We start from the raw sequence: 112,583 nt of genomic DNA on the forward strand, positions 1-112,583 counted from the left end.
TGGGGTTTCCCCATGTGAGAGTAGGTCATCGTCAAGATTAAATTCCGAAACCCCAATTGCGAAAGCAGTTGGGGTTTTGTTTTGCCTGCGAGAAATGTGTCCGCTTGATTTCTATGCAACGGCCCGGGGCATGGCTATTATGCGGGCCTCATTGTGAGGCGATACCTGCATGCTGACGTTGTTGAATCTACTGAAGGATGGACGATTCCATTCCGGACAGGACTTGGGCGTTGCCCTGGGAATTAGCCGAAGTGCTGTATGGAAGCAGCTACAACAGCTTGAAGCTGAACTAGGCCTGTCGATCCATAAAGTTCGCGGTCGCGGATATCAATTGTCGGCGCCTTTGATGCTCCTTGATCCTCTTGAAATAACCAGGAAGATGCCGCAATGGCCGGTGCGTGTGTTCGACTCCGTCGACTCGACAAATGCCGAAGCTCTGCGCTCCATCAGCGAGGGCGCCCCCGCGCCGTTTTTGGTGCTCGCGGAGCGACAATTGGCAGGCCGTGGTCGTCGAGGCCGCAAGTGGGTGAGCCCATTTGCGGAAAATCTTTATTACAGCCTGGTTCTTCGAATAGATGGCGGCATGCGTCAGCTTGAGGGGTTGAGCCTTGTTGTTGGCTTGGCCGTGATGCAGACCTTGCGAAGCGCCGGCGTGCCCAATGCCGGTTTGAAGTGGCCCAACGATGTTTTGGTGGGTAACAAGAAAATAGCCGGCATCCTGCTCGAACTCGTCGGCGATCCGGCGGATGTATGTCATGTTGTATTGGGTATAGGAATCAACGTGAATATGCAGGTTGCCGATGAGGTCGACCAGCAATGGACTTCTATAAAACTGGAGTCAGGCAAAGCCTGCGATCGCAATGCTCTGGTGGTTGAGTTGAGTAATCAACTCAAAGCTTATACCCATAAACACCAGCTCAACGGGTTCGCAAGTCTGCAGGCAGAATGGGCGGAAAATCATCTGTGGCAGGGTCGATCCGTGTCGTTGATCGCGGGTAACAGCCATATCGATGGGATAGTGCTCGGGATTGATAGCCAAGGCGGGTTGCGCTTGATTGTAGATGGTGTTGAAAAAGTCTTTAGTGGTGGAGAGCTCAGCCTGAGGTTGCGTGATGATTCTTGAGCTTGACTGCGGCAATAGTTTTATCAAATGGCGCGTGCTGGATGCGTCGGCGAGTGGGCTGGTCTCGGAAGGAGTTGTAGATTCCAATCAGGCTTTGCTTGAGAGTCTACGGATCATAAAGTCGCTCTCGCTGCGCAAGTGTCGTTTGGTAAGCGTCAGGACTAACGAGGAAACCAGCGCTTTAACCGAAATGCTTGAGCGCGCGTTCGGTATTCCTATCGTGTGTGCGAAACCCGCCCGCGAGATGTCCGGTGTTCGAAACGGCTATGAAGACTATGAGCGTCTGGGGCTTGATCGCTGGCTGGCGATGCTCGGCGGCTTCCACCTGGCTGCCGGAAGTGCTTGCCTGGTTCTCGATTTCGGTACCGCGGTCACTGCCGATTTTGTCGCGGCTGACGGTGAGCATCTCGGGGGGTTCATTTGTCCTGGTATGCCTTTGATGCGAAACCAGTTGCGCACCCATACCCGTAAAATTCGTTATGGTGATGAAGCAGCAGAGCGCGCCCTTTCCAGTCACGTCCCGGGACGGACCACCGTTGAAGCGGTGGAGCGCGGTTGTTCTTTGATGCTGAGGGGCTTCGTTCTCACTCAATTAGAGCTGGCTCGAGCGTACTGGGGAGAGCAATTCGCCGTCTTTATTACGGGAGGGGATGCCGAGTTGGTTAAAGGCGTCGCGCCTGACGCCAGGGTTGTGCCCGACCTGGTTTTTGTCGGCTTGGCGATGGCTTGTCCCTTGTCTTGAGGTTTATATGCGTTGGTTGTTCCTGCTGCTGGTTGTACTCAATGTTTTTTACTATGTCTGGCATCAGCAGGAAGCGCCCTTGCGAGCCAAAGATGTAACGCCTCTTAATCTGTATCGTGGTTCGCAGCAGGATATCCGTCTGCTGAGCGAAACCGCAGGTGAAGGTCGAAGAGGCGAGGTGGCGCCGCGTCAGCAGTGCTTGTTCCTTGGCGGATTTTCTGACGAAGATTCAATTGCCAGGTTGCAACAGCGTCTGGTGGCGATGAAAGTCAATGTGCAATCCCTGCCGAAAGATGCTGCCGGAAGCGGGTACTGGCTGGCAGCTGCGCCGGACAGCCAGCGTTTGTTGGGCGATCTGCAGTTGCAAAACCTTTCCAAGGAATTCAATGAGTTAAAACATAAAATAATGCTGTGCGAAGGGGTTGCACCTGCTCAATAGTTTGCATAGAATGGCGCCCGCTCCACAGCGAACACCTTAAGCGGGATTCGAAGTGAAGCGTGTCAACGCAGCTAACCTCAGGTTTTTAAATGAGAAAATGCTTGACAGGGGTTTGGCATGATATAGAATGCCGGCCTGATTAGGAGGGGTTCCCGAGCGGCCAAAGGGATCAGACTGTAAATCTGACGTCTACGACTTCGAAGGTTCGAATCCTTCTCCCTCCACCAGATTTAAGCGTGAGCTGCAGGCTCCGCGGGTATAGTTTAGTGGTAGAACCTCAGCCTTCCAAGCTGATGATGCGGGTTCGATTCCCGCTACCCGCTCCAAGTTTGCAGGTTGTGCAAAAGGGTTTTGCTCTTGTAGCTCAGTTGGTAGAGCACACCCTTGGTAAGGGTGAGGTCAGCGGTTCAAATCCGCTCAAGAGCTCCATATAACAAGGCAGATATGAAAATATCTGCCTTTGTTTTAATGGTTGATATTGTTTGTCTAATTTCTTCTGTAGAGGGTGATATCGATGGCTAAGGAAAAATTTGATCGTTCCCTGCCCCACGTCAACGTTGGGACCATTGGTCACGTTGACCACGGTAAAACCACTCTGACTGCTGCTCTGACTCGCGTTTGCTCCGAGGTTTTCGGTTCTGCAATCGTTGACTTCGACAAGATCGACAGCGCACCAGAAGAAAAAGCTCGCGGTATCACCATCAACACCGCGCACGTTGAGTACAACTCGAAGATCCGTCACTACGCTCACGTTGACTGCCCAGGTCACGCTGACTACGTGAAGAACATGATCACCGGTGCTGCTCAGATGGACGGCGCTATCCTGGTTTGCTCGGCCGCTGATGGTCCGATGCCGCAAACCCGTGAGCACATCCTGCTGTCCCGTCAGGTTGGCGTTCCGTACATCGTGGTCTTCCTGAACAAGGCTGACCTGGTAGACGACGCTGAGCTGCTGGAACTGGTTGAGATGGAAGTTCGTGACCTGCTGTCGACTTACGACTTCCCGGGCGACGACACTCCGATCATCATCGGTTCGGCTCGTATGGCGCTGGAAGGCAAAGACGACAACGAGATGGGCACCACTGCCGTCAAGAAACTGGTTGAAACTCTGGATGCCTACATCCCAGAGCCAGTTCGTATGATCGACAAGCCATTCCTGATGCCAATCGAAGACGTATTCTCGATCTCGGGTCGCGGTACTGTTGTGACTGGTCGTATCGAGCGCGGTATCGTTCGCGTTCAGGACCCGCTGGAAATCGTTGGTCTGCGTGACACCACCGTTACTACTTGCACCGGTGTTGAAATGTTCCGCAAGCTGCTCGACGAAGGTCGTGCCGGCGAGAACTGCGGCGTTCTGCTGCGTGGTACCAAGCGTGATGACGTTGAGCGTGGCCAGGTTCTGGTCAAGCCAGGTTCGGTCAAGCCGCACACCAAGTTCACCGCAGAAGTTTACGTTCTGAGCAAGGAAGAAGGCGGTCGTCACACTCCGTTCTTCAAAGGCTACCGTCCACAGTTCTACTTCCGTACTACTGACGTGACTGGTAACTGCGAGCTGCCAGAAGGCGTTGAAATGGTAATGCCAGGTGACAACATTCAGATGACTGTTACCCTGATCAAAACCATCGCGATGGAAGACGGTCTGCGTTTCGCTATCCGTGAAGGCGGTCGTACCGTCGGCGCTGGCGTCGTAGCAAAAATCATCGAATAAGCGGTTGTAATGTATTTTTCGGGCCGGCATAATGGTCGGCCTGATTTTGTTTTAGGTCAGTAGCTCAATTGGCAGAGCGACGGTCTCCAAAACCGTAGGTTGGGGGTTCGATTCCCTCCTGACCTGCCAGATTCACTCGGTGTATCTGGCTTTCTTTTCACAGGATCTTCATAGATGACTCCTAAAGCTGAAGCTCAAGGCTCTCGCTTCGATCTGCTCAAGTGGCTTGTAGTAGTCGCTTTAGTGGTTGTTGGCGTTGTTGGCAATCAGTATTACGCTGCTTCGCCGATCCTGTACCGTGTACTCGCTTTGCTTGCCATTGCTGCCGTAGCTGCCTTTGTAGGCCTGCAAACCGCGAAGGGCAAGTCTTTCTTTGTACTGGTTAAGGAAGCTCGCACCGAGATTCGTAAAGTCGTGTGGCCAACTCGCCAAGAAACCACGCAGACCACGCTGATTGTCGTGGCTGTTGTTCTGGTTATGGCGTTGCTGTTGTGGGGTCTTGATTCCCTGCTCGGCTGGCTTGTTTCCTTGATTGTCGGCTAAGGGTGTCCCGTGGCTAAGCGTTGGTATGTTGTGCATGCTTACTCGGGTTACGAGAAGCATGTGATGCGCTCGCTGATCGAGCGCGTAAAGCTGGCTGGCATGGAAGATGGCTTCGGCGAGATTCTGGTTCCCACTGAAGAAGTGGTTGAGATGCGTAACGGCCAGAAGCGCAAAAGCGAACGGAAGTTCTTTCCAGGCTATGTGCTGGTCCAGATGGATATGAACGAGGGTACTTGGCACTTGGTCAAGGATACTCCTCGGGTGATGGGTTTTATCGGCGGTACCGCTGACAAGCCTGCGCCAATTACAGATAAAGAGGCAGAAGCGATTCTGCGTCGCGTTGCTGATGGTAGCGACAAGCCTAAGCCGAAGACATTGTTCGAGCCAGGTGAGACGGTGCGTGTCAACGACGGTCCATTCGCTGATTTCAATGGCGTTGTGGAAGAAGTTAACTACGAAAAGAGCCGGATCCAAGTGGCTGTGCTCATTTTCGGTCGCTCTACTCCGGTGGAGCTCGAGTTCAGTCAGGTCGAGAAGGTCTAACTGGACAAGCAATCCCAACCCCGCAGCCTTAGGCTGTGGGGTTTTGTCGTCACTGGGATAAACGCGCAAGTAACCGGGGAGCCTTTCGAGGCGTTCGAACCCGTAATTGGAGTGCCTCATGGCCAAGAAGATTACCGCTTACATCAAGCTGCAAGTGAAGGCCGCTCAGGCTAACCCAAGTCCACCGGTTGGTCCTGCTCTGGGTCAGCACGGCGTGAACATCATGGAATTCTGCAAGGCTTTCAACGCCCGTACCCAGGGTCTTGAGCCAGGTCTGCCGACTCCAGTGATCATCACTGTCTACAGCGACCGTAGCTTCACTTTCGAAACCAAATCCACCCCTGCTTCGGTTCTGCTGAAGAAGGCGGCCGGTCTGACCAGCGGTTCCGCTCGTCCGAACACCGTTAAGGTTGGCACTGTTACCCGTGCTCAGCTGGAAGAAATCGCGAAAACCAAAAACGCGGATCTGACTGCAGCTGATATGGATGCAGCCGTGCGTACTATCGCCGGTTCTGCTCGTAGCATGGGCCTTAACGTGGAGGGTGTGTAATGGCTAAGCTGACCAAGCGTCAAAAGGCTATCGCCGGCAAAATCGAAGCAGGCAAGGCCTACAACATTGTAGACGCCGCTGCTCTGCTGGCCGAGCTGTCGACTGTCAAGTTCAGCGAGTCGTTCGACGTTGCTGTAAACCTGGGTGTAGACCCGCGTAAATCCGACCAGGTTGTTCGTAGCGCTACTGTGCTGCCACACGGCACTGGCAAGACCGTTCGCGTTGCTGTGTTCACCCAGGGTCCAGCTGCTGAGGCCGCTCTGGCTGCCGGCGCTGACCGTGTAGGTATGGACGACCTGGCTGCCGAAATGAAAGGCGGCGACCTGAACTATGACGTAGTGATCGCATCCCCGGATGCCATGCGCGTTGTAGGTCAGTTGGGTCAGATCCTCGGTCCACGTGGCCTGATGCCTAACCCTAAAGTCGGCACCGTAACTCCAGACGTAGCCAACGCGGTCAAGAACGCCAAGGCTGGTCAGGTTCGTTATCGCACCGACAAAAACGGCATCATCCACACTTCCGTTGGCAAGATCGGCTTCGACGCCGTCAAGCTGAAGGAAAACGTTGAAGCCCTGATCGCTGATCTGAAGCGTATCAAGCCAGCTTCCTCGAAAGGTATTTACGTCAAGCGCGTTACCCTGAGCACCACTATGGGCCCAGGTCTGGTTATCGACCAGAGCTCGCTCGACGCGTAAGACAAAGGTTGGCGCGGATTGCCGCGCCAATTGAAAGATTGGGGTCCCTGCCTGGCGGGGGCTATCCAAGACCGTAGGCGGCGCAAGCCTTAAACCTCAAGCCTACGCAGATGGTGCTCCCGGTTCCTTACCGAATCAGACACCAAAACGACATTCGGTTCCGATCGAATGAAACGGTAACAAGCAGGAGTTAAACCCGTGGCAATTAATCTCGAAGACAAGAAGGCCATCGTCGCTGAAGTCAACGAGGCTGCCAAAGTCGCTCTGTCCGCTGTCGTGGTTGATGCACGTGGCGTAACAGTAGGCGCAATGACCGGACTCCGTAAAGAGGCTCGTGAAGCTGGCGTTTACGTACGTGTTGTACGTAACACCCTGCTCAAGCGCGCTGTTGCTGACACTCAATACAGTGTCCTCAACGACGTGTTCACCGGCCCGACCCTGATTGCATTCTCGAACGAACATCCGGGCGCTGCTGCCCGTATCTTCAAAGAGTTTGCCAAGGGTCAGGACAAGTTCGAGATCAAGGCAGCTGCGTTCGAGGGCAAGTTCCTCGCAGCTAATCAGATCGACGTACTGGCAACTCTGCCGACCCGTGACGAAGCAATTTCTCAGCTGATGAGCGTGATTCAAGGCGCAACCAGCAAATTGGCTCGTACTCTGGCGGCAATTCGCGACCAGAAAGAAGCTGCCGCAGCCTAAGGCTCGTCACTTCTCGCGTTTTTTGTTTATTTCGATGGTCGCGTAGGCCGTCCCCCAATTCAGGAATTGAGTCATGTCTCTGACTAACGAACAAATCATCGAAGCAATCGGCCAGAAATCCGTAGTGGAAATCGTTGAGCTGATCAAAGCGATGGAAGAAACCTTCGGTGTTACCGCTGCTGCCGCTTCGGCTGGCCCAGCTGTAGCTGCTGCTGCTGTTGAAGAGCAAACCGAGTTCAACGTTGTTCTGCTGGAAGCTGGCGAGAAGAAGGTTAACGTGATCAAGGCAGTTCGTGAACTGACTGGTCTGGGCCTGAAAGAAGCCAAAGAGAAAGTAGACGGCGCTCCTCAGGTTGTAGCTGAAGGCGTTTCGAAAGAAGCGGCTGAAGACGCCAAGAAGAAGCTGGAAGAAGCAGGCGCTAAAGTCGAGCTGAAGTAAGCATCGACTTTGCTCCTCCAGCCCGAGCGTCAAGCGACAGGCTGATGGCTGGTGGCTCTTGCCACCGGCCTTTTTCCGTTATTGGCAGCCGACTGGGTCGGTGCTGATAAAGGCGCTGTAACCACCCGATGCGGTGGCGCAAACCATGGGGTTTGCACGATTTTCTGGCTGCTCCCGTCGGGAGGGGCCAAACAAGCAGGTGACCAAGCTGGGGAACGCTGATGGCTTACTCATATACTGAGAAAAAACGTATCCGCAAGGACTTTAGCAAGTTGCCGGACGTCATGGATGTGCCTTACCTCCTGGCCATCCAGCTGGATTCGTATCGTGAATTCTTGCAAGCGGGAGCGACTAAAGATCAGTTCCGCGACGTGGGCCTGCATGCGGCCTTCAAATCCGTTTTCCCGATCATCAGCTACTCCGGCAATGCTGCGCTGGAGTACGTCGGTTATCGCCTGGGCGAACCGGCATTTGATGTCAAAGAATGCGTATTGCGCGGTGTAACTTTCGCCGTACCTTTGCGGGTAAAAGTGCGCCTGATCATCTTCGACAAAGAATCGTCGAACAAAGCGATCAAGGACATCAAAGAGCAAGAAGTCTACATGGGTGAAATCCCCCTGATGACTGAGAACGGTACCTTCGTAATCAACGGTACCGAGCGTGTTATCGTTTCCCAGCTGCACCGTTCCCCGGGCGTGTTCTTCGACCACGACCGCGGCAAGACGCACAGCTCCGGCAAACTGCTGTACTCGGCTCGCATCATTCCTTACCGCGGTTCGTGGCTGGACTTCGAATTCGACCCGAAAGACTGTGTCTTCGTGCGTATCGACCGTCGTCGCAAACTGCCGGCTTCGGTACTGCTGCGCGCACTCGGTTACACCACCGAAGAGGTGCTGGACGCGTTCTATACCACCAACGTATTCCACCTGAGCGGCGAAACCCTCAGCCTGGAACTGGTGCCATCGCGCCTGCGTGGTGAAGTTGCGGTTCTGGACATCCAGGACGAGAAGGGCAAGGTCATCGTTGAGCAAGGCCGCCGTATTACCGCGCGCCACATCAACCAGATCGAGAAAGCCGGTATCAAGACGCTGGACGTGCCACTGGACTACGTCCTCGGCCGCACCACCGCCAAGGCTATCGTGCACCCGGCTACCGGCGAAATCCTGGCCGAATGCAACACCGAGCTGAACACTGAAGTCCTGGCAAAGATCGCCAAGGCCCAGGTGGTTCGCATCGAGACCCTGTACACCAACGACATCGACTGCGGTCCGTTCGTCTCCGACACGCTGAAGATCGACTCCACCAGCAACCAATTGGAAGCGCTGGTCGAGATCTATCGCATGATGCGTCCAGGCGAGCCGCCAACCAAAGACGCTGCCGAGACCCTGTTCAACAACCTGTTCTTCAGCCCTGAGCGTTATGACCTGTCTGCGGTCGGCCGGATGAAGTTCAACCGTCGTATCGGTCGTACCGAGATCGAAGGTTCGGGCGTGCTGTGCAAGGAAGACATCGTCGCGGTCCTGAAGACTCTGGTCGACATCCGCAACGGTAAAGGCATCGTCGATGACATCGACCACCTGGGTAACCGTCGTGTTCGCTGCGTAGGCGAAATGGCCGAGAACCAGTTCCGCGTTGGCCTGGTACGTGTTGAGCGTGCGGTCAAAGAGCGTCTGTCGATGGCTGAAAGCGAAGGCCTGATGCCGCAAGACCTGATCAACGCCAAGCCAGTGGCTGCGGCGGTGAAAGAGTTCTTCGGTTCCAGCCAGCTGTCGCAGTTCATGGACCAGAACAACCCGCTGTCCGAGATCACCCACAAGCGTCGTGTCTCTGCACTCGGCCCTGGCGGTCTGACTCGTGAGCGCGCAGGCTTCGAAGTCCGTGACGTACACCCGACTCACTACGGTCGTGTCTGCCCGATTGAAACGCCGGAAGGTCCGAACATCGGCCTGATCAACTCCCTGGCTGCGTACGCTCGCACCAACCAGTACGGCTTCCTGGAAAGCCCGTACCGCGTGGTGAAAGAGGGTGTGGTCACCGACGAGATCGTGTTCCTGTCCGCTATTGAAGAAGCCGATCACGTGATCGCGCAGGCTTCGGCGACCATGAACGAGCAGAAAGTCCTGATCGACGAACTGGTTGCCGTACGTCACCTGAACGAATTCACCGTCAAGGCGCCGGAAGACGTCACCCTGATGGACGTTTCGCCGAAGCAGGTTGTGTCGGTTGCAGCGTCGCTGATTCCGTTCCTCGAGCACGACGACGCCAACCGTGCGTTGATGGGTTCGAACATGCAGCGTCAGGCTGTACCGACTCTGCGCGCTGACAAGCCGCTGGTAGGTACCGGCATGGAGCGTAACGTAGCCCGTGACTCCGGCGTTTGCGTCGTGGCTCGTCGTGGTGGCGTGATCGATTCCGTCGATGCCAGCCGTATCGTGGTTCGTGTTGCCGATGACGAAGTTGAAACCGGTGAAGCCGGTGTCGACATCTACAACCTGACCAAATACACCCGCTCGAACCAGAACACCTGCATCAACCAGCGTCCGCTGGTGCGTAAAGGTGATCGCGTTCAGCGTAGCGACATCATGGCCGACGGCCCGTCCACCGACATGGGTGAGCTGGCACTGGGTCAGAACATGCGCATCGCGTTCATGGCATGGAACGGCTTCAACTTCGAAGACTCCATCTGCCTGTCCGAGCGTGTTGTTCAGGAAGACCGTTTCACCACGATCCACATTCAGGAACTGACCTGTGTGGCCCGTGACACCAAGCTTGGCCCAGAGGAAATCACTGCGGACATCCCGAACGTGGGTGAAGCTGCACTGAACAAGCTGGACGAAGCCGGTATCGTTTACGTAGGTGCTGAAGTAGGCGCAGGCGACATCCTGGTGGGTAAGGTCACTCCGAAAGGCGAGACCCAACTGACTCCGGAAGAAAAACTGCTGCGTGCAATCTTCGGTGAAAAAGCCAGCGACGTTAAAGACACCTCCCTGCGCGTGCCAACCGGCACCAAAGGTACTGTCATCGACGTACAGGTCTTCACCCGCGACGGCGTTGAGCGTGATGCTCGTGCACTGTCGATCGAGAAGTCCCAGCTGGACGAGATCCGCAAAGATCTGAACGAAGAGTTCCGCATCGTTGAAGGCGCGACTTTCGAACGTCTGCGTTCCGCACTGGTAGGCCACAAGGCCGAAGGCGGCGCCGGCCTGAAGAAAGGTCAGGACATCACCGACGAAGTACTCGACGGTCTTGAGCACGGCCAGTGGTTCAAACTGCGCATGGCTGAAGATGCGCTGAACGAGCAGCTCGAGAAGGCTCAGGCCTACATCGTTGATCGTCGCCGTCTGCTGGACGACAAGTTCGAAGACAAGAAGCGCAAACTGCAGCAGGGCGATGACCTGGCTCCAGGCGTGCTGAAAATCGTCAAGGTTTACCTGGCAATCCGTCGCCGCATCCAGCCGGGCGACAAGATGGCCGGTCGTCACGGTAACAAGGGTGTGGTCTCCGTGATCATGCCGGTTGAAGACATGCCGCACGATGCCAATGGCACCCCGGTCGACGTGGTCCTTAACCCGCTGGGCGTACCTTCGCGTATGAACGTTGGTCAGATTCTCGAAACCCACCTGGGCCTCGCGGCCAAGGGTCTGGGCGAGAAGATCAACCGGATGGTCGAAGAGCAGCGTAAAGTCGCTGAACTGCGCACTTTCCTGGACGAGATCTACAACCAGATCGGCGGTCGTAACGAAGATCTGGACAGCTTCTCCGATCAGGAAATCCTCGATCTGGCGAACAACCTGCGTGGCGGCGTTCCAATGGCCACTCCAGTGTTCGACGGCGCCAAGGAAAGCGAAATCAAGGCCATGCTGAAACTGGCAGACCTGCCGGAAAGCGGCCAGATGCAGCTGACCGACGGCCGTACCGGCAACAAGTTCGAGCGTCCAGTTACCGTTGGCTACATGTACATGCTGAAGCTGAACCACTTGGTAGACGACAAGATGCACGCGCGTTCTACCGGTTCTTACAGCCTGGTTACCCAGCAGCCGCTGGGTGGTAAGGCGCAGTTCGGTGGTCAGCGTTTCGGGGAGATGGAGGTCTGGGCACTGGAAGCATACGGTGCTGCTTACACTCTGCAAGAAATGCTCACAGTGAAGTCGGACGATGTGAACGGCCGTACCAAGATGTACAAGAACATCGTGGATGGCGATCACCGTATGGAGCCGGGCATGCCCGAGTCCTTCAACGTGTTGATCAAGGAAATTCGTTCCCTCGGCATCGATATCGATCTGGAAACCGAATAACACGTGACGCGAATCGAGAGCGGGGCAGGATTGCCCGCTCTCTGCTCCGCCAGGAGGAAAGGCCTTGAAAGACCTACTGAATTTGCTGAAAAACCAGGGTCAAGTCGAAGAGTTCGACGCCATCCGTATCGGATTGGCCTCGCCGGAGATGATCCGTTCGTGGTCGTTCGGTGAAGTTAAAAAGCCGGAAACCATCAACTACCGTACGTTCAAACCTGAGCGTGACGGCCTGTTCTGCGCCAAGATCTTTGGCCCGGTAAAGGATTACGAGTGCCTGTGCGGTAAGTACAAGCGCTTGAAGCACCGTGGCGTGATCTGCGAAAAGTGCGGCGTTGAAGTCGCACTGGCCAAGGTTCGTCGTGAGCGCATGGCGCACATCGAACTGGCTTCGCCGGTTGCCCACATCTGGTTCCTGAAATCGCTGCCGTCGCGTATCGGCCTGCTGATGGACATGACCCTGCGTGATATCGAGCGCGTTCTCTACTTCGAGAGCTATGTCGTTATCGATCCAGGCATGACCACCCTTGAAAAAGGTCAGCTGCTGAACGACGAACAGTACTTCGAAGCGCTTGAAGAGTTCGGAGACGATTTCGACGCCCGCATGGGTGCCGAAGCTGTCCGTGAACTGCTGCACGCTATCGACCTGGAGCACGAGATTGGCCGTCTGCGCGAAGAGATTCCGCAAACCAACTCGGAAACCAAGATCAAGAAGCTGTCCAAGCGTCTGAAGTTGATGGAAGCCTTCCAGGGTTCCGGCAACCTGCCAGAGTGGATGGTGCTGACCGTTCTGCCGGTTCTGCCGCCAGATCTGCGTCCACTGGTCCCACTGGATGGCGGTCGTTTCGCGACCTCCGACCTCAACGATCTGTATCGTCGAGTGATCAACCGTAACAACCGTTTGAAGCGCCTGCTGGATCTGTCGGCTCCGGACATCATCGTGCGCAACGAAAAGCGCATGTTGCAGGAAGCTGTCGATGCACTGCTCGACAACGGTCGTCGTGGCCGCGCTATCACCGGTTCCAACAAGCGTCCTCTGAAATCCCTGGCTGACATGATCAAGGGTAAGCAGGGTCGTTTCCGTCAGAACTTGCTCGGTAAGCGTGTTGACTACTCCGGTCGTTCGGTAATTACCGTAGGCCCGACCCTGCGTCTGCACCAGTGCGGTCTGCCGAAGAAGATGGCTCTCGAGCTGTTCAAGCCGTTCATTTTTGGCAAGCTGGAAATGCGTGGTCTGGCGACCACCATCAAAGCGGCCAAGAAAATGGTCGAGCGCGAACTGCCAGAGGTTTGGGACGTTCTCGCTGAAGTGATTCGAGAACACCCGGTTCTTCTCAACCGTGCACCGACCCTTCACCGTCTGGGTATCCAGGCGTTTGAACCGGTACTGATCGAAGGTAAGGCTATCCAGCTGCACCCGCTGGTCTGCGCCGCGTACAACGCTGACTTTGACGGCGACCAAATGGCCGTGCACGTACCGCTGACACTGGAAGCCCAGCTCGAAGCGCGTGCGTTGATGATGTCGACCAACAACATTCTGTCGCCAGCCAACGGTGAGCCAATCATCGTTCCGTCGCAGGACGTTGTATTGGGTCTGTACTACATGACTCGTGAAGCGATCAACGCCAAGGGCGAAGGTCGTGTGTTCGCGGATCTGCAGGAAGTCGACCGTGTGTTCCGTGCCGGCGAAGCCGCACTGCACGCCAAGGTCAAGGTTCGTATCAACGAAACCGTCAACGACCGTGACGGCAACAGCGTGAGCGGTACCCGTATCGTCGACACCACTGTCGGCCGTGCGCTGCTGTTCCAGGTTGTGCCGAAAGGTCTGTCGTTCGACGTCGTCAACCTGCCGATGAAGAAAAAGGCGATCTCCAAGCTGATCAACCAGTGCTACCGCGTGGTTGGTCTGAAAGAGACCGTGATCTTCGCTGACCAGTTGATGTACACCGGTTTCGCTTACTCGACCATCTCCGGCGTTTCGATCGGTGTTAACGACTTCGTTATCCCGGATGAAAAAGCCCGCATCATCGGTGCAGCCACCGACGAAGTGAAAGAAATCGAGAGTCAGTACGCCTCCGGCCTGGTAACCCAGGGCGAGAAGTACAACAAAGTGATCGACCTCTGGTCGAAAGCGAACGACGAAGTTTCCAAGGCGATGATGGCCAACCTCTCGAAAGAGAAAGTCATCGACCGTCACGGCGACGAAGTCGACCAAGAGTCTTTCAACTCGATGTACATGATGGCCGACTCGGGTGCGCGGGGTTCCGCAGCACAGATTCGTCAGCTGGCCGGTATGCGTGGTCTGATGGCCAAGCCGGACGGTTCCATCATTGAAACGCCGATTACTGCGAACTTCCGTGAAGGTTTGAGCGTACTTCAGTACTTCATCTCGACTCACGGTGCTCGTAAAGGTCTGGCGGATACCGCGTTGAAAACTGCGAACTCCGGTTACCTGACTCGTCGTCTGGTAGACGTGGCGCAGGATCTGGTTGTAACCGAGATCGATTGCGGCACCGAACACGGTCTGCTGATGACTCCGCACATTGAAGGCGGTGACGTTGTAGAGCCGTTGGGTGAGCGCGTATTGGGTCGTGTCATTGCCCGTGACGTATTCAAGCCAGGCACCGAGGACGTCATCGTTCCTGCCGGTACTCTGGTAGACGAGAAGTGGGTCGAATTCATCGAGCTGAACAGCATCGACGAAGTGATCGTGCGTTCGCCGATCAGCTGCGAAACCCGCTATGGCATTTGCGCCAAGTGCTACGGCCGTGATCTGGCTCGTGGTCACCAGGTGAACATCGGTGAAGCGGTCGGCGTTATCGCTGCCCAGTCCATCGGTGAGCCGGGTACTCAGCTGACCATGCGTACGTTCCACATCGGTGGTGCGGCAAGCCGTACTTCCGCAGCCGACAGCGTTCAGGTGAAGAATGGCGGTACCGTCCGTCTGCACAACCTGAAGCACGTTGAGCGAGTGGATGGTCACCTGGTTGCTGTGTCCCGTTCCGGTGAGCTGGCAATCGCTGACGATTTCGGTCGTGAGCGCGAGCGTTACAAGCTGCCGTACGGTGCTGTGATTTCGGTTAAAGAAGGTGACAAGGTCGACGCTGGCGCAATCGTGGCCAAGTGGGATCCGCACACTCACCCGATCGTTACCGAAATGAAAGGTACCGTGACCTACGTGGGCATGGAAGAAGGCATCACGATCAAGCGTCAGACTGACGAATTGACCGGTATGACCAACATTGAAGTACTCGACGCGAAAGATCGTCCTGCAGCGGGCAAAGAAATTCGTCCTGCAGTGAAGATGGTCGACGACAACGGCAAGGATCTGTTGCTGCCAGGCACTGACGTAATCGCTCAGTACTTCCTGCCAGCCAACGCCCTGGTCGGTGTGGCTGACGGTGCGAAGATTGCGATCGGTGATGTTATCGCTCGTATCCCGCAGGAAACTTCGAAGACCCGCGACATCACCGGTGGTCTGCCGCGTGTTGCCGACCTGTTTGAAGCGCGTCGTCCGAAAGAAGCGTCGATTCTGGCTGAAGTCAGCGGCACCATCGCGTTCGGTAAAGAGACCAAGGGCAAGCGCCGTCTGGTCATTACCCCGAACGACGGTAGCGATCCGTACGAAGAGCTGATTCCGAAGTGGCGTCACCTGAACGTCTTCGAAGGCGAACAGGTAAACCGCGGCGAAGTTATCTCCGACGGTCCAAGCGATCCGCACGACATCCTGCGTCTGCTGGGTGTAAGCGCGCTGGCCAAGTACATCGTCAACGAGATCCAGGACGTTTATCGTCTGCAAGGCGTGAAGATCAACGACAAGCACATCGAGACCATCCTGCGTCAGATGCTGCGTAAAGTTGAGATCTCCGAGTCCGGCGATTCCAGCTTCATCAAGGGCGATCAGATGGAACTGACTCACGTTCTGGTCGAGAACGAGCGTCTGAGCGCGGAAGACAAGTTCGTCTCCAAGTTCACTCGCGTTCTGCTGGGTATCACCAAGGCGTCGTTGTCCACCGAATCGTTCATCTCGGCGGCTTCCTTCCAGGAAACCACCCGCGTACTGACCGAAGCGGCAGTCACCGGCAAGCGCGATTACCTGCGCGGCCTGAAAGAAAACGTAGTCGTGGGTCGTCTGATCCCGGCCGGTACCGGTCTTGCCTATCACAGCGAGCGCAAGCGTCGCCGTGATGCCGACAAGCCGTTGCGCGTAAGCGCCAGTGAAGTGGAAGCTGCACTGACCGAAGCGCTGAACTCGAGCGGTAACTGAGTTCTGCGATAAACGAGAGTGAGGCCCTGATCGCTCCGTTCGTCGAATCGAGACATCAAGTCAAGGTTCGATGGGCGGGGAGGTCGGGGCCTTGCCTTGACTGGAATCAAGATCCTCTTTAGACTCTTGATCCCCTAAATTTGGCGGGAATTCGTTCCTGCCATTTTGCTTTTCTTGCAAGACAATAGCGTCGCAAGACAACAGTGGAGCTAGTAGATGGCAACTATCAACCAGCTGGTACGTCAGCCGCGTAAGCGTATCGTCGAGAAATCCGACGTACCTGCGCTGCAGAACTGCCCGCAACGTCGTGGCGTGTGCACCCGTGTGTACACCACCACGCCGAAAAAACCTAACTCGGCACTGCGTAAAGTATGCCGTGTGCGTCTGACCAACGGTTTCGAGGTTTCCTCGTACATTGGTGGTGAAGGCCACAACCTGCAAGAGCACAGCGTGGTACTGATCCGCGGCGGTCGTGTAAAAGACTTGCCAGGTGTTCGTTACCACACCGTTCGCGGCTCCTTGGATACTTCCGGCGTTAAAGGCCGTAACCAGGGTCGTTCGAAGTACGGTACCAAGCGTCCGAAGTAATCGGCCGTTTTGCAGATTTTTATTTTATTGAGTCGATAAGAGTAAGGTCGGGCACGCATCCTCTGGATCTGTCCCGAGCTAACCTGAAGACCGCTTGAGGGCTTATCATGCCAAGACGTCGCGTAGCAGCAAAGCGTGAGATTCTGGACGATCCGAAATACGGAAGCCAGATCCTCGCCAAATTCATGAACCACGTTATGGAAAGCGGCAAGAAAGCCGTTGCCGAACGTATCGTTTATGGTGCCCTGGAAACCGTTGCGGCCCGTAAGGCTGGCACCGATCCCCTGGAACTCTTCGAAAAAGCACTCGACGCCATCGCTCCGCTGGTCGAAGTGAAGTCGCGCCGCGTTGGTGGTGCTACTTACCAGGTTCCGGTCGAGGTTCGTCCTTCCCGTCGTAACGCTCTGGCAATGCGCTGGTTGGTAGACTTCGCCCGTAAGCGCGGCGAGAAGTCTATGGCTCTGCGTTTGGCTGGCGAACTGCTGGATGCTGCTGAAGGTAAAGGTGCTGCTGTTAAGAAGCGTGAAGACGTGCACCGTATGGCCGAAGCTAACAAAGCTTTCTCGCACTACCGCTTCTAATTTTAGCTTCACTAATTTTGCGAGGGCTTTATGGCTCGTACTACTCCGATTAGCCGCTACCGTAACATCGGTATCGTCGCTCACGTGGATGCTGGTAAAACCACCACCACCGAGCGCGTACTGTTTTACACCGGCAAAAGTCACAAAATGGGCGAGGTGCATGATGGCGCCGCGACCACAGACTGGATGGTTCAGGAGCAGGAGCGTGGTATTACCATTACTTCTGCTGCCATTACCGCCTTCTGGAAAGGTTCCGAGAAGCAGTACTCTCACGAGCACCGTTTCAACGTAATCGATACCCCGGGCCACGTTGACTTCACCATTGAAGTTGAGCGTTCCCTGCGCGTACTCGACGGCGCTGTCGTTGTGTTCTGCGGTACTTCGGGTGTTGAGCCGCAGTCGGAAACCGTATGGCGTCAAGCCAACAAATACGGCGTTCCACGTCTTGTTTACGTAAACAAGATGGACCGTGCCGGCGCCAACTTCCTGCGCGTGATCGGTCAGATCAAGCAGCGTCTGGGTCACACTCCCGTGCCGATCCAGTTGGCCATCGGTTCCGAAGACAACTTCCAGGGTCAGATCGATCTGATCAACATGCAAGCTGTCTACTGGAACGACTCCGACAAAGGTATGGTCCCTGTTCGCAAGGACATTCCTGCCGAGCTGCAAGAGCTGGCGGAAGAGTGGCGCAACAACATGGTTGAAGCTGCCGCCGAAGCCAACGAAGAGCTGATGAACAAGTACCTGGAAGGCGAAGAGCTGTCGATCGAAGAGATCAAGGCTGCTTTGCGTCAGCGTACTATCGCCGGCGAAATCGTTCTGGCCGTTTGCGGTTCTTCGTTCAAGAACAAGGGCGTTCCCCTGGTTCTCGACGCCGTTATCGACTACCTGCCTGCTCCGACCGACATTCCTGCTATCAAGGGTTCCAACCCTGATAACGAGGAAGAAGAGATGGAGCGTCATGCAGACGACAACGAGCCTTTCGCGGCTCTGGCGTTCAAGATCGCTACCGACCCATTCGTGGGTACTCTGACCTTCGTCCGCGTTTACTCGGGCGTGTTGAACTCCGGCGACGGCGTGATCAACTCGGTCAAAGGCAAGAAAGAGCGCGTGGGTCGTATGGTGCAAATGCACGCAAACGCCCGTGAAGAGATCAAGGAAGTACGCGCTGGTGACATCGCGGCCCTGATCGGCATGAAGGACGTCACCACTGGTGAAACCCTCTGCAACGCTGACAAGCCAATCATCCTGGTTCGCATGGACTTCCCGGAGCCGGTTATTTCGGTTGCTGTAGAGCCTAAGACCAAGGATGACCAGGAAAAAATGGGTATCGCTCTGGGCAAACTTGCTCAGGAAGACCCGTCTTTCCGCGTTAAAACTGATGAAGAGACTGGTCAGACGATCATCTCCGGCATGGGCGAGCTGCACCTGGACATCCTGGTTGACCGGATGCGCCGTGAGTTCAACGTCGAAGCCAACATCGGCAAGCCTCAGGTTTCGTATCGTGAGCGCATCACGAAGAACTGTGAAATCGAAGGCAAGTTCGTTCGTCAGTCCGGTGGTCGCGGCCAGTTCGGTCACTGCTGGATCCGTTTTGCTCCTGCTGACGAAGGTCAGGAAGGTCTGCAATTCGTGAACGAAGTTGTAGGTGGTGTGGTTCCTAAGGAATACATCCCGGCTATCCAGAAGGGTATCGAAGAGCAGATGAAGAACGGCGTTGTTGCCGGCTATCCGCTGATCGGCCTGAAGGCTACCGTGTTCGATGGTTCTTACCACGACGTCGACTCCAACGAGATGGCGTTTAAAGTGGCTGCTTCCATGGCGACCAAGCAACTGGCCCAGAAGGGTGGTGGTGAGTTGCTCGAGCCGATCATGGCGGTAGAGGTTGTTACGCCTGAAGACTATATGGGTGATGTGATGGGCGACCTTAACCGTCGTCGCGGCATGATCCAGGGTATGGAAGACACAGTGTCCGGCAAGGTTATCCGTGCCGAGGTTCCACTGGGTGAGATGTTCGGTTATGCGACCGACGTTCGTTCCATGTCCCAGGGTCGCGCAAGCTACTCTATGGAATTCAAAAAATATGATACGGCTCCGTCGCACATCGTCGAATCCGTAACCAAAAAACAAGGCTGATTCAGCCCCTTTAGGCTAGGAGTTAATTGTCGTGGCTAAAGAAAAATTTGATCGTTCCCTACCGCACGTCAACGTTGGCACCATCGGTCACGTTGACCACGGTAAAACCACTCTGACTGCTGCTCTGACTCGCGTTTGCTCTGAAGTTTTCGGTTCTGCAATCGTTGACTTCGACAAGATCGACAGCGCACCAGAAGAAAAAGCTCGCGGTATCACCATCAACACCGCGCACGTTGAGTACAACTCGAAGATCCGTCACTACGCTCACGTTGACTGCCCAGGTCACGCTGACTACGTGAAGAACATGATCACCGGTGCTGCTCAGATGGACGGCGCTATCCTGGTTTGCTCGGCCGCTGATGGTCCGATGCCGCAAACCCGTGAGCACATCCTGCTGTCTCGTCAGGTTGGCGTTCCGTACATCGTGGTCTTCCTGAACAAGGCTGACCTGGTAGACGACGCTGAGCTGCTGGAACTGGTTGAGATGGAAGTTCGTGACCTGCTGTCGACTTACGACTTCCCGGGCGACGACACTCCGATCATCATCGGTTCGGCTCGTATGGCGCTGGAAGGCAAAGACGACAACGAGATGGGCACCACTGCCGTCAAGAAGCTGGTTGAAACTCTGGATGCCTACATCCCAGAACCAGTTCGTATGATCGACAAGCCATTCCTGATGCCAATCGAAGACGTATTCTCGATCTCGGGTCGCGGTACTGTTGTGACTGGTCGTATCGAGCGCGGTATCGTTCGCGTTCAGGATCCGCTGGAAATCGTTGGTCTGCGTGACACCACCGTTACTACTTGCACCGGTGTTGAAATGTTCCGCAAGCTGCTCGACGAAGGTCGTGCTGGCGAGAACTGCGGCGTTCTGCTGCGTGGTACCAAGCGTGACGACGTTGAGCGTGGCCAGGTTCTGGTCAAGCCAGGTTCGGTCAAGCCGCACACCAAGTTCACCGCAGAAGTTTACGTTCTGAGCAAGGAAGAAGGCGGTCGTCACACTCCGTTCTTCAAAGGCTACCGTCCGCAGTTCTACTTCCGTACTACTGACGTGACTGGTAACTGCGAGCTGCCAGAAGGCGTTGAAATGGTAATGCCAGGTGACAACATTCAGATGACTGTTACCCTGATCAAAACCATCGCGATGGAAGATGGTCTGCGTTTCGCTATCCGTGAAGGCGGTCGTACCGTCGGCGCTGGCGTCGTAGCCAAAATCATCGAGTAAGACTTTTAAAGTCAGCTTGATGAGTTGAAAAAGCCCCCGCTCAGCGGGGGCTTTTTTATTGGGTTGACACCTATCGGGGGCGTCTATAGAATTGCGCCTCCTTTTAACGGGCGTATTGCGCCCGGTGGGAATAGCAGCCGGAGTCTGAAATCCAATGCAAAATCAGCAAATCCGTATCAGGTTGAAGGCTTTTGACCATCGCCTGATCGACCAATCAACCCAGGAAATCGTGGAAACCGCGAAACGTACTGGTGCTCAAGTGCGTGGTCCAATTCCACTGCCTACCCGTAAAGAGCGGTTCACCGTTCTGGTTTCCCCGCACGTCAACAAAGACGCGCGTGACCAGTACGAGATCCGCACTCATAAGCGTGTTCTGGACATCGTCCAGCCAACGGATAAAACCGTTGACGCGCTGATGAAGCTTGATCTTGCGGCCGGTGTGGAAGTGCAGATCAGCCTCGGCTAAGACTCGGTCTTGGTCGTGTAACGCTCTGAAATGGGCGGCCATAGCGGGTGAAAGCCCCGTACACTCATGAGGTTTACAACATGACTATTGGTGTAGTCGGTCGTAAATGCGGTATGACCCGTATTTTCACCGAAGAAGGTGTCTCCATTCCGGTCACGGTCATTGAGATCGAGCCGAATCGCGTCACCCAGTTCAAAACTGAAGAGACCGATGGCTATCGTGCAGTGCAAGTCACTGTCGGCGAGCGTCGCGCTTCGCGTGTAACAGCAGCTCAGGCTGGCCACTTCGCTAAAGCGAACGTTGCCGCTGGTCGCACCACCATGGAATTCCGCCTTGAAGAAGGCGAGTACCAGGCTGGCGATCTGATCAACGCTGAAATCTTCGCCGCTGGTCAACTGGTTGATGTAACCGGTCAGTCCAAGGGTAAAGGCTTCCAGGGTACGATCAAGCGTTGGAATTTCCGCGGGCAAGATAACACCCACGGTAACTCCGTATCCCACCGCGTCCCAGGCTCTATCGGCCAGTGCCAGACTCCTGGTCGTGTATTCAAGGGCAAAAAAATGTCCGGTCATATGGGCGCTGAGCGCGTGACCGTGCAGTCCCTGGAAGTAGTGCGCGTGGACGCTGAACGCAATCTGTTGTTGGTCAAGGGTGCTGTTCCTGGCGCTACTGGCGGCAACCTGGTTGTACGTCCAGCAGCCAAGGCTCGCGGTTAAGGGGAAGCTGACATGCAATTAAATGTAAATGACGCTCAAGCGATCGAAGTTTCCGAACTGACATTTGGCGGCGAATTCAACGAGACGCTGGTTCACCAAGCAGTCGTGGCCTACATGGCCGGCGGCCGTCAAGGTAGCAAGCAGCAGAAGACCCGTTCCGACGTTCGTGGTGGCGGCAAGCGCCCATGGCGTCAGAAAGGTACTGGCCGTGCTCGTGCCGGTACTATCCGTAGCCCAATCTGGCGTGGCGGCGGTACCACTTTCGCAGCTCGTCCACAGGATCACTCCCAGAAGCTGAACAAGAAGATGTATCGCGCAGCAATGCGCTCCATCCTTGCTGAGCTGGTGCGTACTGATCGTCTGGTCGTGGTTCAGGATTTCGCTGTTGAAACTCCGAAAACCAAAGATCTGCTGGGCAAACTGAACAACATGAGCCTGACCGACGTTCTGATCGTGTCGGACGCTGTTGATCAGAACCTGTACCTGGCTGCTCGCAACCTGCCGCACGTAGATGTACGTGACGTGCAAGGTTCCGATCCAGTTAGTCTGATCGCATACGACAAGGTGTTGATCACCGTGTCGGCCGTGAAGAAATTCGAGGAGCTGCTGGGATGAACCAGGAACGCGTATTTAAAGTTCTGCTTGGCCCGCACGTTTCCGAGAAGGCTACGGTTCTGGCAGACAAGAAAGGCCAGTTCGTTTTCAAGGTTGCTACTGATGCAACCAAGCTGGAAATCAAGAAGGCCGTCGAAAGCCTGTTCAGCGTGAAAGTAGAGCGCGTCACTACCCTGAACGTTCTGGGTAAGAGCAAGCGCACTGCTCGCGGTCTGGGCAAGCGTAATGACTGGAAGAAGGCAGTTATCTCCCTTCAGCCAGGCCAAGATCTCGATTTCAGCAGCAGTGCTGAGTAAGGAAGGGGTGCATCATGGCAATCGTTAAATGCAAACCGACTTCCCCTGGCCGCCGTTTTGTGGTCAAGGTGGTCAACCAGGAGCTGCATAAAGGCGCTCCTCACGCACCGCTGCTCGAGAAAAAATCGAAGTCTGGTGGTCGTAACAACAATGGCCGTATTACCACTCGTCACATCGGTGGTGGTCATAAGCAGCATTACCGTATGGTCGATTTCCGTCGCAACGACAAAGATGGCATCGTCGCCACTGTCGAGCGTATCGAATACGATCCAAACCGTACTGCTCACATCGCACTGCTGTGCTACGCAGACGGCGAGCGTCGCTACATCATCGCCCCTAAAGGCGTGAGTGCTGGCGACCAGCTGATCGCAGGCGCTCTGGCTCCAATCAAGCCAGGCAACGCTCTGCAACTGCGCAACATTCCAGTCGGTTCTACCGTACACGGCATCGAATTGAAGCCAGGTAAAGGTGCACAGATCGCTCGTTCCGCTGGTGCTTCGGCTCAGCTGATCGCTCGTGAAGGTGTCTACGTGACCCTGCGTCTGCGTTCCGGTGAAATGCGTAAAGTCCTGGCTGAATGCCGTGCGACCCTGGGTGAAGTCTCGAACTCCGAGCACAGCCTGCGTTCGCTGGGTAAAGCTGGTGCCAAACGCTGGCGTGGCGTTCGCCCAACCGTTCGTGGTGTTGCCATGAACCCGGTTGACCACCCACATGGTGGTGGTGAAGGTCGTACCTCTGGTGGTCGTCATCCGGTATCGCCATGGGGCTTCCCGACTAAGGGCGCGAAGACTCGTGGTAATAAGCGTACCGACAAAATGATCGTCCGTCGTCGCAAGTAAATAGAGGGATACGACAGTGCCACGTTCTCTGAAAAAAGGTCCTTTTATTGATCTTCACCTACTGAAGAAGATCGAAGTGGCGGCGGAAAAGAACGATCGCAAACCAATTAAAACCTGGTCGCGTCGTTCGATGATCCTGCCACAAATGGTCGGTCTGACCATCGCAGTACACAACGGTCGTCAGCACGTCCCAGTTCTCGTTAACGAAGACATGGTCGGCCACAAACTGGGCGAGTTCGCCGGTACCCGCAACTATCGCGGGCACGTGGCTGACAAGAAAGCCAAGCGTTAAGGGGTAAGGAAATGGAAGTAGCCGCTAAGTTGTCGGGCGCTCGAATCTCCGCCCAGAAAGCCCGCTTGGTCGCCGACCAGATCCGCGGGAAGAAGGTGGGCGAAGCGCTCAACCTGTTGGCTTTCAGCAGTAAGAAAGCCGCCGAGATCATGAAGAAAGTGCTGGAGTCGGCCGTAGCCAACGCCGAGCATAACGAAGGCGCAGACGTTGATGACCTGAAGGTCAGCACCGTTTTCGTCAACGAAGGGCGTTCGCTGAAGCGCATCATGCCACGTGCCAAAGGCCGTGCTGATCGCATCGTCAAGCGGTCTTGCCATATCACTGTCAAGGTTGCTGACAAGTAACGGAGTCGAAGAGATGGGTCAGAAAGTACATCCCATTGGCATTCGCCTGGGAATCGTCAAGGAGCACACCTCCGTCTGGTACGCAGACGGTCGGACTTATGCGGACTACTTGTTCGCAGATCTGAAAGTGCGTGAGTATCTCCAAGACAAACTAAAAAGCGCGTCCGTAAGCCGTATCGATATCCATCGTCCGGCCCAAACTGCACGCATCACCATCCACACCGCTCGTCCAGGTATCGTTATCGGGAAGAAAGGTGAAGATGTTGAGAAACTGCGTCAGGACCTGACCAAGCAAATGGGTGTGCCTGTGCACATCAATATCGAAGAGATCCGCAAGCCGGAGCTCGACGGTATGCTGGTTGCGCAGAGCGTAGCTCAGCAGCTGGAGCGTCGTGTAATGTTCCGTCGCGCTATGAAGCGCGCTGTACAGAACGCCATGCGCATTGGTGCCAAAGGCATCAAAATCCAAGTGAGCGGTCGTCTCGGCGGTGCTGAAATCGCACGTACTGAATGGTATCGCGAAGGTCGTGTGCCACTGCACACCCTGCGTGCCGACATCGACTATGCCAACTACGAAGCTCACACCACTTACGGTGTGATCGGTGTAAAGGTTTGGATCTTCAAAGGCGAAGTTATTGGTGGTCGCCAAGAAGAACTGAAACCACAAGCACCAGCGCCTCGTAAAAAAGCTGCTAAGTAAGGGGTACGCCAAATGTTGCAACCAAAGCGTACGAAGTTCCGCAAGCAGATGACCGGCCACAACCGTGGTCTGGCACTGCGCGGTAGCAAAGTCAGCTTCGGCGAGTTCGCGCTGAAGTCTGTTGCTCGTGGTCGTCTCACCGCTCGTCAGATCGAGTCAGCGCGTCGTGCTCTGACCCGTCACGTAAAACGTGGCGGCAAGATCTGGATCCGTGTATTCCCGGACAAGCCGATTTCCAAGAAGCCTCTCGAGGTTCGTATGGGTAAAGGTAAGGGTAACGTGGAGTACTGGGTTGCCCAGATTCAGCCAGGCAAAGTCCTGTATGAAATCGAGGGTGTTTCTGAAGAGCTGGCGCGTGAGGCTTTCGCCCTGGCTGCTGCAAAGCTGCCGCTCGCCACCTCCTTTGTTAAACGGACGGTGATGTGATGAAAGCGAATGAACTTCGTGAAAAATCCGCACAGCAGCTGAACGAGCAACTGCTCGGCTTGCTGCGCGACCAGTTCAATCTGCGCATGCAGAAAGCAACTGGCCAGTTGGGGCAGTCTCATCTGCTCTCGCAAGTTAAGCGTGACATCGCTCGCGTGAAGACTGTGCTCAACCAGCAGGCAGGTAAGTGATCATGGCTGAAGCCGAAAAAACTGTCCGTACGCTGACTGGCCGTGTTGTCAGCGACAAGATGGACAAAACCATCACCGTTCTGATCGAGCGTCGCGTAAAGCACCCGATCTACGGTAAATACGTTAAGCGTTCGACTAAGCTGCACGCGCACGACGAAACCAATCAGTGCCACATCGGCGACAAAGTCACTATTCGTGAAACTCGTCCGATGGCCAAGACCAAGTCTTGGGCGCTGGTTGATGTTCTCGAACGCGCTGTGGAAGTCTAAGGGCTAGGGGTCGGAGAAATTATATGATTCAGACTCAATCCATGCTCGATGTGGCCGATAACAGCGGCGCTCGCCGTGTTATGTGCATCAAGGTGCTGGGTGGCTCCCATCGTCGTTACGCTGGTATCGGTGACATCATCAAAGTTACCGTGAAGGAAGCAATTCCTCGCGGTAAAGTGAAAAAAGGCCAAGTGATGACTGCTGTTGTAGTCCGCACTCGTCACGGCGTACGTCGTGCTGATGGCTCCATTATCCGCTTTGATGGCAACGCTGCTGTTCTTCTGAACAACAAGCAAGAGCCGATCGGCACCCGTATCTTTGGGCCAGTGACCCGTGAACTTCGTACTGAGAAGTTCATGAAGATCGTCTCGCTCGCCCCAGAAGTGCTGTAAGGAGATCCGACATGCAAAAGATTCGTCGTGACGACGAGATCATCGTGATCGCCGGCAAAGACAAAGGTAAGCGCGGTAAGGTGCTGAAGGTTCTTGCTGACAACCGTCTGGTTGTTGGTGGTCTGAACCTGGTCAAGCGTCATACCAAGCCTAACCCGATGTCGGGCGTACAGGGCGGTATCGTCGAGAAAGAAGCGCCACTGCACGCTTCCAACGTCGCCATCTTCAACGGCGAAACCAACAAGGCTGACCGCGTTGGTTTCAAAGTAGAAGACGGTAAGAAAATTCGTGTCTTCAAGTCGACCCAAAAAGCGGTTGATGCTTGAACACTGCTAGGTAGAAGACCATGGCACGACTAAAAGAGATTTACCGGAAGGAAATCGCTCCGAAACTTAAGGAAGAACTTAAGCTTTCGAACGTGATGGAAGTTCCGCGCGTTACCAAAATCACCCTGAACATGGGTCTGGGCGAAGCGATCGGCGACAAAAAAGTCATCGAGCACGCTGTTGCTGACCTGGAAAAGATCACCGGCCAGAAAGTCGTTGTGACCTACGCTCGTAAATCCATCGCTGGCTTTAAAGTCCGCGAAGGATGGCCGATCGGCGTCAAAGTGACCCTGCGCCGTGAGCGTATGTACGAGTTCCTGGATCGTCTGCTGTCGATCTCCCTGCCTCGGGTTCGCGACTTCCGCGGCCTGAATGCCAAGTCCTTCGATGGTCGCGGCAACTACAGCATGGGCGTGAAAGAGCAGATCATCTTCCCGGAAATCGACTACGACAAGATCGATGCTCTCCGCGGTCTGGACATTACCCTGACCACCACTGCCAAGAACGATGATGAAGGCCGCGCTCTGCTGCGTGCTTTCAAATTCCCGTTCCGCAACTGATTGGAGTAGGAAAATGGCCAAGAAGAGCATGAAGAACCGTGAGCTGAAGCGTCAGCTCACCGTTGCCAAGTACGCCACCAAGCGTGCAGCGCTGAAAGCTATCATCGTCGATCTGAACGCAAGTCCAGAAGCGCGTTGGGAAGCTACCGTAGCTCTGCAGAAGCAACCACGTGACGCAAGCGCTTCGCGCATGCGTAACCGTTGCCGCCTGACTGGTCGTCCGCACGGCGTGTACCGCAAGTTCGGCCTCGGCCGTAACATGCTGCGTCAAGCTGCAATGCGTGGTGACGTACCAGGTCTGGTTAAAGCCAGCTGGTAACAGTTGTCAAAGTCTCGATGTTCGGGTTCGCAAGAACCTGACCATCGGTGGCCTTGAATCTGAATCAAGCCCCTTTTGGGGCTTGATTCATTTCTGGGGTGTGTCTAGAATGACCGGCTCGCCTGAGCCCGTGTTTTTCTGCCCGGAAGTTCTCGGCGACAAGTAGTAGCCGCAAGGCTAATTTTTTTGTATTAGGAGCGTCTAGCCCATGAGTATGCAGGACCCGTTAGCGGACATGCTAACTCGAATCCGTAATGCCCAGATGGCTGAAAAGTCTGTCGTAAGCATGCCGTCTTCCACGTTGAAGGCTGCTGTAGCAAAAGTCCTGAAGGACGAAGGTTACATCGCGGATTTTCAGATCACCACCGACGCCAAGCCGTCGCTGTCCATCTCGCTGAAGTACTTCGAAGGCCGTCCGGTTATCGAAGAAGTGAAGCGCGTTAGTCGTCCAGGCCTGCGTCAGTACAAGTCCGTTGAAGATCTGCCGAAAGTTCGTGGCGGTCTTGGCGTGTCTATCGTCTCCACCAACAAAGGTGTGATGACTGATCGTGCTGCGCGCGCTGCCGGTGTCGGCGGCGAAGTTCTTTGCACTGTGTTCTAAGGGGGGATAAGCATGTCTCGCGTCGCTAAGAACCCCGTTAAGCTGCCAGCCGGTGTCGAAGTCAAATTCGCAGGCCAACAGCTTTCGGTGAAGGGTGCCAAGGGCACTCTTGAACTGAACATCCATTCGTCCGTTGAGATCGTTGAAGAAGCTGGTGAGCTGCGTTTCGCTGCTCGCAATGGCGATCAACAAACTCGCGCAATGGCCGGTACCACGCGTGCGTTGGTAAACAACATGGTCCAGGGCGTAAGCCAAGGCTTTGAGCGCAAGCTCCAGCTGGTCGGTGTTGGTTACAAAGCGCAAGCAAAAGGTCAGGTTCTGAACCTGGCTCTTGGCTTCTCGCACCCAGTGGATTACGAACTGCCGGAAGGCATCACCGCTGAGACTCCTAGCCAGACCGATATCCTGATCAAGGGCATCGACAAGCAGCTGGTAGGTCAAGTGGCCGCCGAGATCCGCGACTTCCGTCCACCAGAGCCGTACAAAGGCAAAGGTGTGCGCTACGCGGACGAAGTCGTCCGTCGTAAAGAAGCCAAGAAGAAGTAGGGCATAGCAAATGACCGACAAAAAAGTTACTCGACTGCGTCGCGCTCGCAAAGCACGCCTGAAAATGCACGAACTCGAAGTCGTGCGTCTCTGCGTGTTCCGCTCGTCGCAGCACATCTACGCCCAGGTCATCTCGGCCGACGGCAACAAAGTCCTGGCAAGTGCCTCGACTTTGGATAAAGAACTGCGTGATGGTGCCACTGGCAACATCGACGCGGCCACAAAGGTTGGCCAGCTGGTCGCTACGCGTGCTAAGGCCGCTGGCGTATCGCAAGTGGCTTTCGACCGCTCTGGCTTCAAGTACCATGGCCGCGTTAAAGCGCTGGCTGATGCTGCTCGTGAAGCTGGGCTGGAGTTCTAAGTTATGTCAAATAACGACCAAAAGCGCGACGAAGGCTACATCGAGAAGCTGGTTCAAGTTAACCGCGTAGCCAAAACCGTTAAAGGCGGCCGTATCTTCACTTTCACCGCGTTGACCGTGGTTGGTGATGGTAAAGGGCGTGTTGGCTTCGGCCGTGGCAAGTCGCGTGAAGTGCCTGCTGCGATCCAGAAGGCAATGGAAGCTGCTCGCCGTAACATGATTCAAGTTGACCTGAACGGCACCACTCTGCAGTACGCGATGAAGTCCGCTCACGGCGCTTCAAAGGTGTACATGCAGCCTGCTTCTGAAGGTACCGGTATCATCGCTGGCGGCGCTATGCGTGCTGTCCTCGAAGTTGCTGGCGTTCAGAACGTTCTGGCCAAGTGCTACGGCTCGACTAACCCGGTAAACGTGGTTCACGCCACTTTCAAGGGTCTGAAGGCTATGCAGTCTCCTGAGTCCATCGCTGCCAAGCGTGGCCTGCGTGTTGAGGAGATCAAGTAATCATGGCTACCGTTAAAGTTACGCTGATCAAAAGCATGACCGGCCGCATCCCTAACCACAAACTGTGCGTTAAGGGTCTGGGTCTGCGTCGCATCGGTCACACTGTAGAAGTCCAGGATACTCCCGAGAATCGCGGGATGATCAACAAGGCTTACTACATGCTGCGTGTCGAGGGTTAATCGATGAAACTCAATGATCTGAGTCCAGCGCCGGGTTCCCGTCGCGAAAAGCATCGTCCGGGCCGTGGTATCGGTAGTGGTTTGGGCAAGACTGGTGGCCGTGGTCACAAAGGTCAGACCTCCCGCTCCGGTGGCACCATCGCTCCAGGCTTTGAAGGCGGTCAACAGCCGCTGCATCGTCGTCTGCCTAAGTTCGGTTTCGTTTCCCTGAAAGCCATGGATCGCGCAGAAGTGCGTTTGTCCGAGCTGGCTAAAGTGGAAGGCGACATCGTTACTGTGCAGTCCCTGAAAGATGCCAACGTGATCAACGTCAACGTACAGCGTGTGAAAATCATGCTGTCCGGTGAAGTGACTCGCGCTGTCACTATCGGCAAGGGAATCGGCGCCACCAAAGGTGCGCGTGCGGCTATCGAAGCAGCTGGCGGCAAGTTCGAGGAATAAATGGCTAAGCAAGGTGCTCTCTCTGCGCTCGGCAAAGGCGGTATGTCTGAACTCTGGGCTCGTCTGCGTTTTCTGTTCCTGGCGATTATCGTCTACCGAATAGGCGCACACATCCCGGTTCCAGGTATCAACCCGGACCGACTCGCAGACCTGTTTCGACAGAATGAGGGGACCATTCTTAGCTTGTTCAACATGTTCTCCGGCGGCGCGCTGGAACGGATGAGCATCTTTGCACTGGGGATCATGCCGTACATTTCGGCATCGATCATCATGCAACTGATGACCGCCGTCAGCCCGCAGCTGGAGCAGTTGAAGAAGGAAGGTGAAGCTGGCCGTCGCAAGATTAGCCAGTACACCCGCTACCTCACCGTCGCTCTCGCTCTGGTCCAGGCTATTGGCATGTCCATTGGTCTGGCGGGGCAGGGCGTCGCGTTCACTGGTGACTTTGGCTTCCATTTCGTCGCGGTAACCACATTTGTGGCTGGTGCGATGTTCATGATGTGGCTGGGTGAGCAGATTACTGAGCGTGGTGTTGGCAACGGTATCTCGATGTTGATTTTTTCGGGTATCGTCGCCGGTCTTCCGAGAGCAATCGGGCAGTCTTTCGAGTCTGCGCGTCAGGGCGATATCAACATCTTCGCCCTGGTTGCCATCGGTTTGCTGGCAGTAGCGATTATCGGTTTCGTGGTGTTCATTGAGCGTGGTCAGCGTCGTATCGCTGTTCATTACGCCAAGCGTCAGCAGGGCCGCAAGGTTTTTGCTGCGCAGACAAGCCACTTGCCGCTGAAGGTGAACATGGCCGGTGTTATTCCGGCTATTTTCGCGAGCAGCATTTTGCTGTTCCCGGCTTCGTTGGGTGCCTGGTTCGGTCAGTCTGAAGGTATGGGCTGGTTGCAGGACATCTCGCAGTCGATCGCTCCTGGTCAGCCGTTGAATATTCTGCTGTTTAGTGCAGGGATTATTTTCTTCTGCTTCTTCTATACGGCGTTGATGTTCAATCCGAAAGACGTAGCGGAAAACCTGAAGAAGTCCGGTGCCTTTATTCCGGGCATTCGTCCAGGTGAGCAGTCTGCGCGCTATATTGATGGCGTTCTGACCCGCTTGACCCTGTTCGGTGCTCTTTACATGACGGCCGTGTGCCTGTTGCCCCAATTCCTGGTGGTTGCAGCAAACGTTCCGTTCTACCTTGGCGGGACCTCGTTGCTGATCGTGGTCGTGGTTGTGATGGACTTCATGTCCCAAGTACAATCGCACCTCGTTTCGCACCAGTACGAATCCCTGATGAAGAAAGCCAACCTGAAGGGTTACGGCAGCGGCATGTTGCGCTGAGTACCCATAAGGTTCGAGGAGTTGGTGATGAAAGTTCGTGCATCGGTGAAAAAGCTGTGCCGTAACTGCAAGATTATTCGCCGCGAAGGTGTTGTTCGAGTAATTTGCAGCGCGGAACCGCGTCACAAACAGCGCCAAGGCTGAGTGTGATTGTGCTTCAAGCCCGGTAGCTAGTGCGCTACCGGGTTGATTATTTGTTATTACAGCGATATTATCTCGCGCCCTATTTCTTGGCTTCCGGGGCGTAGGTAGCTGTCAATTGGAGTCCCACTGAATGGCCCGTATTGCAGGCGTTAACATTCCAGATAACAAGCATACTGTTATCTCGCTGACCTACATCTATGGTGTTGGTCGCACTACTGCGCAGAAGATCTGTGCAGTGACTGGGGTAAACCCAGCAGCAAAGATCAAAGATCTGAGCGACGAGCAAATTGAACAGCTGCGTGGCGAAGTGGCGAAGTTCACCACTGAAGGTGACCTGCGTCGCGAAATCAACATGAAAATCAAGCGCTTGATGGACCTCGGTTGCTATCGCGGTCTGCGTCATCGTCGTGGTCTGCCAGTACGCGGTCAGCGTACCAAGACCAACGCGCGTACCCGTAAAGGTCCGCGTAAGCCGATCCGCAAGTAATCGCCCCAGCGAATCGACAGGAATTTAATCATGGCAAAACCTGCTGCTCGTCCTCGTAAAAAAGTTAAAAAGACAGTGGTTGATGGCATCGCCCACATCCATGCATCTTTTAACAACACCATCGTGACCATTACCGACCGTCAAGGTAACGCTCTTTCCTGGGCTACCTCCGGTGGTTCGGGTTTCCGCGGTTCCCGCAAGTCCACCCCGTTCGCTGCTCAAGTAGCTGCTGAGCGTGCTGGTCAAGCTGCGCTGGAATACGGCCTGAAAAACCTCGACGTCAACGTCAAGGGTCCAGGTCCAGGTCGTGAATCCGCAGTCCGCGCTTTGAACGGCTGTGGCTACAAGATCGCCAGCATCACCGACGTGACGCCAATCCCGCACAACGGGTGCCGTCCGCCGAAGAAGCGCCGCGTGTAATCCAGGAGATTGTAAAGAATGGCTCGTTACATTGGTCCAAAATGCAAACTCGCTCGTCGCGAAGGCACCGATCTCTTCCTGAAGAGCGGCGTGCGCGCGATCGAATCGAAGTGCAACATTGAAGCAGCACCTGGTATCCACGGCCAGCGCCGCGGTCGCCAGTCCGACTACGGCACCCAACTGCGTGAAAAGCAGAAGGTCCGTCGTATCTACGGCGTTCTCGAGCGTCAGTTCAGCGGCTACTACAAAGAAGCTGCTGGCAAGAAAGGTGCAACCGGTGAAAACCTGTTGCAACTGCTCGAATGCCGTCTGGACAACGTTGTATACCGTATGGGCTTTGGTTCGACTCGTGCCGAATCCCGTCAACTGGTATCGCACAAGTCGATCAGCGTTAACGGTCAAACCGTAAACGTTCCGTCGTATCAGGTTCGTGCTGGTGACGTGGTTGCAGTTCGCGAGAAAGCAAAAAACCAGCTTCGCATTGTCCAAGCTCTCGATCTGTGTGCCCAACGTGGCCGCGTAGAATGGGTAGAAGTAGACACTGAGAAGAAGTCGGGCGTTTTCAAGAACGTTCCTGCTCGCAGTGATCTGTCCGCCGACATCAACGAAAGCCTGATTGTCGAGCTCTACTCCAAGTAAGGGCTAGAAAATAGGTGCATCCATGCAGATTTCGGTAAATGAGTTCCTGACACCCCGCCACATTGATGTGCAGGTTGTCAGTCCAACCCGCGCCAAGATCACTCTCGAGCCTCTCGAGCGTGGTTTTGGCCACACCCTGGGCAACGCGCTGCGCCGCATCCTGTTGTCCTCAATGCCCGGCTGCGCAGTAGTCGAGGCCGAGATTGACGGTGTGCTCCACGAGTACAGCGCCATCGAAGGTGTACAGGAAGACGTAATTGAAATCCTGTTGAACCTTAAAGGTCTGGCCATCAAGCTGCACGGTCGTGACGAAGTTACGCTGACCTTGTCGAAGAAGGGTTCGGGGGTGGTTACCGCTGCCGATATTCAGCTGGATCATGATGTCGAGATCGTTAATCCCGATCACGTAATCGCTAACCTGGCGTCTAACGGCGCCCTGAACATGAAGCTCACCGTAGCTCGTGGTCGTGGTTATGAACCAGCCGACTCGCGTCAGAGCGATGAAGACGAAAGCCGCAGCATCGGTCGCTTGCAGCTCGACTCTTCGTTCAGCCCGGTTCGCCGTATCGCTTACGTGGTGGAAAACGCCCGTGTCGAGCAGCGTACCAACCTGGACAAGCTGGTTATTGATCTGGAAACCAACGGTACCCTGGATCCTGAAGAGGCTATCCGTCGCGCTGCAACCATCCTGCAACAGCAGCTGGCTGCGTTCGTCGACCTCAAAGGTGAAAGTGAGCCGCTGGTTGTCGAGCAGGAAGACGAGATCGATCCGATCCTGCTTCGCCCGGTTGACGATCTGGAACTGACTGTACGTTCGGCTAACTGCCTTAAGGCGGAAAACATCTACTACATCGGCGACCTGATTCAGCGTACCGAAGTAGAGCTGTTGAAGACTCCGAACCTGGGCAAGAAATCCTTGACTGAAATCAAGGACGTTCTGGCCTCCCGCGGTCTGTCCCTCGGCATGCGCCTCGACAACTGGCCGCCTGCAAGTCTTAAGAAGGACGACAAGGCGACTGCCTGATCGTCGTAATCACCGAACGTAGTGTTTGGTAAGGAATGAACCATGCGTCATCGTAAAAGTGGTCGTCACCTGAGCCGCACCAGCTCGCACCGCAAGGCCATGTTCCAAAACATGGCGGTGTCGCTGTTCGAGCACGAGCTGATCAAAACTACTCTGCCAAAAGCCAAAGAACTGCGCCGCGTTGCCGAGCCGCTGATCACTCTGGCCAAGACAGACAGCCTGGCTAACCGCCGTCTGGCTTTCGACCGTACTCGTTCGAAAGCTATCGTTGGTAAGCTCTTCAACGACCTGGGCAAGCGTTACGCTACCCGTGAGGGTGGCTACCTGCGCATCCTCAAGTGCGGTTTCCGCGCTGGCGACAACGCGCCTATGGCGTACGTCGAGTTGGTTGATCGTGCTACTGCTGGCGAAGCTGTATCCGCCGAGTAAGACGTCAGTCTGAAACAAAGAACCGGGCCTAGTGCCCGGTTTTTTGTGTCTGTAAGAAATGCGCCGTCCATACAAGTTTCTGACATGGTTGAACTGCCACTATGTGCCGGGAAAACATAATTAGTAATTATCTATCGATGCTTGCAGGTTAATGAATTTGTAGCTGTAACGTCGATGATCAATACTTCCCTCCAAGCCCATTAGCCGGCAGTTCAAGACTGACAGAGGAAGAAGACCGCATGAGCCAGACCAAGACGCTTACAACCGCCAGTGGCGCGCCAGTCGCTGATAACCAGAATTCCCGTTCCGCCGGCCCACGCGGTCCGCTGCTTCTCGACGATTTCCATCTCATCGAAAAACTCGCGCACTTCAACCGTGAAAACATTCCCGAGCGCCGTGTCCACGCTAAAGGTTCGGGCGCTTACGGTACGTTCACCGTCACCCGTGACATCACGGAATACACCAGTGCCAAGCTGTTTGAATCGGTAGGCAAGCAAACGCCAACCTTTCTGCGCTTTTCTACCGTAGGTGGCGAGCGTGGTTCGGCCGACACTGAGCGCGATCCGCGCGGCTTCGCCTTGAAGTTCTACACCGAGGAAGGCAACTGGGACATCGTTGGCAACAACACGCCAGTGTTCTTCATCCGTGATCCGCTGAAGTTTCCGGACTTTATCCACACGCAAAAGCGTCTGCCGCAAAGCAACCTGAAAAGCGCGCAGATGATGTGGGATTTCTGGTCGCATTCGCCTGAGGCGCTGCACCAGGTCACTATCCTGTTTTCTGATCGTGGCATCCCTGACGGCTATCGCCATATGCATGGCTTCGGCAGTCACACTTACAGCCTGATCAACGCCAAAGGCGAGCGTCACTGGGTGAAGTGGCACTACAAGACTCAGCAAGGCATCAAGAACCTGGCACCAGCCGAGGCCGCCCGTTTGGCCGGTACCGACCCGGACTATGCGCAGCGTGACCTGTTCGAGGCCATCGAGCGTGGTGAATTCCCGAAATGGCGCGTGTGCATTCAGATTATGACCGAAGCCCAGGCGGCGGCTCATTATGAGAATCCGTTTGATGTGACCAAGACCTGGTCGCAGAAAGAGTTTCCGTTGATCGAAGTTGGTGAGCTGGAATTGAACCGCAACCCGCTTAACTACTTCGCTGAAGTCGAGCAGGCTGCGTTTGGCCCGAGCAACATGGTGCCAGGCGTGGGTCTGTCGCCAGACCGCATGCTGCAAGGTCGCGTATTCGCCTACGCTGACGCGCACCGCTACCGTGTGGGCACCAACCACCAGCAATTGCCGGTGAACGCTCCGCGCAGCCCGGTGAATACTTATCAGCGTGACGGCTCTATGGCGTTCGGCAGCAATGGCGGCGCGGCGCCGAACTATGAACCGAACAGCTACGTTGAGTCGCCGAAACAAGCGCCACATTACGCTGAGCCAGCGCTGGCCTTGAGCGGTGCCGCTGATCGCTATGATCACCGCGAAGACACCGACTACTACAGCCATGCCGGTGCCTTGTTCCGCTTGATGAGCGAAGAGCAAAAAGCGCTGCTGGTCAGCAACATTGCCGGTGCGATGGCGGGTGTTTCCAGCGACGTCGTCGATCGCCAGTTGCAGCATTTCTACAAAGCCGATCCAGCGTATGGAGAAGCAATCGCAAAGCTGCTCAGCCTACAGCTTAACGAAGTCTAAACGAGAAGCAGAACCGCCCTCATTTGGGCGGTTTTTGCGTTATTTGGCCTGCTTTTCTCAGAATATCTTCGCTTTTATTGCGTGCGGTGAGTGACCTTCCAGTCAGGTTGGTTCAAACTACAGACTTTCAGGAAGGGAGATGTAGGGCGATGCAAGGCCACCCAGATGTAATCGATTACCTCAATACGTTGCTGACCGGCGAGCTGGCCGCGCGTGACCAATATTTCGTTCATTCGCGGATGTATGAGGACTGGGGGTTCACCAAGCTCTACGAGCGCATCAACCACGAGATGGAAGAAGAAGCCGGCCACGCCGATGCATTGATGCGGCGGATTCTGATGCTCGAAGGCACGCCGCGCATGCGTCCGGATGATCTGGATGTCGGCACCACCGTGCCTACGATGCTCGAAGCTGATCTGCGCCTCGAGTACAAAGTCCGCGCTGCGCTGTGCAAAGGCATCGAACTTTGCGAGCAACACAAGGACTACGTCAGTCGCGAAATTCTGCGGGTTCAGCTCAACGACACCGAAGAAGATCACACCTACTGGCTGGAAAAGCAGTTGGGCCTGATCAAGCTGATCGGTCTCGAGAACTACCTGCAATCCCACGCGTCCTGATTGCACCAGCTACAAAAAAGCCCCTGGCACCTCAACGGTGACAGGGGCTTTTTCATGCCTGGCAGTTACGCCCGATCACGGATCAGCAGCGGCTTGAGGTAATGGCCGGTGTGAGATTGCTTCATCTCGGCGACTTCCTCCGGCGTACCGGTGGCAATGATCTGCCCGCCCTTGGAACCGCCTTCAGGACCGAGGTCCACCAGCCAGTCAGCGGTCTTGATCACATCGAGGTTGTGCTCGATCACCACCACAGTGTTGCCGTGATCGCGCAGACGATGCAGAACATCGAGTAACTGCTGGATATCGGCGAAGTGCAGGCCGGTGGTTGGCTCATCGAGGATATACAGGGTTTTGCCCGTATCGCGTTTGGACAGCTCGCGCGACAACTTGACCCGCTGTGCTTCACCGCCGGACAGGGTCGTCGCCGACTGCCCGAGCTTGATGTAGGACAGGCCGACATCCATCAGCGTTTGCAGCTTGCGCGCCAGTGCCGGCACCGCATCGAAGAATTCCCGTGCTTCCTCGATGGTCATTTCGAGGGTTTCGTGGATGCTCTTGCCCTTGTATTTGATCTCAAGGGTTTCGCGGTTGTAGCGCTTGCTCTTGCACACATCGCAGGGCACGTAGATGTCCGGCAGGAAGTGCATTTCCACCTTGATCAGGCCATCACCCTGGCACGCTTCGCAGCGACCGCCCTTGACGTTGAACGAGAAACGCCCCGGGCCGTAACCCCGGGAGCGCGACTCGGGCACGCCGGCAAACAGTTCGCGGATCGGCGTGAACAGCCCGGTATAGGTCGCGGGGTTGGAACGCGGCGTACGACCGATCGGGCTCTGGTCGATGTCGACGACTTTGTCGAGATGTTCCAGACCTTTGATGCTGTCATGTGCGGCCGCTTCCAGCGTGGTCGCGCCATTCAGTGCCGTGGCGCTCAGCGGGAACAGCGTGTTGTTGATCAGCGTCGATTTGCCCGAACCGGATACGCCAGTCACGCACGTCAGCAGGCCGATCGGGATGTCCAGATCGACATTGCGCAGATTGTTGCCGCGCGCACCTTTGAGCGACAGGTTGAGCTTCTTGTTGCGCGGCGTGCGCTTGGCCGGCACTTCGATCTTCACCCGGCCGGACAGGTATTTGCCGGTCAGCGAATCAGGGTGTGCCATGACTTCGTCCGGCGTGCCCTCGGCAACGATCTGCCCGCCGTGCACACCGGCGCCCGGGCCGATATCGACGACATAGTCAGCCAGACGAATCGCGTCTTCATCATGCTCGACCACGATTACCGTGTTGCCGATATCGCGCAAATGCTTGAGCGTACCGAGCAGCCGGTCGTTGTCGCGCTGATGCAAGCCAATGGACGGTTCGTCGAGGATATACAGAACGCCGACCAGACCGGCGCCAATCTGGCTTGCCAGACGAATCCGTTGCGCCTCGCCACCGGAGAGCGTGTCCGCGCTGCGATCCAGCGACAGATAGTCGAGTCCGACGTTGACCAGGAACTGCAGACGCTCGCGAATTTCCTTGAGAATCTTGTCAGCGATCTCGCCACGCCGACCGGTCATCTTCAGCGCACCGAAATATTCGCAGGCATCGCCGATCGGCAGATTGGTCACTGCCGGCAGGGTTTTCTCGCCGACCCAGACGTGCCGCGCTTCGCGGCGCAGACGCGTGCCACGGCAATCCGGGCAGGCCTGATGGCTGAGGAACTTGGCCAGCTCTTCGCGCACGCTCGCCGATTCGGTTTCGCGATAGCGACGCTCAAGATTCGGCACGATGCCTTCGAACGGGTGCGAGCGTTTGACGATGTCGCCACGGTCGTTCAGGTATTTGAAGTCGACGTTCTGCGAGCCGCTGCCATGCAGGATGAACTTCTGCTGCTCGGCGCTCAGCTCGTTGAAGGGCTTGTCCAGACTGAATTTGTAGTGCGAGGCGAGTGAGCCAAGCATCTGGAAGTAATAGACGTTGCGCCGGTCCCAGCCACGGATCGCGCCCTCGGCCAGGGTCAGCTCGCCATTGACCAGACGCTTGATGTCGAAGAACTGCTTCACGCCCAGGCCATCGCAGGTCGGGCAGGCGCCGGCCGGGTTGTTGAAGGAAAACAGCTTGGGTTCCAGCTCGCTGATCGCATGGCCGCAGATCGGGCAGGCGAAGCGTGCGGAGAAGATCATTTCTTCGCCCGGCTCGTCGTCCATCGGCGCGACCAAGGCAATGCCGTCGGCGAGTTTCAGCGCAGTCTCGAAAGACTCGGCCAGACGTTGCTGCAGATCGGCGCGGACCTTGAAGCGGTCAACGATCACATCGATCGAATGCTTCTTCTGTTTATCCAGCTTCGGCAGCTCGTCGAGCTCGCAAATGCGTCCGTTGACCCGGGCGCGGACGAAACCCTGCGCACGCAATTCTTCGAAGACCGACAGGTGTTCGCCTTTGCGTTCGCGGATCACCGGTGCCAGCAACATCAGTTTGCTGCCTTCCGGCTGCGCCAGCACCAGATCGACCATCTGGCTGACGGTCTGCGCCTCCAGCGGAATGTCGTGATCCGGGCAGCGCGGCGTGCCCACGCGGGCATAGAGCAAGCGCAGGTAGTCGTAGATTTCGGTGATGGTGCCGACCGTCGAACGCGGGTTGTGCGAGGTCGACTTCTGTTCGATGGAGATCGCCGGCGACAGGCCTTCGATGGTGTCGACGTCGGGTTTTTCCATCATCGACAGGAACTGCCGAGCGTAAGCCGACAGCGATTCGACATAGCGGCGCTGACCTTCGGCATACAGCGTGTCGAACGCCAGGGACGACTTGCCGGATCCGGACAGGCCGGTGATCACGATCAGCTTGTCCCGTGGCAGGGTCAGGTCGATGTTCTTCAGGTTGTGGGTACGGGCCCCACGTATCAGGATCTTGTCCAAAGTGGCCTCGCTTGGCGGGCGTCGAAAACGTAGGAGTATACGGGCAAATACTGGATGGATGCACACTATCAAACGAAGGGCGTTTTGCCGTTAATGAAGAGAGTTTCATCTATACGCGTCATAGCGTCGCGATATACCCCGTCTTCCGATGGGACTGGTAGAATCGCCGCCGGTTCACACGAGGTTTTTCCATGCACGATCCCCACAGCGAACGCATGAGTGGCAGCGAGACCCGCGCGGCGAGCGGTCTGGCCCTGGTGTTCGCCTTCCGTATGCTTGGCATGTTCATGGTGTTGCCGGTGCTGGCGACCTATGGCATGGATCTGGCGGGAGCGACCCCGGCCCTGATCGGGCTGGCGATTGGCGCTTACGGTCTGACCCAGGCAATTTTCCAGATTCCGTTCGGGATCATTTCCGACCGCATCGGTCGCCGGCCGGTGATCTACCTCGGCCTGATCGTGTTCGCTCTCGGCAGTGTTCTGGCTTCCCAGGCCGATTCGATCTGGGGTGTGATCGCCGGGCGGATCCTGCAGGGCGCCGGGGCGATTTCCGCAGCGGTGATGGCGCTGCTTTCCGACCTGACCCGCGAGCAGCATCGCACCAAAGCCATGGCGATGATCGGCATGACCATCGGCCTGTCGTTTGCCGTGGCCATGGTGGTCGGGCCGTTACTGACCAGTGCGTTCGGGCTGTCCGGGCTGTTCCTCGCCACTGGCGCCATGGCGCTGGTCGGCATCCTGATCATCATGTTCATGGTGCCGCAATCCACCGGGCCGTTGCAGCACCGTGAGTCCGGCGTCGCCCGGCAGGCACTGATGCCGACGCTCAAACACCCGGACCTGCTGCGCCTGGATCTGGGCATCTTTGTGTTACATGCCATGTTGATGTCGAGCTTCGTGGCCTTGCCGCTGGCACTGGTGGAAAAAGCCGGTCTGCCCAAGGAACAGCACTGGTGGGTCTACCTCACCGCGCTGCTGATTTCGTTCTTCGCCATGATCCCGTTCATTATCTACGGCGAGAAGAAACGCAAAATGAAACGAGTTTTGCTCGGCGCCGTCATGACATTGATGCTGACTGAACTATTCTTCTGGCAGTTCGGCGACAGCCTGCGTGCTCTGGTGATAGGTACGGTGGTGTTTTTCACAGCGTTCAATCTGCTCGAGGCATCGTTGCCGTCGCTGATCAGCAAGGTTTCACCGGCGGGCGGCAAGGGCACGGCCATGGGCGTGTACTCCACCAGCCAGTTCCTCGGTTCGGCACTCGGCGGGATACTCGGCGGCTGGTTGTTCCAGCATGGCGGTCTGTCGGTTGTGTTCCTCGGATGCGCCGCGCTGGCTGCACTTTGGCTGGCCTTTGCTGTTACCATGCGCGAACCTCCCTACGTGACGAGCCTGCGCTTGCCGTTGTCGCCCGAAGCGATCCGCGAAGCGGGTCTGGTCGAGCGCCTCAAGGCCCTGGTAGGGGTAACAGATGCAGTGATAGTCGCCGAAGAGGCGGCTGTTTACATCAAACTGGACAAAGAATTAGTGGATCGCACCACCCTCGAACGCCTGGTCAACAACCCGGCCGGGGCTGCGTGCGACGCTTAGGAGAACGTTATGGCCCGTGGGGTTAACAAAGTCATATTGGTCGGCACTTGCGGCCAGGATCCCGAAGTTCGCTACCTGCCTAACGGTAACGCCGTGACCAACCTGAGTCTGGCCACCAGCGAACAATGGACCGACAAGCAGACCGGTCAGAAGGTCGAAAAGACCGAGTGGCACCGTGTGTCGATGTTCGGCAAGGTTGCCGAGATCGCTGGCGAATACCTGCGCAAGGGTTCGCAGGTCTACATCGAAGGTAAACTGCAGACCCGCGAGTGGGAAAAGGACGGCATCAAGCGTTACACCACTGAAATCGTGGTCGACATGCAAGGCACCATGCAACTGCTCGGCGGCCGTCCACAACAGGGCGATCAGCAAGGCGGCGGCAACAACTACCAGCAGCAGGCGCCACGTCAGCAGGCACCGCGCCCGCAGCAGTCGGCTCCACAGCAGCGTTCGGCTCCGCAAGCACCGCAGCAGGCCGCACCGCAACCGGCTCCGGATTTCGATAGCTTCGATGACGATATTCCGTTCTGATTTGCCGCTGTAACCGTCTTGAATGAAAAAGGCCCGTCGCTTAAACGACGGGCCTTTTTTGTGAGGCTATTTCAGCGCGACCCCTATCACCTGTAGGAGCAACGAGTGCAACGAGGCTGCGATCTTTTGACGTTGCTTCTGAAGATCAAAAGATCGCAGCCTCGTTGCACTCGTCAGCTCCTACATGAGGAATTGTTTCAGTCGAGGATCAGGTGCGGCAAAAATCGACTTGAATCCTTGGTGATCAGACTATTGTCTTCACGCACACCAATCCCCGCTGCCTCATCGCCAATCACCCACGAGCCAATCAGCGTGTAGCTGTCGCCAAACTTCGGCAGCGGTGCGAACTCCTGCAGGATGAATGGCGCATCGGTGTAAGGCCCGTCCTCTTTGACGATCAGACCTTCCACTGTTTGCAGTTCGATGTTGGCACCTTCGCGGGAAAAGTACGGCTTGCGCACCCAGCCCTTCGGCACCGCACTCTGCGGATTCGGATCAAGGTGCGCAGCGAGCAGATTCGGATGTCCCTTGTGCAATTCCCACAGCAGCGGCAGGGCACCTTTGTTCGACAGAATCGCCTTCCACGCCGGTTCGAAAAACTGCGTATCGCATTCGGCGATCGCTGCGCCGAACGGCTCGTGGAAGATGAATTCCCAGGCGTGCAGCTTGAACAGGTGCGGGATCCAGCGATCCTGCAGATCGACGAAACGACCTTCAGCCGTCAGGCCAATGTCTTCGATATCGATGTGGCGTGATTCGATGCCGACCTTTTCCGCGATCAGCCGCAGGTAATCGGTGGTGCCTTTGTCCTCGACCGAATCCTTCATCGACGCAAAGTAGAACGGCCGCTTCAACTGCAACTCGGCGAAGGCCTGATGCAGCTTGGTGTCGATGCTGTTGAACTGGTCAGCATGTGGCGGCAGCGTGCCACGCTCGATGCACTGTTCCAGCCAGCCCCATTGAAACGCCGCCGCCTCATAGAGGCTGGTCGGCGTGTCGTAGTTGAGCTCCAGCAGTTTCGCCGGCCCGTTGCCGCTGTAGGAAAAGTCCATGCGACCGTACAGATGCGGATGACCCTCGCGCCAGGAGATGCGGATCATGTCGTAGTACGCCGCCGGGATACTCAGGCGATCGAGCAACTCCTCGCTGTTGACGACGCGATCCACCAGATCCATGCACATCTCGTGCAGTTCGGTAGTCGGGTCTTCCAGATCGTTTTCGATCTGCGCGAGGCTGAACTGGTAGTAGGCGCTTTCGTCCCAGTACGGTTCGTCGTCGATGGTGTGGAACAGGAAACCGAGGCTTTCAGCGGTGTGTTTCCAGTCGGGGCGCTCGGCGCAGTGGATCTTTTTCATGTCAGCTGCTCGAGCGTCCGGAACTGCTGCCCCAGCCACCCCAACCGCTGCGGGCGCTGGACTGGCTGCCGAAGCCGCCGCGCGAAGTCGACGAGGCAACGTTCACCGGTTTGCTCTTGCTGCTCTCGTAATCCGACTGGCTGCGCGAGGTTGTGTCAGCTCGGCGGTACTGCGTTGAGGTGTTGTACGGCTGGCGCGTTTCGCGATCACGGTAAACGGTGCGTTCGGCGTTGTTGCTCATTGCGTTGCCGATCAGCCAGCCGGTCAGCCAGCCATTGCCGCCGCCACCTGAGCCACCGGAATAGTGCGAGCCGCCGTGGCTGGCACTGCTGCTGGTGGTGTCTCCCGCCGGCATTTGCGAATTGGCGATGGCATCGAGATCCTGCGGCGTCTCGGCATTGCCCGGCACTTTGAAGCCGCCGAGTTTCGGCACGAAACGGCCATCGGAATTTTTCTGACACCAGCCAGCGGCAAAGTCTGCGTCGCACTTGGCCTTGTCGTTGTAGGCCGGGGCGATGCGCCGGTGTTCGTTCAGGGCGGCGACGTAGGCGCTGGAGCAGAGATCGGCGGCCAATTCGGCGTCGACACACTGTTCAACGCTCTGGAAGTTGCGCGGCTGATCCAGCGCCGCTGCTTCACCGGAAATCGCCATCGCCACCGATGCGGCGAGGGACAATTGCACGTATTTGCTGCGTTTCATCGAGAGGCTTCCTGCCGGTCAGTGGGACGGGGTCATGCACGCGGCATTGAGCATGCCGACGCTGATCGCCACGGCGGCGACATAAATGCCGGCGGCGACTTCACCGTTGGCGATGCGCTGGGACGTGCCCTTGAGCACCAGCCCGGTCATAACGAACGCCAACAGCTGCACGACGGCGGCGATGACCGCCCAGAGGACAAAGTCGAGCACGTTGACCGAGTAGGCGATCACGTTGCTCGCCGGAATCGCGAAACCGATGATCGCCCCGGACAGGGCAATGGCGGCGGCAGTGTTGCCGGCGCGGATCAGCTCGAATTCCTTGTGCGCGGTGATGCGCGTGTAGACGAATTGAAACAGCATGAACAGCAACACGGCGCCGATCAGGTAGACGACAAAACCGACCAGCGCGGTTTTGTTCAGAGAAACGGCCAAGACTTCCAGCATGAAAAACTTCCTTTTTTAGATGGCGCTCAAATCAGTCGTGTACAGCGAGATGCCCAGCGAGGTGCTCAGGCTGACGGTGCCTTCTTCGTCCTGTTCGACGGAGAACAGCAGCAGTTCGCGGCGATCGGTCAGGCCGGTGTCGCGGGCGTACAGCATGGCGTGGTGCTTGATGGTGTAGGACTCGTCCGGGTTGACCACGTGTTCGGTCATTGGCACCAGTTCAGTCTGCTGCAGTTCGGTGCCCCATTCACGGGTGTATTCGACACCGTCGTGGTTGTAGGTCGGCAGACCGATCAGGCTGTTCGGGCCGGCCAGACGCTGCAGTTCGGCGTCACTGTTGACCGTCACGTAGCTGAGGTAATTGAACAGGGTGACCGACTCGACCTGATCATCGCCGGTGACGTGGATCTGCACCCAGAAATCCTCGTCGTTCATGTAATAGCGGTGCAATTTGTTGGACTGGCCGAGGTCGACCCAGCCGGCGCTCCACACCGCTTGATCGAATGGCACCCGCACCGAAGTCGAGCCTTCCAGCAGCAACGCCAGGGTCGTGTCGAAGCGCACGCCTTTGCCTTGTGCCATGCCCAGTGGACCGCTGGCGCCGGTGCTCGTTGGCGCAGCGGTCTGCCAATTGCTGGTGCCGAGCAAGTCTTTAAACCATCCCATGGGTACGTTCCTTGAAGCGGGTGGAGGTGTTCGGGTGAAAAAGTGGCGGTAGTGTAACGGGCGAAGCGGTGAACGAGCAGGGGCAATTACGCCGCAAAACCATGTGGGAGCGAGCCTGCTCGCGAATGGGTTGTGTCAGTCACTCGATTATTTGACTGTCACGACGCTTTCGCGAGCAGGCTCGCTCCCACAAGTTACCGTTCAGTCATTACTGCGCGGACTTCTGCTTCAGGCGCTCAAGGATCGCATTGGCGCTGCCTTCGTTCGGCGTGATGCCGGCGTCGCGCAGTTTGCGTTCCAGGTCGTTGCCGGTGGAGGCGTCGGCCAGTTCGTCCGCTGCGCTCAGTTCGGCAGCGCGTTGCTGCTGCTTGGCTTGCAGGCGGTTCAGGGTGCCGACTGCAGTTTCCAGTTTGCCGTTGGCGCCGCCGCTGGCAATCGAGGCGCTGACCTGGGCTTTCTGCACGCTGTCGCGAGCCTTGGCCATGTCCACTTGCTGGCGCAGGCTCTTGATCCGCGATTCGGCTTTGCTGATGTCTTTGCGCATGTTGTCGGCGTAGGCGCCGAATTCATCGCTGAGTTTCTTCTCGGCAGCGAGGTCGTTGGTCAGGGTCGAAATCGCTTCAGCCACTTCCAGCGCCAGGTCTTCGCGGCCGGCATTCAACGCGGCCAAAGCCTTGGCTTCGAGGTCCTTGATCTTGGCGTCGTATTCGCTGACGCGGTCGGCGGCCAGTTTGTGCTTGGCCATGATCGTCACCAGTTCGCGGCGGGCATTGGACAGCGCGGTGTCCGCGTCGCGGATTTCCTGATCGAGGATGCGCAGGGCCTGCTGGTCGGCGATGGCTTCGCCAACTTCATTGGCGCCGCCGCGCAGTGCGGTGAACAACTTGCTCCAGATGGACTGAGTCATTGGATATTCCCTGTTGATTACTTGAAGAAGTGTTCGAAGGCTTCGCTGGCGCGCTGCACGTTGTCGACCAGGGTTTTCACCTCGGTGACTACGTTGGTCAGGCTCGAATCAGCACTGAGCGCGCCGAACATGTTGTAGACGGTCTGCCCGTTCGGCATCGATTCGATCCCGATCGAAGACAGCGGGAACATCTCGCGGCTGCGCAGCACGGCATCGTTGAACGCCTGGACATTGCTGATCGAATCGATGTCCACCAGCACGGTGTCGACGATGATCTGCTGGCCGGCCAGGGCGATATGAATCGGCAGGCCGCCGAATTCGTTCATTTCCAGCTTGATGCTCGGTTCGGAGCTCTGGATCAGGGACAGCGAAATCTCTTGGGAAGCCACCTCGTCCAGCGCCTTGAGGGCATTGAAGAGGCTGTCGATGGTCCAGTTGTTGCCTGCGCTCATGTATTTCTCCGACATGAAAGAGCCAGCCAGAATCGGTTGGCGTAGCTGTTGCTCCATTTGCTTGAGCAAGCTTCGGTTTTCCGGAAGCACCCAAGTTTCGTGTTTCACATAACCGGCGGCGGCCAGGCCTGCGCGCATCTGCTTCATGTAGAAGCTCGACGGTTTTTTCGCTGACGTCTTGCCACGTTCGCCCTTGGGGCTGGCTGCGGCAGGCGTCGGAGTGCGGCTTGTCATGGCTGGAATCCGGTTATGAGCGTCTCACGCGTGGGCCACACTACAACCAATGCAAAGTGCCATCAATGACTCACGCGTGAGATTTTCATGACAGACGCAAAAAGGCCCGCAGCGCGGCGGGCCAGGGGATTGCGCAGTTGTTGCTAGGCGTTGCTGCTCAGGAACTCGTCAGTGGATACCACGCTGGCATAGGCGAAACCCAGCGCGGCCATGAATGCTGCGTGCACATGGGCGGCCGGCACCATCAGGCCGTTGAATTCAAGGTCACGGCTGGCGCAGGCATCGTGAATCACGGTCACGCTGTAACCCATGTCCGCCGCCGCGCGGGTGATGCCATCGACGCACATATGGCTCATGCTGCCGACCACCACAAGGTCGGTGATGCCGTGTTCGTCGAGCACCGATTTCAGCTCAGTCTCACGGAACGAGTTGACGAAGCGCTTGAGCACCACCGGCTCGTCGGCGCGGTTGAGCACTTTCGGATGCAGTTTCGCGCCCTCGGAGCCGGGAGTGAAAAACGGCGCGTCTTCGGAGGTGAATTCATGCCGAATGTGCACCACCGGATCGCCCGTTTCGCGAAAGGCTGCGATCAGCCGTGCGGCGTTATCGGCAGCGGCGTCGGCGCCGACCAGCGGCCACTTGCCTTGGGGGAAGTAGTCGTTCTGGATATCGACTACGATGAGCGCTTGCTTGGCCATGGGATTGTCCTCGAGACGGTGATTGGGTGTGGCCTCAGTATTGACGCTGGCCGAGGATTCGAGGATTGGCCGCACCGACAATAGACGGGGGAAAACTGACAATGGCTGCACAAAGAGCCGCCACCGCTGAACTGGGCGTGCTGATTTACCCCGGCGCGCAACTGGCGGCGGTGCACGGTCTGACCGACCTGTTCGCCGTGGCCAACCGCATCGCCGCCGAGTATCAGGCTGTGCAATTGCCCGTGCTGCGGGTCAGTCACTGGCAGGTTGAGGGCGAGCAGCTGCCGACGCGGGTCTATGACAGTCATCCGGGCGACGAGGACGGTTTGCTCGCCGTGCTGATTCCGCCGTCCCTCGGCGGGTTCGATGCGGCGCAGATGACCGTGAGTCTTGCGCAATGGCTGCGCGATCAGCATGCGCGCGGCGCAACCCTTGGTGGTGTTTGTGTGGGCTCGTTGATGCTCGCTGAAAGCGGCTTGCTCGACGGTCGCAGCGCCACCACCCACTGGACCTCGGCCCAGGCGTTTGCCGAGCGTTACCCGAAGATCAAACTGAAGGCCGACACGCCGATTGTCGACGACGGCGACCTGATCACCACGGCCGGGCTGATGGCCTGGTCGGAACTGGGACTGCGTCTGGTCGATCGCTTGCTCGGCCCGAGCATCGCCACCGCGACCGCGCGTTTTCTGGTGATGGAACACAGCGACAGCGCCAGTGAATGCGGAAGCAATTTCGCACCGATCCTCAGCCATGGCGACGCGGCGATTCTCAAGGTCCAGCACTGGCTGCAAAGCACCGGGGCGACGGATGTTTCGCTGACGGCGATGGCTGAGCGTGCGGGACTTGAAGAGCGTACTTTCCTGCGCCGATTCCGCGCCGCGACAGGCTTGAAACCGACCGAGTATTGCCAGCACCTGCGGGTCGGCAAGGCGCGGGAAATGCTCGAGTTCACCAATGGCACGATCGACCACATTGCCTGGACGGTGGGCTATCAGGATCCGGGCGCGTTTCGTGCGATCTTCAAGAAGATTACCGGGCTTGGGCCGAGTGAGTACCGGGGGCGGTTTGGTGTGAATCCCGCTCCCAGAACGACGATGAACTAATGTGGGAGCGAGCCTGCTCGCGAAGGCGCTGGATCTACAGAATTGTAGTCGGCTGACACTACGCTTTCGCGAGCAGGCTCGCTCCCACAATGATCGCGGCGAGGGTGAGAGATCGTGCAATTTGCCGGAGTTTTGCGCGCTGTCGTGCAGTTTGAAACAGGCGTGATGCCAGCACAGTCACGGCAAGCTCCCGATTATCGGGCGGTTCGTGGGGATCGCTGATTGGCCTGATCTCTGCAATTTCCTTTGAGAACCCATCGACTGATAAAAGGGGAACGCATGACCCCGACACCCAGCAACAAAATCGTCGTGGCCCATTCGGTGCGTGCCGAGGCGCCGCAACATGAAGTCGAGACCAACAAGGCCCTGGCGCGTTGGCTGGCGCAGATTCTCGGCTGCAAATTCGGCGGCAGTTTCGATCCGGCCAAACATCAGGGCCGCGAGCTGTATCTGCTGCCAACGCAAACCATCGTTGGCGCCGCCCACGCTCAAGCGCTGGGCATCAAAGGCCCCGATGACTTGTGGGGCGGTTACGTCGAATACGATTTCATCTGCACCAAAGCCATCAGCCACGGCTTGCGCAGCCATCTGGCGCACGCGCCGCAAGGCTGGTCGCCGCTGTTTTCGGAGCGGGTGCGCAACGTTGTGCTCGACGGTCTCAGCGTATTCGCCCTGGAAGATGCGCGGCCCGCCGCCGAGCATCTGTTGTACGCCGGGCCGATTCGCTTGAAGCCGATTCACGCTTGCGCCGGTCGCGGTCAGGAAGTGATCAAAAGCCTCGATGCGTTCGATGAAATCCTCGCTCGTCCCGAAGCGCAAAGCCTGTTCAGCGACGGCGTAGTGCTGGAGCAGGACTTGCGCAACGTCGTCACCCACAGCGTCGGCCAGTCGTTCATCGGCGGCAAAGTGTTGAGCTACTGCGGTGATCAATACTTGACTGAGGACGGTCAGGGCGAAGAGGTCTACGGCGGCTCGAATCTGCTGGTGGTGCAGGGCGGCTATGATCAATTGCTCGCGCTGGATCTGCCTGACGATGTGCGTCTGGCCATCGAGCAGGCGCAGGTCTTCGACAGTGCCGCCAACGAAGCCTACCCACGCTTCTTCGCCTCGCGGCGCAATTACGATATCGCCCAAGGCCTCGACGCCAGCGGCAACCCGCGCAGCGGCGTGCTCGAACAATCCTGGCGCATGGGCGGTGCCAGCAGCGCTGAAGTGGCCGCGTTGCAAAGCTTCGTCAACGATCCACAGATGCGCGCGATTCGCGTGTCGTCGGTGGAAACCTATACCGATCAGGCGCTGCCGGCGGACGCCATCGAGGTCTATCGCGGCCCGGCGGAAAACAGCGCGTTTCTTCTCAAATATGTGACGGTCCAATCCTATGACGGCTAGAAGCGAAAGCATTCAAATCGACATTGATGACGAACAGATGAGCGGCACCTTTCTCAGTCCCAAATCGAAAGTCCCAGGGGTGTTGTTCGTGCACGGTTGGGGCGGCAGTCAGGAGCGTGATCTCGAGCGGGCCAAAGGCATCGCGGGCCTAGGTTGCGTGTGCCTGACCTTCGACCTGCGCGGGCATACCGGCGGCACCGGAATCCCGCTGACCCGGGTGACCCGTGAAGACAATCTGCGTGACTTGCTGGCGGCCTACGATCGCCTGCTGGCGCACCCGGCCCTCGACACTTCGGCGATCGCCGTGGTCGGCACCAGTTATGGCGGTTATCTGGCCTCGATCCTGACGTCACTGCGCCCGGTGCGCTGGCTGGCGCTGCGCGTGCCGGCGCTGTACCGCGACGAGCAGTGGCACACGCCCAAGCGCGATCTGGACAAGGCCGACCTGCGCGATTATCGCAATACGCTGGTGCGCGCCGACAGCAATCGCGCCCTGCATGCCTGTTCGCAATTCACGGGCGACGTGCTGTTGGTGGAATCGGAAACCGACGACTTCGTGCCCCACGCGACGATCATGAGTTACCGCGCCGCATGTCAGCAGACTCACTCGTTGACCCATCGGATTATTGATGGCGCCGATCACGCGTTGAGTGATCCGGTTTCGCAGCAGGCCTACACCTCGATCCTGGTGGACTGGATTACCGAGATGGTGGTGGGGGAGCGGTTGAGCATTATCCAATCCAGATGATGTTTCGCATGTACCGGCCCCTTCGCGAGCAGGCTCGCTCCCACAGGTTGAACGCATTTCAAATGTAGGAGCTGCCGAAGGCTGCGATCTTTTGATCTTGATTCTAATGTGTGGGTTTCTTCTCGATCCGCAGTGCCTTTGCCTTGGCCTCCACCACCAGATACATCACCACCGTGATCAACAGCGGCAGCAGAAAATAAATCGCCCGATATGCCAGCAATCCCGCGACCAGACTGCCGCGCGATGCCTCATGCTGCAGCAACGCCACGAACACCGCCTCTAGCACACCCAGCCCCGCCGGAATGTGCGTAATGACCCCGGCAATCGCGCTGATCAACAGCACGCCAAGCACCAGCGGATAATCCAGTTTGCTTGGCAGCAGAGTGAAGATCACCGCCGCCATCAACGACCAGTTCAACGCCCCCAGCAATAATTGCAGCACCGCCATGCGCAGCGACGGCAGGTTGATTTCCACGCCGCGTATCGACCACTCGCGGCGCTTGGAAAACTGACACGCCGCCAGATAGCCGGCACTGACCAGCAGCAATAACACCCCGACCAGTTGCAAGGCCGAACTGCTGAGTTTCCAGCCCGGCGGCATCGTCACCAGACCGCTGCTGAACACTACGCCAGCGATGGTCATGTAGCCGAACCAGTTGGTCGCCAGGCTCAGGCCGAGAATCTTGGCGATGTTGCCTTTGCTCACCCCCAGCCGCGAATACAGGCGATAACGCATGGCGATGCCGCCGACCCAGGCGCTGAGATTGAGGTTGAAGGCGTAGCTGATGATGCCCACCGGCAGGATCTGCTTCCAGGTCAGGTCCTGACGAATGTAGGTGCGGCCAATCAGGTCGAAACTGGCGTACACCAGAAAGCTCAGCAACGTCAGGCTGGCGGCGATGATCAGCGTGCGCACCTTGAAATCGGCGAGGGTCTCCAGCACCTCGGCCCATTCGATGCGCGTAGCGAACATCGTCAACAGGACGATGAGCGCGAGAAAAAACAGGATGGTCAGCGGACGTTTCCAGCGGCTCCATTTCGACGGCGCCGCTTGTGCCGAATGGCTATCGGAATGGACTTCGGAATGACTCATGGACGCGCACCTCGGAAAGGCTTCAGACGCGGTTTATGCGCCGGCAGCCAACCGGCCATGGCCGGGAAGTGCCGCAGGAAGTGGAACACCAGAAAACCCACGGTCATGTGCCAGATACGCCCGCGCGGCAACAGCTTGGCGTCCATGGCTTTGCAGTGGTTCTGGCTGAGATCTTCGAGGCGTTCGTACAGGTGCTGATTGAACGCGCGGTCGCGGATCAGCACGTTGGCTTCCAGATTCAGCGACAGGCTCAGCGGGTCGAGATTGCTCGAGCCCACGGTGCTCCAGTCATCGTCGACCAGCGCGACCTTGCCGTGCAGCGGGCGCTGGCAGTATTCGTGAATCTGCACGCCGGCACGCAGCAGATAATCGTAGGTCATGCGCGCCGCCAGTTTGGCTACGAGCATGTCGGGCTGGCCTTGCAGGATCAGCCGCACCTCGACGCCACGGCGGGCGGCGTTGCGGATTTCGCGCAGCAAACGGTAGCCGGGAAAGAAGTAGGCGTTGGCGATGATCACCCGGCGCTTGGCCTTGCGCAGCACCTGCAGATAGACGTCTTCGATATCGGTGTTGTGTTGATCGTTATCGCGGAACACCAGGCGTACCTGGCCGTCGTGATCGGTGAAGGCCATTTCCTCCAGACGCTGGCGCCGGCGCTGCCACCAGAACCGCGCGCGTCCGGGACGACCGCTTTGCAGCAGGGCGAAGTGATGGATATCGGCGACCACCGGGCCTTGGATCTCAACCGAGTAATCCTGCTTGGCTTCAGGGCCGAAATCGGCCAGGTGATCGCCGGAAAAATTGATCCCGCCAATGAACGCGATCAAGCCGTCGACCACCACGATCTTGCGGTGCAAGCGGCGGAACCAGTTGGTGCGGATGCCCAAGTGCTTTGGCGCCGGATCGAAGATCTGCAAATGCACGCCGGCATCGCTCAAGGCCGACAGATAGCCGGTGCTCAGCTCGCCACAGCCGAAGCCGTCGAGGCTGACCGTGGTGCGCACGCCGCGCTGGGCGGCTTCGATGAGGATTTGCTGCAACTCGGCGCCGACCTTGTCTTCGAAGACGATGAAGGTCTCCAGCAGGATCTCGCTCTTGGCTGCGCGCATCGCTTCGAATACCCGGGGGAAATATTCCTCGCCGTTCTCCAGCAGCTCTACGCGGTTATTGCTATGCCATTGATACTCGACGTCAACGTGGCCGGGTTCGCGCACCGGCGGGTTTAGCGGGACCGGGTCGACGGCGGATTTTTCCAGTGGCGCACTGTTCATAGTTCAATCTCCACCGATAACGGTGCGTGGTCGGAAAGGTGGGACCAGGGCCGGTTGGTCAGTACTTTTGGGCGGCTGGCCTTGAGGTTGCGTACGTAGATGCGGTCGAGTCGTAGCGCTGGCAGCCGCGCGGGAAAACTGCGCGCCGGCTTGCCGTACTGCTCGGCGAACACTTCGCGCAGGCCACAGGGCTTGAGCTGCGCATCGGCACGCTGGCGCCAGTCGTTGAAATCGCCAGCGACGATCACTGGGGCATCGGCGGGCAATTCGGCGAGACGTTGCATCAGCAGATCCAGTTGCGCGTTGCGGTGGCTCTCGCGCAGGCCCAGATGCACGCAGATCGCATGCACTTCGGTGCCGTCGCCAGGCAGGCGCAGCACGCAATGCAACAGGCCGCGGTTCTCATGGCCGCTGATCGACACGTCGAGGTTGTCGTGGCGGATGATCTGGAATTTCGACAGCAGCGCATTGCCGTGATCGCCCGCCGGGTACACGGCATTGCGCCCGTAGGCGAATTGCGGCCAGAGGCTGTCGGCGAGAAATTCGTATTGCGGCATCGTCGGCCAGTTGTCGTAGCGTTTCGGATGCTGCTCGTGCGTGCCGTGCACTTCCTGCAGAAACACCACGTCGGCGGCGACGCTGCGCACCGCTTCACGCAGCTCCGGCAGGATGAAACGCCGGTTCAGCGCGGTGAAGCCCTTGTGGGTGTTGACCGTCAGTATGGTGAAGGTGCGCACCGAGGGCGCAACCACGGAGCCTTCGTCGGTGAAACCGACCGGTTCGGGAATGCTCATGACAGAACTCCTTCTGCGGCGACTTGCCCGGGAGTTGTGGCGAGGTCTTTGTCGAGGTCCAAGCGCTGCAACAAGTTGCGTGCGTCGTAGGGCGCGCGGACTTTGATGTCGTTGTCGAAGTAGCAGAACACTTCGCGGGATTTGCGCGCGCGGGGTTTCAGGCGTGGGGCTATCAGGTGGGCGTCCTCTGGCTGTTTACCGTGATGCCAGGCGTCGATGCGCTCGGCCCAGCGCTTGAGCGCTTGCTCGGAATAACCGCTGGCGTAGAGCTCTTCGGCGCCGTGCAGGCGCAGATAGACGAAGTCGCTGGTGAGGTCTTCGCGGTACGGCCATTTGCCGGCGGTGTCGGCAATGACCAGCGCGGTGTTGTGGCGTTTGAGCAGGCGCACGAATTCCGGATCGATGAAACTTTCATGACGGATTTCCACCGCATGGCGCAGCGGTTTCTTGCGCCAGGCTTTGACGCTGGCGTGGCCGGGCAGATGCGAGTCGTGCTGGCGGGCGAGGGCGGCTGCGGCTTGGGTATCGTGGGGCAGTTGCGCGAGAAAGTGATCGAAGCGCTCGGCGTCGAATTTGAAATTCGGCGGAAACTGCCAAAGGATCGGCCCGAGTTTTTCCTTCAGTTCCAGAACGCCCGAGGCGAAGAAATTCGCCAGTGGTTTTTCGATTTCGCGCAAGCGGCGCACGTGGGTGATAAAGCGCGGCGCCTTGACGCTGAACACGAAGTCATCGGGGGTTTCGGCGTACCACTGGGCGTAACGTTCGGGGCGTTGCAGGGCGTAGAACGATCCATTGATTTCAATGCTGTTGACCGCGCGGGAGGCGAACTGCAGTTCGCGCTTCTGCGCCAGTCCCTTTGGGTAGAAATCCCCGCGCCACGGGGCGTAGCGCCAGCCTGAAATACCGATGTGAATCGTCGCCATCCCATCCTCCCGTAGAAAGTCCTCGTGTTGCCGATGTTCTGTGATGACTGCGGCGGGGGTGGGAAAGTTTCGGTGGCGTTACGGACGGTCGCGGGTGAAGCGAAGATCAAGAGCTTACCCCCTCACCCCAACCCTCTCCCCCAAGGGGGCGAGGGGGAAGGGAGCAGATCTTCATGCCTCCTGAAATCGCGTACGACTGTGAAGGGAGCAGATTTTCATGGTCTTCAGGACTTGAGTTCGACTCAAGACGTGCAGTTGGTGATTTTGGTCATGCAACTCGGTCGGCTCCCTCTCCTGGGGGAGAGGGCTGGGGTGAGGGGGCTCTTGAACTTGCCGCGCAATTACCGATCAGTTCCTTACCAGGGTCAGCCACGGGAGATCGGAGCTTTGCGCAATTTCAGGATCGCCATTCTGCTGGGAGCGCTGCTGTGCTTGGGCGTCAACACATCGCAAGCCGTCGCGCTACCGGGCGTTCCGGCTGCCGCCGATACGGCGGAAAAACCTGCCGAACCGGAACCGCTGGTGCAGGGCGGTCTGCTCGGGGCGATCAGTACGAGCATCGACGATGTGCAGGAAAAACTCGATCTCAACGAACACCTGGTCGATGCCTGGCGGCTGCGTGCTGACCGCGCGGCGGATGAGGTCGATCGGCTGGTCAAGCAACCGTCGAATCGCTCGGGCTGGAGCGTCGCCGGGGATTTCCTCACGTTGTCGGGAGTGTGGCTGGGCAGTTTCGCCCTGCTCACCGTGCTCGGCAGTCTGCTGGCAAAGCGTCTGCGTGAGGGCCGCTGGTTGCGCACCCGCCAGCGCAGTCAGGATCTGCTCGGCTACGTGCTGCCTTTCACCGTGCCGGCGCTGATCTGCCTGCCGCTGACACTGTATGTCAGCCACTTTCTGCAAGCTTCGGTGGGCCGTGCGCTGGCGCTGTGTCTGGCCTATGCCACCAGCAGCGGTATCTTCTCCACATCGATGTTGTTGTGCGTGGTGGTGATGTTCAACGTCGGGCACAAGCGCGCCGCCGCGCGAATCATCCGTGAATACTGCCCGCGCCCGCTGTTCCTCATCGGCTTTCTCGCCGCCCTCAGCGATGCCCTGACCAGCCCGCAGATCGCCCGGCAACTGGGCGGCAATATCACCAGCAGCATCGCCGTGTTCACCGGGCTGATCGCCTCGGTGATTTTCGGTTTGCTGGTGATTCGCCTGCGCCGGCCGGTGGCACATCTGATCCGCAATCGCCCGCTCGCTCAGCGCTTGAAACAACCGTCGCTGCAGGAATCGCTGCGGATATTTTCCGGGCTGTGGTATTGGCCGATCGTGCTGATGGTGCTGGTCTCGGCAGTCAGCCTGATTGGCATCGGCGAGGACAATCAGAAAGCCCTGCGCTGTGCCTTGTTCACTACCGTGCTGCTGATCGCCACAGTGTTTCTCAGCACCGTGTTGCAGCATTTGTTCAAATCACGCAAGGCTGAGGCGATCCAGCGCAGCAGTGCCTACAAGGAACGTTTTCTCAGCCTGTTGCATGCGTTGCTGCGCATCGTCATGGCGATTGTGTTCATCGATATTCTCGGGCGGATCTGGGGCGTGTCGTTGCTCGATTTCGCCCAGAGCAGCACCGTCGGTCGAGCGATCAGCAACGCCTTGAGCAGCATCGGCCTGATCTTCCTGGTGACGTGGCTGCTGTGGGTGGTGCTCGACACGGCGATTCAGGAAGCGCTGAAACCGCCGCTGAGCAAACGCGCGGCACGCCAGCCGAGCACGCGGGTGAAAACCATCCTGCCGCTGCTGCGCAACGCGATCAAAATCATCCTCGTGGTGATCTGCGCGATTACCACCATGGCCAACCTCGGCATCAACGTCGCGCCGCTACTAGCCGGTGCGGGCGTGGTCGGTCTGGCGATCGGTTTCGGTTCGCAGCAACTGGTGCAGGACGTCATCACCGGGTTGTTCATCATCATCGAAGACACCCTGTCGATCGGCGACTGGGTGGTGCTCGATTCCGGCCACGCCGGCACCGTGGAAGGTTTGACCATCCGCACCTTGCGCCTGCGGGACGGCAAGGGTTTTGTGCACTCGGTGCCGTTCGGCCAGATCAAGGCTGTGACCAACCAATCACGCCAGTTCGCCTTCGCATTTTTCTCGGTGCAGTTCACCTACGACACCGATGTCGACAAAGCCATTGAGCTGATTCGCGAGGCCGGTGATTCGATCCGCGAAGACCCGTTCCTCAAGTACAACCTGCAAGGGCCGCTGGATGTGTTTGGCGTGGACAAAATGGACTTGAACGGCGTGGTGTTGACGGCGCAATTTCGCACGGTGTCAGGTGGGCAATATGCGGTGAGCCGCGCGTTCAACCAGCGCTTGAAGAAGCTTGTGGATAACACACCCAATGTGCATTTTGCGCAGACTTATCCACAACAGGTGCTGTTGCCGAAGCGGCAGGAGGAGGGGGCGGTGGTTGCGGATGAGGTACCGCAGGAGTCACGGACCTGACGCCTGTTTGTGTAGAGACAGGGCCGGCGCTTTCGCGAGCAGGCTCGCTCCCACAGGGGCAATGGGATTGGACTGTGGGAGCGAGCCTGCTCGCGAAGACGCCGGTGCGAACACTCTCAATGCCGGATCAGCTTGGCATGCAGTTGTCCCATGGCTATCGGATCCAGCTCTACCCAAACCTGCTGCTTGCCGGCAATCACCGCGGCCACGGACACTCCATCGCGATAAACCAGCCGATTGCTCACCAGCGCCGGCACCTTCGCCCCCGGCAACAAGGTTCCGGCCAGATTCAATGGATCAACTCCGCACACCGCCACCAGGCTGCCGTCCTGCGGGCGGCGGCGTACTTCGCGCAGCAAGGGAATGGCTTCGGGCAAGGCAAACTGCTCGCCAGCCAGACCACTGACAAACCGCCCGCCACGAATCTCGCCCCGCGCCTCCAGACGATGAAAGGTGCGCAGCAATTCCCGCCAGCTCGGCAGCCAGTCCGCTTCGCGTTCGAGCAAGCGCCAGAACACCACGCCGTAGCGGCGCAGCAGGGTCATGGCGACGTGTTCGAGTGTCTCGGCGGCATCGGCTGACGAACCCCGGCGCAGCAATGCCCAGCGCCCGGCATCGTCCATGCCGCCGATAAACGCGCCGCGCCCGCGTCGGCTACTGCGCTGCTGGCGCTTGCTTGCCGGCGTGATCAGCGCGCGCAGGCCGGCGAAGCTGTCGGCGTTCACCAAACCTGCGGCGACCAGTTCCTGCAAAGCAATTTCCAGTTCGCTGCGCAGCAGGCGCGCTTCATGAATCAACTCATCGAAAAACAGCGCGCCATGCTGACTCAGCGCCTCAAAGACTTTCTGTGTTTTCGGCGATAACTCACTCACCGGCGTCTGTTCAGCCAACGCACTCCACAAACCCACCTGACTGCGCGGCAGCAGCACAATCGGTGTACTGCGCAATGCCGAGCCGCTGACTTTCTGCCGCGCGCTGATGCGCGTCCACACCAGTTTGCCGTTGCGGCACAGTTCATCCAGCCAGCTCGGCGAATAGTCCTTGAGGCGCGCCGGCAGGATGTCGCTGTCCCATGCCGAGGCTGCCGCCGGATAACCTTCGAACTGGCCGACAATCGCCGGCAGCACCGCGCTGCCCTGACCTTGGGTGGCCGGCGTCAGATGCTGCCAGTCGAACAGAAAGCGCATGAAGTCCTGCAATGCCACCGGTTCGATTTCCCGGCGCAGGCGCTTGACCGTGTAGCGATGGATGCGCGCGAGCAGATGGCGTTCGCACCATTCTTCAATCGCGCTGTTCGGCGTGAACTGGCCGCGCAAGACGTACCCTTCACGCTCCAGTCGGGCGAGGGCCTGACTCACTTGCGCGGCGGGCAGGGCGAGCGGCTCGGCAATGGCTGGCAAAGGGGTCGGCCCAAAGGCGCCGAGGCGGGCGCGGATCACTTCGACCAGCGCCTCATCGAATGTCCACGCTTCGTCGAACCCGGGCAGCACGACTGCTGCGCTCGCCAACGTGGCCTGTGGATAAAGTGCCTGCAGGCAACTCAGGCGTTCGCGAGCCAGCCACAACTGATGCTCGGCGTCGATCTGCAACCGGCAGGCGCGGCCGCTGGCCATCAGCGTTTGCAGCCAGTCCGGCCAACCGGCGTTGGCGCGCGCTTCGGCGTCACTGATGCAGGCGAGGCTCATCAGCGCTTCGTGCATTTCATCCATGGAATTGGGCGACGGCCAGGCTTCTTCGCGCACTGCGGTGATCGCATCGGCATCGAGTGCGCCGAGATCATCGGTCGACTGCGGATCGCTCCAGCGTCGATTAATCACCGCTTGCGTGCGGCGTTCCTCCAGCGGCGCGTCGTCGAGAAACGTGTAGGGTCGGGCGCTGAGAATTTCTGCCGCCAGCGGCGACGGCGCAGGTAAATCCCGGGCGATCAGGCGCACCTCGCCACGCTCCATGCGCCGCAGCAGGGTCAGCCAGCCTTCGCTGTCCATCGCTTCGTGCAGGCAATCGTCGAGGGTCTGTTCCACCAGCGGATGTTCGGGGACTTCACGCTCGCCGGCGAGGTTTTCCAGGCAGGCGATCTGGTCGGGAAACACACTGGCGATCAGGTCTTCGCTTTTCATCCGTTGCAGTTGCGGAGCGACTTTGCGCCCGCCGGTGAAGCGCGGCAACGCCAGCGCCACCCCGGCATTCCAGCGCCAGCGCACGCCAAACAAGGGCGCATCGAGCACGGCTTGAATAAGGGTGTGTTCGGCGCTGTTGCTGTGCAGGTAACGCCAAACCTCGTCGAGCTCGAAGCTGTGACTGGTGGACAGCGACAGCACGATCGCGTCTTCGCTGGCGGCGGCCTGCAACTCGAAGTTGAAGGTGCGGCAGAAACGCTTGCGCAAGGCCAGGCCCCAGGCGCGGTTGATGCGGCTGCCGAACGGCGTGTGAATGATCAGTTGGGTGCCGCCGGACTCGTCGAAAAACCGCTCCATCAACAGCGTGTCCTGCGAGGGCAGGGCGCCGAGGGTTTGCCGCGCGCGCGCCAGATATTCGACCAGTTGCTCGGCGCTGGCGAGGTTGAGGCCGAGTGTGGTGGTCAGCCAGTCGAGCGCCGGTTGCAGATTCCCGGGCCTGGCGCTGAGCAATTCGTCCAACTGCGCTTGCAGGCGCGCGACGGCCGCCGACAGTTCATCACTGCGCCCCGGCGCTTCGCCGAGCCAGAACGGAATGGTCGGCGGCATGCCCTGCGCATCCTCGACCCGCACCTTGCCGCTTTCTACCCGCAGGATGCGGTACGAGGTATTGCCGAGCTGGAACACATCGCCGGCGATACTTTCCACGGCGAAATCTTCGTTGACGCTGCCGATGTTCAAGCCCTGGGGTTCGAGCAGCACGCTGTAGTCGGCGTTGTCCGGAATCGTGCCGCCACTGGTCACGGCGGTCAGTTGCGCGCCCCGCCGGCCACGCAAGGTGCGACTGACGGCATCGCGGTGCAGGTAGGCGCTGCGGATGCCCTGGCGGCCGTTGTAACCCTCGGCGAGCATGCTCAGCAGGGCCTGATAGTGTTTTTCGTCGAGATCGCGATACGGCCACGCTCGGCGGAACATCGCCAGCAACGCGTCCTCCGACCATTCCTGGCAACTGACCTCGGCAATGATCTGCTGCGCCAGCACGTCCAGCGGTTTTTCCGGAATGTGCAGCGTATCGAGCTCGCCCCGGCGCACGCAGTCGAGCAGGGCGGCGCACTCGATCAGGTCGTCGCGGGTGGTGGCGAACAAACGACCCTTGGGCGTGCCGCCGACCTGATGTCCGGAGCGACCGACTCGTTGCAGAAACGCAGCAATCGAACGCGGTGAACTGATCTGGCAGACCAGGTCGACTTCACCGATATCGATGCCCAGCTCCAGTGATGCAGTGGCGATCAGCACTTGCAGCTCGCCGCGTTTGAGGCGCTGTTCCGCATCGAGGCGAAACTCTTTGGCCAGGCTGCCGTGGTGCGCCGCCACGGCCTGCTTGCCGAGGCGCTCGCTCAGATGCCGGCTGAGGCGTTCGGCAAGGCGTCGGGTGTTGACGAAAATCAGCGTGGTGCGATGCTCGCGGGCGAGTTCGGCGAGGCGCTCGTACACCAGTTCCCAGACATCGTTGGCCATCACTGCCGACAACGGCACCGGCGGCACTTCGATACCCAGGTCTCGTGGGCGGGCGTGGCCAATGTCGACGATTTCGCAGGGGCAATCGTGACCGACCAGAAACCGCGCCACGGCTTCTACCGGCTTCTGCGTGGCGGACAGGCCGATGCGGGTCAGCGGTTCGGCGCACAACGCTTGCAGCCGTTCAAGGCTCAAGGACAGATGACTGCCGCGCTTGCCGGCGGCCATGGCGTGGATTTCGTCAATGATCACCGTGCGCGTGGTGCCGAGCATCTTGCGCCCGGATTCCGAGCCGAGCAGCACGTACAGCGATTCCGGGGTGGTCACCAGAATATGCGGCGCGCTCTTGCGCATCGCGGCGCGGTCTTTTTGCGGCGTGTCGCCAGTGCGTACGGCGGTAGTGATGGTCAGCTCCGGCAGGCCCATCTCGCGCAATTGCGCGGTAATGCCGGCGAGCGGATTCTGCAGGTTGATCTGGATGTCGTTGGACAGTGCCTTCAACGGCGAGACATAGACCACCAGGGTTTCGGCGGGCAGACCGTCGGGGTGTTCCAGACCACGATGGACAAGCTCATCGAGCACGGCGAGGAACGCGGTCAGGGTTTTCCCCGAGCCAGTGGGCGCGGCGATCAGCGTCGACCGGCGCTGGCGAATCAACGGCCACGCACGGGCCTGAGCGGCGGTGACCGCCGGGAAAGTTTTGTTGAACCAGGCGCTGACGGCGGGGTGAAAACCGGCCAGCGCGCTGTTGGCGGGGAGGGGCAGATTCATGACTGGAGTTATGCGGGCGGGGGCGGGAAGATGCAAGTACCGTTCGGAGCCCTTCGCGAGCAGGCTCGCTCCCACCTTGGAATGCGGTCTCCTGTGGGAGCGAGCCTGCTCGCGATAGCGCCAGTGAGGCCGATACAAATCCGCGCATCTACACTTTACGGATGACGGTTGCGCACTAAACCCGCAAAATGCAACGATTCCGGCAATTATCGACGACGGTTCCACGAGAACCGTCGCTAAAGCCATCGTTCCAATCAGACTGGGCCTGCTGACTCTATGCGAATGCGCCTTATGTTACTGGGCGGCGGAAATGCCCTTGGGCAGGCGCTGATTCGCCTCGGTGCGGAAGAAGACATCGGTTTCCTCGCCCCCCGCCCGCCCGAAAACGGCTGGGATGCCGCGAGCCTCACCCAACTGCTCGACGACACCCGTCCCGATGCGTTGATCAACCTCGCCTACTATTTCGACTGGTTCCAGGCCGAGAGCGTCAGCGAAAGCCGCATGATCGGCCAGGAACGCGCCATCGAGCGTCTGGCCGAACTGTGCCAGCACCACAACATTGTCCTCGTGCAGCCGTCGAGCTATCGCGTGTTCGACGGCTCGCGGGCCACGGCCTACAGCGAAAAAGACGAACCGGTGCCGCTGGGCCTGCGCGGTCAGGCCTTGTGGCGCATCGAGCAAAGCGTGCGCGCGACCTGCCCGCAACATGTACTGCTGCGTTTCGGCTGGCTGCTCGACGACAGCCCGGACGGCACCCTCGGACGCTTCCTCGCTCGCGCGGAAAAACCCGAAGAGTTGCTGCTGGCCGATGATCGGCGCGGCAATCCGACTCCGGTCGATGACGCCGCTCGAGTGATCATCTCCGTGCTCAAGCAACTCGACTGCGCCGCGCCGCTGTGGGGCACTTACCATTACGCCGGCCACGAAGCGACCACCCCGCTGGCGCTGGGCCAGGCGATTCTCACCGAAGCACGCAGCCTGCATCCGCTGGCGATCGAAGCACCGACCGCGCAGGCCCACGCCGCGCGCCCGGACGCCGCCGAAGAGCCGCAACACGCAGTGCTGGCCTGCAAGAAAATTCTCCACACTTTCGGGATCAAACCGCGCGCCTGGCGTGCCGCACTCCCGGGTCTACTGGACAGGTTCTACCGACATGGCTGAAGCAACGGTTTTAATCACTGGCGGAGCCGGCTTCATCGGCTCGCACCTGACCGATGCCTTGCTCGCCAAGGGCTATGCGGTACGCGTGCTCGACGACCTGTCGACCGGCAAGCGCAGCAACCTGCCGCTGGACAATCCCAAGGTTGAACTGGTGGTCGGCGATGTCGCCGATGCCGCCCTGGTCGCCCGCGCCATACAAGGTTGCAACGCTGTCGCGCATCTGGCGGCGGTGGCCTCGGTGCAGGCCTCGGTGGACGATCCGGTGAAAACCCATCAGAGCAATTTCATCGGCACCCTGAATGTCTGCGAAGCCATGCGCCTGGCCGGGGTCAAGCGTGTGGTGTACGCCTCCAGCGCGGCGGTGTACGGCAACAATGGCGAGGGCGAGTCGATTGATGAAGACACGCCGAAGGCGCCGCTGACACCCTATGCCTCGGACAAACTGGCCGGTGAGCAGTACTTCGATTTCTACCGTCGCCAGCATGGTCTGGAGCCGGCGATTTTCCGCTTCTTCAACATCTTCGGCCCCCGCCAGGATCCGTCCTCGCCGTATTCCGGGGTGATCAGCATCTTCAGCGAACGTGCGTCGAAAGGTTTGCCGATCACCGTATTTGGCGATGGCGAGCAGACCCGCGATTTTCTTTATGTCGGTGATCTGGTCGATTTGCTGGTGCAGGCGCTGGAAAAGCCTGAAGTGCAGGAGGGCGCGGTCAATGTTGGCTGGAATCAGGCGATGAGCCTGAAGCAGATGCTCGAAGCGTTGAAATCAGTGGTCGGTGAACTGCCGCCCGTGAGCTACGGGCCGGCGCGTTCGGGTGATATCCGCCATTCGCGGGCTGACAACCGACGCTTGCTGCAGCGCTTTGAAATGCCGCCGCAGACGCCGATGAGTGTGGGCCTGGCGCGCTTGCTCGGGCGCTCCTGAGAAGCCCCTCACCCTAGCCCTCTCCCAGGGGGAGAGGGAACTGACTGAGGTGTTTGTGAGAAGTACGCCGACTTGCGATACCCAGTCGAACTCAGGTTTTGAACAACACACAAATCGGCTCCCTCTCCCCCGGGAGAGGGCTGGGGTGAGGGGCCCGGGCCTCCAACGCCCCACATGACTCAGCACCAAATGAAAAAGGCGCCCTGCAACAGGCGCCTTTTTCACGGCCGGAATATCGCTATTCCTGTGGCGAGGGAATGTTATTCCCCGATCGACTGCGTACGGTCGTCGTCAGGTCTGTGCCTGCCCGCCACCAAGCCTCATTCACCACCACGTGAACGTTCAGTAAAAAATCGACTTAGAACTTATAGCCCAAACCGACCATGTAGATGAACGGATCGACATCCACATTCACCCGTGCGCGGGTGCCGGGTGCGACGGCGTTGTTCTCGACGGTCGCGCGTGTATCGATATCGATGTAGCGCACTTGGGCGTTGAGCATGATGTTGTCGGTGATCATGTAGTCGGCGCCGACCTGCCAGGCCAGACCCCAGGAGTTTTTCGCCTTGAAGTTGCTGAAACCGTTGGCGCTGGCTTCGCTGCCGACGTGTTCGTCGTAAATCCAGGTGTAGTTGATGCCACCGCCGACATACGGCTGGAAAGGCGATTTCGAATCCAGCGGGTAGTAGACGACGCTGAGGGTCGGCGGCAGGTGTTTCAGGGTGCCGAGCTTGCCGTTGGCGGCGGGCAGGGCGGTGCCCTTGAGCTTGACGTCATGCTCGAACGGCGTGGCTGCCAGCAGCTCGATACCGATGTTGTTGGTGAGCATGTAAGCGAAGTTCAGACCCAGTTGGGTGTCGCTGCTCATGGTCGCCTTGCCGCCCAGATCAGTGCCGCTCAGCGGACCCTGATCGACCTTGACGCTGGAGCTGTCGGCCTTCGGGTTGACGGTGATCGCGCCGGCGCGCACGAGAATGTCACCGGCTTCGTGGGCGTGGACGAGCGGGGCTGCGAGCGCGAGGGCAAACAGCGAGGCGCTGAGCAAGGACTTGTTCATGGGGGCTCCGAAAGGACATAAAAATTCGATGTCCTAGGGTACGAAGCCGTCTGATACGGTGTTTTGACTCAGCTCAATGAAACAGTGAAGGGGCGGGGTTTTGTGGAACCTTTGAGGGCCTATTCGCGAGCAGGCTCGCTCCCACCTTGGAATGTGATCACCTGTGGGAGCGAGCCTGCTCGCGAAGACGATAGACCAGCCAATACAAAATTACCGGGAATTACTCCGGCAGTTCATACGCATAAATCTTCTCCGCCTCCATCTGATACCCGGCATCGGCCAGCTCACTGCTTGAGGCTTTCACCTGCAACGGTCCTTCGACCCAGTACGGCTGATACAGCTCATCAAGCTTCACGCCCAGTTCGCTTTTCACGTGGACGATCTGGTTCGACGGCGGTGGCGGGACGTGGATGCAGGCGCCGAAATATGGCACCAGCAAGAAGTCCGTGGTGCGCCCCTCTTCGCTGACTTCCAGCGGCACGATGTAACCCGGCAGGCGAATGTTCTGCCCGTCGAGGCTCTTCACTACCGGTGCGTTGGGCATGTCCTGCTTGGCCGCCGGCGCGGACTCGGCAGAGAGTGCGTCGCCCATCTTCGACAGGTCGTGCAGCGGGGTCATGTTCGGCACTTCCGGCGCGGCGTCCGGCGGGATCATTTCCGACCAGGTCAGGTCTTTCGGCGCCGCCGCCCACACGGGCAGGGCGACCAGCATCAGCAGCGCAAGCAGGGCGCGGGGCATGGTGAACATCCTCATAAACGGATCGACAGGCCATCGGCCAATGATTGGCGATACGCGCGCCAGGCCGGCACGCTGCCCATCAGCAGCGCGGCCGCCAGAATGCCACCGAGCAGCGTCCATTCATACTCGCTCGGCCATGCCAGCGGCAGGTATAAACCGTAATTGGCCTGCACGTAACCTTGCGCAGCGGCGATGCCGATGTATAGCAATGCCAGTCCGGCGATGACTCCAGTCAGCGCCAACGCAAAGGCTTCCAGCACCAGCAGGCTTGCGATGTGCCACGGCCGCGCGCCCACCGAACGCAGAATCGCCATCTCGCGGCGACGTTCGTTGAGGCTGGTGAGAATCGCCGTGAGCATGCCGATCAACCCGGTCAGCACAACGAACAGCGAGACCACGAACAAGGCTTTCTCGGCCGTACTCATCAGGCTCCACAATTCCTGCAAGGCCACGCCCGGCAGGATCGCCAGCATCGGTTCGCCACGGTATTCGTTGATCTCGCGCTGCAAGGCAAAGGTGGAAATCTTGCTGTTGAGGCCGAGCATGAACGCGGTGATCGCTTGTGGCGTCAGGTCCATATTGCGCGCCTGATCAGCGCTGATCCTGCCGTTGCCGCGCGCCGGCACGCCGTTGTGCCAGTCGATGTGGATCGCCTCCATGCCGCCGAGGCTGATGTGCAGCGTGCGGTCCACCGGGGTGCCGGTGCGCTGGAGGATGCCGACCACGGTGAAGGGTTTGTCGTCGTGTTTGACCAGGCTGATCGCCGCCACGCCGTGGGCCAGTACCAGTTTGTCGCCGAGCTTGTAGTGCAGCGCTTCGGCGACTTCGGCACCGAGCACCACTTCGAAAGGATCGGTGGCAAACGCGCGACCGTCGGCCAGCGCCAGGTGTTGCTGGCGCCCGTACTGGTAGTGCTCGAAATAGGCTTCGGTGGTGCCCATCACGCGATAGCCGCGATGGGAATCGCCCAGGGACATGGGGATTGCCCACTTCACTTTCGGGTTGTTGGCGAAGTGTTCAAAGCTGTCCCAACGGATGTTGTTAGTAGCGTTGCCGATGCGGAACACCGAATACAGCAGCAGGTTTACCGACCCCGAACGAGCGCCGACGATCAGGTCAGTACCGCTGATGGTGCTGGCGAAACTGGCCTTGGCTTCGGTGCGCACGCGCTCGACGGCGAGCAGCAGGCACACCGAAAGAGCAATGGCAAAGGCGGTGAGCAATGCGGTGAAACGGCGGTTGGCCAGGCTGGCCATGGCCAGACGAAACAGATACATCTCAGACCTCGGCGGACGTGGCGGCGCGATTGAGTTCGGCCAGGGACAGATGACGGTCGAACAGCGGCGCCAGGCTCTGGTCATGGCTGACGAACAACAGACTCGATCCGGCCTCGCGGCACTCGGCAAACAGCAGGCGAATGAAGTTTTCGCGGGCGTCGTAATCCAGCGCCGAGGTCGGTTCGTCGGCGATCACCAGCTCCGGTTGGCCGATCAACGCGCGTGCGGCGGCGACCCGTTGTTGCTGGCCGATCGACAGCGAGTCGGCGCGGCGGCTGAGGATGCTTTCGTCTTTCAGACCCAAGTGCGCGAGCAACGTGGCGGCGGCTTGATCGACGCTGCCGTGGCGCTGTTTCGCCCGTTGCGCACGCAGTTTTGAAAAATGACACGGCAACTCAACGTTCTCGCGCACCGAGAGAAACGGCAGCAGGTTGAATTGCTGGAAAATGTAGCCAGTGTGATCGACACGAAACGTATCGCGCTTGCCGGCAGAAAGCTCGGTCAGCTCCTGGCCGAGCAGGCGAATGCTGCCGCGATTGGGCTTCTGCACCCCGCCAAGCAGGCCGAGCAGGGTGGTCTTGCCGCTGCCGCTGGGGCCTTTGAGAAACAGGGTTTCGCCGGCTTCCAGACGAAACGCCGGGATGTCCAGCAGCGGCGGGTGACCGGGCCAGTTGAAGCCAAGGTCGGAAAGTTCGATGAGTGCTTGGGTCATGGCACCGATTTTCATGAAGTGAACACATAACCCTGTGGGAGCGAGCCTGCTCGCGAAAGCGCTGGGTCAGACACCCACCTGTCAACTGACACGCCGCCTTCGCGAGCAGGCTCGCTCCCACAGGGGATTTCGGTGGATCCTAGAATTTCAGCGCAGCTGACTTGGCCGTCACTTCGGTACCTTGCTGGCCGGTCGCGCTGATCAGTTGTACCTGAATCTTCTGCGTTGCCGGGAAGGTCTTGAAGACGTTCGTCAGGTTCAGCGTGCTCAGCGCGCCCGGTGTGGCGCAGCTGAATTGGTAATGCGCGTGGATTTCGCTGTGGTCGTGGTGATGCTCGTGACCGTCCTTGTCCGCTTCATCTTCGTCGTGATCGTCGGCGTCCGGCTTGTCGCCGAACAGCGGGCTTTCCAGTTCCTGGCTGACCACCTTGCAGCCGGCCGCAGCGGGCAGGCTGAACAGGGCCAATGGTTTTTCCAGCTGCGCACGAGCGGCAGCGACTTTGGCCTTGTCGGCATCCGACGTCGCGGCGTGTTCAAAACCCACCAGATTCATCGCCGGGCTTTCCAGCTCCAGCTCCAGGGTCTGACCATCGAGCGCGGCATTCAGGCGACCCACACCATGCTCATGGGCGCCGAGGCTGCCGTGCTCATGATCGTGATCGTGCTCATCCACCGCATGAGCAGCGGCCAGCGGCAACAGGGCAAACGGCAAAGCGAGCAACAGACGACGCATGACGGACTCCGAGAAAAATGAAAAGTTTGTTATGTAATCTTATAACGAAAGTGCGCAGAGTGTGCCCGTGCGCTTGAGATTGCGCAAGACATGGCTAAGCACCGCCCGGGATGAGGTCGCGGGCGGTGCTGGGATTGAATGTCATGCTTGCAGAATCAGAAGCCTGCGCCGGGATAGTCGAACCAATAGTGTCCCGAAAGGACATCGTTGATCAGATTTGCGTCGAGCACGCTCGGGGCATCGCGACTGAAACGCTGTCGCCAAGCCGGAAGCCACCAGTAGTTGATGGCTGTTCCGCGCGGAAATACCACCAGAGTCAGCACCTCCTTATCCATTTTGCCCTGCGTGTAGAGTTGATGACTGCGATCCATCAGGGCCATGTACTGGTCGATTGGCAGTCTGAACATAAGTGCCATGGTGAAGATTTTTTCACTCTGACTGAACGCCGGACTCTGCAGTACCCGCAATGCTTCGCAAGTGTGTGAATTCGGTTGACTCGCTATGCTCTGGCCTTCGGGGGTTGAAAGTATGTCGAAACGATCATCCATGTCTCGCCAGTCGGTCCGGCTATTGCGCTCAAAGTAATCACGAATAACAAGGGTCAGTGGACCTGCAGTTTCCCCGTCAGCGGGACAAGCCGAAAGATCGGCAGGCAACCAGATGCGCCATGCCACGATGAGCAAAAACGGAATTATGAGGAGGAGCGAATAAGGGCGTTTCATTGTGGCGTGCTGTGTTTGTAGCGTCGGAAAATAGTGAAGTCATGGTCGCTGGGATTTGCATTGCCGGTCGCATGGCGAAAACCTGCGTCGTTAACTTCAACTTTTTCCCACCCTGCAGAAATGCATACGCCCTTCGTTAGAACGAAGCCGACATGGCCACTGGCGTCGGAATAATTCATTGCGTAAGCGCCGACGTCCCCGGGCAACGGCGTGCGCTCGACTTTCCAGCTGTTGAGCAATCGTTGTCCATTCGCCCATTCACCCGCGAGCGGAGGGCTAACCTTGGAGAAATATGGCAGGTATTTCGATTTGCCATGTTCAATCAACGCCACGTTGACCCCAATTGCGGTCAGCACGTCGTAGACGAACAGATTGCATTTATTTGTGTTTGGTGGAAATTCCACGCTCTGCCTGAGAGTAGGGTGTGGTAGCGACTTTTTGCTTTTATTCCCTGCCCATTGTGTTGATCCCCGGTGTGACAGCGCCTCCATCAGTATCCTGCGCGGCATGTCCTGAATGACGACTTTCACCGTTCGGGTTTCATTGGTACGTTTCACACCATATTCGACTTCGTAGAACGCGTCGTTCGAGACAGCGCCGCTGGTCGTTAGCGGGACTTTTACCCACGGTGATATCGCTACGATCGAAAGAGACTTCCCTGGATTCAACGTAGCAGTGTGCATACCTTTTTTTGTACCGGAGTTCCCCACAATCTGAACCGTCACTTCGTGGGTGTCTCGGGTTTTGATCGACGGTAGTTCCTTGCCCGCGAGCGTTATAGCGATCTGGCCGTTTTTGGATATCAATGAATAAATGCGAGGCCTGTCATCGTTTTGAACGATGTTGTCATCTACGACCTGACCGTCGATAAGCAGCTGAAATTTTACGCCTGGCGGTGGCTGCATCAGAAAGTCTTTAAAGATGAGTTTGATTTCCGATTTCATGACAAATCCTGTGTCAGGGGCTCTTCATAGGCATAGAAAGTCCATTCGGAATCTTCCCCTACCAACAGGGTGTCATAATCCGAAGCGTTTTTTACCGGGTGTTCGCAGCCTTCGCCTGTGAGGTTGCAAGTGCTGTCTTGTAAAACGGCAACCTTCGCCTTGTCCTTGAGTTTGTAAGCCAAACCTGGCTTTTCCGTGTCATTAAGGCGTTCGATGATGACCTGCAAGTAGCGATAAGAGGTCAGGGCAGCAATCGGTGGCCCCATGTCAATTGGAGCGGGCCGGCCAATTCCTGCGAAACCACTGTGTTGCTGAGTGAGCAGCTTATTGGTCATGGGCGGACAACCGCAGGCGACGTAGTCACCCTCTAGCGCAGCTGGTCCGGCAGGTAAAATCAGCGTTTTTTCACCCACTGCTACGATGGGGCCTTTGCCAGGCCCACAGACCGGACAACTGGCGAGTTGTCCAATGGAAGCGATTATTCTTCCTTCGATATTGAGGTTCTCATTTCCTTCAAGTATCACGCCACCTGTAGAGGTCGGGCCTCCTTTAGAGGCCAGTTTTCGTCCTGAAGACATTGGGAATCCTTCCCGCAAAAAGAGATTAATTTAGCCGATCAACCGGGAATTACCAGATGTGTTTGGCGCCCTTTACTTGGCGTTGCACAAGTCCCGTGGGAGCATGCAGGTCAGAAAAGTGCAGGAGCGAACTTGATGTTGCGGATACGCGGAACGGTCGGCGAGGTGCCGGTGGATTTGACGGTGGAGCTGGATGACAGCGATTGGGCCAGGCTGGGTTCGGCGCTGAGCGGGCAGGCGCCGGTCGCGCAGTCCGAGGCAGTGGCGTCGGCCCCGGCGGCGAAGCCGGTGAATCAGGACGATGCGCTGTGGCAGGTGGCCAAAGACTTGCTGCGTAAGGCCGGGCAACTCAGTGGACCGGATCTGCTCGATCAACTGGAAGCGCTGACCGGCAGTGCGGTGGCGGGCAAGCGTTTGCTCGTGCGCTTGCGCCACAGTTCCGATGTGAAAGTGGCGAGCGGCGGGGATACGCCGCTCTATAGCTGGATCGGGTAAGGCCTTAATACAGCGCCGCAAACACTTTGCGACGGTAAGCCGTCACCAACGGATGATCATTGCCCAGCAGTTCGAACACCTGCAGCAAGGTCTTGTGCGGCAAGCCTTCGCCGTAGCTGCGGTTGCGGATGAACAGTTTGAGCAAGGCGTCCAGCGCCGCTTCGTATTGCTGGCGCGCCAGTTGCTGGATCGCCAGTTGGTACACCGCTTCATCATCCTGCGGATTTTGCGCCAGGCGGCTTTTCAGGTCGGCGGCGTCCGGCAGGTCGCGGGCGAGGCCGAGGAACTGGACCTGCGCCTTGGCCCCAGCGAGTGCGGCTTTGTGCTCATCGCTCTTGACCGCGTCGAGCACGGTTTGCGCTTCGCCCAGCTCACCGCGTTCGGTCAGGCAGCGTGCGTAAAGGATCAGCGCCCTGGCGTTGGTATTGTCTTCATTGAGCAGGGTCACCAGCGCCGCTTCCGCCTCGGCGAAGTGACCTTCGTCGAACATCGCCTGAGCCTGTTCGAACGGGTCGGCAGCGGCCGGTGGCGGCATCTGCACATGCGGTTCGAGCAGGGCGCGCACGGCGGATTCCGGTTGTGCCCCGGCAAAGCCATCGACCGGCTGACCGTCCTTGAACAGCACCACGGTCGGCAGGCTGCGGATGCCGAAGCGGGCGACGATGTCCTGCTCGATGTCGCAGTTGACCTTGGCCAGCAGCAACTCGCCCTGATAGCTCTCGGCAATGCCTTGCAGCATCGGCATCAACGCCTTGCACGGCGCACACCATTCGGCCCAGAAATCCACCAGCACCGGTTTGTTGAAGGAGGCTTCGATCACCGACTGGTCGAAATCGGCAGTCGTGGCGTCGAAGATGTACGGCGTTTGCTCACTCATGGGGGATCTCGTCAAAGCGTGGATGGGGCAACTATAAGGCTTGGTGGGGGGTGGCCGGAAGCGGGGCGGGTCGAGAGGTGTGTTGCATGGGCGGACGCCTTCGCGAGCAGGCTCGCTCCCACAGGGGATTTATGAACGGCACAGATCCAGTGTGGGAGCGAGCCTGCTCGCGAAGCTTTTAGCTAGCGCCGTGCATGGTAGAGGCTGACATGTCTGAATTCTTCGGGCTCGGCCAGATCGGGGAGGGTCATCGCCTCCAGCATCTCGATCCGTTCATACAACGGATGCCGAAAATCCCGCACCCGTGAATCCGCCACCAGCGCCTCGCGTCCGCGACTGAGAAACGCGTCGAGCAGCGGCAAGTTCGCCCGGTCATACAACACGTCGGCAACCAGAATCAGATCGAAGCGATCGGCCTCGGCAAAGAAATCCGTCGAGTAGCTCATCTGCACAGCATTGAGCTCGGCATTTGCCCGGCAAGCGGCGATCGCCAACGGATCGAGATCGCAGGCCACCACTTCCAGCGCCCCGGCCTTCACCGCCGCGATACCGGCAATCCCGGAGCCGGCGCCGAAATCCAGCACGCGCTTGCCGCGCACCCACTCTGGAAACTGTGCCAGATAACGCGCCACGGCCAAGCCGCTGGCCCAGCAAAAGCTCCAATAGGGCGGTTCATGCAGGATGCGCTGGGTTTCTTCCTGGCTGAATTCGCGGGCCATGTTGTCGCCGTCGATCAACCACAGCTGCAAATCGGTGCCCGGCAACGCGCAGGCTTTCAGTCTGGCGTCGCCGAGCAATTCCCCCAAGGCCTGTTGCAGGTCGAGCGGTGCTGTCATGGCGCTTTGACGAATTGCAGCTGGCCCAACGCCTGAGTGGTCGGTTGAGTGATGGTCTGCGATGGCAGGTGCAGAATCAGTTGTCCGGACTGGCTCGCGCGACCGCGCAGCTCAACCCGTGCGCCGGCCGGAAACGCCTCGGGGTTGAAGCGCAGGTGAAACGGCAGGATCTGGTTGTTGCCGATCAGGCTGGAACTGGCGAGCAATTGTTGCGGGCGGTCCTTTTCATCGATTACCAGCAGCGCCAGTTCGACTTCGGCGCCGGCCGGCACCCCTTGCAGGCTGCCGCTCAATTCGCGCTGATGCGCCGGCAGCGGCCCAAGGTCGGCGGCCTCTTTGGCTTTTTTCTGCGCCTGCTGCGGCGCGGGGCCTGGCGTCGGCGGTTGCGGCTTGGGTGCGTCGCTGCCACAGGCCACCAGCAGGCTGAAAAGACTGAGCAGAACGAGCGGACGTAACGGCATTGGAGGCTCCGGCAGAATGAATTCCATGGATCAGACGATCATGCCGTTCTGTATACCGCAAAGCCTATGGCTTGTCTTGCCACGGGGATGCGCTACCATGGCCCTCCCATTTTTTGTTGCCAGCCACCATGCACTGTCCCTTCTGCGGTGCCAACGACACCAAGGTCATCGACTCGCGTCTGGTCGCCGAGGGCGAACAGGTGCGCCGCCGGCGTGAATGCCTGGCCTGCGGCGAACGTTTCACGACGTTCGAGACGGCCGAACTGGTGTTGCCGCGCCTGATCAAAACCGACGGCAGCCGCCAACCGTTCGACGAAGAAAAACTCCGCGCCGGCATGCAGCGCGCGCTGGAGAAACGTCCGGTCAGTGTCGAGCGCCTCGAATCCTCTCTGGTCCACATCAAGCACAAGCTGCGCGCCACCGGCGAGCGCGAGGTCAAGTCCCTCGTGGTCGGCGAGCTGGTGATGGCCGAGCTGCAAAAGCTTGATGAAGTCGCCTACATCCGCTTCGCTTCGGTGTACAAGCGCTTCCAGGACCTCAATGAATTCCGCGAAGAGATCGACCGCCTCGCCCGCGAACCGGTGAAAGAATGACCACCGCCGCCGAGCAGGCGATCCTCGACGCCCATTTCATGGCCCGCGCGCTGGAACTGGCGCGCAAGGGCCACTACACCACCCACCCCAATCCGCGGGTCGGTTGCGTGGTGGTGCGTGACGGGCAGATTGTCGGCGAAGGCTGGCATGAGCGCGCCGGCGAACCCCATGCCGAAGTCCATGCCCTGCGCGCCGCCGGCGAGCAGGCCCGGGGCGCGACGGCGTATGTGACCCTCGAACCTTGCAGCCATCACGGACGCACGCCGCCGTGCGCCGACGCCTTGGTGACCGCTGGCGTTGCCCGGGTCGTGGCGGCGATGCGTGATCCCAATCCACAAGTTGCCGGGCGCGGTTTGCAGCGCCTGGCCGAGGCCGGTATCGCCACGGAAAGTGGGGTGCTGGAAGCGGAAGCACGCAAGCTCAATCAAGGTTTTCTGAAACGCATGGAGTTCGGCTTGCCATTCGTGCGGGTCAAGTTGGCCATGAGCCTCGACGGGCGCACGGCGATGGAAAGCGGCGAGAGCCAATGGATCACCGGCCCGGCGGCGCGTTCGGCGGTGCAGCGTTTGCGCGCTGAGGCGGCGGTGGTGCTGACCGGCGCCGATACGGTGCTGGCCGACGGCGCTCGGTTGACCGTGCGCGCGGACGAACTCGGTCTCGACAGCGAGCAAACCGCGCTGGCCATGAGTCGCCCACCATTGCGCGTATTGATCGATGGCCGCCTGCGAGTGCCGCTGGATGCGCCGTTCTTCAAGGCCGGGCCGGCGCTGGTGGCCACCTGTGTCGCGGTCGAGGAGCAATACGCCAATGGCCCGGAATGCCTGATCGTGCCGGGTGCCGACGGCCAGGTCGATCTGCATCAATTGCTCATCGAACTGGCCAATCGAGGCACCAACGAGGTGCTGGTCGAGGCCGGGCCGCGTCTGGCCGGTGCCTTTGCGCAATTGGGGTTGGTCGACGAATTCGTGATCTTCATTGCCGGCAAATTCCTCGGCTCCACGGCGCGTCCGCTGCTCGACTGGCCGCTGGCGCAGATGAAAGACGCGCCGGAGCTGAAAATCACTGAAATCCGCGCGGTGGGCGATGACTGGCGAGTCACTGCGATCCCTGTCCCTTCAGCCCGCGTATAATTCCCGGCCATTGCGTTAGCGCTGGCCTCGTTCTCAAGGAGAACCCCATGTTCACCGGCATCATCGAATCCATCGGCAGTATCCGCGCACTGACCCCAAAGGGCGGTGATGTGCGGGTGCACGTCGCAACCGGCAAGCTCGATCTGAGCGACGTCAAACTCGGCGACAGCATCGCGGTCAACGGCGTTTGCCTGACCGCCGTCGAGTTGCCGGGCGACGGCTTTGCCGCCGACGTCAGCCGCGAAACCCTTGATTGCACCGCCATGAATGACCTGAAAAGCGGCAGCCCGGTCAATCTGGAAAAAGCCCTGACCCCGACCACTCGCCTTGGCGGGCATCTGGTCAGCGGTCACGTCGATGGTGTCGGCGAAGTGGTCTCGCGCAGCGACAACGCCCGCGCCGTGGAATTTCGCATCCGCGCGCCGAAAGAACTGGCCAAGTACATCGCCCATAAAGGCTCGATCACCGTCGACGGCACCAGCCTGACCGTGAACGAAGTCGATGGCGCCGAATTCATGCTGACGATCATTCCGCACACCCTCAGCGAAACCATCATGGCTTCTTACAAGCCGGGCCGCCGGGTGAATCTGGAAGTCGACCTGCTGGCGCGTTATCTGGAGCGTCTGCTGCTGGGTGACAAGGCTGCGGAAAAGACCGCCGGCAGCACCATCACCGAAAGCTTTCTGGCCCAAAACGGCTACCTCAAATAATTCAAAAGAAGGGGGTGCCTTGTGGCGCTCAATAGCATCGAAGAACTGGTTGAAGACATCCGCCAAGGCAAGATGGTCATCCTCATGGATGACGAAGACCGCGAGAACGAAGGCGACCTGATCATGGCCGCCGAATGCTGCCAGGCCGAACACATCAACTTCATGGCCAAGCACGCCCGTGGCCTGATCTGCATGCCGATGAGCCGCGAGCGCTGCGAACTGTTGAAGCTGCCGCTGATGGCGCCGCGCAACGGTTCCGGTTTCGGCACCAAGTTCACCGTCTCGATCGAAGCCGCCGAAGGCGTGACCACCGGCATCTCCGCCGCCGATCGCGCGCGCACCGTGCAAGCGGCAGCCGCCAAAGACGCCAAGGCTGAAGACATCGTCAGCCCGGGTCACATTTTCCCGCTGATGGCCCAGGCCGGCGGCACCCTCGCTCGCGCCGGCCACACCGAAGCCGCTTGCGACCTGGCGCGCATGGCCGGTTTCGAGCCGAGCGGGGTGATCTGCGAAGTGATGAACGACGACGGCACCATGTCCCGTCGCGCTGAACTCGAAGCATTCGCCGCCGAACACAACATCAAGATCGGCACCATCGCCGACCTGATTCACTACCGGATGATCCACGAACGTACCGTTCAGCGGATTGCCGAGCAGCCGCTGGACAGCGAACTGGGCCAATTCAACCTGGTGACCTATCGTGATTCGGTGGAAGGCGACGTGCACATGGCCCTGACGCTGGGCACTGTCTGCGCCGAAGAGCCGACTCTGGTCCGGGTGCACAACATGGACCCGCTGCGCGATCTGCTGATGGTCAAGCAACCGGGCCGCTGGAGCCTGCGCGCCGCCATGGCTGCGGTCGCCGAGGCCGGCAGCGGTGTCGTGCTGCTGCTCGGTCACCCGCTTGATGGTGACGTGCTGCTGGCGCATATCCGTGAAACCGGTGAGCAGGCAGCGCCGAAAAAACCGACCACTTACAGCATTGTCGGTGCCGGTTCGCAGATCCTGCGTGACCTCGGCGTGCGCAAAATGCGCTTGATGTCGGCACCAATGAAGTTCAACGCGATATCCGGTTTCGATCTGGAAGTTGTAGAATACGTGCCCTCCGAATAATGACCGGCTGTTTCCGGACTCCGATTCGCGGCAAATAATCACTGAGGGGCGCGTAGCAGACGCGTCCCGGCTCTTTAAGAGAACTGACGAATGACCCTGAAGACCATCGAAGGTACCTTCATCGCCCCCAAAGGCCGCTACGCTCTGGTAGTGGGCCGCTTCAACAGCTTCGTGGTTGAAAGCCTGGTCAGCGGTGCCGTTGATGCCCTGGTTCGCCACGGCGTGAGCGAAAGCGACATCACCATCATCCGCGCGCCGGGCGCCTTCGAAATCCCGCTGGTTGCGCAGAAAGTCGCCCAGAAAGGCGAGTTCGCAGCGATCATCGCCCTTGGCGCGGTCATTCGTGGCGGTACTCCGCACTTCGAATACGTGGCTGGCGAGTGCACCAAAGGCCTGGCCCAGGTCTCCATGGAATTCGGCGTACCGGTTGCGTTCGGTGTGCTGACCGTTGATTCCATCGAACAAGCCATCGAACGTTCCGGCACCAAGGCCGGTAACAAAGGTGCCGAAGCTGCCCTGTCCGCTCTGGAAATGGTCAGCCTGCTGGCGCAGTTGGAGGCCAAGTGATTAGCGACGAAAGCGATCGTTTCAACCCGCGCGATCCGAAACCTGCGGATGCCGGCAAGCCGTCGAAAAGCGCCAAGCGTCGCGAAGCCCGTCAGCTCGCGACCCAGGCGCTGTACCAGTGGCACATGGCCCGGCAATCGCTGAACGAGATCGAAGCGCAGTTTCGCGTTGATAACGATTTCACCGATGTTGACGGTGCCTACTTCCGTGAAATCCTTCACGGGGTTCCGCAGTTCAAGACCGAAATCGACACCGCCCTGACGCCGTGCCTGGATCTGGCGATCGAAGAGCTGGACCCGGTTGAACTGGCGGTTCTGCGCCTGTCGACCTGGGAACTGCTCAAGCGCGTCGACGTGCCGTACCGCGTTGTGATCAACGAAGGTATCGAACTGGCCAAGGTGTTCGGTTCGACCGACGGCCACAAGTTCGTTAACGGTGTGCTCGACAAGCTGGCCCCGCGCCTGCGTGAAGCTGAAGTGAAGGCGTTCAAGCGCTGATCGGCGCTTGAATACTTTTTCTCGGCCATGGGCGAGTTTGAGCTGATCCGCAATTTCTTCGCCGCCGCGCCTTGTGCGCAGGGCGGCGAGGGCGTTGCTTTGGGGATCGGCGACGACTGCGCCTTGCTGGCAGTTCCCGTTGGGGAACAGCTGGCGGTTTCCACCGATACGCTGGTGGCCGGTGTGCATTTCGCCGACCCCTGCGATCCGTTTCTGCTCGGTCAGCGCTCGCTGGCCGTCGCGGTCAGTGACCTGGCCGCCATGGGCGCTGCCCCCGTTGCCTTTACCCTTGCCCTGACTCTACCGACGGTGACTGCCGATTGGCTGCAAGCCTATGCCCGGGGTTTGAATCGCATGGCGCAAAGCTGCGGCGTCGCCTTGGTCGGCGGCGATACCACGCGCGGGCCGTTGAGCCTGACGGTCACCGTGTTCGGCCGCGTACCCGCAGGCGAGGCCTTGACCCGCAGCGGTGCGCAGGCCGGTGATCTGCTCTGCGTCGGCGGCGAACTGGGCAATGCGGCCGGCGCCTTGCCGCTGGTATTGGCTCAACGTGATGCCGAAGCGCATATCGCCCAGCCGCTGCTCGATCATTACTGGTCGCCACAGCCGCAACTGGCGCTCGGTCAGGCCCTGCGCGGCAAGGCCACGGCGGCACTGGACATCTCCGACGGCCTGCTCGCCGATTGCGGGCATATCGCGCTGGCGTCGAAGGTGCGACTTGAGATTGAACGCGAGCGTGTACCGTTGTCGGATGCTTTAGTCGCGTTTCTCGGCCAGCGCGGTGCCGAGCGCGCGGCATTGAGCGGTGGTGATGATTACGTACTGGCCTTCACCTTGCCGTCCGCCGAGTTGCCGGCACTGCTGGCCGACGGCTGGCCGATCCATGTGATCGGGCGAGTGCTGCCGGGCCAGGGCGTGGTGCTGCTGGACCGCGACCGACACGACATCACTCCGCAGATTCGCGGCTACCAACATTTTCAGGAGACACCGTGACAGATCACCCGAAACAGGTTCCTGCCGAATTCGTGCCTCCTTCGGTCTGGCGCAATCCGTGGCATTTCCTCGCGTTCGGCTTCGGCTCCGGCACCTTGCCAAAAGCGCCGGGCACGTGGGGCTCGCTGGTGGCGCTGCCGTTCATTCCGCTGTGGCAGATGCTGCCCGACTGGGGCTACTGGCTGATGCTCGGCATCACCATGCTGTTCGGCTTCTGGCTGTGCGGCAAAGTCGCTGACGATTTGCGCGTTCACGACCACGAAGGCATCGTCTGGGACGAAATGGTCGGCATGTGGATCACCCTGTGGCTGGTGCCGGAAGGCTGGTACTGGTTGCTTGCGGGTTTTCTGGTGTTCCGCTTCTTCGATATTCTCAAGCCGTGGCCGATCCGCTGGATCGACAAGCATGTGCATGGCGGCGTCGGCATCATGCTCGACGACGTGCTGGCCGGTGTGTTCGCCTGGCTGGCGATGCAAGGGCTGGTATGGGTATTCGCCTGATTCGACTCACGTGAGGAACCACGCAATGCTGCGACGCGGGTTGGCGCTGCTGCTTCTGGCTCTGCTGGGCACGTTCGCCCACGCGCAGGCCGCCGCGCCTGTGCCTGCGGTCATCCACCTGGCCAGCGAAGACTGGGAGGATTACACCGCCGCCGATGGTCACGGTCTGGCCTGGGACGTGTTGCGCAAAGTGTTCGAGCCGGCCGGGGTCAAGCTGGATATTCGCACGGTGCCGTACACCCGTTCGATCGGGCTGGTGCAGTTGAAGGAGGTCGACGCACTGGTCGGCTCCTACCGCGACGAAGCCGAGCATGTGCTGTACCCGCAATCGAAGTTCGATTCTGATCACATCTACGCGCTGGGCCTGGCCAGCAGCCCGCCGCCGACCCTGGCGACCCTGGGCAGATACCGTTTGGCCTGGGTGCGCGGCTACCGTTACGAAAACTACTTGCCGAACATTCAGCGCTTCAACCAGATCGAACGGCGCACCGGCATTCTGCTGATGCTCAAGCAGGGGCGGGCGGATTACTACATCGATGCGCTGACCGAAATTGAAGCGGTCGTGCGCGATGCTGCAGATCCCGCGCAGTTTCGCTATTCGCATCTGGCTGAGTTGCCGCTGTTTCTCGGTTTCGCCGATACCCCACAGGCTCGCGTGTTGATGGCGCTGTATGACCGGCGCATGGCGGAGCTGGTCAAGAGCGGAGAGTTGAAGCCGGTCTTCGAGAAGTGGCAGCAGCCGTATCCGTTTGATCCAAAATGATCACAATGTCCTGTGGGAGCGCATGGCAGCTGTCATCAAACTTTTTGATGGTTATGCCCGATAATTCAGCCTAAGCGTCTACAGGAACCTGCTGTTACAATGCCCGCCTGCGAATTTTCAGTCTTCTAGATCAGGAGCACATCGGTGCCTGTCGTCTTCGTCGCCGCTTCCAAGCTGCCAACGCCTTTTGCGCAATTCACCATGCACGGCTTTCTCGATGAGAGCACCGGGCGTGAGCACGTCGTGCTGAGCCTCGGTGAAATTGCCGATGGCGCCCCGGTACTCGGTCGCCTGCATTCCGAATGCCTGACCGGCGATGCCTTGTTCAGCCAGCGTTGCGACTGCGGCTCGCAATTAGAGGCAGCTTTGCAGGCGATTGCGCGCGAAGGCCGTGGCGTGCTGCTGTATCTGCGTCAGGAAGGGCGCGGCATCGGTCTGCTGAACAAGATCCGCGCTTACGAGTTGCAGGACGGCGGCGCCGATACCGTGGAAGCCAACGAGCGTCTGGGCTTTGCTGCCGATCAGCGCGACTACGCCATGTGCCTGCCGATGCTCGAACATCTGGGCGTGAAATCCCTGCGTCTGATGACCAACAACCCGCGCAAGGTCAAAGCGCTGACCGACATGGGCATCGTCGTCGCCGAACGCGTGCCGCTGCACACCGGGCACAATCCGCACAACAAACTCTACCTGGCGACCAAGGCCAGCAAGCTCGACCACATGATGGGCAATGAGCATCAGGGCGAGGCCGACCGCGCGTGACCCGCGGCCAGGTGCGGCGGCGGTTGTCGGTGGCCTGGTGGCAATACCTGGCGCTGGCGCTGTTGCCGCTGTTTGTGCTCAACGCGCTGTTCGGTGAAGGCCAGGGCCTGTTGCCAGTGCTGGCGATGCCTTTCTTCATCGCTGGCGTCGCCTCGATGTTTGTCAGCCTCAAGTATTTCGCTCGCTACAAACACGCGTTGATCGCCACGCAAAAAGCCCTCGATACCGCTGAAGAACCCGCCGCCTGGATTGCCCTTGCGGCGCGTCGGCGTACGGCGTTGCTGGTGGCGTCTTTGCCGGCGTGGATTGGCGCGCTGGCGGTGTTCGTCGGCCTCGAAGCCGTGCCGTTGATGCTGCTGGCGCTGTCCACCGCCGTGCTGTTCTACCTCTACCGTATTCCGCGTCAACTCGGTTGATGCCTCGCCTATGGCTGGCGGTTGTGCTGCTCGCCCTGAGCAGCCAGGTGCCGGCCGCATTGCGGGTGGTCAGCCTTGCGCCGTCGCTTTCCGAAATCGTCGTTGAACTGGACTCTGCCGACCTGTTGGTCGGCGTGCTGGATGCGGGCGAGCGGCCGCTGGCAATTGCCGATGTTGCGTCTGTGGGGCGCTACGGTCAGCTCGACATGGAGCGCTTGCTCAGCCTGAAACCGGATTTGCTGCTGCTCTGGCCCGGCAGCGTCGGCGCCGGGCAGCGTGATCAGCTCAAACGTCTGAACATTCCGACCTTCGTCGCCGAGCCGCACACGTTGACGCAACTGGCGACGCAAATTGAAGCGATCAGCAAACAGCTGGGGCGTCCTGAACGTGGGGCGAAACGAGCGGCCGAATTGCGCGAGCAGCTGAATGATCTGCGCCAGCGTTATCGTCGTGATGTGCCGCTGCGGGTGTTTTATCAGGTCTGGGACAAGCCGCTGTACACCATCGGTGGCGGGCAGATCATCAGCGATGCGCTTGAGGTGTGCGGCGCGCGCAATATCTTCGCCGAGCTGAATCTGCCGGCACCACAAGTGAGTATCGAGGCGGTATTGCAGCGTGATCCCGAAGTGATTGTCGCAGGTGATCAGGCGCAGCTAGGGGCGTGGAAGGCCTGGCCGCAGGTGGCGGCGGTCAGGCAGGGGAGACTGCTATTGGTCACTGACAAAGGCCTTGAGCGACCGAGCGGGCAGATGATCAGCGCGACTGCCAAGCTTTGCCAATTGATCGCGCCGGATCGGTAGATCGTATCGCCTGTATTCGCGAGCAGGCTCGCTCCCACACTGGACTTGCGGTGAAAACAAAAGGTGTGGCCGCACTCCGTCAACTGTGGGAGCGAGCCTGCTCGCGAAGAGGCCAGCCCGCCAAAAAATCTCAGCTCAGAGTTCAGGGGTCCAGGTCACCCCGAACATCCACGCCCGACCTTCTTCGCGATAGCCATACTGCGCGCCGTCATAGCTGTAGTTCGCCCGGCTGTAACCCTTGTCCAGCAGGTTATCCACCTTCAGATCCAGCTTGATCTCACGAGTAAGCGCCCAACTGCTGCGCAGCCCGAGCGTGCCGTAGCCGCCCAGCGACTGGGTGTTGTTCAAGTCGTCGTAACTGCCACTGACCAATTGCCAACTGGCGCCGAGACCCAAGCGATCGAACTGCCGATCCAGATCCCAACTGGCCGTGCGCCGCGCCCGTCGCGCCAGCGTATGCCCGGTATCGCGATCTCGCGGATCAATGATTGCCACGCCGAGATTGCTCTGCCAGCCAAACAGCTCCTGCTTCAGCGCTGCTTCAAAACCGTTGATGCGCGCTGACGCAACGTTCTGCGGGCGTGAGTTGCTACCGAAGATGATCGCGTCTTGCAGATCGGTGCGGTAAATCGAGGCCTCGAGCCGCGCGCTGTCGCTCAATTGGCTGCGCCATTGCAGTTCGTAGCTTTTTGAGGTTTCCGGTTTCAGGTCGGGATTGCTGAAATCCGGGTAGTACAGGTCGTTGAAGGTCGGCGCGCGGAAACCTTCGCTGTAGCTCAGCAGCACGTCGTTATCCGGATTGAGCGGCAGGGTGAAAGTGCCGCTCCAAGTGTTCTGGCGGCCGAACTGTTGGTTGTCGTCGTGGCGCAGGCCGATCTCGGTGGAGAAGCTGTCGGCCTGATAACGATGCTGGATGAACGCTGCGCGATTCCAGCGGCTGTCCTCGTCGAACGCAGTGCTGCTGTTGATCCGGTCTTCGTACCAGTCACCACCGAGGATCAGGCTGTTGCGCGGGTCGAGCGTCAGGTCGTTCTGCCAGTTCACTGAGTCGCGATAGGTGTTGAACACCGTGCGCTCGTCACTGAGCTTGTCGAGAGTCTTCTCGCGGTTTTCGCTGTGGCCGAATTCGACGCGGGTTTTCCAGGTTTCGTTGACCCGCGCATCGACGTAACTGCTCACGCTACTGATATTGAAGTCGCTGTACGGCTGCTGTTGCACCGACTCAAACGTGTCCATGTCGAAGCGGCCGAACGGATTGTCGAATTCGCTCCTGCCACGGTTATCCAGCAGATTGGCGCCGACTTCGATGTCCTCGTTCAGCGCGTGGCTGAGGCTCAGGCTCAGGGATTTGTTGCGGTAGGCGTCATGGTCGCTGTCGCTTGGATACGACTCGTGGGTACGGTCGATCCCGGCCGTTTCGTCGAGGCTGGCGCCGAGGTTGAAGCGGGTCTTCTCGTCGCCGCCGGACAAGCCGAGGCTGCGCTCCCATGTCTGCTGACTGCCGAAGCCCAGATGCAGGCGTGGCTGCAAGCCTTGCCCAGTGCCGCGTCGGGTGAAGATCTGGATCACCCCGCCAATCGCGTCGCTGCCATAAATCACCGAGCGCGAGCCGCGCAGCACTTCGACTCGCTCGATCTGCTCGATGTTCAGATGTTGCAGATTACTGTCGCCGGAAGTCGAATTGCCGATGCGCTGGCCATCGACCAGCACCAGGCTCTGCGCCGATTGCGTGCCGCGAATGTAGATCCCCGGCAGACTGCCGCGCCCGCCAGTCTGCGCCACTTGCACGCCGGGCACGCGCCGCAGCAGATCGGGCACGTCGCTTGGTTGCAGGCGATCAATGTCTTCGCGGGTGAACACGGTGTTGGCGGCGCTGCTGTCGTTGCGCGCCTCGACCTGACGATTGGCGCTGATCAGCGTGTCCGGCAGCTTCAGCGCCTGATCGCGCTCGAAGGTATCGGCGGCAGCGCTTGCGGTTGGCAGCAGGAGGAAGGGCAGGGCGAGGCGGGAGAGGTTCATGGCAATCTATGGTCTTTGCAAAACCATGTAGGAGCTGCCGAAGGCTGCGATCTTTTGATTTTGCTTTTTAAAGGTTCCGGAGCTGCCGAAGAGCAAGATCAAAAGATCGCAGCCTTCGGCAGCTCCTACAAGGGATTGCGTCAGCTGTTGAGCAATGCCAGCCGCTGGCGAATCGACGCTTCGATCCCGGCCTCATCCAGCCCGCACTCGGCAAGCATCTGGGCCGGTTTCGCATGCTCGACGTAAATGTCCGGCAAGCCCAGATGCAGCATCGACTTGAGGATGTTCTCGCGGGCGAGGAATTCGCTGACCGCGCCACCGGCGCCGCCCATGATTGCGTTCTCTTCGATAGTCACCAGCAACTCGTGGTTGCCGGCGATCTCGCGCACCAGCGCTTCATCCAGCGGTTTGACGAAACGCATGTCGACCACGGTGGCGTCGAGCTTCTCGGCGACTTTCAAGGCTTCGCTCAGTTGCACGCCGAACACCAGCATGGCGACCTTGCTGCCCTGACGACGGACGATGCCCTTGCCGATTTCGATCGCTTCGAGATCTTTTTCAATGACTGCATTCGGCCCGCTGCCACGCGGGTAACGCACTGCCGCCGGGCCGTTGTAGAGGTGGCCGGTGGTGAGCATTTTGCGCAATTCGTTTTCATCGCTCGGGGTCATGATGAGCATGCCCGGGATGCAGCGCAGGTAGGACAGGTCATAGCTGCCAGCGTGGGTCGGGCCGTCTTCGCCGACCAGACCGGCGCGGTCGATGGCGAACAGCACGTCGAGGTTCTGCACCGCGACGTCGTGTACCAATTGGTCGTAACCGCGTTGCAGGAATGTCGAGTAGATCGCCACTACCGGTTTCGCGCCTTCGCAGGCCATGCCGGCGGCGAAAGTGACCGCGTGCTGCTCGGCAATCGCCACGTCGAAATAACGCTCGGGGAAGCGCTCGCTGAACGCCACAAGATCCGAGCCTTCCTTCATCGCCGGGGTGATCCCGACCAGACGATCGTCAGCCGCCGCCATGTCGCACAGCCACTCGCCGAACACCGCCGAATACTTTGGCCCGCTGGCGGCTTTAGGCGCGGCGGCCGGGGCGTCCAGTGGTTCGAGTTTGGTGATGGCGTGGTAGCCGATCGGGTCAACTTCCGCCGGGGCGAAGCCTTTGCCTTTCTTGGTGACGATGTGCAGGAACTGCGGGCCTTTGAGATCGCGCATGTTGCGCAGGGTGGCGATCAAGGTTGGCAGGTCGTGGCCGTCGATCGGGCCGATGTAATTCCAGCCCAGCTCTTCGAAGAGGGTGCCGGGGACCAGCATGCCTTTGGCATATTCTTCGGTACGACGGGCGATTTCCCAGGCGCCGGGCAGGCGCGAAAGGACTTTCTTGCTGCCCTCGCGCATGCTCGCGTAGGTTCGACTGGAAAGGATCTTCGCCAGATAATTCGACAACCCGCCGACGTTGCGCGAGATCGACATATCGTTGTCGTTGAGAATCACCAGCATGTTGGCGTTGACTTCCGGCGCATGGTTGAGCGCCTCGAAGGCCATGCCGGCGGTCAGCGCGCCGTCACCGATCACGGCGATGGCCTTGCGATCGCTGTCCTGCAGGCGGGCAGCAATGGCCATGCCCAGCGCAGCGCTGATCGAGGTGCTGGAGTGGCCGACGCCGAAGGTGTCGTACTCGCTCTCGGAGCGGCGCGGGAATGCGGCAATGCCGTCCTTCTGACGCAGGCTGGCCATGCGCTCGCGGCGACCGGTGAGGATCTTGTGCGGATACGCCTGATGCCCGACGTCCCACAGCAGACGGTCGTCCGGGGTGTCGAAGACGTAATGCAGCGCGATGGTCAGCTCGATCACGCCCAGGCCGGCACCGAAATGCCCACCGGTCTGGCCGACCGTGTAGAGCAATTCCAGGCGCAACTCATCGGCCAGGGTTTCCAGCTCGGCTTCGCCTAACCGGCGCAGGCCGTCCGGCGTGTTCGCGCGGTCGAGCAGGGGCGTGGTCGGGCGCTTGCGGGGAATCTCATGAAACGTCGTGGGCATCAGGCGAATCGTTATAGGTATAAAAGATGCGGCAGTTTACCTGATGCATCGGCCCCTGCCCACGCGTTGGTCTTTTTTGGCCGATACGCCGTCAGTTGCGCCGCTCGACGATATACCGGGCCAGCTCGCGCAGCGGCTCGGCGGCCGCGTCAAACGGTCGCAGCGCCTGCAGGGCCTGATCGCGCAGTTCCAGAGCGTAGGCCTTGGCAGCGTCGAGGCCGAGCAGGGCCGGGTAGGTCGGCTTGTCGCGGGCGATATCGGCGCCCTGGCGTTTGCCGAGGGTCGCGGTATCGCTTTCCACGTCGAGGATGTCGTCCTGCACCTGAAAGGCCAGGCCGATGGCCTGTGCATAAGTCTGCAATGCCTGCAGCTGATCAGGCTGGGCGCGGCCGCTGGCCAGGGCACCAAGCTTGACGCTGACTTCAATCAGCGCGCCGGTCTTGTGTCGGTGCATCTGCTCGAGGGCCGTTTGATCGAGCTTGAGACCGACCGAGCCGAGGTCGATGGCCTGACCACCGACCATGCCCGCCGGACCGGCTGCATGGGCCAGCGCTGTGACCATCTGCAGACGGATTTCGCTGCTGCAATCGCTCAGGCGCGGGTCGAGCAGGGCGCTGAAGGCCAGGCTCTGCAAGCCGTCACCGGCGAGGATCGCGCAGGCTTCGTCGAATTTTTTGTGGGTGGTCGGCTGGCCGCGACGCAGATCGTCATCGTCCATCGCCGGCAAATCGTCATGCACCAGCGAGTAGGCGTGGATCAGCTCGACCGCACAGGCCGCGCCGCTGGCCTGTTCAGCCTTTCCGCCGAGGGCTTCGCACGCGGCGTAAGCCAGCAACGGGCGCACGCGCTTGCCGCCGTTCATCACGCTGTAGCGCATCGCTTCGTAGAGCCGCGCCAGTTCCGGCAGCGGCGCGTTGAACAGCGTTTCCAGCGCCGCGTTGACCCGGGCCTGACTGCTCGCCGAATATGCCGCGATCATTCTGGCTCATCCGCGTCGAAGGGTTCCTCGGCGAGTTCGCCATCACGCTCCAGCAGCACCTGCACTTTCTGCTCGGCCTGGGCCAGCGCCGCCTGGCAGTCACGGGTCAGACCGATGCCCTGCTCGAAAGCGGTCAGCGAGTCTTCCAGCGACAATTCACCGTTCTCCAGACGCTCGACCAGTGTTTGCAGGTCGGCGAGGGATTGTTCGAAATCCAGTGCAGCTTTTTTGCGGGCCATGGCGGCAATTTCCGGTAGACGTTAAACCGGCGCGACACTAGCAGATAGGGGGGGTATGGGCAAATGAGGCGCCCCACCCAAAGCCGCGCACATGACCCCGTGGCGAGGGGATTTATCCCCGCTGGGTTGCATAGCAACCCTAAAACCAGACAACCGATACTCCCAGGAAAATCGAAGTCGCCGGTTTTACGACTGCTGCGCAGCCGAGCGGGGATAAACCCCCTCGTCACAAAGTTAATGTGAAGTTTCGGGGCTGAGGCTTATTCGGCTCATTTTATGAGCCGAATAACTTCGCTATTCGGCTCACACCCTCTCGAAAGCGAGATTCCTACAGCAATCACACATGTATCCGATTGTTAAAAAACTGCCGAATCGCTAATCTTCGCGGCTTCTACGGCCCCGACAGTTGCGGGGCATTCAGACGAAACGCAGTTCACCGCTGTGAAGTACCGAGGATCGGGTGCAAGGTTTCGTTCAAGGCATGGCAGGAGGCGTCACATGCGTTCATTTCTTTTGCTGCTGATCGGCTTCGCCTGCGCGCCTGTGCTGTGGGCCGCGCCGACTGCGCAATTGTCCGAGCCGGTCGGCGGCTGGCGTTATCACGGCCTGCTCGATCGTTCGGAAAATTCGCAGGTCGCCTACCCGACGCCGCCGATCGATCGCGGCATTCAGCGCAATCGCACGATGATCCAGGGCCAGCTCAAAGCCCTCGGGCACATGCGTCCGCCGCACAGCCTCGCCGTCAACGGCAATCCATTGAATCTGTACACCGATGATCAGGGACGTTTTGCCCGGCCCTACGCATTTGGCGCCGGTTCCAACAGCGTCGAAGTGATCAGCGCCGAGGGCCAGTCGCTCAAGCGCGTGCAATTTTATGAAGCAAATAATCTGCGCACGCCGGCGCAGATTCGTCTTGTCTTGGGATGGGACGACCCGAAAGCCGAGCTGGATCTGCATATTGTCACCCCCGACGGTCAGCATGCCTTTTGGGCACGGCCGGCGCTGAGCAATGGCGGCGGTCTCGACCCGGATGGCGTCGACGGCCCCGGCCCGGAAATGTTCACCATGACCGCGCCGCTGCACGGCACGTATCTGGTCTACGTCAACTATTGGGGCAACTACGGCGATGGTGGCTATAACTTCGAGGAGACCAGCAATCAGAACGAGGTGATCACTTCGCAGATCACCCTGGTGCTCAACGAAAACACCGTCGACGAAAAACGCGAAACCTTCATCGTGCCCCTGCGGGCGATCGGTGATCTGCTGCTGGTCAAGACCTTCAACTATTAAGCATCCCGCCACGGATGAACTCGGATGTTGTGAACATGAGCGATAACACTGTGACTCCAGCTGCCGCGACACCGGCGGCCAAACCTTCGCGGCGCTGGCCGCTGGTCGTGCTCGGCCTGTGCCTGGTGGCCGGTGTGGCGGGCGGTTTCGGCTGGCTGCTGCTCAAGCCCAAAGCGCCGCCAGCGGCACTGGCCAGTGACAGGCTCGGCCTCGGCCGTCCGGATGCCTTGCTCGAAACCCGTTCACTGAGCCAGTTGCCCAAGGACCTCCTGACGGTGCCGTTTCTCAAGGCCACGCTCACCGAGGATTTCGTCTTCTATTACGAAACTCACGCCGATCGCCTCGGCCTGATCGGCAGCCTGCGCCGGATTATCTACGAGCATGACCTGAAGTTGCAGGACAGCCTGATCGAGCAGCTTTTCGATCAACCGGCCGATGTTGCGCTGTGGCGTGGCGCCGATGGTCGTTTGAAGGATTTCCTGCTGGTGATGGATCGCGGCGGGTTGGCCAAGCTGCTCGAGCCATTGGCGAAAGTGGCGCTGGATGACACCCAGCTCAGCGTCTTCGGCACTCTCAAAGTCGGCAGCGACGAAGTGCCGCTGTATCAACTCAGCTACAACGCCAGCAAATCGCTGCTGTTCGCGTCGCGCGGCGACAAACTGGTGGTGCTGTCCAATCCAGCCAAGTACTACGATCCGGAAAGCGGCGTCTCGGAAGAATCGGGCCGCGTCTCCGCGCAAGCACTGGCGGCGTTGCTCAACGGTGAAAAACTTTTCCCCGAAGCGTTCGGCTTGCCGGCGAAAAGCCCGGAAACCAGGCAGCGTCTGTCGGTCAATTCCAGCGTGCTCGCGATGGGCTATCAGCGCTTCATCCCGAATTTCGCCGGGCTGCGTTTCGACATGGACGACAAGGGCTGGCACAGCTATCTGGCCATGGATGAGCTGGAAAACCAGCCGGACTTCGATTTCAAACCGGTCTGGCAAGCGATGCCGCTGGGGGCGAGCGCTTGCGTGACCCTGCCAGTGGCGGCCGAACCGCAGAAGCCGATATTGATCAAACTCGGCGCTGAAGAAGCGGTGGCGCAGACCCTCACCGAACATGTCGCCGGCGCGGCCGGCCTGTGCTGGTACGCCGATTCGCGGCTGTACACGCCATTGCTGGTCGCCAGCCTCAAAGACGAGGACACCAGCAAGCTTGATGGTGATCTGGGCAAGTTGTTCGGTTCGATGGTCGGCGCGTTCGAAGCCAATGTCGCCGAAAGCGTATTCCCGGTGATCGACAAGCAGGAAGGCCAGAGCCACGTCTGGCAGCGTCAGGTCAGTTCCAGTTTCGGGCCGTACGCGGCGAAGACCGCCGAGAACCCGGAGGCGATTTCCGGCAAGGCGTTCATGAAAGTCAGCCTCGCCCGTCACGGCTCGACGCTGCTGTTTTCCCTCGACGACAAACTCGTCGACAAAGCCCTCGGCACCCTCGACAAGCGCTTCCCGCCGATGGCCGACGTGCTGCCAAAAGACGTATTGATGCCGATCTACTTCGGCCCGGACGCGATGGCGCAACTGATGCAGCGCGAAACCCTCGACAGCCTGCCGCAGGACATGGAGCCGGTGTTCTACAACGCCGCGCAAACCTACCTGATGCCGAAACTGCGCACCCTCGGCGGCTACGGCAAATATGCTCTGACGCTGCCCGAAGGCAGCGAGCCTGACGGCCACTGGCAATGGCTGCCACTGGAATGGAAAGCGCTGTGAGCGCACTGATCCGCAGCCTTGGCCTGCTCGCGCTGTTGCTGAGCGCAGGTGCCCGCGCAGTTGAGGTGCCGGCACTCGATCCGGCGCAATCACAAGTGTTTCGCGCCTGGTTTGTGCGTATTGCTCAAGAGCAATTGAGCCAAGGCCCAAGCCCGCGCTGGTATCAGCAGGACTGCGCCGGCCTGGTGCGCTTTGCCGCCAACGAAGCGCTGAAAGTCCACGACGACAAATGGCTGCGCAGCAATGGTCTGTCCAATCGCTACCTGCCGCCGGAACTGACGCTGAGCAACGAGCAACGCAAGCTCGCGCAACAGTGGCAGCAGGGCGGCGGCAAGGTCGGGCCGTACGTCAACGCGATCAAACTGATTCAGTTCAACAGCCACCTGGTCGGCCGCGATGTGGCGCAGGCGCGGCCCGGCGACCTGATGTTTTTCGATCAGGGCGACGATCAGCACCTGATGATCTGGATGGGCCGCTACATCGCCTATCACACCGGCACCACCACCCCCACTGACAACGGCATGCGTTCGGCAAGCCTGCAGCAACTCATGACATGGAAGGACACCCGATGGATACCCGACGCAGCCAACCCCAACTTCATCGGCGTCTATCGACTGAACTTTCTCTCCCAATGACCGGTGCCCGCATGTTGCGTATCTGTTCGCGAATTTCTTTGCTGTTAGCGTTGTTGCTGCCGTTTACCTGGGTCAACGCCGAAGACTCGGTGGAGCCGAGCAATTACACGCCGGTGGCCGGTGAGAGTTTCTTCCTGCTCGCCGACAGCAGTTTTGCCAGCGACGAGCCGGCGATGGTCCGCCTCGAAGCCCCGGGTCGTGACTACCGGCGCTTTCGCATGGAACCGTACGGCGGCGCCGACATTCGCGTATACCGCATCGATAAGCCGCTGGATTTCCTCAAGCGCCAGAAGAACCTGCATCGCGTCGTCAGCGACGGCCAGTTCAAGGGCGAAGGTCTGTCCAACACCCTCGCGTATCTGTGGGACAACTGGTATCGCAAATCCCGCCGGGTGATGCAGCGTGCGTTCTCCTACGAGTCGCGCAAGCAGGTCACCGAAGAAGTGCCGGAGCTGAAAATGGGTGAGGCCATGGCCGCGCCGACGCCGTACGACGCGCAGCCGCAATTCGCGCTGATCCCGGGTCTGCCGGTGGTCAGCCAGTTCCGTTATCCACTGTGGCAGGCCAAGCCGATCCAGCCACCGACCGGGGTCAATCTGGCCGGCTCGTCCAGCGACTTTGTCAGCGTCGCACCGGGCAACGTTTACATCCCGTTGGGCAACCTGAAGCCTGGGCTGTATCTGGTCGAAGCGCTGATCGGCAAGTACCGCGCGACCACCATGGTTTTCGTCTCCAACACCGTCGCGGTGAGCAAGATTGCCGGTGATGAACTGCTGGTCTGGGCCGCGCGCAAACACGAGGGCAGCTCGGTGCCGAAGGTCAATGTGCTGTGGACCGATGGCCTCGGCGTGATGAGCAGCGGTGCTACCGATGCCGACGGTCTGCTGCGCCTGAAACACGTCAGCCCGGAGCGTTCGTTCGTCATCGGCGAGGACGAAGAGGGCGGCGTATTCGTCTCGGAAAACTTCTACTACGACAGCGAAATCTACGACACCAAACTGTATGCCTTCACCGATCGGCCGCTGTATCGCCCGGGCGATTGGGTGTCGCTGAAAATCGTCGGGCGCGAGTTCAAGAATGCCCGTGATTCGGTGCTGCCGGGCGCGGCGGATGTCAGTGTCAGCGTGCTCGATGCCACGGGGACCGAACTGCAAACCCTCAATCTGAAGCTTGATTCGAAAGCAGGTACCCAGGGTCGCTTCCAGTTGCCGGATAACGCCGTGGCCGGTGGTTACGAGATCCGTTTCAACTACAAGGATCAGGCCTACAGCAGTGCTTTCCGCGTTGCCGAATACATCAAGCCGCACTTCGAAATCTCGCTGAATCTGGCCAAGCAGGATTACCGCACCGGTGAGCCGGTGAAAGGCAGTCTGGTGCTGCTCTACCCCGACGGCAAACCGGTGGCCAATGCCAAATTGAGCCTGAGCCTGCGCGCCCAGCAACTGTCGATGGTCGACAACGAGCTGCAATACCTCGGGCAATTTCCGGTGGAGCTGACCAGCACCGAACTGACTACCGACAGCAAAGGCAACGCGACACTGGATCTGCCAGCGGCGGAAAAACCGAGCCGCTACATGCTCACCGTGTTTGCCAGCGACGGCGCGGCGTATCGGGTCAAGACCACCAAGGAAATCCTCATCGACCGTGGCGCGGCAAGTTTTCGCTTGAGCGCGCCGCAACGCTTCAGTGCAGTCGGTGACAAGGTTGCGTTCAGCTACGCCAACGAGGGCGGCACCGAGCAAAGCAAAGCGGTGACCCCAAGCACGTATGGTTGGGTGCGTCTGGAAGATCAGAGCACCGGCGAAGGCAAACTCGCCGCAACGGACAAAGGCTTCAGCCTCGCCTTCGAACGTCCGGGCACCTACAACCTGACGCTGAAGGATCAACACGGTCGCGTCCTCGGCGCCACCGGCCACTCGGTCACCGGCGACGGTGTGAAAGCGGTGCCGGGCACAGTGGAAATCGTCCTCGACAAGCCCGAGTACAAGGCGGGCGAAGAAGCGCTGGCGCTGATCACCTTCCCTGAGCCGGTCAGCGACGCACTGCTGTCGCTGGAGCGCGACAAGGTCGAGGCCACTGCGCTGCTGGCCAAGGGCGCCGACTGGCTGAAGCTGGAAAAACTCAGCGACACCCAATACCGCGCGCGCATTGCGGTGAAAGACAGCTTCGCGCCGAACCTGACCTTCTCCGTGCTCTACACCAAGGGCGGTCAGTACAGCTTTCAGAACGCCGGGATCAAAGTGGTCGCGCCGCAAATCGACGTGGCGATCAGCACCGACAAAGCGGTGTACCTGCCGGGCGATACGGTCACGGTCGACCTGACCACGCAGTTCGCCGGCAAAGCGGTTCCGGCACACTTGACGGTCAGCGTGGTCGACGAAATGGTCTACGCGCTGCAACCGGAAGTCGCGCCGAGCATCGACCAGTTCTTCTATCACCCTCGGCGCAACAACGTGCGCACCAGTGCCAGCCTGTCATTCATCAGCTACGACGTGGCATTGCCGGGTAGCCCCGGCGCCCCGGGTAAAGCCAATCGCAGCGAACGCGGCGTGAAGGTGCTTGAGCGTCCGCGCCGTGAAGACGTCGACACGGCTGCGTGGCAGCCGGAGCTGTTGACCGGTGCCGACGGCAAAACCCGCTTCACCTTCAAGATGCCGGACTCGCTGACCCGCTGGCGCATCACCGCGCGGGCGATTGCCGATGACGGTCAGGTCGGGCAGAAGAAGCAGTTTGTCCGTTCGGAAAAACCGCTGTACCTGAAGTGGAGCGGGCCGAGCAAATTCCGCAAGGGCGATCAGCCGCGGCTGGGCGTGTTTGCGTTCAGTCAGGCGGAGAAACCGGTCAAGGCGGAACTGGTAACTCACTATGCCGGTACCGAACAACGTCTGCCGGTGACTCTGAACAGCGGCATCAATTACCTGCCACTACCGGCGTTCGCTTTGGCCTCTGGCGAGTGGACGGCGGAGTTGGTGCAGGACGGCAAAGTCGCCGATGCCCTGGCTGTGCGCTTGAGTGCCACCGGTGAAGGCTGGCAAGTCACGCAAACGCAAAGTCTCGATGTGGTCAGCAGCGATACACCCTTGAGTTTGCCGGCGGATGCCACGGATATCCGCCTGCGTCTGGATGACAGTCCGCAAGCGCTGTTCCGTTCCGCCCTCGATGATCTGCTCGGCTACCCGTACGGCGGCGTCGAGCAGACGGCCAGTCGGTTGCTGCCGCTGAGCATCGCTTATCCATCGCTGGCGTCGAACCCGCAGATTCGCGATCGCTTGCGCCTGATCATGCAGAACAGCCGTCTGCGTCTGGTGCAAATGGCCGGGCCGTCGGCGAGCTTCACCTGGTGGGGCTACGACGGCGAGCCGGATGCATTTCTCACCGCCTATGCCTATTACGCTGACTGGAATGCCAGCCGCGTACTCGACCTGACCCTGCCGCCGGATCACTGGCAGCGCGTACTCGAGGTGTACGCCAAGCAAGCGCCGAATACGCCATTGCTGCAGCGGGCGCTGATTCTGTCGTTCGCTAAACAGATGCAGTTGCCAGTGAACACGCTGCTCAGCGGTTTGATCGACGACCTGGTCAAGGCCGGTGAAGGCGGTGCCGAAACCTTGCTCGACGACGGCCAGGACAGTCTGGTGATGAACGACCCGGATTCGGCACTTGGTCTGGCGACGGCGCGGGTACTCACTGCATCGTTGGCCACGCAGGCGAAAGTTGCTTTGCCGGAGGCGTTCAATCGGCAACTGGGCGCAGCGCAACAACGTCTGGCGGTCAGCTCGCAGCCCTTCGTCGAAGCACTGAACCTGTCGCTGCAACCGTTTGATCAGGCCCGTGCGACGGCGTTGTTGCAACGCCTGTTGCCGCAGCAATCGACGCTGGAACGTGCACTGGCGCTGACCTGGCTGCAACGCAGCATCGCGCAGGCCTCACCGACCATCGCGCTGATGCCGGGTGAGGGCTGGAAGAAAAACTACGGCGCCAGCGGCGAGATGTACTGGACATGGCAAGGCGCGACGCCTTTGCCGAACGTACTGAGCGTGTCCGGCACGCAAGAGCGGCCGTTGCGTGCAGCGCTGAGCTTCCAGACTCAACAGCCGCAGGTCGATCCGATGGCCGTGAGCGTCACTCGGCGTCTGTCGCGGCTGGTGCCGGGCGACGAGGCGTTTACCTTCAAACTCGAGCCGGTCGGTACTAAACCGTTGTCCAGCGACAGCCTGTACCTGGACGAGGTGATCCTCACCAGCAAAGCGCCGAAATCGCTGCGCTACGGCATGCTTGAAGTGCCGCTGCCACCGGGCGCGGATGTCGAGCGCACGACGTGGGGCATCAAATTGCAGGGCAAGGACGGCACCGAACCGACCGCGCTGGAGAAGGCGCGCTTCGAACCGGGTCAGTTGGCTTACGCGGTGCCGGTTGATGCGCTGAGTGGCGAATTGCGCCTGCGCCATCTGGTGCGCTTCTCGCAGAAGGGCCAGTTCAACCTGCCGCCGGTACGCTTCAAGCAGGTGTATGCGCCGCAGCATCAGGCCCAGGAGGCGAAAGCCGCCCTCGGTCAGGTCACGGTCAACTGACATGCGCCGGCCGCTGTTGTGGCTGCTGATGGGTGTGATGCCTGCGCTGGCGACAGCGCAGGATGAGCCGTTGCGCGTGGCCTATCAGGGCGAGTTGTTGTCGTTGAGTCAGACGCAACTGATCAAGCGCGAACCGTTGCCAGCGTCGCTGGATGCGCCGCTGGGCAGTCTGTGGAAGTTGTTCGTCTACGCCTGGCTGGTGGATACCGGTGCGCGGGAGCCGGCTTATGAATGTCGCGGGCAGTCCAAAGAAGAAGTTTATTGCTGCTCGGCGGGCGGCAAGATCGAGCGGGATCAGGCACTGGTGAAATCCTGCGGTCTGTATTTCGACCCCGCGCGGTTGGGCATTGCAGAGACGGATTGGCGAGCGTATTGGCAGGCGCGGCAGGCACCGTCGTGGTTGCTGGATTTGCCAGCCGTGCAACCGGCAACAAGGGTTTCGGTTGCCGAGTTATTGAGCGTTCTGGCATTGCTGCCAGCGCAGGATCAGACGCGCCGCGTGCTGCTCGATGTCGTGCTGAACGCGGCGGACGGCAATGTCGTCGGCGAGTTGGGCGGGCGCCTGCGGGTGAAAACCTGGAGCTGGCTCGGCGACCAGGATGCACAATCGCGGCAAGGTGGATTCGCCGGCTGGAGCGCCGACGGCGCACCGATCTGGGCGGGTGGGCGCGGTACCAGTCAAATGGTTCTGCGTCACTACGGTCAGGCGCTGGCCAGCGTGTTGCCGACGGCGTGGCCAGCGGACACGGGGCGTTGTGTGGAAGTCGGGCTGTTTTCGAAATACCCGGTTTCGACAGTTCTGGCCGGGGATCGTGTTGCCACGTCCGGGCCATTGCGCGGCGACTATCGCGTCGAATTCGCCAACGGCAACGCGCTGGACATCCACAGCGATGGCGAATTGTTTCTGCTCAACGACAAACTCGTCGCAAGACTTGATCGCGAAGAATATGTCGCCCGTGTCCTTGAGCGCGAAGCCAAACCTGAACCTGCCGAAGCCGCCAAGGCGCTGGCCGTAGCGATCCGCACCTATCTGCTGCAAAACGCCACGCGCAACGGCGATTGTCTGAGCATCGACGACAGCAGCAATCGCCAGCGCGTCGCCCCGCGTCCAGCCTCGGCCGAGTCGCGCAACATTACGGCGTGGACGGCGGATCTGGTACTGGCCGGCAGCACCGTCACCTATCACTCCGACCAGCCCGGCCCAGACAAACTCGCCTGGCAGCAAGCCGTCGAGCAAGCGAACGCCGGCCAGCGCTACGACGCGATTCTGCTGCACGCCTATCCACGCGCCAGCCTCAGCCGCTGGGACAACCCGGTCGCCTCCTGCGAAGCATTACCCGCCGCGCAAGACTGGCTGCAGAAGCAGCGACGCGGCTGGCGTCCGAGGCTCGAAAGCGAAACCGGCTACAACCAAGTCAGCACTTTCGCCGTGTGCAAACTCGCCTTCGGCCGGCCCTTCGTCGACCGCGAGCGTCAGCGCATTTATGTGCGCGGCGTGCTGAGCCTGCAGGATCGCCTCGATCTGACCCACGAATATCTGCACCTGGCCTTCGAAGCACACCCCAACGGCCAGGATGAAACCTACATCGAAGGGCTCGCCCGTCACCTTTTGCTGGAATAGACCATGACACTCCGTTATCCACAGGTCTTGCTGCTGCTCTGTGCCCTCAACGTGCTGCCGCAAGCGTTCGCCGCCGATGGCGTCAAACTCGACACCCCGGTGGGCGGCTGGCGCAGCGGCGCACCGCAAGGCGAGGGCGAGAGCTTTCGCCAGACCGTCAACTACCCGGCCTCGTCGGTCAACACACCGCTTGGCCAGGCCAATACCGCCAGAATCAGCGGCCAGATCAAAGCCGTGCCGAAGAACAATGAACCCGGGCGCCTGATCGTCAACGGCGTCAGCATGCCACTGAAAATCGACCCCGCCGGCGGCTTCGATCGCCCGTTCTCCTTCCCCAACGGCAGCAACAGCGTCGAAGTGCGCAGCGCCGACGGCCAGCAACGCCACCGCACGCAATTCCTCAACGCCCGCGGCGGCTCCACCCCGGCCAAACTGCGCGTCCTGCTGGCCTGGGACAGCGACGGCACCGACCTCGACCTGCACCTGATCACCCCCGACGGCGCCCACATCTGGTACGGCAACCGCAGCGCCGCCAACGGCGCCGCCCTCGACGTCGACGTCACCACCGGCTACGGCCCGGAAATCGCCGCCATGCCCGCGCCGATCAAGGGGCAGTATCTGGTGTATGTGAATTATTACGGCGGCGGGTATCGCGGGGATGACGAAGGTGGGGATGAAGCGGTGCAGGCGCTGACCACAGCGCAGGTGACGGTGACTACTGAAGAAGGCACGCCGAGCGAAAAGATGGAGACGTTTGTAGTGCCGATGCGGACGGCGGGGGAGTTGACGTTGGTGAAGTCGTTCAGTTATCCGTGAGGGGCATTTGTCCAACAGGTTGGACAAATTCAGCAACTGTAGCTGGGCGCTCAAACAGCTTACAGATCAGCCAGACTGATCTGCATTCACTGAGGAGCGGCGAGGCGCTCGTGAACGATGGCGGCAAGTTCGTCATCTTCTTCACTGGCCAACTTATCTTCGGCAGGCGGCTCGCCTCGTTCGGCGGCGCGCTTCAGCGCGTCCTCAATGGGGAATGAGGTTTTGGGCATTTGGTGTTTCCTGCGATATTTGGCGGGACGGTAACCAGTGCATTGGGCGCTATACAAGCTGGAATGCAATTTCAGCAATGGATATGGTTTGTTGCAGGCATTAAAAAGCCGGCTTGTGGCCGGCTTCTCGGGGACTGGCTTGGTTTATTTTTGGTAAACCGCGCCAGCCTTCAAAACGTACATCCGGATCTGCGTCCGGCTGTGGGACTTGGTCAGACGTTGGTCTGCCGCGTCGGGCGTCATCCGAGCCGCTGGGCGGGTCGATGCGCGAATGTGGGGCGCAGGATACTGAGTTTTGCTCTGGATTCCCAGCCTCAAGTGCGGTTTAGAGCGACTGAAACGGTACAAACTCCGGATTTGTACCGGTTGTCAGGGCCTTTTCGCGGGCAAGCCCGCTCCCACAGGTTCTGGCAAACAATCACAGAAACGGCACCACCGGCCGGCGCTTGCCCAGTGTCGACCACCAGAACACCCAGCCAAGAATATGAATCCGCTGCTCTTCGATCTGCGCTGGCCGGAAGACCTCGTCGGGGTATTCGGCGCTGTTGTGGCTGCGCATGCGCAGGCCGTTGCCGGGCATGCGGTGCAGGTATTTGATGCGCAGCATGCCGTCGTGCTCTACGGCGTAGATTTCGCCGTCGACGACCTGGGTAAGTCCGCGGTCGATGGCGACGATGGAGCCGTCTTCGATGCGATCGGCCATGCTGTTGCCGATCATGTGCGCGCAGATGGCGTTGGCGTGCTGGATGTCGAGTTGATCGAGGTGGGCGCGGGGCAGGCGCAGGGACTGGTCGGGGTCGAGGATGACGTGGGTTTTACCGTCGCCGTTGGCGATCGGGGTTTCCTTGAAAAATGCCAGGTCGATGTCGCTGGGGTTGATGACTGTGTAGACGCCGCAGATGGCCTGGGCATCGAACGTGTCGCCATTGCTGGCGGGTGGGTGCAGGCGCGCGACCTCCTTGACGCCTTCCCCGGTTTTCAGCCATTCACTATTGACCGACAACAGGCGTGAGACTTCTTCCATGCGATACGCCGGGACGCCCCGGGTGTACCAGTTATGAACGTTTTGGGCTTCCGTGCCCCAGAACCTTGCGAAATCCGTGGTGCTGATGTTCGCTGCTTCCAGGAGTGCCTTGAATCGTGGACCGCTAGTGTTCTTTCTCATAAACACGGAGTCTACGGCCGGACTAGAGCGGTTTGAATAAACCGGGCGTTCAAAAAAAGCCTGTATTTTGCGACGGGATGTAAGACGTACTTGTGGGAAATTAAACAGATTAAAACTGCATGTAGGAATTTAAACGGTTTGTTTAGTCGGGCTTTTTCAAGAGCCCCTCACCCCCACCCTCTCCCGGAGGGAGAGGGGGCCGACCAAGGTGTATTTCGAGTTACATAGACCTGAACAACCGAGTCGATTATGCAGACGCCAATAACAAAAAACCCCGGAAATCCGGGGTTTTTTCAAGCGTCACGCAAGGCGCAATTGCTTAGCCCTTGTAGGCGGCAACCGACTTGGTGATCGCTTCGCGGGCGGCGTCTGCACCGGCCCAGCCTTCGATCTTGACCCACTTGCCCTTCTCGAGATCCTTGTAGTTCGCGAAGAAGTGCTCGATCTGCTGGATCAGCAGGGGTGGCAGGTCGGTGTATTCCTTCACATCGACGTACAGCTGCGACAGCTTGTCGTGTGGCACGGCGATGACTTTGGCATCGCCGCCGCCGTCGTCGGTCATGTTCAGGATGCCGACCGGACGGGCGCGGATTACCGAGCCTGGAGCAACCGGGTAAGGGGTTACGACCAGCACGTCGAGGGGATCACCGTCGTCAGCCAGGGTGTTCGGGATGTAACCGTAGTTGGCCGGGTAGAACATTGGGGTGGCCATGAAACGGTCAACGAACAGGCAATCGCTGTCTTTGTCGATTTCGTATTTGATCGGCGCGTGGTTGGCCGGGATCTCGATCGCGACGTAGATGTCGTTCGGCAGGTCTTTGCCAGCCGGAATCTTGCTGTAGCTCATTGGGCGTTGCCCCCGTAGTTGACCAAAAACACTTGGCCGGATTGACCAAAAAGTGGCGGCGATTATAGGCACATTCCTACGCCGACGCCACGTACCAGAAGTCGTGCAGAGCTCAGTCGTGCGCCTGATAGACCGGGTCTGTGGCCTGAAGTTGCCGCAGTCTGCCCAACGGATCCTGCCGGTAGAAAAGCTGCAGTTGCAAGTAGACCTGTGGATAAGCCTCGTGCAGCAGATCCGGGGCGCTGAAGAAGTATTCGCTGGCGACGGCGAAGAACTCTGCCGGGTTCTCGGCGGCGTAGGGATCGATGGCGGTTTCGGCGTCTGGATCGTGGTCGAGTTGGCGGTTGAGGTCGTCGTAAGCGGCCTGCATCACTTTGGCCCAGTCGCTGACGCGCATGTCGGCGTGCAGTGGCGGCAGGCCGTTGGCGTCGCCGTTGAGCATATCGAGCTTGTGCGCCAGTTCGTGGATCACCAGGTTGTAGCCTTCCCAGCCACCGCTGGCCTGTACGCCGGGCCAGGCGAGAATCACCGGCCCCTGCTGCCAGGCTTCACCGCTGTGTTCGCCGTCCCACTCATGCTCGACGCCGCTGGCATCGCGATGGCGTTGCGGGCTGAGGAAGTCATCCGGGTACAGCACGATCTCGTGGAAACCCTGGTACCAGTTCAGATCGCCGAGGTGCAGCAACGGCAACTGCGCCTGGGCGGCGAGCAGCAGGCGTTGCTCCTGATGCAGTTCGACACCGGGCAGGGCGGTCAGGTGTTTGTCGTCGAGAAACAGCACGCAGGCTTCGCGCAACCACTGGTCTTCAGCAGCGCTGATGCCATCGAGGAAGGAGAGTTGATGGCGCACCCGTTGCCACAGGTCGTCGGCAATCGGGTGCCTGGCCAGGAGGCGCCGGCGTCGCCAGGCGCTCAGTGACCACATCGGATCAGTGCGATTGCACTTTGGTGCCGCCGAACCGGCTGCGCACCACGCCGATGATCATCGGCACCAGCGACAGCAGGATGATTGCCACCACCAGCAGCGAGAGGTTTTTCTTGATGAACGGCACGTTGCCGAAGAAGTAACCCAGAGTGACCAGACCGCCGACCCAGAGGATGGTGCCGAGCACGCTGAAGCCGAAGAAACGCGGGTACGGCATCCGCGCCACGCCCGCGACGAACGGCGCGAAGGTGCGGATGATCGGCAGGAAACGCGCCATGGTCACGGTTTTGCCGCCGTGCTTGTCGTAGAAATCGTGGGTTTTTTGCAGGTAGTCGCGACGGAAGATTTTCGAGTTCGGGTTGCTGAACAGCTTCTCCCCGGCCGTGCGTCCGATCACGTAGTTGGTACTGTCGCCCATGATCGCCGCCAGCATCAGCAGGCCACCGAGCAGCACCGGATCCATGCCGCCGCCGGCCGCCACTGCGCCAGCGATGAACAGCAGCGAGTCACCCGGCAGGAACGGCATCACCACGAGCCCGGTTTCACAGAAGATCACCATAAACAGGATGGCGTAGATCCATGGCCCATAGTTGTTCACCAGCAAATCGAGATACACATCGAGATGCAGGATAAGGTCGAGCGGGTTGAAATCCATGGGGGCACCTGTATGACGGCCCGACTCGGCAGGCCTGTGCGGATGACTTCGTGTAAGCCTACAGCGGGGTGTAGTTTTTCTTACAAGCCGGAAAGATCGGGATTATACGGTCTGAGCGATGAAAAGCGCGTCGGTTTTGTAGCGGGGAGTGTCGCGAAGTGAGCAATTGTCAGGGAAAAGGTGGCCGTGGCGAGGGAGCGAACTCCCTCATCACCGAAGCCGTTGGAGTCAGAGCTCGTCGCTGATCGGCAGTACGTAGTTCTTGAACTCGGTGTCTTCCTTGAAGCCGATCGATTCGTAGGTTTTCTGCGCCACTTCGTTGTTCGCGCTGGTCGAGACGCGCATGCGCACGGCCTGGGTTTCCTTGGCCATTTTCTTCGCGGTACGGATCAGATTGTCGGCGACCAGTTGCCGGCGCGCGTCTTCAGCAACGTAGATATCGTTGAGAATCCACACGCGTTTGAGCGACAACGAAGAGAAGCTCGGATAGAGCTGGCAGAAACCCATGAGTTTCTTGTCGTCATCGTCGGCCAGGGCCAGATAGATTACCGACTCTTTGCGGCGCAAGCGCTTTTCGAGGAACGCGCGGGAGGAATCCGGGTAAGGCAGGGAGCCGTAGAACTCGCGATATTTGACGAACAAAGGAGTCAGCAAATCCAGATGTTCGAGGGTCGCTTGAATAATCCGCATGATAGGTCTCGTCTTCAAGTGGCTGTCTTCAACTGCTCTGACGGCGATGGGAAACCCGGGCGGCCGTGCGTCGATCCTGCCTGAAAGCAGCGCAGAAAGGCAATGCGGAAACGGTTCAGGCTGGCGGTGGATCGAGCAGGAAGTTGCCTTTCATGTCGACAGCGTCGTCCGCCTCCAATGTGTGCAGCTGAGCTTCATCCTTCAGGTTGACCCCCGACAGCTGGCGCCTACAGGCCTCGCGCATCAGATACAGCAACCGATGCGCCGCCATGCCGTAGCTCAAACCTTCAAGCCGGACATTGGAAATGCAATTACGATAGGCGTCGGTGAGGCCGACCTTCGGCGCGTAGGTGAAATACAGCCCGAGGCTGTCCGGCGAACTCAAACCCGGGCGCTCGCCGATCAGCATCACCACCATTTTCGCCCCGAGCAGCTGGCCGATCTCGTCACCGATGGCGACGCGGCCCTGTTCCACCAGCACCACCGGCGCCACGGACCAGCCGTCGCCGCTCATCTGTTCTTCCAGGCGTGTCAGGAACGGCAGGGTGTGGCGATGCACCGCCAGTGCCGACAGGCCATCCGCGACGACCATCACCAGATCGACGCCGCCCGGGTGTTCGCTGGCGTAATCGCGTAAGACCTGCGCCGATGCATCGCTGAGCTTGCGCCCCAGATCCGGGCGTTGCAGATAGGTGTGTCGGTCCGACGCGGCGCTTTGCAGCGCCAGGGTTTCCCGCCCGCGGTCGCTCAGTTGTACGCTGATTTCGCTGTGATCGAAGGCCAGATGCACGGCATCACGGGCCTGGGCGTGGGCAAACTGAAAATCCAGCTGCGCCCGCGTCGGCAGACTGGTGCCGGTGCGGCCCAGGGCAATCCGCGCCGGGGTCAGGCGGCGCAGTTCCAGCCATGGGTTTTGCGGATCGACCGGTGGTTTTTCCATAAGACTCATCCCAAGTGCGCCAAGGCCTGGCGGAAGGCCGGCGGCAGATTGTTGCCGAAGCGAACCTTGCCGTCCGCCTGGGTGAAGATGCCCATGTTGGCCAGCCATTGCTCGAACTCTGGCGCCGGTTTCAGGCCCAGGGTCTGGCGGGCGTACAAGGCGTCGTGAAACGAAGTGGTCTGGTAATTGAGCATGATGTCGTCGGAGCCGGGGATGCCCATGATGAAGTTGATCCCGGCGACGCCGAGCAACGTCAGCAGGGTGTCCATGTCGTCCTGATCGGCTTCAGCGTGGTTGGTGTAGCAGATGTCGCAGCCCATCGGCACGCCGAGCAACTTGCCGCAGAAGTGATCTTCAAGGCCGGCGCGGATGATCTGTTTGCCGTTGTAGAGGTATTCCGGGCCGATAAATCCTACGACGGTGTTCACCAGGAATGGCTTGAAATGTCGCGCCACGGCGTAGGCCCTTGTCTCGCAAGTCTGTTGATCTATGCCGTGGTGGGCGTTGGCCGACAGCGCGCTGCCTTGACCGGTTTCGAAATACATCAGGTTCTGCCCGAGTGTGCCGCGCTTGAGACTCAGGCCGGCGTCGTAGCCTTCCTGCAACACGTTGAGGTTGATGCCGAAACTGGCGTTGGCCGCCTCAGTGCCGGCAATCGACTGGAACACCAGATCCAGCGGCACGCCACGGTTGATCGCCTCGATCGAGGTGGTGACGTGGGTCAGCACGCAGGCTTGGGTCGGGATGTCGTAGCGCTGGATGATTGCGTCGAGCATCTCTAGCATCGCGCAGATCGAAGCGATGCTGTCAGTGGCCGGGTTGACCCCGATCATCGCATCGCCGTTGCCGTAGAGCAGGCCGTCGAGAATGCTCGCGGCGATGCCGGACGGCTCGTCAGTCGGGTGGTTGGGTTGCAGGCGGGTCGACAGGCGCCCGCGCAAACCGAGGGTGCCGCGAAATTGGGTGACCACGCGGATTTTCTGCGCGACCAGCACCAGATCCTGTACACGCATGATCTTCGACACGGCGGCGACCATTTCCGGGGTCAGGCCGGGGGCGAGGGCGCGCAGGCTGGTTTCGTCCGCCGCGTCACTGAGCAGCCAGTCGCGAAAGCCGCCAACGGTCAGGTGACTGACCACGGCGAAGGCTTGTTTGTCGTGGGTGTCGATGATCAGCCGGGTGACTTCGTCGGCTTCGTAGGGGATCAGCGCTTCCTGCAGGAAGTGGGTGAGCGGGATGTCCGCCAGGGCCATTTGCGCGGCCACCCGTTCGCCGTCGTTGAGCGCGGCGACCTCGGCGAGAAAGTCCCCCGAGCGGGCGGGGCTGGCCTTGGCCATGACGTCTTTGAGGCTGTCGAAGCGGTAAGTCTGCGCGCCGACCGTGTGAGCAAAACTGGCCATTCAGCGTTCTCCGTGACGGCGCAGAACAGCTCTGCGCCGTGGTTTTCGACAATCAGTGCAAGGCTTGTTCAGCTTTTTGAATCGCCGCGAATTCTTCTTCCGGCGTGCCTGCTACCAAGTGATGCCGACTGTAGAAAGCAAAGTAAGCAATTAACACTCCATAGATGATCGCGGCGCCGATCACCACCCGTGGATCGACGAGGAAACCCGCCACCACGGCGATGCACGCCAGCACCAGCGCCACACCCGAGGTGAAAATGCCGCCCGGCGTGCGATACGGCCGGTCCATTTTGGGGCGCCGGATACGCAGGGTGATGTGTGCGGCCATCATCAGCACATAGGAAATGGTCGCGCCGAACACCGCGACCAGAATCAGCAAATCGCCCTGGCCGGTCAGCGACAGACCAAAGCCGATGATGCCGGGAATCACCAGAGCCAGCACCGGTGCCTTGCTCTTGTTGGTCTGCGACAGTTTGCGCGGCAGGTAACCGGCCCGCGACAGCGCGAAGATCTGCCGCGAGTAGGCGTAGATGATCGAGAAGAAACTGGCGATCAGCCCGGCCAGACCGACGAGATTGACGAAGCTGCCCATCCAGGTCGAGCCACCGTAGGCCTTGCTCAGCGCTTCGACCAGTGGATTACCGGAGGTCAGCAGCGAATTCGCACCGGCGCCGCCGGGGCCGACGATCAGAATCAGCAGGGCAAACATCAGCAGCACCAGCATTGCCCCGATCAGGCCACGCGGCAGGTCGCGCTTGGGGTTTTTGGTTTCTTCAGCGGCCAGCGGCACGCCTTCGACGGCGAGGAAAAACCAGATCGCATAGGGAATCGCCGCCCACACGCCGACGTAGCCGAACGGCAGAAACGGGCTGGCACCGACCGCAGTGGTCACCGGGATGTCGAGCAGGTTGGCAACGTCGAAGTGCGGCACCATCGCCACTAGAAACACCCCCAGCGCCAGCGCGGCGACGGCGGTAATGATGAACATCAGCTTGAGCGCTTCGCCGACCCCGAAAATGTGGATGGCGATGAAGATGATGTAGAACGCCAGATAGATCATCCAGCCGCCAATACCGAACAGCGACTCGCAGTAGGCACCGATGAACACCGCGATGGCGGCGGGGGCGATGGCGTATTCGATGAGGATCGCGGTGCCGGTGAGAAACCCGCCCCACGGCCCGAACGCACTGCGGGCGAAACCGTAGCCGCCGCCAGCGGTGGGAATCATCGACGACAATTCGGCCAGGGAAAAACACATGCACAGGTACATGGTCGCCATCAGCAGCGTGGCGAGAAACATCCCGCCCCAGCCACCCTGGGCGAGGCCGAAATTCCAGCCGGCGTAGTCGCCGGAAATCACATAAGCGACGCCGAGGCCCACCAGCAGGACCCAGCCGGCGGCGCCTTTTTTCAGTTCGCGTTGTTGGAAATAATCGGTGCCGACTTTTTCGAAGTCGACGGAGGAGCCGGTCGCCGGAGCGCCGGCCGGGGATTCGCTTGGCATAGGGTTCACCATTTTTATTGTTTTATTGGCCCGGCTACAGCCAGGAACCTGATCGTTCCCACGCGCAGCATAGGAATGTATCAACGGACGCTCCGCGTTCGGCTTTGAAGGAACGCGGAGCGTCCCGGGCTGGATTCCCACGCAGAGCGTGGGAACGATCAGCATCGCAGGATCAGAAGAATCCCAACGGATTGATGTCGTAGCTCACCAGCAGGTTCTTGGTCTGCTGATAATGGTCGAGCATCATTTTGTGGGTTTCACGCCCGACGCCGGACTTCTTGTAACCGCCGAACGCGGCATGCGCCGGGTACAGGTGGTAGCAGTTGGTCCACACGCGACCGGCCTTGATCGCCCGGCCCATCCGGTAGGCGCGGTTGATGTCGCGGGTCCACAGGCCGGCGCCGAGGCCGAACTCGGTGTCGTTGGCAATCGCCAGGGCTTCGGCTTCGTCCTTGAAGGTGGTGATGCTCACCACCGGGCCGAAGATTTCTTCCTGGAACACGCGCATCTTGTTGGTGCCCTTGAGCAGGGTCGGCTGGATGTAATAACCGGTGGCCAGGCTGCCCTCGAGTTTTTCCACCTTACCGCCGGTCAGCAGTTCCGCACCTTCGCCCTTGGCGATTTCCAGGTACGAGAGGATCTTGTCGAATTGCTGCTCCGATGCCTGGGCGCCGACCATGGTGTCGGTGTCCAGCGGGTCGCCACGTTTGATCTGGCTGACTTTCTTCATCACTGCCTGCATGAATTCGTCGTAGATCGATTCCTGCACCAGCGCGCGGGAAGGGCAGGTGCACACTTCGCCCTGGTTGAAGAACGCCAGCACCAGGCCTTCGGCGGCTTTTTCGATGAAGCTCGGCTCGGCCTGCATGATGTCTTCGAAGAATATGTTCGGCGACTTGCCGCCCAGTTCCACGGTCGACGGAATGATGTTTTCCGCTGCGCATTTCATGATGTGCGAGCCGACCGGGGTCGAGCCGGTGAAGGCAATTTTGGCGATGCGCTTGCTGGTCGCCAAGGCTTCGCCGGCCTCTTTACCGAAACCTTGCACGACGTTGAGCACGCCTGGCGGCAGCAGGTCGCCGATCAGTTCCATCAGCACGCAGATGCCCAGCGGGGTTTGCTCGGCAGGCTTGAGCACCACGCAGTTACCGGCGGCCAGCGCTGGCGCGAGTTTCCACGCGGCCATCAGCAGCGGGAAGTTCCACGGGATGATCTGGCCGACCACGCCCAGCGGTTCATGAATGTGATAGGCCACAGTGTTGCCGTCGATTTCCGCAGCGCTGCCTTCCTGGGCGCGCAGGCAACCGGCGAAATAACGGAAATGGTCAGCGGCGAGCGGGATGTCGGCGTTGAGGGTTTCGCGGATGGCTTTACCGTTGTCCCAGGTTTCGGTGATCGCCAGCAGTTCGAGATTCTCTTCGATGCGATCGGCGATTTTCAGCAGGATCAGCGATCGCGCCTGCACGGAAGTGGCGCCCCACGCATCGGCGGCGGCGTGGGCAGCGTCCAGCGCCTTGTCGATGTCTTCAGCGGTGGAGCGGGGGAATTCGGCGATTGGCTGGCCATTGACTGGCGAGGTATTGGTGAAGTACTGACCTTTGACCGGCGCGACGAATTCGCCGCCGATGTAGTTACCGTACTTGCTCTTGAACGAGACTTTGGCGCCGTCGGTACCGGGATGGGCGTAACGCATGATGATGTTCTCCTTGGCTTTGTACTTATTAGAGAAACGCGCAAGTGCGCTTGCTATAAGCGTAGAGCAAGGGCCGGGCCACTGCCGTGCAGGTCAGGCAAATCAAGGGCTTGGCCGGTTTGTCTCGGACGAATGGAGTGGCGCTGTGACGGTTTCGGTACAGCGCGGGTGACAGTTTGTACCGCTTGCGGCACAGCCCGTGACCGGGCGGTCTTGCCAGCATTGCAATGCGCGGGTGGCTGAGGGATCCTCAGCCAACAGCAATTCGGTAGGAGCTGCCGAAGGCTGCGATCTTTTGATTTTGTTTTTGAAGATCAAAAGATCGCAGCCTGCGGCAGCTCCTACACGGGATTGCGTCGACCTCTCGGGGAGAACAATAAGAAATGCACGACAACCATTTGAGTCGCCATGCCCGCCAGGTTCTCACCGTCACCCAGGGCAAACCGCACCTGCACGGCCCCGGCGCCGATCCATCGATCGCCCGTTCGTGGCTGCGTTGCCTTGAGGACTATCACCTCGATCCTTCTGTGACCATGGCGCCGACCGTGCTCGAGCATGGCCGAGTGCTGGAAAGTCGCGAACGTCTGCAGCAAGTGCTGCAAATCGCCGGTACCGAGATGAGCAGCCTGCATCAGCAACTCTCCGGTGCCGGCCATGCGGTGCTGCTGACTGACGCGCGCGGTGTGATCCTCAATTGCGTCACCGCACCGGCCGAACGGAAGATTTTCGAGCGCGCCGGTCTCTGGCTCGGCGCTGACTGGAGCGAAGCCTGCGAAGGCACCAACGGCATCGGCACCTGCCTGGTCGAGCGTCAGGCGCTGACCATTCACCAGGACGAGCATTTTCGCGGCCGCCACACCGGGCTGACCTGCTCGGCGAGTCCGGTGTTCGATCCGCACGGTGAATTGCTGGCGGTACTTGATGTGTCTTCGGCGCGGCCGGACGTTTCACGGCAAAGTCAGTTCCACACCATGGCGCTGGTCAATCTGTCGGCGAAGATGATCGAGAGCTGCTATTTCCTGCGCTGTTTCGACAATCAATGGTTGCTGCGTTTTCATCTGCAGGCCGAGTCCGTCGGCCTGTTCAGCGAAGGGCTGCTGGCGTTTGACGGCGAAGGGCGGATCAGTGCGGTCAACCAGAGTGCGCTGAACCTGCTCGGGCATATTCGCGGCGGTTTGCTCGGGCAACCGGTGGAAGCGTTTTTCGATTGTTCGCTGGATGACCTGCTCGGTCGCGCGAGTGCCAACGCCAGCGCCAGTTGGCCGCTGCGCACCCGTGATGGCCGGCATCTGTTCGCGGTGTTGCGCGGTGAATCGCGCAAACCTACTGCCATTGTTCCAACGCCAATCACTGCTCCAGCGCCACGCCTGTCCGGCATCTGCCTCGGCGATGAAGCGTTGCAGGCGGAATTTCGCAAAGCCCTGCGCGTGTTCGAGCGCGACGTGCCGCTGTTGATCAACGGCGAAACCGGCTCGGGCAAGGAAGCGTTCGCCAAGGCAGTGCATCAGGCCAGCCAGCGCTCCAGTAACGCCTTCGTCGCGCTCAATTGCGCAGCCATTCCGGAAAGCCTGATCGAGAGCGAACTGTTCGGCTATCGCGGCGGCAGCTTCACCGGCGCGCGCAAGGACGGCATGCGCGGCAAGCTGCAACAGGCCGATGGCGGCACCTTGTTCCTCGACGAAATCGGCGACATGCCACTGGCGTTGCAAACGCGTTTGCTGCGAGTGCTGGAAGATCGGCAAGTAGTGCCGATTGGCGGTGAACCGCAAGCGGTGGACGTGCGCATCATCAGCGCGACGCACCGCAATCTGCTCGAGCGGGTCGAGGACGGCAGTTTCCGTGAAGACCTGTATTACCGCTTGAACGGCTTGGAAGTGGCGCTGCCGGCATTGCGTGAGCGCAGTGATAAATCGCAGTTGCTGGACTTTCTCCTGGCCGAGGAGGCAGGGGGTGAAACGATTCTGATCGACGAAGCGGCGCGGCAGGCGTTGCTCGCATTCAACTGGCCGGGCAATGTGCGGCAGTTGCGCAATGTCCTGCGTACGCTGGCGGCGTTGTGTGATGGCGGGCGGGTCGGCGTTGAGGATTTGCCGGTGATGATTCGGCAGGCGCGGCCGGCGGTGGTGGCGGCGCAGCCATTGGAAGATGCCGAACGACTGGCCTTGCTCAGTGCGCTGGAGCAGACGCGCTGGCACATGACCCATACAGCGCAGCAACTGGGCGTAAGCCGCAACACCCTTTATAGAAAACTGCGTAAACACGGAATTGAGCGGCGTGTCAGCTGAAAGCCCTCACCCTAACCCTCTCCCAGAGGGAGAGGGGACTGACCGAGGTGTTTTGGCGATTTACGCCGACCTGAAATATCGAGCCGAACTAAAAATTTGAAAGCGACCGAGATCGGCTCCCTCTCCCTCGGGAGAGGGCTGGGGTGAGGGGCTGCGGTCTGAAGCCGTGCGCAGATGTAGCCGCCAACCCGTCTCCATCCTTCAGCTAAAGAGTGCCATTTCCCCCTCCCTACGCTAACCTGCGGCCATGTTTTACGAGGTCGACTATGCACATTCATATTCTGGGTATCTGCGGGACTTTCATGGGCTCGATGGCAGTGTTGGCCAAAGAGCTGGGTCATCACGTCACCGGCTCCGACGCCAACGTCTATCCGCCGATGAGCACGCAGCTCGAGGCCCAGGGCATTCAGCTGACGCAGGGTTATGACCCGGCGCAGCTCGATCCGGCGCCGGATCTGGTGGTGATCGGCAATGCCATGTCCCGTGGTAACCCGGCGGTGGAATATGTGTTGAACAAAGGCCTGCCGTACGTCTCCGGCCCGCAGTGGCTGGCTGACCACGTGCTGCAAGGGCGCTGGGTACTGGCCGTGGCCGGTACCCACGGCAAGACCACCACCAGCAGCATGCTCGCCTGGGTGCTGGAGCATGCCGGCATGAGCCCGGGTTTTCTCATCGGCGGCGTGCCGCAGAATTTCTCGGTGTCGGCGCGCCTGGGCGGTACGCCGTTCTTTGTGATCGAGGCTGATGAATACGACAGCGCCTTCTTCGACAAGCGCTCGAAATTCGTCCACTACCGTCCACGCACCGCCATCCTTAACAATCTTGAATTCGATCACGCCGACATTTTTCCCGATCTGCCAGCGATCGAACGTCAGTTCCATCACTTGGTGCGCACCATTCCGAGCGAAGGGCTGGTCATCCATCCGACCACCGAGCCGGCCTTGCAGCGCGTGATCGAGATGGGTTGCTGGACCCCGGTGCAAACCACCGGCGCCGGCGGTCAGTGGCAGGTAAAACTACTGAGCGAGGACGGTTCGGCGTTCGAAGTGATGTTCGAAGGCGTGTCCCAGGGCACCGTCGAGTGGGAATTGACCGGTCAACACAACGTCGCCAATGCCTTGGCCGCGCTGGCTGCGGCGCGTCACGTTGGCGTGGTGCCATCGATGGGCATCGCCGGTTTGAGCGCGTTCAAGAACGTCAAACGACGCATGGAGAAAGTCGCCGAGGTGCGCGGCATCACCATTTACGACGACTTCGCTCACCACCCGACCGCTATCGCCACCACGCTTGATGGCCTGCGCAAACGCATCGGCGACGCGTCACTGATTGCGATCATCGAGCCGCGCTCCAATTCGATGAAGCTCGGCGCCCACCGTGACGGTCTGCCGGACAGCGTGGTCGATGCCGATCAGGTGATCTGGTATGCCCCGGCCAACCTCGGTTGGGACCTCGGCGCCACCGCAGCGTTATGCACCGTGCCGTCCATCGTCAGCGATTCGCTGGAAGGCATCATCGAGCGCGTGAAGAGCCAGGCGCAGCCCGGTACTCACGTGGTGATCATGAGCAACGGCGGCTTCGGCGGCCTGCACGGCAAGCTTGCCGAGGCACTGCAATGAACAGTTTTTCCCAGGCCGGCGGCCCGGAACGCATCACCCTGGCGATGACCGGCGCATCGGGCGCGCAGTACGGCTTGCGCCTGCTCGATTGCCTGGTGCGCGAAGATCGCGAAGTGCACTTCCTGATCTCCAAGGCGGCGCAACTGGTAATGGCCACCGAGACCGATGTGTCCCTGCCGAACAAGCCGCAGATGATGCAGGCCTTTCTGACCGAATACACCGGCGCCGCTGCCGGGCAGATTCGCGTGTATGGCAAGGAAGACTGGATGTCGCCGGTGGCTTCGGGCTCCGGCGCGCCGGCAGCCATGGTAGTGGTGCCGTGTTCGACCGGCACGCTGTCGGCGATTGCCACCGGCGCCTGCAACAACCTGATCGAACGCGCGGCGGACGTTACGCTGAAAGAGCGCCGCCAGTTGATTCTGGTGCCGCGCGAGGCGCCATACTCGAGCATTCATCTGGAGCACATGCTCAAGCTGTCGAATCTGGGCGTGACGATACTACCGGCCTCGCCGGGCTTCTATCACCAGCCGCAGACCATCGATGATCTGATCGACTTCGTTGTGGCGCGGATCCTCAATCTGCTCGGCATCCCGCAGGACATGCTGCCGCGTTGGGGTGAGCATCACTTGAGCAGTGATGAATAAGCTGCTGGTGCTTGTGCTGGCCCTGCAATTGGCTGGATGCGCTACCGTGCGCACGCTGGATGCGGCCAAACCCGGCGCGCCGGTGGTGTATGCCGGGACGCGGCTGGATTTGTATGCGTTGAACGGCGGGTGTTGTGCGATGGACCGGTTCGGTGCCGAGGCGCCGAGCTATCCGGGAGTGGACCTGCCGGCCAGCGCGTTGCTCGATACGCTGTTGTTACCGTTGTCGTTGCTGACGGTGATTG

Annotated in this window: 115 protein-coding genes and 4 tRNA genes (1 of these 119 running past the window's edge); 81 read left to right on the plus strand and 38 right to left on the minus strand. The window is 59.5% G+C overall.

Annotated elements, in window-relative coordinates:
• Positions 1-169 precede the first annotated feature (169 nt).
• From birA to bfr, 50 genes are all read left to right on the plus strand, one after another.
• Positions 170-1,123 (plus strand): bifunctional biotin--[acetyl-CoA-carboxylase] ligase/biotin operon repressor BirA, encoded by a 954-nt coding sequence (gene birA, locus J2Y39_RS23030; protein ID WP_056786912.1) that lies wholly within the window; start codon positions 170-172, stop codon positions 1,121-1,123.
• Positions 1,113-1,865 (plus strand): pantothenate kinase, encoded by a 753-nt coding sequence (locus tag J2Y39_RS23035; protein ID WP_056786910.1) that lies wholly within the window; start codon positions 1,113-1,115, stop codon positions 1,863-1,865. The genes birA and J2Y39_RS23035 overlap by 11 nt, the downstream gene beginning before the upstream one ends.
• A gap of 7 nt (positions 1,866-1,872) precedes the next feature.
• Entirely contained in the window at positions 1,873-2,304 is a 432-nt protein-coding gene (locus J2Y39_RS23040; RefSeq protein ID WP_095181969.1) for a hypothetical protein, read from the plus strand.
• Positions 2,305-2,446: 142 nt separating this feature from the next.
• Positions 2,447-2,531: transfer RNA gene (locus J2Y39_RS23045), tRNA-Tyr, on the plus strand.
• Positions 2,532-2,556: 25 nt separating this feature from the next.
• A tRNA-Gly gene (locus J2Y39_RS23050) sits at positions 2,557-2,630 on the plus strand.
• A gap of 27 nt (positions 2,631-2,657) precedes the next feature.
• Positions 2,658-2,733, plus strand: a tRNA-Thr gene (locus tag J2Y39_RS23055).
• 85 nt (positions 2,734-2,818) lie between these two features.
• The gene (gene tuf / locus J2Y39_RS23060; RefSeq protein WP_064361246.1) at positions 2,819-4,012 is read left to right on the plus strand and encodes an elongation factor Tu; all 1,194 of its coding nucleotides are present in this window, start codon (positions 2,819-2,821) and stop codon (positions 4,010-4,012) included.
• 53 nt (positions 4,013-4,065) lie between these two features.
• A tRNA-Trp gene (locus tag J2Y39_RS23065) sits at positions 4,066-4,141 on the plus strand.
• A 45-nt stretch (positions 4,142-4,186) separates the two neighbouring features.
• On the plus strand, positions 4,187-4,555 hold the full coding sequence (gene secE, locus J2Y39_RS23070; RefSeq protein WP_016772937.1) for a preprotein translocase subunit SecE: 369 nt from the start codon (positions 4,187-4,189) through the stop codon (positions 4,553-4,555).
• Between the two features lie 9 nt (positions 4,556-4,564).
• Entirely contained in the window at positions 4,565-5,098 is a 534-nt protein-coding gene (gene nusG / locus J2Y39_RS23075) for a transcription termination/antitermination protein NusG (protein WP_007957598.1), read from the plus strand.
• A gap of 118 nt (positions 5,099-5,216) precedes the next feature.
• Positions 5,217-5,648 (plus strand): 50S ribosomal protein L11, encoded by a 432-nt coding sequence (gene rplK / locus J2Y39_RS23080; protein WP_003176435.1) that lies wholly within the window; start codon positions 5,217-5,219, stop codon positions 5,646-5,648.
• Complete coding sequence (gene rplA / locus J2Y39_RS23085; RefSeq protein ID WP_024014523.1) at positions 5,648-6,343, plus strand: 50S ribosomal protein L1; 696 nt, start codon at positions 5,648-5,650, stop codon at positions 6,341-6,343. Before rplK ends, rplA begins: the two co-directional genes overlap by 1 nt.
• Before the next feature lie 198 nt (positions 6,344-6,541).
• The gene (rplJ, locus tag J2Y39_RS23090) at positions 6,542-7,042 is read left to right on the plus strand and encodes a 50S ribosomal protein L10 (protein WP_008081912.1); all 501 of its coding nucleotides are present in this window, start codon (positions 6,542-6,544) and stop codon (positions 7,040-7,042) included.
• A gap of 73 nt (positions 7,043-7,115) precedes the next feature.
• The gene (gene rplL / locus J2Y39_RS23095; RefSeq protein ID WP_007962228.1) at positions 7,116-7,481 is read left to right on the plus strand and encodes a 50S ribosomal protein L7/L12; all 366 of its coding nucleotides are present in this window, start codon (positions 7,116-7,118) and stop codon (positions 7,479-7,481) included.
• A gap of 221 nt (positions 7,482-7,702) precedes the next feature.
• Positions 7,703-11,776, plus strand: coding sequence for a DNA-directed RNA polymerase subunit beta (gene rpoB / locus J2Y39_RS23100; RefSeq protein WP_016772939.1), 4,074 nt, complete (start codon positions 7,703-7,705; stop codon positions 11,774-11,776).
• 64 nt (positions 11,777-11,840) lie between these two features.
• Positions 11,841-16,040, plus strand: coding sequence for a DNA-directed RNA polymerase subunit beta' (gene rpoC, locus J2Y39_RS23105; protein ID WP_016772940.1), 4,200 nt, complete (start codon positions 11,841-11,843; stop codon positions 16,038-16,040).
• A 216-nt stretch (positions 16,041-16,256) separates the two neighbouring features.
• Positions 16,257-16,628, plus strand: coding sequence for a 30S ribosomal protein S12 (gene rpsL / locus J2Y39_RS23110; RefSeq protein WP_003186084.1), 372 nt, complete (start codon positions 16,257-16,259; stop codon positions 16,626-16,628).
• A gap of 107 nt (positions 16,629-16,735) precedes the next feature.
• Positions 16,736-17,209 (plus strand): 30S ribosomal protein S7, encoded by a 474-nt coding sequence (rpsG, locus tag J2Y39_RS23115; protein ID WP_016772941.1) that lies wholly within the window; start codon positions 16,736-16,738, stop codon positions 17,207-17,209.
• 30 nt (positions 17,210-17,239) lie between these two features.
• On the plus strand, positions 17,240-19,345 hold the full coding sequence (gene fusA / locus J2Y39_RS23120) for an elongation factor G (RefSeq protein WP_016772942.1): 2,106 nt from the start codon (positions 17,240-17,242) through the stop codon (positions 19,343-19,345).
• Positions 19,346-19,376: 31 nt separating this feature from the next.
• Entirely contained in the window at positions 19,377-20,570 is a 1,194-nt protein-coding gene (tuf, locus tag J2Y39_RS23125) for an elongation factor Tu (protein WP_064361246.1), read from the plus strand.
• Positions 20,571-20,724: 154 nt separating this feature from the next.
• Positions 20,725-21,036, plus strand: coding sequence for a 30S ribosomal protein S10 (gene rpsJ / locus J2Y39_RS23130; RefSeq protein ID WP_003186070.1), 312 nt, complete (start codon positions 20,725-20,727; stop codon positions 21,034-21,036).
• Between the two features lie 80 nt (positions 21,037-21,116).
• The gene (rplC, locus tag J2Y39_RS23135; protein ID WP_003228738.1) at positions 21,117-21,752 is read left to right on the plus strand and encodes a 50S ribosomal protein L3; all 636 of its coding nucleotides are present in this window, start codon (positions 21,117-21,119) and stop codon (positions 21,750-21,752) included.
• A gap of 12 nt (positions 21,753-21,764) precedes the next feature.
• Positions 21,765-22,367, plus strand: coding sequence for a 50S ribosomal protein L4 (gene rplD / locus J2Y39_RS23140; RefSeq protein ID WP_003228735.1), 603 nt, complete (start codon positions 21,765-21,767; stop codon positions 22,365-22,367).
• On the plus strand, positions 22,364-22,663 hold the full coding sequence (gene rplW, locus J2Y39_RS23145; protein WP_002555488.1) for a 50S ribosomal protein L23: 300 nt from the start codon (positions 22,364-22,366) through the stop codon (positions 22,661-22,663). Before rplD ends, rplW begins: the two co-directional genes overlap by 4 nt.
• Before the next feature lie 14 nt (positions 22,664-22,677).
• A complete protein-coding gene (gene rplB / locus J2Y39_RS23150) occupies positions 22,678-23,502 on the plus strand; it encodes a 50S ribosomal protein L2 (RefSeq protein WP_016772943.1) in 825 nt (274 codons plus the stop codon).
• Positions 23,503-23,518: 16 nt separating this feature from the next.
• The gene (rpsS, locus tag J2Y39_RS23155) at positions 23,519-23,794 is read left to right on the plus strand and encodes a 30S ribosomal protein S19 (protein ID WP_011336172.1); all 276 of its coding nucleotides are present in this window, start codon (positions 23,519-23,521) and stop codon (positions 23,792-23,794) included.
• Positions 23,795-23,805: 11 nt separating this feature from the next.
• The gene (gene rplV, locus J2Y39_RS23160; RefSeq protein ID WP_003103908.1) at positions 23,806-24,138 is read left to right on the plus strand and encodes a 50S ribosomal protein L22; all 333 of its coding nucleotides are present in this window, start codon (positions 23,806-23,808) and stop codon (positions 24,136-24,138) included.
• 13 nt (positions 24,139-24,151) lie between these two features.
• Positions 24,152-24,838, plus strand: a complete 687-nt coding sequence (gene rpsC, locus J2Y39_RS23165; RefSeq protein ID WP_003176422.1) for a 30S ribosomal protein S3 — start codon at positions 24,152-24,154, stop codon at positions 24,836-24,838.
• A 12-nt stretch (positions 24,839-24,850) separates the two neighbouring features.
• Complete coding sequence (gene rplP, locus J2Y39_RS23170; RefSeq protein ID WP_003228729.1) at positions 24,851-25,264, plus strand: 50S ribosomal protein L16; 414 nt, start codon at positions 24,851-24,853, stop codon at positions 25,262-25,264.
• Positions 25,264-25,455, plus strand: coding sequence for a 50S ribosomal protein L29 (gene rpmC / locus J2Y39_RS23175; protein WP_002555481.1), 192 nt, complete (start codon positions 25,264-25,266; stop codon positions 25,453-25,455). Before rplP ends, rpmC begins: the two co-directional genes overlap by 1 nt.
• A gap of 2 nt (positions 25,456-25,457) precedes the next feature.
• Complete coding sequence (rpsQ, locus tag J2Y39_RS23180; RefSeq protein ID WP_003194644.1) at positions 25,458-25,724, plus strand: 30S ribosomal protein S17; 267 nt, start codon at positions 25,458-25,460, stop codon at positions 25,722-25,724.
• Between the two features lie 23 nt (positions 25,725-25,747).
• On the plus strand, positions 25,748-26,116 hold the full coding sequence (gene rplN, locus J2Y39_RS23185; RefSeq protein ID WP_002555479.1) for a 50S ribosomal protein L14: 369 nt from the start codon (positions 25,748-25,750) through the stop codon (positions 26,114-26,116).
• A gap of 11 nt (positions 26,117-26,127) precedes the next feature.
• Positions 26,128-26,442 (plus strand): 50S ribosomal protein L24, encoded by a 315-nt coding sequence (gene rplX / locus J2Y39_RS23190; RefSeq protein ID WP_003186046.1) that lies wholly within the window; start codon positions 26,128-26,130, stop codon positions 26,440-26,442.
• A gap of 20 nt (positions 26,443-26,462) precedes the next feature.
• The gene (rplE, locus tag J2Y39_RS23195) at positions 26,463-27,002 is read left to right on the plus strand and encodes a 50S ribosomal protein L5 (RefSeq protein ID WP_003210069.1); all 540 of its coding nucleotides are present in this window, start codon (positions 26,463-26,465) and stop codon (positions 27,000-27,002) included.
• 13 nt (positions 27,003-27,015) lie between these two features.
• Positions 27,016-27,321 (plus strand): 30S ribosomal protein S14, encoded by a 306-nt coding sequence (rpsN, locus tag J2Y39_RS23200; protein ID WP_003186042.1) that lies wholly within the window; start codon positions 27,016-27,018, stop codon positions 27,319-27,321.
• A gap of 208 nt (positions 27,322-27,529) precedes the next feature.
• A complete protein-coding gene (gene rpsH, locus J2Y39_RS23205) occupies positions 27,530-27,922 on the plus strand; it encodes a 30S ribosomal protein S8 (RefSeq protein ID WP_016772944.1) in 393 nt (130 codons plus the stop codon).
• 12 nt (positions 27,923-27,934) lie between these two features.
• Complete coding sequence (gene rplF / locus J2Y39_RS23210; RefSeq protein ID WP_003228722.1) at positions 27,935-28,468, plus strand: 50S ribosomal protein L6; 534 nt, start codon at positions 27,935-27,937, stop codon at positions 28,466-28,468.
• A 10-nt stretch (positions 28,469-28,478) separates the two neighbouring features.
• On the plus strand, positions 28,479-28,829 hold the full coding sequence (gene rplR / locus J2Y39_RS23215) for a 50S ribosomal protein L18 (RefSeq protein WP_003186037.1): 351 nt from the start codon (positions 28,479-28,481) through the stop codon (positions 28,827-28,829).
• Positions 28,830-28,832: 3 nt separating this feature from the next.
• Positions 28,833-29,333, plus strand: coding sequence for a 30S ribosomal protein S5 (rpsE, locus tag J2Y39_RS23220; protein ID WP_007955637.1), 501 nt, complete (start codon positions 28,833-28,835; stop codon positions 29,331-29,333).
• Positions 29,334-29,335: 2 nt separating this feature from the next.
• Positions 29,336-29,512 carry a 50S ribosomal protein L30 gene (gene rpmD / locus J2Y39_RS23225; RefSeq protein WP_003176408.1) on the plus strand — a complete coding sequence of 59 codons (177 nt, stop codon included), beginning with the start codon at positions 29,336-29,338 and terminating at the stop codon, positions 29,510-29,512.
• Between the two features lie 3 nt (positions 29,513-29,515).
• The gene (gene rplO, locus J2Y39_RS23230; protein ID WP_003228720.1) at positions 29,516-29,953 is read left to right on the plus strand and encodes a 50S ribosomal protein L15; all 438 of its coding nucleotides are present in this window, start codon (positions 29,516-29,518) and stop codon (positions 29,951-29,953) included.
• On the plus strand, positions 29,954-31,282 hold the full coding sequence (secY, locus tag J2Y39_RS23235) for a preprotein translocase subunit SecY (protein ID WP_016772945.1): 1,329 nt from the start codon (positions 29,954-29,956) through the stop codon (positions 31,280-31,282).
• Positions 31,283-31,309: 27 nt separating this feature from the next.
• Positions 31,310-31,426: a 50S ribosomal protein L36 gene (gene rpmJ, locus J2Y39_RS23240; RefSeq protein WP_002555468.1), complete on the plus strand. Its 117-nt coding sequence runs from the start codon at positions 31,310-31,312 to the stop codon at positions 31,424-31,426.
• A 130-nt stretch (positions 31,427-31,556) separates the two neighbouring features.
• Complete coding sequence (gene rpsM, locus J2Y39_RS23245; protein WP_003186020.1) at positions 31,557-31,913, plus strand: 30S ribosomal protein S13; 357 nt, start codon at positions 31,557-31,559, stop codon at positions 31,911-31,913.
• Positions 31,914-31,943: 30 nt separating this feature from the next.
• Positions 31,944-32,333: a 30S ribosomal protein S11 gene (gene rpsK / locus J2Y39_RS23250; RefSeq protein ID WP_002555466.1), complete on the plus strand. Its 390-nt coding sequence runs from the start codon at positions 31,944-31,946 to the stop codon at positions 32,331-32,333.
• Between the two features lie 18 nt (positions 32,334-32,351).
• A complete protein-coding gene (gene rpsD / locus J2Y39_RS23255; protein WP_003176404.1) occupies positions 32,352-32,972 on the plus strand; it encodes a 30S ribosomal protein S4 in 621 nt (206 codons plus the stop codon).
• Between the two features lie 22 nt (positions 32,973-32,994).
• Positions 32,995-33,996 carry a DNA-directed RNA polymerase subunit alpha gene (locus J2Y39_RS23260; RefSeq protein ID WP_016772946.1) on the plus strand — a complete coding sequence of 334 codons (1,002 nt, stop codon included), beginning with the start codon at positions 32,995-32,997 and terminating at the stop codon, positions 33,994-33,996.
• 42 nt (positions 33,997-34,038) lie between these two features.
• Positions 34,039-34,425, plus strand: coding sequence for a 50S ribosomal protein L17 (gene rplQ, locus J2Y39_RS23265; RefSeq protein WP_003176402.1), 387 nt, complete (start codon positions 34,039-34,041; stop codon positions 34,423-34,425).
• Positions 34,426-34,664: 239 nt separating this feature from the next.
• Positions 34,665-36,119 (plus strand): catalase, encoded by a 1,455-nt coding sequence (locus J2Y39_RS23270; protein WP_095181967.1) that lies wholly within the window; start codon positions 34,665-34,667, stop codon positions 36,117-36,119.
• A 149-nt stretch (positions 36,120-36,268) separates the two neighbouring features.
• Positions 36,269-36,736, plus strand: coding sequence for a bacterioferritin (gene bfr / locus J2Y39_RS23275; RefSeq protein WP_016772947.1), 468 nt, complete (start codon positions 36,269-36,271; stop codon positions 36,734-36,736).
• Positions 36,737-36,801: 65 nt separating this feature from the next.
• Here the strand turns inward: bfr and uvrA are convergent, their stop codons facing one another.
• Positions 36,802-39,636: an excinuclease ABC subunit UvrA gene (uvrA, locus tag J2Y39_RS23280; RefSeq protein WP_041477664.1), complete on the minus strand. Its 2,835-nt coding sequence runs from the start codon at positions 39,634-39,636 to the stop codon at positions 36,802-36,804.
• 191 nt (positions 39,637-39,827) lie between these two features.
• On the opposite strand from uvrA, the gene J2Y39_RS23285 reads away from it, so the two are divergent.
• Complete coding sequence (locus tag J2Y39_RS23285; RefSeq protein WP_041477665.1) at positions 39,828-41,225, plus strand: MFS transporter; 1,398 nt, start codon at positions 39,828-39,830, stop codon at positions 41,223-41,225.
• Positions 41,226-41,234: 9 nt separating this feature from the next.
• Positions 41,235-41,756: a single-stranded DNA-binding protein gene (locus tag J2Y39_RS23290; RefSeq protein ID WP_041477666.1), complete on the plus strand. Its 522-nt coding sequence runs from the start codon at positions 41,235-41,237 to the stop codon at positions 41,754-41,756.
• A gap of 197 nt (positions 41,757-41,953) precedes the next feature.
• Here the strand turns inward: J2Y39_RS23290 and J2Y39_RS23295 are convergent, their stop codons facing one another.
• The 7 genes from J2Y39_RS23295 to J2Y39_RS23325 form a co-directional block, all read right to left on the minus strand.
• Entirely contained in the window at positions 41,954-43,111 is a 1,158-nt protein-coding gene (locus J2Y39_RS23295) for a glutathionylspermidine synthase family protein (protein WP_310219975.1), read from the minus strand.
• A gap of 1 nt (position 43,112) precedes the next feature.
• Positions 43,113-43,811, minus strand: a complete 699-nt coding sequence (locus tag J2Y39_RS23300) for a DUF1190 domain-containing protein (protein ID WP_056790788.1) — start codon at positions 43,809-43,811, stop codon at positions 43,113-43,115.
• 18 nt (positions 43,812-43,829) lie between these two features.
• The gene (locus J2Y39_RS23305) at positions 43,830-44,255 is read right to left on the minus strand and encodes a DUF350 domain-containing protein (RefSeq protein ID WP_310219977.1); all 426 of its coding nucleotides are present in this window, start codon (positions 44,253-44,255) and stop codon (positions 43,830-43,832) included.
• Positions 44,256-44,270: 15 nt separating this feature from the next.
• Positions 44,271-44,921: a DUF2491 family protein gene (locus J2Y39_RS23310; protein WP_310219979.1), complete on the minus strand. Its 651-nt coding sequence runs from the start codon at positions 44,919-44,921 to the stop codon at positions 44,271-44,273.
• A gap of 208 nt (positions 44,922-45,129) precedes the next feature.
• Entirely contained in the window at positions 45,130-45,828 is a 699-nt protein-coding gene (locus tag J2Y39_RS23315) for a PspA/IM30 family protein (protein WP_310219981.1), read from the minus strand.
• A 17-nt stretch (positions 45,829-45,845) separates the two neighbouring features.
• The gene (locus tag J2Y39_RS23320) at positions 45,846-46,427 is read right to left on the minus strand and encodes a YjfI family protein (protein WP_225914461.1); all 582 of its coding nucleotides are present in this window, start codon (positions 46,425-46,427) and stop codon (positions 45,846-45,848) included.
• 230 nt (positions 46,428-46,657) lie between these two features.
• On the minus strand, positions 46,658-47,212 hold the full coding sequence (locus J2Y39_RS23325) for a cysteine hydrolase family protein (protein ID WP_310219983.1): 555 nt from the start codon (positions 47,210-47,212) through the stop codon (positions 46,658-46,660).
• A 101-nt stretch (positions 47,213-47,313) separates the two neighbouring features.
• Between J2Y39_RS23325 and J2Y39_RS23330 the strand changes: the two genes are divergently transcribed.
• From J2Y39_RS23330 to J2Y39_RS23340, 3 genes are all read left to right on the plus strand, one after another.
• Positions 47,314-48,315, plus strand: coding sequence for a GlxA family transcriptional regulator (locus J2Y39_RS23330; RefSeq protein WP_310219985.1), 1,002 nt, complete (start codon positions 47,314-47,316; stop codon positions 48,313-48,315).
• Positions 48,316-48,594: 279 nt separating this feature from the next.
• The gene (locus tag J2Y39_RS23335) at positions 48,595-49,704 is read left to right on the plus strand and encodes a DUF3182 family protein (RefSeq protein WP_151553043.1); all 1,110 of its coding nucleotides are present in this window, start codon (positions 48,595-48,597) and stop codon (positions 49,702-49,704) included.
• Positions 49,694-50,452 (plus strand): S9 family peptidase, encoded by a 759-nt coding sequence (locus J2Y39_RS23340; RefSeq protein ID WP_042610641.1) that lies wholly within the window; start codon positions 49,694-49,696, stop codon positions 50,450-50,452. The genes J2Y39_RS23335 and J2Y39_RS23340 overlap by 11 nt, the downstream gene beginning before the upstream one ends.
• Positions 50,453-50,555: 103 nt before the next feature.
• Here the strand turns inward: J2Y39_RS23340 and J2Y39_RS23345 are convergent, their stop codons facing one another.
• Genes J2Y39_RS23345 through J2Y39_RS23360 form a run of 4 tightly spaced genes read right to left on the minus strand, consistent with a single transcriptional unit; the run spans position 50,556 to position 54,533 of the window.
• The gene (locus tag J2Y39_RS23345) at positions 50,556-51,545 is read right to left on the minus strand and encodes a lysylphosphatidylglycerol synthase domain-containing protein (RefSeq protein ID WP_122611007.1); all 990 of its coding nucleotides are present in this window, start codon (positions 51,543-51,545) and stop codon (positions 50,556-50,558) included.
• Positions 51,542-52,816 (minus strand): cardiolipin synthase ClsB, encoded by a 1,275-nt coding sequence (clsB, locus tag J2Y39_RS23350; protein ID WP_016772961.1) that lies wholly within the window; start codon positions 52,814-52,816, stop codon positions 51,542-51,544. Before clsB ends, J2Y39_RS23345 begins: the two co-directional genes overlap by 4 nt.
• Positions 52,813-53,610 (minus strand): endonuclease/exonuclease/phosphatase family protein, encoded by a 798-nt coding sequence (locus J2Y39_RS23355; protein WP_041477677.1) that lies wholly within the window; start codon positions 53,608-53,610, stop codon positions 52,813-52,815. The genes clsB and J2Y39_RS23355 overlap by 4 nt, the downstream gene beginning before the upstream one ends.
• Complete coding sequence (locus J2Y39_RS23360) at positions 53,607-54,533, minus strand: DUF72 domain-containing protein (protein ID WP_056790764.1); 927 nt, start codon at positions 54,531-54,533, stop codon at positions 53,607-53,609. The genes J2Y39_RS23355 and J2Y39_RS23360 overlap by 4 nt, the downstream gene beginning before the upstream one ends.
• A 387-nt stretch (positions 54,534-54,920) precedes the next feature.
• On the opposite strand from J2Y39_RS23360, the gene J2Y39_RS23365 reads away from it, so the two are divergent.
• Positions 54,921-57,023 (plus strand): mechanosensitive ion channel family protein, encoded by a 2,103-nt coding sequence (locus J2Y39_RS23365; protein ID WP_252886873.1) that lies wholly within the window; start codon positions 54,921-54,923, stop codon positions 57,021-57,023.
• 116 nt (positions 57,024-57,139) lie between these two features.
• On the opposite strand, the gene J2Y39_RS23370 is transcribed toward J2Y39_RS23365, so the two are convergent.
• Positions 57,140-61,426: a DEAD/DEAH box helicase gene (locus tag J2Y39_RS23370; RefSeq protein ID WP_310219991.1), complete on the minus strand. Its 4,287-nt coding sequence runs from the start codon at positions 61,424-61,426 to the stop codon at positions 57,140-57,142.
• A 276-nt stretch (positions 61,427-61,702) separates the two neighbouring features.
• On the opposite strand from J2Y39_RS23370, the gene J2Y39_RS23375 reads away from it, so the two are divergent.
• Together J2Y39_RS23375 and J2Y39_RS23380 are read left to right on the plus strand one after the other, a co-directional pair.
• Positions 61,703-62,587 carry a sugar nucleotide-binding protein gene (locus J2Y39_RS23375; protein ID WP_095181938.1) on the plus strand — a complete coding sequence of 295 codons (885 nt, stop codon included), beginning with the start codon at positions 61,703-61,705 and terminating at the stop codon, positions 62,585-62,587.
• Positions 62,580-63,512: an NAD-dependent epimerase/dehydratase family protein gene (locus J2Y39_RS23380; protein ID WP_095181937.1), complete on the plus strand. Its 933-nt coding sequence runs from the start codon at positions 62,580-62,582 to the stop codon at positions 63,510-63,512. Before J2Y39_RS23375 ends, J2Y39_RS23380 begins: the two co-directional genes overlap by 8 nt.
• 358 nt (positions 63,513-63,870) lie before the next feature.
• On the opposite strand, the gene J2Y39_RS23385 is transcribed toward J2Y39_RS23380, so the two are convergent.
• The 8 genes from J2Y39_RS23385 to J2Y39_RS23420 all read right to left on the minus strand — a co-directional run bounded on the left by J2Y39_RS23385 (position 63,871) and on the right by J2Y39_RS23420 (position 70,274).
• On the minus strand, positions 63,871-64,569 hold the full coding sequence (locus J2Y39_RS23385) for an OmpW family outer membrane protein (protein WP_310219994.1): 699 nt from the start codon (positions 64,567-64,569) through the stop codon (positions 63,871-63,873).
• A gap of 220 nt (positions 64,570-64,789) precedes the next feature.
• Positions 64,790-65,308 (minus strand): DUF3299 domain-containing protein, encoded by a 519-nt coding sequence (locus J2Y39_RS23390; RefSeq protein ID WP_024014502.1) that lies wholly within the window; start codon positions 65,306-65,308, stop codon positions 64,790-64,792.
• Between the two features lie 11 nt (positions 65,309-65,319).
• A complete protein-coding gene (locus tag J2Y39_RS23395; RefSeq protein ID WP_071173729.1) occupies positions 65,320-66,585 on the minus strand; it encodes an ABC transporter permease in 1,266 nt (421 codons plus the stop codon).
• Between the two features lies 1 nt (position 66,586).
• Complete coding sequence (locus J2Y39_RS23400; protein WP_076567723.1) at positions 66,587-67,297, minus strand: ABC transporter ATP-binding protein; 711 nt, start codon at positions 67,295-67,297, stop codon at positions 66,587-66,589.
• 139 nt (positions 67,298-67,436) lie between these two features.
• Positions 67,437-68,030: a DUF2796 domain-containing protein gene (locus tag J2Y39_RS23405; RefSeq protein WP_150742337.1), complete on the minus strand. Its 594-nt coding sequence runs from the start codon at positions 68,028-68,030 to the stop codon at positions 67,437-67,439.
• 155 nt (positions 68,031-68,185) lie between these two features.
• A complete protein-coding gene (locus J2Y39_RS23410) occupies positions 68,186-68,752 on the minus strand; it encodes a hypothetical protein (RefSeq protein WP_024014498.1) in 567 nt (188 codons plus the stop codon).
• Positions 68,749-69,696, minus strand: coding sequence for a CHAP domain-containing protein (locus tag J2Y39_RS23415; RefSeq protein ID WP_056790741.1), 948 nt, complete (start codon positions 69,694-69,696; stop codon positions 68,749-68,751). Before J2Y39_RS23415 ends, J2Y39_RS23410 begins: the two co-directional genes overlap by 4 nt.
• On the minus strand, positions 69,693-70,274 hold the full coding sequence (locus J2Y39_RS23420; RefSeq protein WP_310219998.1) for a PAAR domain-containing protein: 582 nt from the start codon (positions 70,272-70,274) through the stop codon (positions 69,693-69,695). Before J2Y39_RS23420 ends, J2Y39_RS23415 begins: the two co-directional genes overlap by 4 nt.
• A gap of 135 nt (positions 70,275-70,409) precedes the next feature.
• On the opposite strand from J2Y39_RS23420, the gene J2Y39_RS23425 reads away from it, so the two are divergent.
• Positions 70,410-70,769 carry a hypothetical protein gene (locus J2Y39_RS23425; RefSeq protein WP_056790738.1) on the plus strand — a complete coding sequence of 120 codons (360 nt, stop codon included), beginning with the start codon at positions 70,410-70,412 and terminating at the stop codon, positions 70,767-70,769.
• A 4-nt stretch (positions 70,770-70,773) separates the two neighbouring features.
• Here the strand turns inward: J2Y39_RS23425 and trxA are convergent, their stop codons facing one another.
• From trxA to J2Y39_RS23440, 3 genes are all read right to left on the minus strand, one after another.
• Positions 70,774-71,646, minus strand: coding sequence for a thioredoxin (gene trxA, locus J2Y39_RS23430; protein ID WP_310220000.1), 873 nt, complete (start codon positions 71,644-71,646; stop codon positions 70,774-70,776).
• Between the two features lie 182 nt (positions 71,647-71,828).
• A complete protein-coding gene (locus J2Y39_RS23435) occupies positions 71,829-72,482 on the minus strand; it encodes a methyltransferase (protein WP_056790733.1) in 654 nt (217 codons plus the stop codon).
• Complete coding sequence (locus tag J2Y39_RS23440) at positions 72,479-72,943, minus strand: YbaY family lipoprotein (protein ID WP_056790730.1); 465 nt, start codon at positions 72,941-72,943, stop codon at positions 72,479-72,481. The genes J2Y39_RS23435 and J2Y39_RS23440 overlap by 4 nt, the downstream gene beginning before the upstream one ends.
• Positions 72,944-73,071: 128 nt before the next feature.
• Here J2Y39_RS23440 and nrdR point away from each other — a divergent pair, with 128 nt between their 5' ends.
• The 12 genes from nrdR to J2Y39_RS23500 all read left to right on the plus strand — a co-directional run bounded on the left by nrdR (position 73,072) and on the right by J2Y39_RS23500 (position 81,787).
• Positions 73,072-73,536: a transcriptional regulator NrdR gene (gene nrdR, locus J2Y39_RS23445; RefSeq protein WP_007910946.1), complete on the plus strand. Its 465-nt coding sequence runs from the start codon at positions 73,072-73,074 to the stop codon at positions 73,534-73,536.
• Positions 73,533-74,666 (plus strand): bifunctional diaminohydroxyphosphoribosylaminopyrimidine deaminase/5-amino-6-(5-phosphoribosylamino)uracil reductase RibD, encoded by a 1,134-nt coding sequence (gene ribD, locus J2Y39_RS23450; RefSeq protein WP_252878975.1) that lies wholly within the window; start codon positions 73,533-73,535, stop codon positions 74,664-74,666. Before nrdR ends, ribD begins: the two co-directional genes overlap by 4 nt.
• A 47-nt stretch (positions 74,667-74,713) precedes the next feature.
• Entirely contained in the window at positions 74,714-75,376 is a 663-nt protein-coding gene (locus tag J2Y39_RS23455; protein ID WP_016772981.1) for a riboflavin synthase, read from the plus strand.
• 21 nt (positions 75,377-75,397) lie between these two features.
• Positions 75,398-76,489, plus strand: coding sequence for a bifunctional 3,4-dihydroxy-2-butanone-4-phosphate synthase/GTP cyclohydrolase II (gene ribBA, locus J2Y39_RS23460; protein WP_039761895.1), 1,092 nt, complete (start codon positions 75,398-75,400; stop codon positions 76,487-76,489).
• A 90-nt stretch (positions 76,490-76,579) separates the two neighbouring features.
• Positions 76,580-77,056: a 6,7-dimethyl-8-ribityllumazine synthase gene (gene ribE, locus J2Y39_RS23465; RefSeq protein WP_003228649.1), complete on the plus strand. Its 477-nt coding sequence runs from the start codon at positions 76,580-76,582 to the stop codon at positions 77,054-77,056.
• Positions 77,053-77,553, plus strand: a complete 501-nt coding sequence (gene nusB / locus J2Y39_RS23470; RefSeq protein ID WP_024014489.1) for a transcription antitermination factor NusB — start codon at positions 77,053-77,055, stop codon at positions 77,551-77,553. Before ribE ends, nusB begins: the two co-directional genes overlap by 4 nt.
• Positions 77,554-77,580: 27 nt before the next feature.
• Complete coding sequence (gene thiL / locus J2Y39_RS23475; RefSeq protein WP_310220005.1) at positions 77,581-78,546, plus strand: thiamine-phosphate kinase; 966 nt, start codon at positions 77,581-77,583, stop codon at positions 78,544-78,546.
• The gene (locus tag J2Y39_RS23480; protein ID WP_039761886.1) at positions 78,543-79,046 is read left to right on the plus strand and encodes a phosphatidylglycerophosphatase A; all 504 of its coding nucleotides are present in this window, start codon (positions 78,543-78,545) and stop codon (positions 79,044-79,046) included. The genes thiL and J2Y39_RS23480 overlap by 4 nt, the downstream gene beginning before the upstream one ends.
• A gap of 25 nt (positions 79,047-79,071) precedes the next feature.
• Complete coding sequence (locus J2Y39_RS23485; protein WP_310220007.1) at positions 79,072-79,809, plus strand: transporter substrate-binding domain-containing protein; 738 nt, start codon at positions 79,072-79,074, stop codon at positions 79,807-79,809.
• Between the two features lie 144 nt (positions 79,810-79,953).
• Positions 79,954-80,571 (plus strand): GTP cyclohydrolase II, encoded by a 618-nt coding sequence (ribA, locus tag J2Y39_RS23490; RefSeq protein WP_041477692.1) that lies wholly within the window; start codon positions 79,954-79,956, stop codon positions 80,569-80,571.
• Positions 80,568-80,987 carry an MFS transporter gene (locus J2Y39_RS23495; RefSeq protein ID WP_310220009.1) on the plus strand — a complete coding sequence of 140 codons (420 nt, stop codon included), beginning with the start codon at positions 80,568-80,570 and terminating at the stop codon, positions 80,985-80,987. Before ribA ends, J2Y39_RS23495 begins: the two co-directional genes overlap by 4 nt.
• The gene (locus tag J2Y39_RS23500; protein ID WP_310220011.1) at positions 80,987-81,787 is read left to right on the plus strand and encodes a cobalamin-binding protein; all 801 of its coding nucleotides are present in this window, start codon (positions 80,987-80,989) and stop codon (positions 81,785-81,787) included. Before J2Y39_RS23495 ends, J2Y39_RS23500 begins: the two co-directional genes overlap by 1 nt.
• Before the next feature lie 135 nt (positions 81,788-81,922).
• Here the strand turns inward: J2Y39_RS23500 and J2Y39_RS23505 are convergent, their stop codons facing one another.
• From J2Y39_RS23505 to J2Y39_RS23520, 4 genes are all read right to left on the minus strand, one after another.
• A complete protein-coding gene (locus J2Y39_RS23505; protein ID WP_310220013.1) occupies positions 81,923-83,806 on the minus strand; it encodes a TonB-dependent receptor domain-containing protein in 1,884 nt (627 codons plus the stop codon).
• 140 nt (positions 83,807-83,946) lie between these two features.
• Complete coding sequence (gene dxs, locus J2Y39_RS23510; protein ID WP_310220015.1) at positions 83,947-85,845, minus strand: 1-deoxy-D-xylulose-5-phosphate synthase; 1,899 nt, start codon at positions 85,843-85,845, stop codon at positions 83,947-83,949.
• Positions 85,846-85,936: 91 nt separating this feature from the next.
• Positions 85,937-86,824 carry a (2E,6E)-farnesyl diphosphate synthase gene (gene ispA, locus J2Y39_RS23515; protein ID WP_041477698.1) on the minus strand — a complete coding sequence of 296 codons (888 nt, stop codon included), beginning with the start codon at positions 86,822-86,824 and terminating at the stop codon, positions 85,937-85,939.
• Positions 86,821-87,063 carry an exodeoxyribonuclease VII small subunit gene (locus tag J2Y39_RS23520; RefSeq protein ID WP_016772991.1) on the minus strand — a complete coding sequence of 81 codons (243 nt, stop codon included), beginning with the start codon at positions 87,061-87,063 and terminating at the stop codon, positions 86,821-86,823. The genes ispA and J2Y39_RS23520 overlap by 4 nt, the downstream gene beginning before the upstream one ends.
• A 498-nt stretch (positions 87,064-87,561) precedes the next feature.
• Here J2Y39_RS23520 and J2Y39_RS23525 point away from each other — a divergent pair, with 498 nt between their 5' ends.
• From J2Y39_RS23525 to J2Y39_RS23550, 6 genes are read left to right on the plus strand one after another with little or no spacing between them, the layout of a single operon-like run.
• Positions 87,562-88,353 (plus strand): DUF2135 domain-containing protein, encoded by a 792-nt coding sequence (locus J2Y39_RS23525; protein ID WP_310220017.1) that lies wholly within the window; start codon positions 87,562-87,564, stop codon positions 88,351-88,353.
• Positions 88,354-88,388: 35 nt separating this feature from the next.
• On the plus strand, positions 88,389-90,101 hold the full coding sequence (locus J2Y39_RS23530; RefSeq protein WP_305381611.1) for a DUF2138 domain-containing protein: 1,713 nt from the start codon (positions 88,389-88,391) through the stop codon (positions 90,099-90,101).
• Entirely contained in the window at positions 90,086-90,736 is a 651-nt protein-coding gene (locus J2Y39_RS23535; RefSeq protein ID WP_305383149.1) for a DUF1175 domain-containing protein, read from the plus strand. Before J2Y39_RS23530 ends, J2Y39_RS23535 begins: the two co-directional genes overlap by 16 nt.
• Positions 90,733-95,307: an alpha-2-macroglobulin gene (locus J2Y39_RS23540; protein WP_310220019.1), complete on the plus strand. Its 4,575-nt coding sequence runs from the start codon at positions 90,733-90,735 to the stop codon at positions 95,305-95,307. Before J2Y39_RS23535 ends, J2Y39_RS23540 begins: the two co-directional genes overlap by 4 nt.
• Position 95,308: 1 nt before the next feature.
• The gene (locus tag J2Y39_RS23545) at positions 95,309-96,928 is read left to right on the plus strand and encodes a DUF2300 domain-containing protein (protein WP_310220021.1); all 1,620 of its coding nucleotides are present in this window, start codon (positions 95,309-95,311) and stop codon (positions 96,926-96,928) included.
• 3 nt (positions 96,929-96,931) lie between these two features.
• The gene (locus J2Y39_RS23550) at positions 96,932-97,744 is read left to right on the plus strand and encodes a DUF2135 domain-containing protein (protein WP_310220023.1); all 813 of its coding nucleotides are present in this window, start codon (positions 96,932-96,934) and stop codon (positions 97,742-97,744) included.
• A gap of 86 nt (positions 97,745-97,830) precedes the next feature.
• On the opposite strand, the gene J2Y39_RS23555 is transcribed toward J2Y39_RS23550, so the two are convergent.
• The 10 genes from J2Y39_RS23555 to J2Y39_RS23600 all read right to left on the minus strand — a co-directional run bounded on the left by J2Y39_RS23555 (position 97,831) and on the right by J2Y39_RS23600 (position 107,793).
• Positions 97,831-97,974, minus strand: a complete 144-nt coding sequence (locus J2Y39_RS23555; protein ID WP_310220025.1) for a hypothetical protein — start codon at positions 97,972-97,974, stop codon at positions 97,831-97,833.
• A gap of 418 nt (positions 97,975-98,392) precedes the next feature.
• The gene (locus J2Y39_RS23560) at positions 98,393-99,139 is read right to left on the minus strand and encodes a S24 family peptidase (RefSeq protein WP_041477707.1); all 747 of its coding nucleotides are present in this window, start codon (positions 99,137-99,139) and stop codon (positions 98,393-98,395) included.
• A gap of 319 nt (positions 99,140-99,458) precedes the next feature.
• A complete protein-coding gene (gene ppa / locus J2Y39_RS23565; protein WP_003205933.1) occupies positions 99,459-99,986 on the minus strand; it encodes an inorganic diphosphatase in 528 nt (175 codons plus the stop codon).
• Positions 99,987-100,098: 112 nt separating this feature from the next.
• Complete coding sequence (locus tag J2Y39_RS23570; protein WP_056790687.1) at positions 100,099-100,911, minus strand: zinc-dependent peptidase; 813 nt, start codon at positions 100,909-100,911, stop codon at positions 100,099-100,101.
• Between the two features lie 4 nt (positions 100,912-100,915).
• Complete coding sequence (locus J2Y39_RS23575; protein WP_095181915.1) at positions 100,916-101,566, minus strand: DedA family protein; 651 nt, start codon at positions 101,564-101,566, stop codon at positions 100,916-100,918.
• 228 nt (positions 101,567-101,794) lie between these two features.
• Positions 101,795-102,256 carry an N-acetyltransferase gene (locus J2Y39_RS23580; protein WP_016773002.1) on the minus strand — a complete coding sequence of 154 codons (462 nt, stop codon included), beginning with the start codon at positions 102,254-102,256 and terminating at the stop codon, positions 101,795-101,797.
• Positions 102,257-102,371: 115 nt separating this feature from the next.
• Positions 102,372-103,196 carry an ethanolamine ammonia-lyase subunit EutC gene (gene eutC, locus J2Y39_RS23585; protein ID WP_310220028.1) on the minus strand — a complete coding sequence of 275 codons (825 nt, stop codon included), beginning with the start codon at positions 103,194-103,196 and terminating at the stop codon, positions 102,372-102,374.
• Between the two features lie 5 nt (positions 103,197-103,201).
• A complete protein-coding gene (locus tag J2Y39_RS23590; RefSeq protein WP_310220029.1) occupies positions 103,202-104,596 on the minus strand; it encodes an ethanolamine ammonia-lyase subunit EutB in 1,395 nt (464 codons plus the stop codon).
• A 52-nt stretch (positions 104,597-104,648) separates the two neighbouring features.
• On the minus strand, positions 104,649-106,100 hold the full coding sequence (gene eat / locus J2Y39_RS23595; protein WP_024014466.1) for an ethanolamine permease: 1,452 nt from the start codon (positions 106,098-106,100) through the stop codon (positions 104,649-104,651).
• Positions 106,101-106,272: 172 nt separating this feature from the next.
• Complete coding sequence (locus J2Y39_RS23600; RefSeq protein ID WP_024014465.1) at positions 106,273-107,793, minus strand: aldehyde dehydrogenase family protein; 1,521 nt, start codon at positions 107,791-107,793, stop codon at positions 106,273-106,275.
• A gap of 383 nt (positions 107,794-108,176) precedes the next feature.
• Between J2Y39_RS23600 and J2Y39_RS23605 the strand changes: the two genes are divergently transcribed.
• The 4 genes from J2Y39_RS23605 to J2Y39_RS23620 form a co-directional block, all read left to right on the plus strand.
• The gene (locus J2Y39_RS23605; protein WP_236168743.1) at positions 108,177-110,078 is read left to right on the plus strand and encodes a sigma-54-dependent Fis family transcriptional regulator; all 1,902 of its coding nucleotides are present in this window, start codon (positions 108,177-108,179) and stop codon (positions 110,076-110,078) included.
• Between the two features lie 266 nt (positions 110,079-110,344).
• On the plus strand, positions 110,345-111,694 hold the full coding sequence (gene mpl, locus J2Y39_RS23610) for a UDP-N-acetylmuramate:L-alanyl-gamma-D-glutamyl-meso-diaminopimelate ligase (RefSeq protein ID WP_095181910.1): 1,350 nt from the start codon (positions 110,345-110,347) through the stop codon (positions 111,692-111,694).
• Complete coding sequence (ubiX, locus tag J2Y39_RS23615) at positions 111,691-112,338, plus strand: flavin prenyltransferase UbiX (RefSeq protein ID WP_071173708.1); 648 nt, start codon at positions 111,691-111,693, stop codon at positions 112,336-112,338. The genes mpl and ubiX overlap by 4 nt, the downstream gene beginning before the upstream one ends.
• A protein-coding gene (locus J2Y39_RS23620; RefSeq protein WP_024014461.1) for a YceK/YidQ family lipoprotein crosses the window boundary here: on the plus strand, positions 112,331-112,583 show its 5' portion. The gene runs 32 nt beyond the window's last position; 253 of the gene's 285 nt are visible here — the first part of the coding sequence; it begins with the start codon at positions 112,331-112,333; its stop codon lies beyond the right edge, outside the window. Before ubiX ends, J2Y39_RS23620 begins: the two co-directional genes overlap by 8 nt.

It is taken from the genome of Pseudomonas sp. 2957 (assembly GCF_031456345.1).
GTDB classification, from domain to species: Bacteria; Pseudomonadota; Gammaproteobacteria; order Pseudomonadales; family Pseudomonadaceae; genus Aquipseudomonas; species Aquipseudomonas siliginis.

Coding starts and splice junctions, on each gene's coding strand:
- birA (WP_056786912.1), top strand. CDS start 170: ATGCTGACGTTGTTGAATCTACTGAAGGATGGACGATTCCATTCCGGA.
- J2Y39_RS23035 (WP_056786910.1), top strand. CDS start 1,113: ATGATTCTTGAGCTTGACTGCGGCAATAGTTTTATCAAATGGCGCGTG.
- J2Y39_RS23040 (WP_095181969.1), top strand. CDS start 1,873: ATGCGTTGGTTGTTCCTGCTGCTGGTTGTACTCAATGTTTTTTACTAT.
- tuf (WP_064361246.1), top strand. CDS start 2,819: ATGGCTAAGGAAAAATTTGATCGTTCCCTGCCCCACGTCAACGTTGGG.
- secE (WP_016772937.1), top strand. CDS start 4,187: ATGACTCCTAAAGCTGAAGCTCAAGGCTCTCGCTTCGATCTGCTCAAG.
- rplK (WP_003176435.1), top strand. CDS start 5,217: ATGGCCAAGAAGATTACCGCTTACATCAAGCTGCAAGTGAAGGCCGCT.
- rplA (WP_024014523.1), top strand. CDS start 5,648: ATGGCTAAGCTGACCAAGCGTCAAAAGGCTATCGCCGGCAAAATCGAA.
- rplL (WP_007962228.1), top strand. CDS start 7,116: ATGTCTCTGACTAACGAACAAATCATCGAAGCAATCGGCCAGAAATCC.
- rpoB (WP_016772939.1), top strand. CDS start 7,703: ATGGCTTACTCATATACTGAGAAAAAACGTATCCGCAAGGACTTTAGC.
- rpsL (WP_003186084.1), top strand. CDS start 16,257: ATGGCAACTATCAACCAGCTGGTACGTCAGCCGCGTAAGCGTATCGTC.
- rpsG (WP_016772941.1), top strand. CDS start 16,736: ATGCCAAGACGTCGCGTAGCAGCAAAGCGTGAGATTCTGGACGATCCG.
- fusA (WP_016772942.1), top strand. CDS start 17,240: ATGGCTCGTACTACTCCGATTAGCCGCTACCGTAACATCGGTATCGTC.
- rpsJ (WP_003186070.1), top strand. CDS start 20,725: ATGCAAAATCAGCAAATCCGTATCAGGTTGAAGGCTTTTGACCATCGC.
- rplC (WP_003228738.1), top strand. CDS start 21,117: ATGACTATTGGTGTAGTCGGTCGTAAATGCGGTATGACCCGTATTTTC.
- rplD (WP_003228735.1), top strand. CDS start 21,765: ATGCAATTAAATGTAAATGACGCTCAAGCGATCGAAGTTTCCGAACTG.
- rplW (WP_002555488.1), top strand. CDS start 22,364: ATGAACCAGGAACGCGTATTTAAAGTTCTGCTTGGCCCGCACGTTTCC.
- rplB (WP_016772943.1), top strand. CDS start 22,678: ATGGCAATCGTTAAATGCAAACCGACTTCCCCTGGCCGCCGTTTTGTG.
- rplV (WP_003103908.1), top strand. CDS start 23,806: ATGGAAGTAGCCGCTAAGTTGTCGGGCGCTCGAATCTCCGCCCAGAAA.
- rpsC (WP_003176422.1), top strand. CDS start 24,152: ATGGGTCAGAAAGTACATCCCATTGGCATTCGCCTGGGAATCGTCAAG.
- rplP (WP_003228729.1), top strand. CDS start 24,851: ATGTTGCAACCAAAGCGTACGAAGTTCCGCAAGCAGATGACCGGCCAC.
- rpmC (WP_002555481.1), top strand. CDS start 25,264: ATGAAAGCGAATGAACTTCGTGAAAAATCCGCACAGCAGCTGAACGAG.
- rpsQ (WP_003194644.1), top strand. CDS start 25,458: ATGGCTGAAGCCGAAAAAACTGTCCGTACGCTGACTGGCCGTGTTGTC.
- rplN (WP_002555479.1), top strand. CDS start 25,748: ATGATTCAGACTCAATCCATGCTCGATGTGGCCGATAACAGCGGCGCT.
- rplX (WP_003186046.1), top strand. CDS start 26,128: ATGCAAAAGATTCGTCGTGACGACGAGATCATCGTGATCGCCGGCAAA.
- rplE (WP_003210069.1), top strand. CDS start 26,463: ATGGCACGACTAAAAGAGATTTACCGGAAGGAAATCGCTCCGAAACTT.
- rpsN (WP_003186042.1), top strand. CDS start 27,016: ATGGCCAAGAAGAGCATGAAGAACCGTGAGCTGAAGCGTCAGCTCACC.
- rpsH (WP_016772944.1), top strand. CDS start 27,530: ATGAGTATGCAGGACCCGTTAGCGGACATGCTAACTCGAATCCGTAAT.
- rplF (WP_003228722.1), top strand. CDS start 27,935: ATGTCTCGCGTCGCTAAGAACCCCGTTAAGCTGCCAGCCGGTGTCGAA.
- rplR (WP_003186037.1), top strand. CDS start 28,479: ATGACCGACAAAAAAGTTACTCGACTGCGTCGCGCTCGCAAAGCACGC.
- rpsE (WP_007955637.1), top strand. CDS start 28,833: ATGTCAAATAACGACCAAAAGCGCGACGAAGGCTACATCGAGAAGCTG.
- rpmD (WP_003176408.1), top strand. CDS start 29,336: ATGGCTACCGTTAAAGTTACGCTGATCAAAAGCATGACCGGCCGCATC.
- rplO (WP_003228720.1), top strand. CDS start 29,516: ATGAAACTCAATGATCTGAGTCCAGCGCCGGGTTCCCGTCGCGAAAAG.
- secY (WP_016772945.1), top strand. CDS start 29,954: ATGGCTAAGCAAGGTGCTCTCTCTGCGCTCGGCAAAGGCGGTATGTCT.
- rpmJ (WP_002555468.1), top strand. CDS start 31,310: ATGAAAGTTCGTGCATCGGTGAAAAAGCTGTGCCGTAACTGCAAGATT.
- rpsM (WP_003186020.1), top strand. CDS start 31,557: ATGGCCCGTATTGCAGGCGTTAACATTCCAGATAACAAGCATACTGTT.
- rpsK (WP_002555466.1), top strand. CDS start 31,944: ATGGCAAAACCTGCTGCTCGTCCTCGTAAAAAAGTTAAAAAGACAGTG.
- rpsD (WP_003176404.1), top strand. CDS start 32,352: ATGGCTCGTTACATTGGTCCAAAATGCAAACTCGCTCGTCGCGAAGGC.
- J2Y39_RS23260 (WP_016772946.1), top strand. CDS start 32,995: ATGCAGATTTCGGTAAATGAGTTCCTGACACCCCGCCACATTGATGTG.
- rplQ (WP_003176402.1), top strand. CDS start 34,039: ATGCGTCATCGTAAAAGTGGTCGTCACCTGAGCCGCACCAGCTCGCAC.
- J2Y39_RS23270 (WP_095181967.1), top strand. CDS start 34,665: ATGAGCCAGACCAAGACGCTTACAACCGCCAGTGGCGCGCCAGTCGCT.
- bfr (WP_016772947.1), top strand. CDS start 36,269: ATGCAAGGCCACCCAGATGTAATCGATTACCTCAATACGTTGCTGACC.
- J2Y39_RS23285 (WP_041477665.1), top strand. CDS start 39,828: ATGCACGATCCCCACAGCGAACGCATGAGTGGCAGCGAGACCCGCGCG.
- J2Y39_RS23290 (WP_041477666.1), top strand. CDS start 41,235: ATGGCCCGTGGGGTTAACAAAGTCATATTGGTCGGCACTTGCGGCCAG.
- J2Y39_RS23295 (WP_310219975.1), bottom strand. CDS start 43,111: ATGAAAAAGATCCACTGCGCCGAGCGCCCCGACTGGAAACACACCGCT.
- J2Y39_RS23300 (WP_056790788.1), bottom strand. CDS start 43,811: ATGAAACGCAGCAAATACGTGCAATTGTCCCTCGCCGCATCGGTGGCG.
- J2Y39_RS23305 (WP_310219977.1), bottom strand. CDS start 44,255: ATGCTGGAAGTCTTGGCCGTTTCTCTGAACAAAACCGCGCTGGTCGGT.
- J2Y39_RS23310 (WP_310219979.1), bottom strand. CDS start 44,921: ATGGGATGGTTTAAAGACTTGCTCGGCACCAGCAATTGGCAGACCGCT.
- J2Y39_RS23315 (WP_310219981.1), bottom strand. CDS start 45,828: ATGACTCAGTCCATCTGGAGCAAGTTGTTCACCGCACTGCGCGGCGGC.
- J2Y39_RS23320 (WP_225914461.1), bottom strand. CDS start 46,427: ATGAAGCAGATGCGCGCAGGCCTGGCCGCCGCCGGTTATGTGAAACAC.
- J2Y39_RS23325 (WP_310219983.1), bottom strand. CDS start 47,212: ATGGCCAAGCAAGCGCTCATCGTAGTCGATATCCAGAACGACTACTTC.
- J2Y39_RS23330 (WP_310219985.1), top strand. CDS start 47,314: ATGGCTGCACAAAGAGCCGCCACCGCTGAACTGGGCGTGCTGATTTAC.
- J2Y39_RS23335 (WP_151553043.1), top strand. CDS start 48,595: ATGACCCCGACACCCAGCAACAAAATCGTCGTGGCCCATTCGGTGCGT.
- J2Y39_RS23340 (WP_042610641.1), top strand. CDS start 49,694: ATGACGGCTAGAAGCGAAAGCATTCAAATCGACATTGATGACGAACAG.
- J2Y39_RS23345 (WP_122611007.1), bottom strand. CDS start 51,545: ATGAGTCATTCCGAAGTCCATTCCGATAGCCATTCGGCACAAGCGGCG.
- clsB (WP_016772961.1), bottom strand. CDS start 52,816: ATGAACAGTGCGCCACTGGAAAAATCCGCCGTCGACCCGGTCCCGCTA.
- J2Y39_RS23355 (WP_041477677.1), bottom strand. CDS start 53,610: ATGAGCATTCCCGAACCGGTCGGTTTCACCGACGAAGGCTCCGTGGTT.
- J2Y39_RS23360 (WP_056790764.1), bottom strand. CDS start 54,533: ATGGCGACGATTCACATCGGTATTTCAGGCTGGCGCTACGCCCCGTGG.
- J2Y39_RS23370 (WP_310219991.1), bottom strand. CDS start 61,426: ATGAATCTGCCCCTCCCCGCCAACAGCGCGCTGGCCGGTTTTCACCCC.
- J2Y39_RS23375 (WP_095181938.1), top strand. CDS start 61,703: ATGCGAATGCGCCTTATGTTACTGGGCGGCGGAAATGCCCTTGGGCAG.
- J2Y39_RS23380 (WP_095181937.1), top strand. CDS start 62,580: ATGGCTGAAGCAACGGTTTTAATCACTGGCGGAGCCGGCTTCATCGGC.
- J2Y39_RS23385 (WP_310219994.1), bottom strand. CDS start 64,569: ATGAACAAGTCCTTGCTCAGCGCCTCGCTGTTTGCCCTCGCGCTCGCA.
- J2Y39_RS23390 (WP_024014502.1), bottom strand. CDS start 65,308: ATGCCCCGCGCCCTGCTTGCGCTGCTGATGCTGGTCGCCCTGCCCGTG.
- J2Y39_RS23395 (WP_071173729.1), bottom strand. CDS start 66,585: ATGTATCTGTTTCGTCTGGCCATGGCCAGCCTGGCCAACCGCCGTTTC.
- J2Y39_RS23400 (WP_076567723.1), bottom strand. CDS start 67,297: ATGACCCAAGCACTCATCGAACTTTCCGACCTTGGCTTCAACTGGCCC.
- J2Y39_RS23405 (WP_150742337.1), bottom strand. CDS start 68,030: ATGCGTCGTCTGTTGCTCGCTTTGCCGTTTGCCCTGTTGCCGCTGGCC.
- J2Y39_RS23410 (WP_024014498.1), bottom strand. CDS start 68,752: ATGAAACGCCCTTATTCGCTCCTCCTCATAATTCCGTTTTTGCTCATC.
- J2Y39_RS23415 (WP_056790741.1), bottom strand. CDS start 69,696: ATGAAATCGGAAATCAAACTCATCTTTAAAGACTTTCTGATGCAGCCA.
- J2Y39_RS23420 (WP_310219998.1), bottom strand. CDS start 70,274: ATGTCTTCAGGACGAAAACTGGCCTCTAAAGGAGGCCCGACCTCTACA.
- J2Y39_RS23425 (WP_056790738.1), top strand. CDS start 70,410: ATGTTGCGGATACGCGGAACGGTCGGCGAGGTGCCGGTGGATTTGACG.
- trxA (WP_310220000.1), bottom strand. CDS start 71,646: ATGAGTGAGCAAACGCCGTACATCTTCGACGCCACGACTGCCGATTTC.
- J2Y39_RS23435 (WP_056790733.1), bottom strand. CDS start 72,482: ATGACAGCACCGCTCGACCTGCAACAGGCCTTGGGGGAATTGCTCGGC.
- J2Y39_RS23440 (WP_056790730.1), bottom strand. CDS start 72,943: ATGCCGTTACGTCCGCTCGTTCTGCTCAGTCTTTTCAGCCTGCTGGTG.
- nrdR (WP_007910946.1), top strand. CDS start 73,072: ATGCACTGTCCCTTCTGCGGTGCCAACGACACCAAGGTCATCGACTCG.
- ribD (WP_252878975.1), top strand. CDS start 73,533: ATGACCACCGCCGCCGAGCAGGCGATCCTCGACGCCCATTTCATGGCC.
- J2Y39_RS23455 (WP_016772981.1), top strand. CDS start 74,714: ATGTTCACCGGCATCATCGAATCCATCGGCAGTATCCGCGCACTGACC.
- ribE (WP_003228649.1), top strand. CDS start 76,580: ATGACCCTGAAGACCATCGAAGGTACCTTCATCGCCCCCAAAGGCCGC.
- thiL (WP_310220005.1), top strand. CDS start 77,581: ATGGGCGAGTTTGAGCTGATCCGCAATTTCTTCGCCGCCGCGCCTTGT.
- J2Y39_RS23485 (WP_310220007.1), top strand. CDS start 79,072: ATGCTGCGACGCGGGTTGGCGCTGCTGCTTCTGGCTCTGCTGGGCACG.
- J2Y39_RS23500 (WP_310220011.1), top strand. CDS start 80,987: ATGCCTCGCCTATGGCTGGCGGTTGTGCTGCTCGCCCTGAGCAGCCAG.
- J2Y39_RS23505 (WP_310220013.1), bottom strand. CDS start 83,806: ATGAACCTCTCCCGCCTCGCCCTGCCCTTCCTCCTGCTGCCAACCGCA.
- dxs (WP_310220015.1), bottom strand. CDS start 85,845: ATGCCCACGACGTTTCATGAGATTCCCCGCAAGCGCCCGACCACGCCC.
- ispA (WP_041477698.1), bottom strand. CDS start 86,824: ATGATCGCGGCATATTCGGCGAGCAGTCAGGCCCGGGTCAACGCGGCG.
- J2Y39_RS23520 (WP_016772991.1), bottom strand. CDS start 87,063: ATGGCCCGCAAAAAAGCTGCACTGGATTTCGAACAATCCCTCGCCGAC.
- J2Y39_RS23525 (WP_310220017.1), top strand. CDS start 87,562: ATGCGTTCATTTCTTTTGCTGCTGATCGGCTTCGCCTGCGCGCCTGTG.
- J2Y39_RS23530 (WP_305381611.1), top strand. CDS start 88,389: ATGAGCGATAACACTGTGACTCCAGCTGCCGCGACACCGGCGGCCAAA.
- J2Y39_RS23535 (WP_305383149.1), top strand. CDS start 90,086: ATGGAAAGCGCTGTGAGCGCACTGATCCGCAGCCTTGGCCTGCTCGCG.
- J2Y39_RS23540 (WP_310220019.1), top strand. CDS start 90,733: ATGACCGGTGCCCGCATGTTGCGTATCTGTTCGCGAATTTCTTTGCTG.
- J2Y39_RS23545 (WP_310220021.1), top strand. CDS start 95,309: ATGCGCCGGCCGCTGTTGTGGCTGCTGATGGGTGTGATGCCTGCGCTG.
- J2Y39_RS23550 (WP_310220023.1), top strand. CDS start 96,932: ATGACACTCCGTTATCCACAGGTCTTGCTGCTGCTCTGTGCCCTCAAC.
- J2Y39_RS23555 (WP_310220025.1), bottom strand. CDS start 97,974: ATGCCCAAAACCTCATTCCCCATTGAGGACGCGCTGAAGCGCGCCGCC.
- J2Y39_RS23560 (WP_041477707.1), bottom strand. CDS start 99,139: ATGAGAAAGAACACTAGCGGTCCACGATTCAAGGCACTCCTGGAAGCA.
- ppa (WP_003205933.1), bottom strand. CDS start 99,986: ATGAGCTACAGCAAGATTCCGGCTGGCAAAGACCTGCCGAACGACATC.
- J2Y39_RS23570 (WP_056790687.1), bottom strand. CDS start 100,911: ATGTGGTCACTGAGCGCCTGGCGACGCCGGCGCCTCCTGGCCAGGCAC.
- J2Y39_RS23575 (WP_095181915.1), bottom strand. CDS start 101,566: ATGGATTTCAACCCGCTCGACCTTATCCTGCATCTCGATGTGTATCTC.
- J2Y39_RS23580 (WP_016773002.1), bottom strand. CDS start 102,256: ATGCGGATTATTCAAGCGACCCTCGAACATCTGGATTTGCTGACTCCT.
- eutC (WP_310220028.1), bottom strand. CDS start 103,196: ATGGAAAAACCACCGGTCGATCCGCAAAACCCATGGCTGGAACTGCGC.
- J2Y39_RS23590 (WP_310220029.1), bottom strand. CDS start 104,596: ATGGCCAGTTTTGCTCACACGGTCGGCGCGCAGACTTACCGCTTCGAC.
- eat (WP_024014466.1), bottom strand. CDS start 106,100: ATGCCAAGCGAATCCCCGGCCGGCGCTCCGGCGACCGGCTCCTCCGTC.
- J2Y39_RS23600 (WP_024014465.1), bottom strand. CDS start 107,793: ATGCGTTACGCCCATCCCGGTACCGACGGCGCCAAAGTCTCGTTCAAG.
- J2Y39_RS23605 (WP_236168743.1), top strand. CDS start 108,177: ATGCACGACAACCATTTGAGTCGCCATGCCCGCCAGGTTCTCACCGTC.
- mpl (WP_095181910.1), top strand. CDS start 110,345: ATGCACATTCATATTCTGGGTATCTGCGGGACTTTCATGGGCTCGATG.
- ubiX (WP_071173708.1), top strand. CDS start 111,691: ATGAACAGTTTTTCCCAGGCCGGCGGCCCGGAACGCATCACCCTGGCG.